At 35.1% G+C, this 115,343-nt stretch carries 102 protein-coding genes, 2 pseudogenes and 4 riboswitches (1 of these 108 running past the window's edge); of the genes and pseudogenes, 31 read left to right on the top strand and 73 right to left on the bottom strand.

What is annotated here, in order from left to right:
* From KA878_RS07445 to KA878_RS07435, 3 genes are all read right to left on the bottom strand, one after another.
* On the bottom strand, nucleotides 1-2,437 hold the 5' portion of the coding sequence (locus KA878_RS07445) for a glycosyltransferase (protein WP_193839947.1). Its footprint begins 68 nt before the window's first position; only the first 2,437 of its 2,505 coding nucleotides appear in the window; its start codon is at nucleotides 2,435-2,437; the stop codon falls past the left edge of the window.
* 248 nt (nucleotides 2,438-2,685) lie between these two features.
* The gene (locus KA878_RS07440) at nucleotides 2,686-3,261 is read right to left on the bottom strand and encodes a sugar O-acetyltransferase (RefSeq protein ID WP_193838937.1); all 576 of its coding nucleotides are present in this window, start codon (nucleotides 3,259-3,261) and stop codon (nucleotides 2,686-2,688) included.
* Between the two features lie 400 nt (nucleotides 3,262-3,661).
* Nucleotides 3,662-4,531 carry an SDR family oxidoreductase gene (locus tag KA878_RS07435; RefSeq protein ID WP_193838936.1) on the bottom strand — a complete coding sequence of 290 codons (870 nt, stop codon included), beginning with the start codon at nucleotides 4,529-4,531 and terminating at the stop codon, nucleotides 3,662-3,664.
* A gap of 231 nt (nucleotides 4,532-4,762) precedes the next feature.
* Between KA878_RS07435 and KA878_RS07430 the strand changes: the two genes are divergently transcribed.
* From KA878_RS07430 to copZ, 3 genes are all read left to right on the top strand, one after another.
* Entirely contained in the window at nucleotides 4,763-4,969 is a 207-nt protein-coding gene (locus tag KA878_RS07430) for a hypothetical protein (protein WP_053028857.1), read from the top strand.
* Between the two features lie 253 nt (nucleotides 4,970-5,222).
* Nucleotides 5,223-7,610, top strand: a complete 2,388-nt coding sequence (locus KA878_RS07425) for a heavy metal translocating P-type ATPase (protein WP_193838935.1) — start codon at nucleotides 5,223-5,225, stop codon at nucleotides 7,608-7,610.
* A gap of 88 nt (nucleotides 7,611-7,698) precedes the next feature.
* Complete coding sequence (gene copZ / locus KA878_RS07420; protein WP_053028858.1) at nucleotides 7,699-7,905, top strand: copper chaperone CopZ; 207 nt, start codon at nucleotides 7,699-7,701, stop codon at nucleotides 7,903-7,905.
* A 279-nt stretch (nucleotides 7,906-8,184) separates the two neighbouring features.
* Here copZ and KA878_RS07415 read toward each other — a convergent pair whose 3' ends face one another.
* The 12 genes from KA878_RS07415 to KA878_RS07360 all read right to left on the bottom strand — a co-directional run bounded on the left by KA878_RS07415 (nucleotide 8,185) and on the right by KA878_RS07360 (nucleotide 21,771).
* On the bottom strand, nucleotides 8,185-9,183 hold the full coding sequence (locus KA878_RS07415; RefSeq protein WP_193838934.1) for a D-lactate dehydrogenase: 999 nt from the start codon (nucleotides 9,181-9,183) through the stop codon (nucleotides 8,185-8,187).
* 33 nt (nucleotides 9,184-9,216) lie between these two features.
* Nucleotides 9,217-10,377 carry an aminotransferase class I/II-fold pyridoxal phosphate-dependent enzyme gene (locus KA878_RS07410; protein ID WP_193838933.1) on the bottom strand — a complete coding sequence of 387 codons (1,161 nt, stop codon included), beginning with the start codon at nucleotides 10,375-10,377 and terminating at the stop codon, nucleotides 9,217-9,219.
* A gap of 79 nt (nucleotides 10,378-10,456) precedes the next feature.
* Nucleotides 10,457-10,564, bottom strand: a riboswitch (SAM riboswitch).
* Between the two features lie 80 nt (nucleotides 10,565-10,644).
* A complete protein-coding gene (locus tag KA878_RS07405) occupies nucleotides 10,645-12,150 on the bottom strand; it encodes a phytoene desaturase family protein (protein WP_193838932.1) in 1,506 nt (501 codons plus the stop codon).
* Between the two features lie 9 nt (nucleotides 12,151-12,159).
* Nucleotides 12,160-13,017, bottom strand: a complete 858-nt coding sequence (locus KA878_RS07400; protein WP_075108189.1) for a phytoene/squalene synthase family protein — start codon at nucleotides 13,015-13,017, stop codon at nucleotides 12,160-12,162.
* 20 nt (nucleotides 13,018-13,037) lie between these two features.
* On the bottom strand, nucleotides 13,038-14,165 hold the full coding sequence (locus KA878_RS07395; protein WP_193838931.1) for a glycosyltransferase family 2 protein: 1,128 nt from the start codon (nucleotides 14,163-14,165) through the stop codon (nucleotides 13,038-13,040).
* 13 nt (nucleotides 14,166-14,178) lie between these two features.
* Nucleotides 14,179-15,687: a phytoene desaturase family protein gene (locus KA878_RS07390; protein ID WP_193838930.1), complete on the bottom strand. Its 1,509-nt coding sequence runs from the start codon at nucleotides 15,685-15,687 to the stop codon at nucleotides 14,179-14,181.
* 2 nt (nucleotides 15,688-15,689) lie between these two features.
* Nucleotides 15,690-16,175: a glycosyl-4,4'-diaponeurosporenoate acyltransferase CrtO family protein gene (locus KA878_RS07385; protein WP_193838929.1), complete on the bottom strand. Its 486-nt coding sequence runs from the start codon at nucleotides 16,173-16,175 to the stop codon at nucleotides 15,690-15,692.
* Between the two features lie 166 nt (nucleotides 16,176-16,341).
* A complete protein-coding gene (locus KA878_RS07380) occupies nucleotides 16,342-17,043 on the bottom strand; it encodes an aggregation-promoting factor C-terminal-like domain-containing protein (RefSeq protein ID WP_053028866.1) in 702 nt (233 codons plus the stop codon).
* 437 nt (nucleotides 17,044-17,480) lie between these two features.
* On the bottom strand, nucleotides 17,481-18,908 hold the full coding sequence (locus KA878_RS07375; RefSeq protein ID WP_075108193.1) for a phosphate--AMP phosphotransferase: 1,428 nt from the start codon (nucleotides 18,906-18,908) through the stop codon (nucleotides 17,481-17,483).
* Between the two features lie 141 nt (nucleotides 18,909-19,049).
* Nucleotides 19,050-20,108, bottom strand: coding sequence for a PTS sugar transporter subunit IIC (locus tag KA878_RS07370; protein WP_075108194.1), 1,059 nt, complete (start codon nucleotides 20,106-20,108; stop codon nucleotides 19,050-19,052).
* Nucleotides 20,109-20,416: 308 nt separating this feature from the next.
* Nucleotides 20,417-20,980, bottom strand: coding sequence for a M23 family metallopeptidase (locus tag KA878_RS07365; RefSeq protein ID WP_075108195.1), 564 nt, complete (start codon nucleotides 20,978-20,980; stop codon nucleotides 20,417-20,419).
* A gap of 197 nt (nucleotides 20,981-21,177) precedes the next feature.
* Nucleotides 21,178-21,771 carry a TetR/AcrR family transcriptional regulator gene (locus KA878_RS07360; protein WP_193838928.1) on the bottom strand — a complete coding sequence of 198 codons (594 nt, stop codon included), beginning with the start codon at nucleotides 21,769-21,771 and terminating at the stop codon, nucleotides 21,178-21,180.
* Between the two features lie 136 nt (nucleotides 21,772-21,907).
* On the opposite strand from KA878_RS07360, the gene KA878_RS07355 reads away from it, so the two are divergent.
* The 7 genes from KA878_RS07355 (at nucleotide 21,908) to KA878_RS07325 (ending at nucleotide 28,136) form a co-directional block, all read left to right on the top strand.
* Nucleotides 21,908-23,425: an MDR family MFS transporter gene (locus KA878_RS07355; RefSeq protein WP_193838927.1), complete on the top strand. Its 1,518-nt coding sequence runs from the start codon at nucleotides 21,908-21,910 to the stop codon at nucleotides 23,423-23,425.
* Nucleotides 23,426-24,163 (top strand): DUF4811 domain-containing protein, encoded by a 738-nt coding sequence (locus KA878_RS07350; protein ID WP_193838926.1) that lies wholly within the window; start codon nucleotides 23,426-23,428, stop codon nucleotides 24,161-24,163.
* 83 nt (nucleotides 24,164-24,246) lie between these two features.
* Complete coding sequence (locus KA878_RS07345) at nucleotides 24,247-24,813, top strand: TetR/AcrR family transcriptional regulator (RefSeq protein WP_075108199.1); 567 nt, start codon at nucleotides 24,247-24,249, stop codon at nucleotides 24,811-24,813.
* 207 nt (nucleotides 24,814-25,020) lie between these two features.
* On the top strand, nucleotides 25,021-25,965 hold the full coding sequence (locus tag KA878_RS07340; protein ID WP_193838925.1) for an LLM class oxidoreductase: 945 nt from the start codon (nucleotides 25,021-25,023) through the stop codon (nucleotides 25,963-25,965).
* Nucleotides 25,966-25,977: 12 nt separating this feature from the next.
* Nucleotides 25,978-26,214, top strand: coding sequence for a DUF896 domain-containing protein (locus KA878_RS07335; protein WP_011274805.1), 237 nt, complete (start codon nucleotides 25,978-25,980; stop codon nucleotides 26,212-26,214).
* Between the two features lie 634 nt (nucleotides 26,215-26,848).
* Nucleotides 26,849-27,274, top strand: coding sequence for an NUDIX hydrolase (locus tag KA878_RS07330; RefSeq protein ID WP_075108201.1), 426 nt, complete (start codon nucleotides 26,849-26,851; stop codon nucleotides 27,272-27,274).
* Complete coding sequence (locus tag KA878_RS07325; RefSeq protein ID WP_075108202.1) at nucleotides 27,267-28,136, top strand: DMT family transporter; 870 nt, start codon at nucleotides 27,267-27,269, stop codon at nucleotides 28,134-28,136. Before KA878_RS07330 ends, KA878_RS07325 begins: the two co-directional genes overlap by 8 nt.
* A 91-nt stretch (nucleotides 28,137-28,227) precedes the next feature.
* Here the strand turns inward: KA878_RS07325 and KA878_RS07320 are convergent, their stop codons facing one another.
* From KA878_RS07320 to KA878_RS07310, 3 genes are read right to left on the bottom strand one after another with little or no spacing between them, the layout of a single operon-like run.
* The gene (locus KA878_RS07320) at nucleotides 28,228-28,605 is read right to left on the bottom strand and encodes a VOC family protein (protein ID WP_075108203.1); all 378 of its coding nucleotides are present in this window, start codon (nucleotides 28,603-28,605) and stop codon (nucleotides 28,228-28,230) included.
* 25 nt (nucleotides 28,606-28,630) lie between these two features.
* On the bottom strand, nucleotides 28,631-29,449 hold the full coding sequence (locus KA878_RS07315) for an NmrA/HSCARG family protein (RefSeq protein WP_193838924.1): 819 nt from the start codon (nucleotides 29,447-29,449) through the stop codon (nucleotides 28,631-28,633).
* A 12-nt stretch (nucleotides 29,450-29,461) separates the two neighbouring features.
* Complete coding sequence (locus KA878_RS07310) at nucleotides 29,462-29,761, bottom strand: DUF2316 family protein (protein ID WP_193838923.1); 300 nt, start codon at nucleotides 29,759-29,761, stop codon at nucleotides 29,462-29,464.
* Nucleotides 29,762-29,883: 122 nt separating this feature from the next.
* Here KA878_RS07310 and KA878_RS07305 point away from each other — a divergent pair, with 122 nt between their 5' ends.
* The 7 genes and pseudogenes from KA878_RS07305 (at nucleotide 29,884) to KA878_RS07275 (ending at nucleotide 34,803) form a co-directional block, all read left to right on the top strand.
* Nucleotides 29,884-30,441, top strand: coding sequence for a TetR/AcrR family transcriptional regulator (locus KA878_RS07305; protein WP_193838922.1), 558 nt, complete (start codon nucleotides 29,884-29,886; stop codon nucleotides 30,439-30,441).
* A complete protein-coding gene (locus KA878_RS07300; RefSeq protein WP_193838921.1) occupies nucleotides 30,441-31,145 on the top strand; it encodes an SDR family NAD(P)-dependent oxidoreductase in 705 nt (234 codons plus the stop codon). Before KA878_RS07305 ends, KA878_RS07300 begins: the two co-directional genes overlap by 1 nt.
* Before the next feature lie 37 nt (nucleotides 31,146-31,182).
* Nucleotides 31,183-32,187 carry an amidohydrolase family protein gene (locus KA878_RS07295; RefSeq protein ID WP_193838920.1) on the top strand — a complete coding sequence of 335 codons (1,005 nt, stop codon included), beginning with the start codon at nucleotides 31,183-31,185 and terminating at the stop codon, nucleotides 32,185-32,187.
* Nucleotides 32,188-32,242: 55 nt separating this feature from the next.
* Entirely contained in the window at nucleotides 32,243-33,079 is an 837-nt protein-coding gene (locus KA878_RS07290) for an alpha/beta fold hydrolase (protein ID WP_193838919.1), read from the top strand.
* A gap of 25 nt (nucleotides 33,080-33,104) precedes the next feature.
* Nucleotides 33,105-33,317, top strand: a pseudogene (locus KA878_RS07285) (bile acid 7-alpha dehydratase); the annotation flags it as partial.
* An 88-nt stretch (nucleotides 33,318-33,405) separates the two neighbouring features.
* Nucleotides 33,406-33,849 carry a hypothetical protein gene (locus KA878_RS07280; RefSeq protein WP_228480678.1) on the top strand — a complete coding sequence of 148 codons (444 nt, stop codon included), beginning with the start codon at nucleotides 33,406-33,408 and terminating at the stop codon, nucleotides 33,847-33,849.
* Nucleotides 33,850-33,855: 6 nt separating this feature from the next.
* Nucleotides 33,856-34,803: an amidohydrolase family protein gene (locus KA878_RS07275; RefSeq protein WP_193838918.1), complete on the top strand. Its 948-nt coding sequence runs from the start codon at nucleotides 33,856-33,858 to the stop codon at nucleotides 34,801-34,803.
* A gap of 52 nt (nucleotides 34,804-34,855) precedes the next feature.
* On the opposite strand, the gene KA878_RS07270 is transcribed toward KA878_RS07275, so the two are convergent.
* Nucleotides 34,856-35,710: a fructosamine kinase family protein gene (locus KA878_RS07270; RefSeq protein WP_193838917.1), complete on the bottom strand. Its 855-nt coding sequence runs from the start codon at nucleotides 35,708-35,710 to the stop codon at nucleotides 34,856-34,858.
* Nucleotides 35,711-35,935: 225 nt separating this feature from the next.
* Between KA878_RS07270 and KA878_RS07265 the strand changes: the two genes are divergently transcribed.
* On the top strand, nucleotides 35,936-37,003 hold the full coding sequence (locus tag KA878_RS07265) for a quinone-dependent dihydroorotate dehydrogenase (protein WP_193838916.1): 1,068 nt from the start codon (nucleotides 35,936-35,938) through the stop codon (nucleotides 37,001-37,003).
* Nucleotides 37,004-37,084: 81 nt separating this feature from the next.
* Nucleotides 37,085-37,375, top strand: a complete 291-nt coding sequence (locus tag KA878_RS07260) for a hypothetical protein (RefSeq protein ID WP_075109410.1) — start codon at nucleotides 37,085-37,087, stop codon at nucleotides 37,373-37,375.
* 52 nt (nucleotides 37,376-37,427) lie between these two features.
* On the opposite strand, the gene KA878_RS07255 is transcribed toward KA878_RS07260, so the two are convergent.
* The 4 genes from KA878_RS07255 to KA878_RS07240 all read right to left on the bottom strand — a co-directional run bounded on the left by KA878_RS07255 (nucleotide 37,428) and on the right by KA878_RS07240 (nucleotide 40,209).
* Nucleotides 37,428-38,144, bottom strand: coding sequence for an epoxyqueuosine reductase QueH (locus KA878_RS07255; protein ID WP_075109409.1), 717 nt, complete (start codon nucleotides 38,142-38,144; stop codon nucleotides 37,428-37,430).
* A 62-nt stretch (nucleotides 38,145-38,206) separates the two neighbouring features.
* Nucleotides 38,207-38,710 (bottom strand): hypothetical protein, encoded by a 504-nt coding sequence (locus tag KA878_RS07250; protein ID WP_193838915.1) that lies wholly within the window; start codon nucleotides 38,708-38,710, stop codon nucleotides 38,207-38,209.
* Complete coding sequence (locus tag KA878_RS07245; RefSeq protein WP_178377495.1) at nucleotides 38,707-39,228, bottom strand: DUF3278 domain-containing protein; 522 nt, start codon at nucleotides 39,226-39,228, stop codon at nucleotides 38,707-38,709. The genes KA878_RS07250 and KA878_RS07245 overlap by 4 nt, the downstream gene beginning before the upstream one ends.
* Before the next feature lie 387 nt (nucleotides 39,229-39,615).
* Nucleotides 39,616-40,209: a TetR/AcrR family transcriptional regulator gene (locus KA878_RS07240; protein WP_193838914.1), complete on the bottom strand. Its 594-nt coding sequence runs from the start codon at nucleotides 40,207-40,209 to the stop codon at nucleotides 39,616-39,618.
* Nucleotides 40,210-40,271: 62 nt separating this feature from the next.
* Between KA878_RS07240 and KA878_RS07235 the strand changes: the two are divergent.
* Nucleotides 40,272-40,553 (top strand): annotated as a pseudogene (locus KA878_RS07235) (CocE/NonD family hydrolase C-terminal non-catalytic domain-containing protein); the annotation flags it as partial.
* A 245-nt stretch (nucleotides 40,554-40,798) separates the two neighbouring features.
* On the opposite strand, the gene KA878_RS07230 reads toward KA878_RS07235, so the two are convergent.
* The 3 genes from KA878_RS07230 to alsS all read right to left on the bottom strand — a co-directional run bounded on the left by KA878_RS07230 (nucleotide 40,799) and on the right by alsS (nucleotide 44,218).
* A complete protein-coding gene (locus KA878_RS07230) occupies nucleotides 40,799-41,686 on the bottom strand; it encodes a zinc ribbon domain-containing protein (RefSeq protein WP_193838913.1) in 888 nt (295 codons plus the stop codon).
* A gap of 128 nt (nucleotides 41,687-41,814) precedes the next feature.
* Complete coding sequence (gene budA / locus KA878_RS07225; protein WP_053028893.1) at nucleotides 41,815-42,519, bottom strand: acetolactate decarboxylase; 705 nt, start codon at nucleotides 42,517-42,519, stop codon at nucleotides 41,815-41,817.
* Nucleotides 42,520-42,553: 34 nt separating this feature from the next.
* Nucleotides 42,554-44,218: an acetolactate synthase AlsS gene (gene alsS / locus KA878_RS07220; RefSeq protein WP_107629170.1), complete on the bottom strand. Its 1,665-nt coding sequence runs from the start codon at nucleotides 44,216-44,218 to the stop codon at nucleotides 42,554-42,556.
* Nucleotides 44,219-44,957: 739 nt separating this feature from the next.
* On the opposite strand from alsS, the gene KA878_RS07215 reads away from it, so the two are divergent.
* Complete coding sequence (locus tag KA878_RS07215) at nucleotides 44,958-46,409, top strand: APC family permease (protein WP_053028895.1); 1,452 nt, start codon at nucleotides 44,958-44,960, stop codon at nucleotides 46,407-46,409.
* A gap of 337 nt (nucleotides 46,410-46,746) precedes the next feature.
* Here KA878_RS07215 and KA878_RS07210 read toward each other — a convergent pair whose 3' ends face one another.
* Both KA878_RS07210 and KA878_RS07205 read right to left on the bottom strand, forming a co-directional pair.
* Nucleotides 46,747-48,084, bottom strand: a complete 1,338-nt coding sequence (locus tag KA878_RS07210) for an aspartate aminotransferase family protein (protein ID WP_193838912.1) — start codon at nucleotides 48,082-48,084, stop codon at nucleotides 46,747-46,749.
* 267 nt (nucleotides 48,085-48,351) lie between these two features.
* Nucleotides 48,352-49,167, bottom strand: coding sequence for a MetQ/NlpA family ABC transporter substrate-binding protein (locus tag KA878_RS07205; protein WP_193838911.1), 816 nt, complete (start codon nucleotides 49,165-49,167; stop codon nucleotides 48,352-48,354).
* Nucleotides 49,168-49,278: 111 nt separating this feature from the next.
* A riboswitch (SAM riboswitch) is annotated at nucleotides 49,279-49,385 on the bottom strand.
* 147 nt (nucleotides 49,386-49,532) lie between these two features.
* Here KA878_RS07205 and KA878_RS07200 point away from each other — a divergent pair.
* Together KA878_RS07200 and KA878_RS07195 are read left to right on the top strand one after the other, a co-directional pair.
* Nucleotides 49,533-49,958 carry a hypothetical protein gene (locus KA878_RS07200; protein ID WP_193838910.1) on the top strand — a complete coding sequence of 142 codons (426 nt, stop codon included), beginning with the start codon at nucleotides 49,533-49,535 and terminating at the stop codon, nucleotides 49,956-49,958.
* A gap of 197 nt (nucleotides 49,959-50,155) precedes the next feature.
* Nucleotides 50,156-50,782, top strand: coding sequence for a cell surface protein (locus tag KA878_RS07195; RefSeq protein WP_193838909.1), 627 nt, complete (start codon nucleotides 50,156-50,158; stop codon nucleotides 50,780-50,782).
* Between the two features lie 60 nt (nucleotides 50,783-50,842).
* On the opposite strand, the gene KA878_RS07190 is transcribed toward KA878_RS07195, so the two are convergent.
* Both KA878_RS07190 and KA878_RS07185 read right to left on the bottom strand, forming a co-directional pair.
* Complete coding sequence (locus tag KA878_RS07190) at nucleotides 50,843-52,168, bottom strand: putative glycoside hydrolase (protein WP_193838908.1); 1,326 nt, start codon at nucleotides 52,166-52,168, stop codon at nucleotides 50,843-50,845.
* Between the two features lie 216 nt (nucleotides 52,169-52,384).
* Nucleotides 52,385-52,879, bottom strand: coding sequence for a P-loop NTPase family protein (locus tag KA878_RS07185; protein ID WP_193838907.1), 495 nt, complete (start codon nucleotides 52,877-52,879; stop codon nucleotides 52,385-52,387).
* A gap of 173 nt (nucleotides 52,880-53,052) precedes the next feature.
* Between KA878_RS07185 and KA878_RS07180 the strand changes: the two genes are divergently transcribed.
* The gene (locus KA878_RS07180) at nucleotides 53,053-53,943 is read left to right on the top strand and encodes a fructose bisphosphate aldolase (protein WP_011274776.1); all 891 of its coding nucleotides are present in this window, start codon (nucleotides 53,053-53,055) and stop codon (nucleotides 53,941-53,943) included.
* 208 nt (nucleotides 53,944-54,151) lie between these two features.
* Here the strand turns inward: KA878_RS07180 and KA878_RS07175 are convergent, their stop codons facing one another.
* The 4 genes from KA878_RS07175 to KA878_RS07165 all read right to left on the bottom strand — a co-directional run bounded on the left by KA878_RS07175 (nucleotide 54,152) and on the right by KA878_RS07165 (nucleotide 57,673).
* On the bottom strand, nucleotides 54,152-54,721 hold the full coding sequence (locus KA878_RS07175) for a PadR family transcriptional regulator (protein WP_193838906.1): 570 nt from the start codon (nucleotides 54,719-54,721) through the stop codon (nucleotides 54,152-54,154).
* 158 nt (nucleotides 54,722-54,879) lie between these two features.
* The gene (locus KA878_RS14525; protein WP_267253928.1) at nucleotides 54,880-55,005 is read right to left on the bottom strand and encodes a hypothetical protein; all 126 of its coding nucleotides are present in this window, start codon (nucleotides 55,003-55,005) and stop codon (nucleotides 54,880-54,882) included.
* 203 nt (nucleotides 55,006-55,208) lie between these two features.
* Nucleotides 55,209-56,060 carry a class I SAM-dependent methyltransferase gene (locus tag KA878_RS07170; protein ID WP_193838905.1) on the bottom strand — a complete coding sequence of 284 codons (852 nt, stop codon included), beginning with the start codon at nucleotides 56,058-56,060 and terminating at the stop codon, nucleotides 55,209-55,211.
* A 173-nt stretch (nucleotides 56,061-56,233) separates the two neighbouring features.
* Complete coding sequence (locus KA878_RS07165; protein WP_193838904.1) at nucleotides 56,234-57,673, bottom strand: 6-phospho-beta-glucosidase; 1,440 nt, start codon at nucleotides 57,671-57,673, stop codon at nucleotides 56,234-56,236.
* Between the two features lie 213 nt (nucleotides 57,674-57,886).
* Here KA878_RS07165 and KA878_RS07160 point away from each other — a divergent pair, with 213 nt between their 5' ends.
* Nucleotides 57,887-58,591 carry a GntR family transcriptional regulator gene (locus KA878_RS07160; RefSeq protein WP_193838903.1) on the top strand — a complete coding sequence of 235 codons (705 nt, stop codon included), beginning with the start codon at nucleotides 57,887-57,889 and terminating at the stop codon, nucleotides 58,589-58,591.
* A gap of 54 nt (nucleotides 58,592-58,645) precedes the next feature.
* Here the strand turns inward: KA878_RS07160 and lqo are convergent, their stop codons facing one another.
* The 4 genes from lqo to KA878_RS07140 form a co-directional block, all read right to left on the bottom strand.
* Nucleotides 58,646-60,139 carry an L-lactate dehydrogenase (quinone) gene (lqo, locus tag KA878_RS07155; protein WP_070855240.1) on the bottom strand — a complete coding sequence of 498 codons (1,494 nt, stop codon included), beginning with the start codon at nucleotides 60,137-60,139 and terminating at the stop codon, nucleotides 58,646-58,648.
* Nucleotides 60,140-60,480: 341 nt separating this feature from the next.
* Nucleotides 60,481-61,317, bottom strand: a complete 837-nt coding sequence (locus tag KA878_RS07150) for a pyruvate, water dikinase regulatory protein (RefSeq protein ID WP_193838902.1) — start codon at nucleotides 61,315-61,317, stop codon at nucleotides 60,481-60,483.
* Between the two features lies 1 nt (nucleotide 61,318).
* A complete protein-coding gene (gene ppdK / locus KA878_RS07145) occupies nucleotides 61,319-63,946 on the bottom strand; it encodes a pyruvate, phosphate dikinase (RefSeq protein ID WP_193838901.1) in 2,628 nt (875 codons plus the stop codon).
* Nucleotides 63,947-64,153: 207 nt separating this feature from the next.
* A complete protein-coding gene (locus tag KA878_RS07140) occupies nucleotides 64,154-65,035 on the bottom strand; it encodes a LysR family transcriptional regulator (protein ID WP_193838900.1) in 882 nt (293 codons plus the stop codon).
* A 128-nt stretch (nucleotides 65,036-65,163) separates the two neighbouring features.
* Between KA878_RS07140 and KA878_RS07135 the strand changes: the two genes are divergently transcribed.
* On the top strand, nucleotides 65,164-65,934 hold the full coding sequence (locus KA878_RS07135) for an SDR family NAD(P)-dependent oxidoreductase (protein ID WP_156304889.1): 771 nt from the start codon (nucleotides 65,164-65,166) through the stop codon (nucleotides 65,932-65,934).
* Nucleotides 65,935-66,022: 88 nt separating this feature from the next.
* On the opposite strand, the gene mbcS is transcribed toward KA878_RS07135, so the two are convergent.
* The 9 genes from mbcS to betB form a co-directional block, all read right to left on the bottom strand.
* The gene (mbcS, locus tag KA878_RS07130; RefSeq protein ID WP_193838899.1) at nucleotides 66,023-67,618 is read right to left on the bottom strand and encodes an acyl-CoA synthetase MbcS; all 1,596 of its coding nucleotides are present in this window, start codon (nucleotides 67,616-67,618) and stop codon (nucleotides 66,023-66,025) included.
* 167 nt (nucleotides 67,619-67,785) lie between these two features.
* Nucleotides 67,786-68,259, bottom strand: a complete 474-nt coding sequence (locus KA878_RS07125; protein WP_053028910.1) for an antibiotic biosynthesis monooxygenase family protein — start codon at nucleotides 68,257-68,259, stop codon at nucleotides 67,786-67,788.
* 71 nt (nucleotides 68,260-68,330) lie between these two features.
* Nucleotides 68,331-68,543 carry a sterile alpha motif-like domain-containing protein gene (locus KA878_RS07120; RefSeq protein WP_193838898.1) on the bottom strand — a complete coding sequence of 71 codons (213 nt, stop codon included), beginning with the start codon at nucleotides 68,541-68,543 and terminating at the stop codon, nucleotides 68,331-68,333.
* Nucleotides 68,544-68,660: 117 nt separating this feature from the next.
* Entirely contained in the window at nucleotides 68,661-69,842 is a 1,182-nt protein-coding gene (locus KA878_RS07115) for a M20 family metallopeptidase (protein ID WP_053028912.1), read from the bottom strand.
* Nucleotides 69,843-70,024: 182 nt separating this feature from the next.
* Nucleotides 70,025-71,410: an MFS transporter gene (locus tag KA878_RS07110; protein WP_070855234.1), complete on the bottom strand. Its 1,386-nt coding sequence runs from the start codon at nucleotides 71,408-71,410 to the stop codon at nucleotides 70,025-70,027.
* A 12-nt stretch (nucleotides 71,411-71,422) separates the two neighbouring features.
* On the bottom strand, nucleotides 71,423-72,598 hold the full coding sequence (locus KA878_RS07105) for a M20 family metallopeptidase (protein WP_193838897.1): 1,176 nt from the start codon (nucleotides 72,596-72,598) through the stop codon (nucleotides 71,423-71,425).
* Between the two features lie 146 nt (nucleotides 72,599-72,744).
* A complete protein-coding gene (gene aryK / locus KA878_RS07100; RefSeq protein ID WP_193838896.1) occupies nucleotides 72,745-75,009 on the bottom strand; it encodes a transcriptional regulator AryK in 2,265 nt (754 codons plus the stop codon).
* Nucleotides 75,010-75,228: 219 nt separating this feature from the next.
* A complete protein-coding gene (betA, locus tag KA878_RS07095; protein WP_142237135.1) occupies nucleotides 75,229-76,938 on the bottom strand; it encodes a choline dehydrogenase in 1,710 nt (569 codons plus the stop codon).
* Between the two features lie 139 nt (nucleotides 76,939-77,077).
* Nucleotides 77,078-78,568, bottom strand: coding sequence for a betaine-aldehyde dehydrogenase (gene betB / locus KA878_RS07090; RefSeq protein WP_193838895.1), 1,491 nt, complete (start codon nucleotides 78,566-78,568; stop codon nucleotides 77,078-77,080).
* 262 nt (nucleotides 78,569-78,830) lie between these two features.
* Between betB and cudC the strand changes: the two genes are divergently transcribed.
* Nucleotides 78,831-79,385, top strand: a complete 555-nt coding sequence (cudC, locus tag KA878_RS07085; protein ID WP_070855231.1) for a choline uptake/conversion transcriptional regulator CudC — start codon at nucleotides 78,831-78,833, stop codon at nucleotides 79,383-79,385.
* 49 nt (nucleotides 79,386-79,434) lie between these two features.
* Here the strand turns inward: cudC and KA878_RS07080 are convergent, their stop codons facing one another.
* The 13 genes from KA878_RS07080 to KA878_RS07020 form a co-directional block, all read right to left on the bottom strand.
* Nucleotides 79,435-81,057 (bottom strand): BCCT family transporter, encoded by a 1,623-nt coding sequence (locus KA878_RS07080; RefSeq protein ID WP_193838894.1) that lies wholly within the window; start codon nucleotides 81,055-81,057, stop codon nucleotides 79,435-79,437.
* A gap of 364 nt (nucleotides 81,058-81,421) precedes the next feature.
* Nucleotides 81,422-82,714, bottom strand: a complete 1,293-nt coding sequence (locus KA878_RS07075; protein WP_193838893.1) for an anaerobic C4-dicarboxylate transporter family protein — start codon at nucleotides 82,712-82,714, stop codon at nucleotides 81,422-81,424.
* Between the two features lie 225 nt (nucleotides 82,715-82,939).
* Nucleotides 82,940-83,194, bottom strand: coding sequence for a hypothetical protein (locus KA878_RS07070; RefSeq protein WP_053028920.1), 255 nt, complete (start codon nucleotides 83,192-83,194; stop codon nucleotides 82,940-82,942).
* Nucleotides 83,195-83,373: 179 nt separating this feature from the next.
* Nucleotides 83,374-84,147 carry a CHAP domain-containing protein gene (locus tag KA878_RS07065; RefSeq protein ID WP_053028921.1) on the bottom strand — a complete coding sequence of 258 codons (774 nt, stop codon included), beginning with the start codon at nucleotides 84,145-84,147 and terminating at the stop codon, nucleotides 83,374-83,376.
* Between the two features lie 755 nt (nucleotides 84,148-84,902).
* Nucleotides 84,903-86,273: a CitMHS family transporter gene (locus tag KA878_RS07060; protein ID WP_193838892.1), complete on the bottom strand. Its 1,371-nt coding sequence runs from the start codon at nucleotides 86,271-86,273 to the stop codon at nucleotides 84,903-84,905.
* Nucleotides 86,274-86,586: 313 nt separating this feature from the next.
* Entirely contained in the window at nucleotides 86,587-87,186 is a 600-nt protein-coding gene (cysC, locus tag KA878_RS07055; RefSeq protein WP_193838891.1) for an adenylyl-sulfate kinase, read from the bottom strand.
* Between the two features lie 15 nt (nucleotides 87,187-87,201).
* A complete protein-coding gene (sat, locus tag KA878_RS07050) occupies nucleotides 87,202-88,380 on the bottom strand; it encodes a sulfate adenylyltransferase (protein WP_107629191.1) in 1,179 nt (392 codons plus the stop codon).
* Nucleotides 88,381-88,425: 45 nt separating this feature from the next.
* Nucleotides 88,426-89,301 (bottom strand): sulfite exporter TauE/SafE family protein, encoded by an 876-nt coding sequence (locus tag KA878_RS07045; RefSeq protein WP_075109307.1) that lies wholly within the window; start codon nucleotides 89,299-89,301, stop codon nucleotides 88,426-88,428.
* A 20-nt stretch (nucleotides 89,302-89,321) separates the two neighbouring features.
* On the bottom strand, nucleotides 89,322-89,933 hold the full coding sequence (locus tag KA878_RS07040; RefSeq protein ID WP_193838890.1) for an NAD(P)-binding protein: 612 nt from the start codon (nucleotides 89,931-89,933) through the stop codon (nucleotides 89,322-89,324).
* 50 nt (nucleotides 89,934-89,983) lie between these two features.
* Nucleotides 89,984-90,748, bottom strand: a complete 765-nt coding sequence (cobA, locus tag KA878_RS07035) for a uroporphyrinogen-III C-methyltransferase (protein WP_193838889.1) — start codon at nucleotides 90,746-90,748, stop codon at nucleotides 89,984-89,986.
* A 35-nt stretch (nucleotides 90,749-90,783) separates the two neighbouring features.
* Entirely contained in the window at nucleotides 90,784-92,505 is a 1,722-nt protein-coding gene (gene cysI / locus KA878_RS07030) for an assimilatory sulfite reductase (NADPH) hemoprotein subunit (protein WP_193838888.1), read from the bottom strand.
* An 18-nt stretch (nucleotides 92,506-92,523) separates the two neighbouring features.
* A complete protein-coding gene (locus KA878_RS07025; RefSeq protein ID WP_193838887.1) occupies nucleotides 92,524-94,392 on the bottom strand; it encodes an assimilatory sulfite reductase (NADPH) flavoprotein subunit in 1,869 nt (622 codons plus the stop codon).
* Between the two features lie 175 nt (nucleotides 94,393-94,567).
* The gene (locus tag KA878_RS07020; protein WP_193838886.1) at nucleotides 94,568-95,299 is read right to left on the bottom strand and encodes a phosphoadenylyl-sulfate reductase; all 732 of its coding nucleotides are present in this window, start codon (nucleotides 95,297-95,299) and stop codon (nucleotides 94,568-94,570) included.
* Between the two features lie 239 nt (nucleotides 95,300-95,538).
* On the opposite strand from KA878_RS07020, the gene KA878_RS07015 reads away from it, so the two are divergent.
* The 3 genes from KA878_RS07015 to KA878_RS07005 all read left to right on the top strand — a co-directional run bounded on the left by KA878_RS07015 (nucleotide 95,539) and on the right by KA878_RS07005 (nucleotide 99,391).
* Nucleotides 95,539-96,822, top strand: coding sequence for an MFS transporter (locus KA878_RS07015; protein WP_193838885.1), 1,284 nt, complete (start codon nucleotides 95,539-95,541; stop codon nucleotides 96,820-96,822).
* Nucleotides 96,823-96,839: 17 nt separating this feature from the next.
* Entirely contained in the window at nucleotides 96,840-98,249 is a 1,410-nt protein-coding gene (locus KA878_RS07010; protein WP_193838884.1) for a glycoside hydrolase family 32 protein, read from the top strand.
* 164 nt (nucleotides 98,250-98,413) lie between these two features.
* Complete coding sequence (locus tag KA878_RS07005) at nucleotides 98,414-99,391, top strand: LacI family DNA-binding transcriptional regulator (protein ID WP_193838883.1); 978 nt, start codon at nucleotides 98,414-98,416, stop codon at nucleotides 99,389-99,391.
* A gap of 66 nt (nucleotides 99,392-99,457) precedes the next feature.
* On the opposite strand, the gene KA878_RS07000 is transcribed toward KA878_RS07005, so the two are convergent.
* The 10 genes from KA878_RS07000 to KA878_RS06955 all read right to left on the bottom strand — a co-directional run bounded on the left by KA878_RS07000 (nucleotide 99,458) and on the right by KA878_RS06955 (nucleotide 109,744).
* On the bottom strand, nucleotides 99,458-100,255 hold the full coding sequence (locus KA878_RS07000; protein WP_193838882.1) for a zinc-ribbon domain-containing protein: 798 nt from the start codon (nucleotides 100,253-100,255) through the stop codon (nucleotides 99,458-99,460).
* Between the two features lie 182 nt (nucleotides 100,256-100,437).
* Nucleotides 100,438-101,559, bottom strand: a complete 1,122-nt coding sequence (locus tag KA878_RS06995; RefSeq protein ID WP_193838881.1) for a 5,10-methylene-tetrahydrofolate dehydrogenase — start codon at nucleotides 101,557-101,559, stop codon at nucleotides 100,438-100,440.
* On the bottom strand, nucleotides 101,556-102,755 hold the full coding sequence (locus tag KA878_RS06990) for a 5,10-methylene-tetrahydrofolate dehydrogenase (protein WP_193838880.1): 1,200 nt from the start codon (nucleotides 102,753-102,755) through the stop codon (nucleotides 101,556-101,558). The genes KA878_RS06995 and KA878_RS06990 overlap by 4 nt, the downstream gene beginning before the upstream one ends.
* A 420-nt stretch (nucleotides 102,756-103,175) precedes the next feature.
* A riboswitch (TPP riboswitch) is annotated at nucleotides 103,176-103,276 on the top strand.
* A gap of 418 nt (nucleotides 103,277-103,694) precedes the next feature.
* Entirely contained in the window at nucleotides 103,695-104,618 is a 924-nt protein-coding gene (locus KA878_RS06985; RefSeq protein ID WP_193838879.1) for a DUF4064 domain-containing protein, read from the bottom strand.
* Between the two features lie 90 nt (nucleotides 104,619-104,708).
* Entirely contained in the window at nucleotides 104,709-106,700 is a 1,992-nt protein-coding gene (locus KA878_RS06980; RefSeq protein ID WP_193838878.1) for an FtsX-like permease family protein, read from the bottom strand.
* A gap of 1 nt (nucleotide 106,701) precedes the next feature.
* Entirely contained in the window at nucleotides 106,702-107,451 is a 750-nt protein-coding gene (locus KA878_RS06975; protein ID WP_075109397.1) for an ABC transporter ATP-binding protein, read from the bottom strand.
* 184 nt (nucleotides 107,452-107,635) lie between these two features.
* Nucleotides 107,636-108,532 carry a sensor histidine kinase gene (locus tag KA878_RS06970; RefSeq protein WP_193838877.1) on the bottom strand — a complete coding sequence of 299 codons (897 nt, stop codon included), beginning with the start codon at nucleotides 108,530-108,532 and terminating at the stop codon, nucleotides 107,636-107,638.
* A 2-nt stretch (nucleotides 108,533-108,534) separates the two neighbouring features.
* On the bottom strand, nucleotides 108,535-109,203 hold the full coding sequence (locus tag KA878_RS06965) for a response regulator transcription factor (RefSeq protein WP_070855216.1): 669 nt from the start codon (nucleotides 109,201-109,203) through the stop codon (nucleotides 108,535-108,537).
* Nucleotides 109,204-109,232: 29 nt separating this feature from the next.
* Nucleotides 109,233-109,397, bottom strand: coding sequence for a hypothetical protein (locus KA878_RS06960; RefSeq protein ID WP_178377493.1), 165 nt, complete (start codon nucleotides 109,395-109,397; stop codon nucleotides 109,233-109,235).
* A gap of 176 nt (nucleotides 109,398-109,573) precedes the next feature.
* Entirely contained in the window at nucleotides 109,574-109,744 is a 171-nt protein-coding gene (locus KA878_RS06955; RefSeq protein ID WP_178377494.1) for a hypothetical protein, read from the bottom strand.
* Between the two features lie 73 nt (nucleotides 109,745-109,817).
* Nucleotides 109,818-109,918, bottom strand: a riboswitch (SAM riboswitch).
* 225 nt (nucleotides 109,919-110,143) lie between these two features.
* Here KA878_RS06955 and KA878_RS06950 point away from each other — a divergent pair.
* Nucleotides 110,144-111,613, top strand: a complete 1,470-nt coding sequence (locus KA878_RS06950; protein WP_193838876.1) for an alkaline phosphatase — start codon at nucleotides 110,144-110,146, stop codon at nucleotides 111,611-111,613.
* Between the two features lie 139 nt (nucleotides 111,614-111,752).
* Here KA878_RS06950 and KA878_RS06945 read toward each other — a convergent pair whose 3' ends face one another.
* From KA878_RS06945 to KA878_RS06935, 3 genes are all read right to left on the bottom strand, one after another.
* Nucleotides 111,753-112,700, bottom strand: a complete 948-nt coding sequence (locus KA878_RS06945) for an LCP family glycopolymer transferase (protein WP_193838875.1) — start codon at nucleotides 112,698-112,700, stop codon at nucleotides 111,753-111,755.
* A 99-nt stretch (nucleotides 112,701-112,799) separates the two neighbouring features.
* Nucleotides 112,800-113,939: a non-hydrolyzing UDP-N-acetylglucosamine 2-epimerase gene (wecB, locus tag KA878_RS06940; RefSeq protein ID WP_193838874.1), complete on the bottom strand. Its 1,140-nt coding sequence runs from the start codon at nucleotides 113,937-113,939 to the stop codon at nucleotides 112,800-112,802.
* A gap of 43 nt (nucleotides 113,940-113,982) precedes the next feature.
* Complete coding sequence (locus KA878_RS06935) at nucleotides 113,983-115,254, bottom strand: nucleotide sugar dehydrogenase (protein WP_193838873.1); 1,272 nt, start codon at nucleotides 115,252-115,254, stop codon at nucleotides 113,983-113,985.
* Between the last annotated feature and the right edge of the window lie 89 nt (nucleotides 115,255-115,343).

The following is a 115,343-nucleotide window of genomic DNA, read 5'->3' as shown; positions in this document are numbered from 1 at the left end:
AATTGGGTGTTTGATGTTTGATAAAACGCGCTAAGCCGTGCTTAATATCATTGACATCATGACTCACTAACATCCCATACTTACCATTGTTTAATACATAACGATTCGCAATGATATCCGATGCCAATACATTCATACCAAGTGATAGTGCTTCAAGAAGAACCATTGATTGGCCTTCATAATAAGACGTTAACGATAAAACATCTGCTTGTTTCATAATATAGAATGGATTTTTTCGTTGTCCTAATAAAAAGACATGCTGTTCTAACTTCAACTTACGAATTTGTTGTTCTAATTTATGTCTTAATGGACCTTCTCCCATAATATATAATTTCGTATTAGGATAATGCACGATAACCTTGCCAACCGCTTCAATTAATAAATCAAATCCTTTTTCAGGTGATAAACGGCCAACCGACACAATTTTAAAATCATCCTCTTTAAAAGGTACCGACGTCACTTTCCCTTTATTTACACTGACGAGCACCGGCACATTATTTTTCTCAAATTGATCAGCATCATCTAACATGGATTGCGATATTTTACTTAAATTAATCGTGTTTCTTGACGCTACAAATTTCTTATTTAGTGCTTTTTTAGCAATATTGTGCATATTTTGTTCTTTTGATGCATCAGAAACACATACCAATTTATCAAATTGATCATACAATGTGATCAAACCTTTTAAATTTTGATAATGTGGTTTCACACCGTTAACGGTTCTCTCCATATCCGCTTTGATATCACTATGAAGGTAGACCAACTTACGTTTGGCAGTCGTAGCTAAAATAAGATTCGCCCAAAACATAGAATACCCACTGAAATCTATCGCATAATCAAATTGACTTTCACCTATTATTTTACGCATCTCACGTTCATATACATGTTTTGGATATAAGAAACGTTCTAATGCACTTTTTAGCCCTCGTTGTCTGACGAAGTCTACTTTATACGTCTCTTTTAACGACGCTGCTAATGGGCCAACTCTTAAAATAATTCTTACATTTTGGTTAACATTACTCAGATTATTCAAGATTTCTTCATTATTACTTCTATTTGTAAATAGTGTAACGTCGTATTGATTGTAATCAATATTCTCTAATAAATTGATAACAGAAGAGGTAATACCATTATTTTTCATCCCACCAGGATAAATTAATAGTCGTTTTTTAGCACATTTCTTTTCCTTTTTACGTTTATGTTTTGAGGTGAATACGCGCTCAATCACTTTGTCAGTAACATTTCCATCATCTAGATACGCATACGTATTTTTGAACATTTGATAGTTATGTTGCACCTTATTTAATTGATATGTTTTCTGTTGTATCGCTTGTACAACATCATCAATGGTATGCACAACCGGTCCCGGTAAATCCTGAGCATTGATATACATTCCTCTTTCAAATTGATATGCTTCGTAGTCAGGTGTATAAAAGACAATGGGTTTATTTGTGACTAAATAGTCAAAGAAGATACTTGAATAATCCGTTATCATTAAATCAACAAACGCCAATATTTCATTTGTATCAAAATAATCTGGAATAAGATAAGGTTTTAGTGCCTCAATTTTAATTGCATTTTTATAAATAAATGGATGTACCTTTACTAATACTTGATAATCAAGATGATGTTTCAACTTTTCAACTTCTTCGACAATATGATTTAAACTTTCCTCAGGCGTGTTGACATCATCACCTCTCCAAGTAGGACAATATAACAATACTTTCTCATCAGTAATATCAATGTATGATCTTAATTCATTAATAAGCATTTTTGAATCACTATTCAATGTAAGATCTATTCTTGGATATCCTATTTCTAAAATTTGTCCACCATAAATGTTATCCAATCTAAATGCCCTTTTAAAAATATCTGACGTATGGCGATTAGGACTTATGATATAATCACTCGATAAAAAGTTTTTAATAATATTTTGCGAACCATGTAAGCCATTTTCAAGGTCTAGCCCCATATATTTGAGTGGCGTACCATGCCATGTGTTCACATAAATTTGATCAGGCTTTTTAATGAAATAGGCAGGAAATGTTGAGTTGTTAATTAGATACTTACATTCGGTTAGTGCCCTTAAATACTCTGGAGATTCTTTAATCACGAATTCAATATTTTTGTATTTCTCAAATTTCTTCTTATAAAATTCTAACGTTTCGGTAGTGTCGACGACCCATTTATGCGTATATTTACGATATTTGGGATGATGAACCAAACGTTTAAAGATAGCATATGGACTATCTGTAATACTCTTCCCATCTCTTACTTGATATAGAATATCGTGTTGTTTAACTTTATTCGCTTCATAATTGTGCGCATAACGCATTATTTTACGTGTATAAGCTGAGTTATTTCTTCTTTGTAAAGGCGTCGTTATAAATTTAAATTTACGTCGACTTTGATTTTGTAAAAATGTCTTCAGTGCCATATTCATTTTCCTTTCTAAGTTGTATTTCATTCTCTTAAGTTGATGTCATAAAATGAATGCGTTGAATTACATTTTGATTCTTAAGTATATATGGAGATGAACGCCAATATACAGTCTAAATATATTATATCATTTATTTATATTATATATTATTAAAACAATGCGTTTTGTATATTAAATTTTTAGATACAAAAACCTTTGAGCCACTGGACGACTCAAAGGTTATCTATACCCGATTGATGACATGGCTATTTAGGGGCATCTCTTTCATCAATTTCTCTTATTACTTTAGCAGGCACACCCGCAACTAGGCTATTCGTTGGTACGTCTTTAGTCACTACGCTTCCCGCTGCAATAACTGAGCCATCACCAATCGTTACACCAGGTGTGACTACAACATTGCCACCAAACCAAATGTTATTCCCAATTGTGATAGGCTGAGCCAACTCTAAACCTGCATTACGTTCTTTAGGTGTTAAAGGATGATGGGCAGTATAGAAGCCACAAGATGGACCTATAAATACATCATTACCAATCGTGATGCCACCTCCATCCATGAAGTAACAATTACTATTAACAAAGATGTTCTTACCTAACTTAACATTCCACCCATAATCTGTATCGAAGGGACTATTAATTGTAATATGCTCTAATTGGGCGCCAAATAATTCAGTTAAGATTGCTTGTCGTTTGCTATCATCACTTGGGCGTGTTTGATTAAAGTCATAACATAAATCTTTAGCTCGTATACGTTCTGCTTCTAATTCATTATCAAAATTCGCATCATACCATTCATGTGCTAACATTTTTTCTTTCTCTGTCATCGTACTCACTCACCTTCTTTCAATTGTTATCATAAAGTTTAAACGAATCAAGACGCTTTTGCACTGAAATTCCATTTCAATTAAAGGAATGCAGACTTTATGTCTAACAACAAAAAAGCCGAGAGTGAGACAACATTCTTTTTAAAACGTCTCCAACCCCAGCTTGCTTTGCTTGTAGAATTTCTTAATGAAATTCTCTTTGCTTGGGGCCCCAACCCCAGCTTGCTTTGCTTGTAGAATTTCTTGATGAAATTCTCTTTGCTTGGGCCCCGCTAGAACTATGCAATGCATGGCTTAAGTGTCTTTTCTCTTCAGTTAGCCATTGCCAATTTCCAAAATAGCATTATTAGATTATTTATGTCTCAGACCATAACCATGACGTCTTAGACATTAATTCCATTTAAGTTGTAATATAGTCGCCACCATTAACATGAATAATTTGGCCTGTGATATATGAGCTATCTGCATTTGTTGCAAGGAACACATAGGCTGGCGCAAGTTCTGCAGGTTGTCCACGTCTACCCATTGGCGTATTGCCACCTTGATTTTCCACTTTGTCTTCATCAAAGGTAGCTGGAATTAATGGCGTATAAATCGGTCCTGGCGCTACACCATTGACGCGTATATTTTTCTCCATTAGCGTTGTAGCTAATGATCGTGTAAATGAAACAATCGCGCCTTTAGTTGAAGCGTAATCAATCAAATGACCTGAACCACGATATGCTGTTACACTTGTTGTGTTAATAATCGTATCGTTATCACTTAAATATGGAACGGCCGCTTGTGATAAGAAGAACATACCAAATATATTAGTTTCGAATGTCTCTTTAAATTGTTCCGGTGTAATGTCCATAAAATGGTCTTGTGGATATTGAACAGCACCGTTATTTACTAGAATATTTAATCCGCCAAAGTCTTGAACCACTTGTTGCACTAAATCTTTAGATTGTTGTGCATCTTTTAAATCATGTGCATACGCTTTAGCTTTAACACCGATGTCTTTCAAACGTTGAACGGTTTCCTCAGCATCCTCATGCTCATCGTAATAACCAATTGCTACATCCGCGCCTTCTTTAGCAAATAATATCGCAACAGAACGACCAATACCTGAGTCACCACCAGTAATTAATGTAACTTTACCTTGCAGTTTACCTGCTGCTTTATAGTCATCTAGCTCTGAAACTGGTCTAGGATTCATATCTTTCTCAGTACCTGGTTGATGATCTTGAGTATAGCCTTTAATTTGCTTATGAAATTCTAATAAATTCATTCGTTACCACTCCTTATCCATTTACTTAACCGTTCCCATTAATGTCGCATTTGAAACAAAGTTGTTATCTGATTATCAACGATCCATTTCATTACAACTTTAGAATGATAGGAAGTCAGTTCCTTAGTCTCATGCATTTTAGTACGAAACCTTATATAATTAAATTAAACTTCTATTAAAGATTTAACTTAAGCCACTAACGAGAACATACAGATAAAGGAGTGCGACGCTATGCGAGGTTTATTTAAAGGTATTATTGCATTACTAATCATACTTGGTATTGTAAAGACATTCCAAGATCATGATGTAATGAACGAAGCGAACTATTATTACAATCAAGCTAAAAATGGCGAATTGGTTCAAAATATATCCAATTTTGATTTTAATAACTATAAAGATTTAAATTTAGACCATTTTAAACCATCTGATTTTTTCTAAAATAACGATATCAACGACACAATAGAATGATATTATCGGCAATAAGAAGACATTCAAGTGCATGTTGAATTCAGTCCACGACTGCTCATATACATTTGTAGTCTAAGATATAGACTTAATATGTGCCCTTCAAAGTAGACATTGAAAAATGAAAACTTTGGAGGGCACTTTTTTATTCAAAAGCAGAACAGAAGCATTGACTTAAATACCCTAAGGGGGTATATTATGTATGAATTGTAATGGAGGTGTCCTAATGAGCAATAAACAACATACTACATTGACTATTACCGGTATGACTTGTGCCGCCTGTTCTAACCGTATCGAAAAGCGATTAAACAAAATGGATAATGTTAACGCACAGGTTAATTTAACGACTGAAAAGGCAACAATCGAATATGATTCAAATGACTATGAAATCAATGACTTCGTGTCGATTGTTCAAAAGCTTGGCTATGATGTAGTCATAGATAAAGCTGAATTAGATATAAGTGGCATGACTTGTGCTGCTTGTTCAAACCGCATTGAAAAAGTATTAAATAAAACCACAGGTGTCAAACAAGCATCTGTCAATTTAACGACTGAACAAGCCACGGTAGCTTACTATCCCGGTCAAACCGACTTAGATACTTTAATAGAACGTATTAGAAAGCTAGGTTATGATGCACAACCTAAACAAACTGAAGAAGATCAAGCTACACGTAAACAACGCGCATTGAAACATAAGCGAAACAAATTAATCATCTCAGCGATTCTGGCATTACCGTTACTCATGACAATGTTCGTTCATCTCTTTAATATGCATATACCAGATCTCTTAATGAATCCTTGGTTCCAATTTATACTTGCGACACCTATCCAATTCATCATTGGTTGGCAATTCTATGTTGGCGCTTATAAGAACTTGCGCAACGGTGGCGCTAACATGGATGTGCTTGTCGCATTAGGCACTAGCGCTGCTTACTTTTACAGTATTTATGAAATGATCAAATGGTTAGCCGGTTCGACACATATGCCTCACCTATATTTTGAGACAAGTGCTGTGCTGATCACGTTGATTCTTTTCGGAAAATATTTAGAGGCACGCGCTAAATCGCAAACAACACATGCATTAAGTGAATTACTGAATTTACAGGCAAAAGAGGCACGCCTCATTGATGACAATGGCATCGAACAAATGGTACCTCTGAATCAAGTTAGTGTGAATGATATCTTGTTAATTAAACCAGGTGAAAAGATACCGGTTGATGGTCAAATCATCAAAGGCGAAACTGCTATAGATGAGTCAATGTTGACTGGTGAATCCATGCCCGTGGATAAGCAGGTTGATGATGCAGTGATCGGTTCAACGATAAATACAAATGGTGTAATTACAATTAAAGCCACTAAAGTTGGAAAGGACACTGCCCTTTCTAACATTATTAAAGTCGTTGAAGAAGCTCAAAGTTCTAAAGCACCTATTCAACGTTTAGCTGATATCATATCTGGCTATTTCGTGCCAATTGTAATTGCTATCGCATTATTAACTTTCCTCATTTGGATTACCATCGTTCATCCTGGTCACTTTGAGGATGCACTTGTTGCTGCGATATCCGTTTTAGTTATTGCTTGTCCATGTGCGCTTGGATTAGCGACACCAACGTCTATCATGGTTGGTACAGGTCGCGCTGCTGAAAATGGTATTTTATTCAAAGGTGGCGAGTATGTCGAACGCACACATCAAGTTGATACGGTTGTGTTCGATAAAACAGGCACATTAACTCATGGTAAACCAGAAGTTACTTATTTAGATGGGGATGAAGATACACTAGCTTTAGTGGCCTCCGCTGAAAAGAACTCTGAACACCCTTTAGCTACTGCAATTGTTAACTATGCTGAACAACAACATGTGCAATTGGTAGACGTCACTGACTATCAAACATTACCAGGCCACGGTATACAAGCGCTTATCGATGGGACTCAGTTACTTGTTGGCAATAAAAAATTGATGCTCGCACATCACATCAACATAGATACGATGAAACAGAAGATGACACATATGGAAGCTGATGGTCAGACCGTAATGTTAATTGCGTATGGTGGTGAACTTAAGGGCATGATTGCTGTTGCAGATACAGTTAAACCTTCTGCCAAAAACGCCATCCAACAACTAGCAGCTATGAATATTAAAACGGTCATGCTAACTGGTGATAATGAACGAACTGCACGTGCGATTGCCAATGAAGTTGGTATTGACCAAGTCATTGCTGAAGTTCTCCCTCAAGATAAGGCACAACATATCACGCAGTTACAAGAACAGCAGCATAACGTTGCTATGGTAGGTGACGGTATCAATGATGCCCCTGCACTGGTTAAAGCAGATATTGGTATTGCAATGGGAACAGGGACTGAAGTAGCGATAGAAGCTGCAGATATCACCATTCTAGGGGGCGATATTCAGTTAGTACCTAAAGCCATCCACGCGAGTCATAAAACCATTCGCAACATTAAACAAAATTTATTCTGGGCATTTGGATATAACATTGCAGGCATACCTATTGCAGCAATGGGATTACTCGCACCATGGATAGCTGGCGCTGCAATGGCCTTAAGTTCAGTTAGTGTTGTAAGTAACGCTTTACGACTAAGACGAATGAAACTATAATTTTGAAGCATTTCTATTTTATTTCTTTGTTTATTAAAAAGGAGTAAAATATGGGTATATACTATTAAGAACGTCGGAGGTGATCATTATGATTAATAAAGTAATGAATGTTGAAGGTATGAGTTGCGACCACTGCAGAAACGCTGTGGAATCAGCACTAGCTAAATTAAATGGTGTTACTTCAGCTGAAGTAGACTTAGACAAACATCAAGTTCGCGTCGATTATGACGAAGATAGAGTATCAGTTGAGCAAATGAAAGAAGCCATTGAAGATCAAGGCTACGATGTAAAATAAGGTCCGGACAAAAGCGCTTAGGATTTAGGCGAATTCGAAAAGTGAGCAAAACTGCTTCTCAAGTTTTGTCGAGCTTTGAGTTTTTCGACAAAAATCCTGCTTTTGTTAGGCCGTCAATAAGGTCCGGACAAAAGCGCTTAGGATTTAGGTGAATTCGAAAAGTGAAATAGAAGAAGTTAGGCGTGGCAAACCCCAGCAAAACGCATTTCTGATTGAAATGCTACAAGCTAATCTAGCCGGGGTTATAAAACATTCAGTGTGCCATGCCTAACTTCTTTTTTAATTTACTCTTAATTGCGTCGTCCCTGTATTCAACACATCAAGGACTGCATCAAGTGCATCCACAATCAAATTCTTTACAGCTGCATCCGTATAGAATGCAATATGCGGAGTTAACCAAATATCCTCTCTGGCAATTAACGTCTCTAGCAATTCATCATTAATTGCTTTATCACGATAATCTCCAGGGAATAATCCACGTTCATGCTCATATGTATCTAACGCAGCACCTTTAATGTGTCCGCGATCAATGGCATCTAGCAATGCTCGTGTATCTACAATTGATCCCCTAGCCGCGTTGACAAATACAGCGCCTTTTTTAAATTTAGAAAATAATGCTTCGTTAAAAAGATGCGGATTATATTTTGTTGCTGGAATATGAATTGTGACAATATCAGCATCCTGCAATGCGTCTTCTAATGTTTCTTTATACGTAACATACTGTGCAACTTGCTCATTTGGAAATGGATCATAGGCAACAACATGACTACCATACCCTTTGGCAAAGATTCTTGCTGCAATGGAACCAATACGTCCAGTTCCGATAACCGCAACAGTTAAATCACTGATTGAACGTGACAAGATTGAAGGTTCCCATCTAAAATCATATGCTTGAAGTTTACGTTGAATGTCATTTTGATTTCTAACAATATTAATTGCTTGTGTCACGGCAAACTCTGCAATAGAACTTGGTGAATAAGACGGCACATTAGATATAATGATGCCGTATTGTGTAGCTAAATTTAAATCATACGTATCAAACCCAGCACTACGTTGCGCAATATGTTTAATCCCGAAACGTTGAAGTTTCGCAAATATTTCTTCAGATATTGGATGTTGTTGAGATAAAGATAACCCATCAAATCCTTGAACACTATCCACATTACCTTCCGTCAATATCTCTTTGTTTAATTCTATTTCAACCTTATGCTGTTCTGCCCATTCTTCAATATAAGGAATATCTTCATCACGTACACTCATCATTTTTATTCTAGTCATTATCTATCATCCTTTCTCATGTTCGTCTTAGTGTTATACGTTATACAAATTAGATAACGATGCGAGTCGATTCGCCGCTTCAATCAATAAATCATCCTCCAGTGCCAAAGAAATGCGCACATAATGACGTCCATTTTCTCCAAATGGAATACCTGGTGCTACTAGGATGGACTGCTCTTTTAATAAATATTGTTCGAACGATTCACTATCGTAACCCGGTGGCGTTTGAAGCCATGAATATATACCACCTTTAGAATGCACAAATGGCAAATTCGCTTCCTTTAATCGCTTCTCAAAAGCATCACGACGTCGTTTAAATGTGTCATTTTGTTGATCCAAAAAGGCATCATAATGATTCAACGCATACGTTGCTGCATCTTGAAGGGCACCAAACATACCCGCATTCGTATGTGTCTGATATTTCTTTAGTGCTTGTATCATGTCTTTATTCCCTACCGCAAAGCCTACTCTGAAACCTGACATGTTATACCCTTTTGACAATGAAAAAATTTCAATGGCTACTTCCTTTGCAGCTTTAGAAGCGAGTATACTCGGGTTCTTAGCATCGAAACCAAAAGCACTATATGCAAAGTCATGAACAATCTTTGTTTGCGTACCTTTAAATCTTTGAATAGCTTCATCAAATACCGCTTTAGTGGCCGTTGAACCTGTAGGATTATTTGGGTAAGTTAAATAAACTAATGACGTGTTCGCTAATGTTTGTGCATCTACTTTGCGCCAATCTGGCAAGTAATCTGGTGGGTCCAAATTAAGTGGTACTGGATTGGCATCAGCAAGCAAGACACCAGCGAGATAATCTGTATAACCAGGATCTGGCAACAACACATTCTCTCCAGGATTCACAATACATGTCGGTAATGCCACTAAACCGTTCTTTGTACCATAAAGTATGCACACCTCGTCTTCTTTATCTAACGTGACACCGTATTGGCGTTGATAAAAATTAACAATCGCTTCTTTAAATGATGCTTTACCATGAAAGGCACCATACTTTTGATTCTCTGGAATTCGAACTGCTTCTGCAAAATGATCAACAATACCTTTAGGCGTTTCACCATCCGGTATACCCACTGCCATATTGATTAACGGCAATGGACCATGTTCAACTTTGCGTCCCATTGTCTTACCAAAGTAACTATCTGGAATATGCGCTAGCTTATTTGAAATTGTCATGATTTACCCCCTTACAAAATTAAAAAGCTATATATCACGCTCAAAAGAGAGTGACATATAGCTTAGTTTATAACTATGACACTTATCTTTGAGGTATACCTCTTTGGAATTAGCACAGTACTTTTATCTTTTAAGTCTGTTGCTGAAGTTTCATCGGGCCAAATCCCTTCACTTCTCTGGATAAGTCTATTGAATTAATATTTATTGTATCAGTTCAATAATGATTGTCAATATTTATAATTTTCTGATTCATTTACTTTATGGAGATTATACACCATGATTAATATCTTCAAGCATTGCTTCTGCCGTAATTTTAGCACTCGTTAGAACGATTGGTACACCTGCCCCCGGATGTGTACTTGCACCTGCAAAGTATAAGTCTTTGTAGTCTCTTGAAACATTGGCTGGTCTGTAATAATTACTTTGTGTCAGCGTTGGCATGAGTCCAAATGCTGAACCGAACTTAGCATTGTAGCGTTGCTCAAAATCAAGCGGTGTAAAAACTGTTTCAGATACGATATCTCGACGGACATCTTTAAGTGCTTCAATCGTTTCAAGTTTGTTATAGATGACGTCTTTCGCCTTCTCGACTATTGTAGGGTCATGCCAGTCAATTTGGCCTGTTTTTAATTCTGGGACTGGCATCAATACGTACATGCCTGTCTGATCCTCAGGTGCTAATGCTGCATCTTCTACAGATGGGAAGTAAAGGTATAATGATGGATCATCTGGCATCTTTCCACTAAAGATATCATCAATATTACCTCTAAAATCTTTAGCAAATACCACGTTATGGACATGCAATTTATCACGTAATTGACGATTAATACCTGCATAAATTAAAAATGCTGAACATGAATAATCCATGTTATCCACCTTTTCAGGAGAATAGCGCTTTAATGGCGCGTGCTGAGGCATGAGATGTTGTGCCACATATGGGAAGTCGGCTGTACATAGTACTTTATCGAAACGTCGAATATCACCATTAACACGTAAGCCATCTGCACGCTTAAATTTAGGATCAATGATGATCTCTTGCACGTCTGCATTGAGTTCAACATTGACACCATAGTCTTGACCAAGCTGTAATAAGCCTTGGGCTAAGCCATACATGCCACCTTTGATATAATGGACGCCATGAACCATCTCAATCATAGGAATAATAGAGTAAATTGATGGGCCTTGTTTCGGATCAATACCGATATATAATGTCTGAAATGCAAGTAGCTTGCGTATTTTTTCATTAGATACATAATTATCTATTAATTGATCCGCATTGTTAAACGTCTTCAATTTAAGTCCACGATATAACGTTAACGGATTATAAAATTCGCTTGGCTTACGGAACGTGCGCTCAAGGAAATATTTACGCGCTACCTCATATCGTTTATATATATCCGTTAAAAACTGCATAAACCCTTGCGTTGAGCCTGGCTCTATCTCTTCTAGCGTCTGGCTTAGTTGTGCCAAATCCGTCGATACACTTACTTTATCTTTATCTGAGAAATAGATATCAAAAATATGTGTGAGTGGTTTCATATCGACATAATCTTCGAAACGTTTACCACATTCTTCAAATACTGCTTTATAAACATCTGGAACCATCACTATGGTCGGTCCCATATCGAAGGTAAAACCATCCTTCTTAAATTGACTCATACGGCCACCGACTTGTTCATTCTTTTCAAAAATGGTTACTTGATGACCTTGCGCGGCCAATCGTGCGGCAGCTGCTAAGCCGGTAACACCAGCACCTACTACTGCTATGTTCATACATCTCACCTAATCTTTATATTTTTTCTTTAAGTTGCGGTAGATTTTATGTTTTTTCCATTTAGAAACATATGCGCGTTCTTTCAATGAATATGATGATTTACGTACCTCAGTTAGTATACCGCGATAGACTTGAGCTGCTAACTCAATAATCATACGAGATTCTTCATTATAAACATCGAGATGATTCAATACCATATCGTAGTTATTATCCGCTAGTGTCGCATAGAATTCCCAAATTTTGATGTAATTGTCAGAGGGTTGATTGCGTTCCATTTCATCTGCAATTGAAACATTAAACTCATTTAAACGTGCTTTACTAAAGTAAATACGCCCGTTTCGATAATCTTCACCAACATCACGTAGTATATTCGTTAGTTGAAGCGCCTCACCTAATTGCTTACCATATGCATAAGCTTCGTCTGACGGTGGCGTTGCCAAAATAGGAATTAGTAATACGCCGACTGTTCCTGCTACCCCATAACAATAATCGAGTAGACCACGATCTGTTTCAAACATCTCGAAGTGTTGATCGGCTTCTACGGTATCAATTAAGTCGTAGAGGGCTTGGTAATTCATTTGGAAATGTGTCGCTGCATCAGCAAAAGCCGTCATAATGCGTGCATCACTTTCAAATGTCGTTATTGTTTGATGTTCAATAGATTCAACATCACGATGAATCTTATGTAAATAATCCACGTCTTGATGTACATCGATACTATCATCAACGATTCTGCAAACAGCATAAATTGCCCATATTGCGCGTCGCTGTTGCTCAGGTAACATATCAAAAGCATATGAGAAACTCTTAGAGTAATCTTTCATAATTTGATGACAATATTGATAATTTTCTTCTAATGTGCTCATGGAGAACCCCCTGCTAAATATTATTTAATATTAAATCGTCGTCCTTTCCATTTTACCTGTTTTGTGTAATGGATGTGACGAAATGAATTGATAAAAATTAAAATAAACACTAAAAATAATATTGGATGACAAATCAAGACTAAAAGCGAAAAATTACCTACTCTACGATGTAAACGGCTGAATTGTAGTGTATACAAGCCATAAGATAGTAGCGCTCGTCTAAATGACAATCCTTGTTTAAATAAACTGAGTATGAATGCACTGAATGAAGTGATACTACCTATCATCCATAACATGATTAACATCATAATATGCGGTTGTGTTGACGATGCACCTACCGCCAAGTGCTTCGTCCATCCTTCTATGAGCGTTTGAACGCCTGATTGGTACATTCTAAAATTAACGTAGCCCTGACCTTCAAATTGAGTCACTGGCAACTGGCAACGTTGAAACGCTTTGCCTAAAGCAAATCCTTCAATGATTTGTGACGCAGCGTTTTTATGGCCTTGTGTCTTAATATAATCCGCTTTGTTCATGACGGTTACCGGGCCAAATGCTAATGCATCACCCTTTGCTTTAGCTAAAGTTGAAAATGTATTTGTACCTACAATTGTCATTAGATTAAACACTGCTGATAAGTGTTCATAAGGTTTCCGCACACTGTGATACGGTTGAATACTTAGTAAACCACGATAGTGTTGTTGTGCATAGGTCTGAATAATTGCTTCTAATGCATCATCATTTTGTAATGTTACATCTGCATCCATAAATATAATGATATCTGATGTTGTGTGGTTAACACCTTGATAACATGCATATGACTTACCAACCCATGTAGGCTCATTGCTATCATATGTCACATTATACACGTTTGCGCCCATTTTTCGCGCAATTTCAGCAGTGCTATCATTTGAATCATCATCCATGACGATACATTCAACTTGTAGTGACTGTTGTGACAAACTATGTAATAACTTTGGCAATCTTTTTTCTTCATTACGCGCTGGAATGATCACACTTATGCTTTGTCTAAAGTCCCCTACACGTGTTTTATCAAATGACAATAGATGCCGGCGATTATACATTAAATAACCACTGACTAACGATAAACCTATACTTCCATGAAACAGTGACGCTAATTTTGTCATACTTGTATTACCTCTAATCCTCTGAATCATTCGTAAGCGCACGTTCAAGTGCATTAATTTTATCCGCGACTTGTTGACCACTTAACGTCACCATCGGCATCCCACCACCAGGATTAACGGATCCTCCGACAAAGAATAAATTATCAAAGTATTGACTTTGTTTAGGAAACTTAAATCCTTTATTTTTCTTCTTATCTGCCACTACCCCATAAATGGCACCTTTATTCGAGTGATAGGTTTGTTCAATATCATGCGGTGTCCAAATATCTTCATATACAATATGCTGACGTAAATCTGTAAGCCCCATACGCTCTAATTTATCCAAGACACGTGCTCGAAAATCATTATATTGTTCTTCAGTGAATGGTTGCTCTTGAATATACGGAATATGTGGTAACACTTTTAAATTTTCATATCCTTTTGGCGCTTGCGCTGGATCAGATTTATTCGAGTTTACTAAATAAATAGTTGGATCTTGTGGTAAGACTTTGTCATGGAACACTTCTCGATAATTGCGCTTTGAATCATTAGAGAAAAGGAAATTATGATGGGCCAATTGAGGATAGGTTTTGTCTACACCTAAATGCATAACATATCCGGACGCTGCGGGCTCATAAACCTTCTCTAATTGCGCTAATTGCTTATTTGAAAAGTGTAGTAAGTCACGATAAGTTGGTATGACTTCTCTATTAGAAACGATGTAATCAGCACTTACATGTGAACCATCATCTAATCTAACGCCTGTGACATGATTAAAATACGTATCAATACTACGTACATCTTTGCCAGTATGAATTGTCACACCTTCTTCAACAGCTAATCGCTCCAATGCACGTGCAAGGTGGTGAATGCCACCTTTGACATACCATAAACCTTGTTCATATTGCATATGGATTAACATTGTTAACACGGCTGGTGCGTCATAAGATGACGAACCAACATATTTAATGAAATAACCTAGCATATCTCTTAACTCTGGCTTTTCGACGTAACGATTGATTGCTTGTTGCATTGTTGAGAAGTAATCTACACCTTTGACTGAACGCAATGGACCTTGATATTTGATAATTTCCGAAACCGTATCAAGCCCAAGTGCGAAATAACCTTCTTCAGTGAAACGATGAATATGCGCTGCATAATCCATAAATTGGTGCAATTGTTTGATATCCTCATCCGTGAGTTGACTGTTGTTAAGGCCCATTTGTTCTAAATCTTCGTATAAATCAATAACTTTACCATTTGTAAAGAAACTACGCCATTGTAAAGGTAAGCGTTCAATCGTAACGTAATCTTTCATTTGTTTCTTACTATAGCTGAATAATCTTTCAAATATCCATGGCATCGTTAAAATAGATGGACCCAAGTCAAAACCAAATCCGTCTGCTTCAAGTCGATTGACTTTACCACCGATGTGATCATTTTGCTCGTAAAGTGTGACATTAAAACCACTTTGTGCAAGACGAATCGCTGCTGATATACCGCCTAATCCACCGCCGATAACGATAATGTTTTTATGTGACAAGTCTATTCACTCCGTTTCACTCTGCGTTGATAGTACAATTCTAATCTTGGACGATTGTAACGTTGCGTCAGTATAATCGGTAAATTAGCGCAAATAACATAACTCATATTGATAAATTGTATATATTTAGGTGCTTTTACAAAAATAATCACTGGTATCATTGATAACCAATGCACAAGTTCTGCCCGACGCATTTCTACAATCATTATATGTATGTCTTCTAATTTAAAAGAAGCTAGTTTCTTTTTATTATAAATATGATGATTGAATCTAGCACCTTCTGGAATGAAGCGTTTCCACTTATTAATACGTAATAGTGTATTCCATAAAGCGCCATTCTTTTCCCACGACCATATTGTAAAAACCTTGTCATATTTCACAAAGAAGGATGACGGGCATCGTACCATCAACTGAGATATTGATAATTGTGTGGTTGTCCAAAACACACTATGTATTAAGCCTAATTTCAATACTTTCCATAATGACATAACATTCAACACTTTCGACATAATAATTGTTCTAATATCTTCCCTATAAACCTCATCGGTAAACGTTATGCTACAGTGTCTATTAAAATACAAAAAAAGAGGCCGACCATCATGTCGACCTCTTTCCTCGATAACTCGATGTGCTATCCAGTTATCTGAGTAAATCCTACCACCAACCGTTGTTATTACGGAATGCAATTGCTGCATCTAATGAACCGTAACGGCTGTTAGCGTAGTTAATCATACCTTTAGTTTGTTGTGCTACTGAACCAGTACCCCATGATTCCATAGTTTGACCTAAACCTCTGTAACCAGCTGGGTTAACTGCGTTAGGGTTACCACCTGATTCTGGCATTACGATAGCGTTCCAAGCAGCTTCAGTACCACCGTTAGCTAAGAATTGCGCTTTAACTGATCCACCAGTTGAAGCTGATGAAGCTGAGTATGAAGTAGTTGTTGGTGCAGAAACTGTTCTAACACTAGTGTTGCTTGATTGTTGGTTTGAGCTTACTGATTGAGATGATGCTTCGTTGCTGTAAGAAGCTGAGTAATCAGTTGATTGAGCAGCTGGAGCAGCTTGTGTAGTTGCTACTGTGTCAGCACCACCAACGTAAGTGTAATTCCAAGACCAAGATTGACCATCAGAAGTGAAGTTATATTTGAAACCATCTTTAACGAATGAGATGTTGTATGCGCCAGCTTGTACTGGGTGCGCATTTAATTCAGATGGGTTGTTTTGAGCTAAGTTAGCTAATTGTGCATAATTAGTAGTTGATTCAGATGCATGTGCACTGTTATCTGTAGTTAATGCATAACCTGTTACTCCTAAAGCTACTGCTAATGACGACGCGATTACTGTTTTTTTCATAATAAAAAATTCCTCCAAAAAAAATTAGTTTATATTTTCGTTATGTTATATTCTTTAGTTATTGTGTTTTGCTCTGTGTTTAACTTTTGACAATAAGTACTATATCATAAAAAAACGCCAGTAGTATTACGCTTTTCTTACAAAAAATTACAATAGACATCTTATTTTGTAACATTGAAATATAAGTATTTCGCTTTGTAACAATTATTTTTTGAACAAATAGTTTAAAATTTCATTATGAAATAAGGATTTACAATACTCTTTTAAGAAATTTACAACTGTTTTACATTGTCTGTAATATTACAAATTGCCGTTTTGTTACAATACCGTAATATTTCTAACAACTCCGAACTATTCAATTTATCTATATAACTTTAAAAAAACCAAGAAACGCTATGATTTTCTACCGTTTCTTGGTTCCTATTATTTAATCATATTCATTCATAATCTTTAACGCCCCATAATACTTTTTCACATTTACGAATAATATATTTCATAATTTCTATTCTTGATGTTTTCTTATGGTCGGCGGGTACAACTAACCATGGTGCATAGGTTGTATGTGTTTTTTTAACCATGTCATGACTTGCTTCGACGTATAAATCCCATTTTTCACGATTACGCCAATCTTCATCCGTGATTTTCCATTGTTTATCGACGTTATTTTGACGATCTTTAAAACGCTTCAACTGTTCGTCTTTATCTAATGTAAGGAAGAATTTTAAGATGATTGCACCTTCATCTGTCCACATTTTTTCAAATGCATTAATTTCCTCATAAGCACGTTGCCATTCATTCATCGTTGCAAATCCTTCAATACGCTCAACTAATACACGGCCATACCAACTTCTATCAAATAACTCGATGTGTCCGCTTCGTGGCATATCTTTTGCAAAGCGCCATAAATAATGATGTTTTAATTCAACGTCAGTAGGTGCGCTAATGCCATTGACTTCATAACCAGTTGGATCAAGCTTTTCTCTAATACGTTTGATATTACCACCTTTGCCGGCTGCATCCATGCCTTCAAACACAAGAATGAGTGGGATTTTCCGCTCATATAATGCGAATTGTATTTCTCGCATGCGTTTTTGTAATTCGCTAATCAATGATTTGTATGCTTCTTTGGATACTTTATCTACTTCGATATCAAACATTTTGGTACTAAAGTGCTCAGTAAAGTCACCATCACGTTCATTATCTTGAGCATGATGTTTGGCAATGGCTTGTTCTAAACGTTGTATAATGTGTTCATACATTTTTTCGATTGCTGATTGTCGTTCTGTATAATCAATAATCTGCCATTGTTGATCTTGTTTAATAAATTGATGCATATCCTCTAAATATGTTTCTGTTGATAAGACGCTACCATATTCTTGAACTTTCCACCGCATTAATGGATTCTCTTTCGTTTGCTTAATATGTTCTTGTCTTTTATCTTCGTTAATTTCAATAAAGAATTTAATGATTTCATAATTATCTTTGATTAACATATCTTCAAAAGACGCAATTTGTTCTTTTAAGACATCATAGTTTTTGTATCTATCATGCTTAATTTCATTCTCTCGATAATCTAAATAGTGAGAGTACCAGCTTCTAAAATAAACATTGATATCACCCTTTTTAGGTAATGTATTCCAATATTTTTGTAAGAATTGATATCTTAAATCATCCTTTTGAGGTGACTGTGTTGCAATAAAATGTGTATATTTCGCATCAAAGTTAAGTAATAATTCATTTGATAAGCGTGTTTTTCCAGAGGCTGGGACACCTTCAAATAAAATCATAATTGGAATACCCAAATCATGTGTTTGTCTTGTAAGTTCTGCTGTCTTTAGTGCTAGTTTTTCGATTTTATTAGCCATTAACCATTCACCCTTTTTGTAACGTATCATTTCATTTTTATTGTAACACGATTTATTTCTATTTTTTCTCAATCTTTATAAATAAAAAGAATTGATAAAATGCGACATTCAACACTTTATCAATTCCTATTTAATAGGACGTTAACCCATAAATTTATATATGTCGTTAGTATATAGACGTAATACTTTTCGGAAAATAATATCTAAAACAAATGCAGTTACTAATGGCACAACAAAGAATCCTAAAATAATGAGTAAGACACTCACTAAGGCAGAATCAATATGTAAAAATTTAAAAGCACTAATTGGACCAATCATACCAATGAAACCAAATCCTGCCGATTCTTTCGTTCCCGCAATACCAATCAAACTTCCTGCAATTCCTGATATACCAGCAGTTATAAGGATTGGTAACATGATGATTGGATATTTAACCATATTAGGCATCATCATTTTCACACCACCAAAGAATATAGAAATCGGTACTGCAACTCGATTCACTTTGCTAGTACCAATAAGCAATACTGCTTCAGTAGCTGAAATACCAATAGAAGCTGATCCTGCCGCAAGACCTGTAATCCCTATTGCAATAGCTATCGCAACTGTTGATAACGGTGAAATAATAATAAAACTGAAGACCATAGAAATGAGCATACACATTAATACAGGTTGTAATTCTGTGAAGCTATTAACCATATTACCAATGCCAGTTGTAATCATGTGTACATATGGCAAAATGAATACGCCAATCGTAGCTGACAATCCACCTACAATCGTTGGATATACAATGAGCGCCATACTGCCGACACGTTTTTCAATTAATAAGATGAATATTACAGCAATCGTTGCTGTTATCATCGTATTAATCAAGTCTCCAATACCAGCAATCACCCATGCGCCATGTTTAAATTGTGCGGCTCCACTACCTACATAAGAGGCACAAGCAACCACTGCAATGGCTAATGGTGTCATGTCAAATTTCAACGCAATGAGTGCGCCGATTAAAGCTGGCACTGTAAATTGCATTGCTTGTACAACATGTAACAATGTACCAAAAAATGGATGATGATGCATTAACGCTTTAAAGATTTCTCCCAAAATGGCATTGGGTACTAAGCCCACCACGATACCTATGGCTACGCCCGATAGCACTCTAAATGTAAAATCTTTAACGCCTATTTCTCTAAGTGTTGATGTCATGTAAAAAACCTCCTGTTGTCTGTTCTGCACACTTATTAAATTGATCAACCTACTTATGAGTTATTGCTATGATGTTTCAACATCTCCTCATGGCAATCACGTATATAAGTAATGATAGATTTTACTATATCACAAATTCTAAATTTTCAGAATATTATTTTTGTTTTTTTCTCTAAAAAGTAACAATTAATGATTATCCTTATATCCAAACATTTACCCGTTGTAATATGGCAAGCAATGTTAAAACTAAAAAAACTGAAGCACGACGTAGGCTTCAGATTTTTATACCATCCATTTCGTTTGACGTATTAAATATTAAATAAACTTTCTTCTTCTTCGGGCAGTTGCTCAATAAAAGGTTGTGGGTCTTCAGCATAATCATTGCCTATACCACCTTTCATTCTTTGAAAGTGTAAATGTGACCCTGTTGTCTGTTCTCCAGTATTACCTGATAAAGCAATGACATCTCCAGCCGCTACTTTTTGACCTTGAGTTACTTTAAAATCATTTAAATGCATATACCACTGATGGTATTGTCCGTTTGATTCTGAGATTTGTAAGACCTTCCCACCTAATTCATCTTCAAATAATTTGGTGACAACGCCATCTGTTGCTGCTAGCACTTCAGTATCTTCAGGTAAATCATAGTCGTTACCATAGTGTCGGTCATTACCTTCAAATTCTAATCCATGATTATAAGTGCCATAACCATGTGTTAATCGCCCATCACGCTTCCAATTTAAATCGTTATTATCACGATTTAAAGACATATGGGATGACTGGTCATCTATTTCACGTATAACATATGTTACGAATATACCGATACTTACACACACTAATATTGTGATAGCTATTTTAATCAAGTGTTTCAAACATCGCGCTCCTCTACAATTTGTAATTATCATGTATATTAACAAATCTAGCGTTGATAGCGCGTATACTTTGCTTATAATCAGACTAATTGACTAGATAATGAACAAAATTGACTATTATAATAGTAGAAACTCGTTTCGTATGGTCACCTTTATCCATAATTTTCTATCTTAGAGACCTGTTAAAATGTCATTATTTATTGTTTTAATCGCTCAATATCCTCTTTTTCCAAATCTAACGCATTAAAAATACCACCTTTATATACTTCGACAATAAATTGCGCTATTTCATCAACATTGATTTCATTTTTATGTTTTGACCAATATTCAAAGGTATTTACAATGATCGTTATTAAATATTCTTTACCTAATTCTCTTTTAAGATTCGAACCCTGTGAAATATGATTTATAAATTCGAAACGCTTAGACACTAAATTTCTAATTTTCATTTTGAAACTTAGAATTCCTTCATTCGTCAACAATACCTTTAATACTTCTGAATACGGATCCATCGCTTTGAATAAGTTTGCGATGCTACCCACATCTAAAATATCTTCATTTTCTACATTAAATTCTCTTTGTGTTTTAATAAAGTTTAAAACATCATCTTCTATTTCCGATAACAGTTCATATTTATCATCATAATATCTATAAAATGTACTTCTTGTTACATACGCTTCTTGAGTAATTTCATTAATCGTAATTGCTTCAAAATGCTTGTGATCTAATAAATTGATTAGTGCTTCTCTAAGTAGACGTTGCGTCAATTGTGTTTTGTTACTATAAGCCATCTCATCACCCTTTCGCATCGTATTATAATACATTTTGATACATAGTGTATTATTTTAAACATCACATTTTATTTTGTTCTCCTTTTTCTCTTTAAAAGTTGTTACATTTAACCAGTACTTTTAAAGGAGGCTTATTATGTCAGAGAATATAAATACTACATTTGACTTAGATGAACATGGCAAACCTTATAATAAATTGATGGTTATGGTTGTCATTTTACTTGCAACATTTGCTGGTGCCTTAATGCAAACGTCATTAGGCACAGCACTACCTACATTAATGAAAGATTTTAATATTGATTTTAGTACTGCACAACAAGCAACTACGTGGTTTCTATTAGCTAACGGCATAATGGTTCCATTATCTGCCTACTTAGCTACTCGTTTTTCAACGAAATGGTTACATGTCATTGCATATGCCATTTTATTAATTGGTTTAATACTAACTGCTATTGCACCGTCAAATAGCGATAGTTGGATTATTTTCTTATTCGGTCGAATTGTTACCGCAATCGCTGTTGGTTTAATGATGCCTTTGATGCAAATCATCATCATTAACATGTTCCCACCAAACAAACGTGGTACTGCGATGGGATTGAGTGGTTTAGCCGTTGGATTAGCGCCAGCACTTGGACCAACATTTGCTGGTTGGATATTAAATAAAGATCATACGATGCTTGGTCTCACAATAAGCGATTCATGGCGTAACATTTTTGTGATCCCAATTATTATTGTAGCGATTGCTTTTATATTAAGTTTCATTTTTATGAAAGATGTCATACCAAATAGAAAGATTAAACTAGATATGTGGTCACTTATTTTATCCAGTTTAGGATTTGGTTTATTTTTATGGAGCTTTTCAAATGTTTCTAGCGAGGGTTGGGGAAGTATTAGTTATGTCATACTACCGCTTATCATTAGCGTCCTTCTTATCGGATGGTTCTGTATGCGTCAGTTTAAATTAGATGACCCGTTCTTGGATTTACGTGTATTTAAATCCAAAGGCTTTGTCATTGCAACGATTGGCCTTATCGTTGTGACAATGGCTATGTATGGTGTGGAAATGATGCTACCTACTTATTTACAAAATATTCATGGGTTCTCACCATTTGAGTCTGGATTAACCTTGCTTGCAGGTGCTTTAATGTTAGGGTTTATTTCGCCTATTTCTGGTGCACTGTATAACAAAATAGGTATTAAACGTTTAGCTTTTGTTGGATTCTTAATTTTATCATTAGCTTCATTACCGTTTGGTTTTTTAACGGATACGACATCACCGACGCTCATTTTAGTATTATACTCAGTACGTATGTTTGGTGTAGCTTTAATTATGATGCCATTAACAACAAATGCAATGGATGCCTTGCCAACTAAAATGGGTACACACGGTACAGCAGCGAACAATACTGCTAGACAAGTTGCATCTTCTATAGCCGTCGCATTGCTAACATCTATTACGCAAAATATGATTAACAACCATATGCCAGCTAAAAGTTTAAAAGATGCAAATCCATTACTTTATGCCGAACATGCACAACAAGCATCTATTGATGGTTTTAATACTGCGTTTTTAATTGGCGTAGCATTTGCAGTCATTGGATTAATTATCGTTCCTTTCTTGAAAATGAATCACTCAGAAAGCGAGGAGAATTAGATGATTATACTTATTATTCTAACTATTGCCGTATTTGCATCATGGACACTGATTCCACATCGCCTAACACGTTATGTTATCGGTTCATTATTCACCGTTCTATTTACAGTATTAATCATTGGCATTGTTGCAAACATGACGCATCATTTTGGTATGGAGAAAGAAACAATCACTGAACCCGAAAAACAAATTTATGCTGCTGGTTCATCAAAATCTCCTACAAACATGTTAATTGCGAATGAAATAGGTAACAATTCTTATAATTATGTCATGGTTTATAAAGAAAATAAGAATGATGACAAACCATCTGCACATTTTAAACCTAGTACTAATAAAGAAGATTTATCAGATTCAATAAAGAAACACGCTTTCTATAGAACAGCAGATGTAGACCAAGCGACAGTTAAAACAACTAAAACATATTGGACTTGGAAAAATGACTTTTACCGTTATTTGTTTGATTTTGGAAACAATAAAAAAGAACTTATCAAACAAACATCGATTGTTACAGTACCTAATGATACATGGGTCGTACTAGATGCAAAACAAGCAAAGCAACTTCAAAAAAATCAAATGGCATCATCAAAATCACAAAATAGAATTAAAAAAGAACTGCAAAATAAAATGATAGCGTATAAACAATCACATCCTAAAGCGTCTGAGAAAGAACTTGAAAATTATATTAACGATCAAAAACAACGACTTGCTACAAAACAAGTTAAAGAAATGCTTAAATAACCAACAAGCGTGAACTTTGACAACCCTCTCTTTTCGACAGATAATTTAATGTAAGTAATAAGTCAATAAGGGAGGTGCCTATAATGACTACGACTAAGGTAGACCCGCGTATTATTAGAACAAAGAAACTACTGGTAGACGCGTTTCAAGAGGTTTCCCGAGAGAAAAAGATGTCGCAAATAACGGTTAAAGATATTACTGAACGTGCTACAGTCAACCGTGCTACTTTCTACGCACATTTTACAGATAAATATGATATTCTCGATTACACTTTATCTGAAACGATTCTGAAAGATCTAAATGACACGTTAGCTATTTCTGATATGATTAATGAAACCGTCATTACTAATCTATTTATATCTATTGCCAATTATATGGTTGAAGTACAAGATTCATGCAAAATGAATAGTGAAACGTTCTGTAACCAAGCCCATCAACGTATCAATAATGAATTAGAGGATATTTTTACCATTATGCTTCGCAATAGCTATCCTGAACATGATATTGACATACTCGTTAACAGTGCGAGCTTTCTAGCTTCAGGATTATGTGGTCTCGCCCGACATTGGCTCGATACAAGTTCACTTTCAGCTGAAGCTTTTATAGATAAAAATTTACCTTTCTTAATTCATCATATAACACACTTATAATTCAACTTCTGAGGCATAGCCTTGGAAGTTTTTTTATGGAAAAAGCTAATCTAATCAACAAATACTGAGCATTGTTGTCTAAACAACATGTTTCATAAGCATGTATGTTGCATGTTAATCAAATAGGGCGTATATTACATTTATACAACAAGTGTTAGTTAAGTAATACGTGTTGTTTTAACATTAATTACGTAAGGAGGGAAAGACATGTCAGATATCGATGAACATGAGGGATTTAAACGAACGTTCAAAAATAATAAATTGACGCTAGGTTTATCCATACCATTTGATAATAAACAACAAAATAATATAGATTTTGATGAACAAGTGAGATACGCTCAAAAGGCAGAGTCTTTGGGGTTTGCAAGTTTATCTGTGAGAGATAATCCACTGTACAGTCCTCATTTAGGCAAGGTTACAACGAATTATGATCCGTTCGTCTTTTTAACCTATCTGAGTGCCTTTACCTCTAAAATTGCACTAGGTACGGGTAGTACCGTAGCAACCTTACGACATCCCATTCACCTTGCTAAATCAGCAGCCTCACTTGATCTTATTTCCAATCAACGTTTATTACTCGGTATGGCTACCGGTGATCGTTCTTTCGAATTCCCTGCATTTAAAGTAGATGAAAGTGAATTAACAGAACGTTATCAAACAACCATTCAATCATTAAGAGCACTTTGGCAATCACATTCTCCCAACATTTCAAATTCAATTTTTGAATTATATGAGGATTCAGGGTTACAAGCATTGCCTAAGTATCATACAATTCCTATGTTTGGTACAGGCTACTCAAGACAGTCTATGTCCTGGTTACAACAACATATGGATGGCTGGTTATTTTACGCCCAATCTTTTCAAGATCAAAAGAAATTAGTTGAAGCTTGGCACAGTGGTACCGACCGTTTCAAACCGTTTATGAATATCTTAATGATTAATTTATCCCGAAATCCAAATGAAACAGTTAAACCAATCAAAGGTGGTTTCCGTACTGGACGTAAAAATTTATTACAAATATTAAAAGCTTATGAATCAATTAATACAAATCATATTATCTTAAGATTTACAAATGATGATCGTGATATCGAAGAACTCATAGAAGAAGTTGGAACGTATATTGTACCCCACTTCCCAGCACATACAAATTAGGAGGAATAAATAATGAGAGAATTACTAGATAGAATTAATCAATTAGCAAATAAAGAAAAAGTTGAAAGTTTGAGCGTTGAAGAAAAACAAGAACAACATCAATTAAGACAAGAATATTTAGGTATGATAAGAGGTCAAGTACTTCATACTTTCTCTACTATGAAAGTTTTAGACCCACTTGGACAAGACGTTACACCAGATAAAGTGTATGACTTAAGAGAAGAATACGGCAATATTCAAGAAAATTAAAAGCATATTATTAAGACTTAGGCTGCCCTTAAAGGTTTCGACTTTAAGAACAGCCTTTTTTCTGTACATAGTTCTTATAGGAAAATTTTGAACTTGGAATATTATAGAGACGTTCTTCGATAGATATTCACTCACTTAAGTTGCTTCGCGTTCCTGGGGTGCTGTCTCTAAAGTAGTTCTTAAATGGATTTTCATTTCACTTAAGTTGAGACGCTTGCCTAGGGGGCTGGGTCGTAAAGAAATTCTTAGATGAATATTTACTCAATTTGTTGCGACGCTTTCTTGCGGGAAAGACTCTAAAGTAGTTCTTTGTTTTTAATCATTAGAACTACTTACCTAAGTGTTATAGCACTTAGGTTCATTAAAATTAATGCTCCCCTAGGAGTCTACGCAACTACGTTTCATTATCTCTCAAATAACTACTTATTTAACTCGTTTACTTTCACATATTGCTAGTATACTTACATAAATATTTCTATATATAGAGCGAATTGTCACAACTCTTTATTTTAGAGAAGTTTCATTCTCAATGAAAAAGGATTATAATTAATTTTATTATTATATAAATATAAAATAATATTTCTTTATTGATCAGTGTGAGTTATAGATTACTTTATAAAGGAGGTTCAAGAAAATGAACATAGACCAAATCAAACTTCAATTTAATGAGACAGTTACAAAATATGATTCTGTTTTAATTGTTTTAACCTATCAAGGACATCTTGTTTTTGTTAAAAATAAAAAAAGAGCATGGGAATTAACAGGAGGTAAGGTAAACCATAATGAAACGATGAATGAGACAGCTATCAGAGAAGCTTATGAAGAGTCTGGCGCTGTCATCACTGAAAATGATATAGACTATTTAGGTTACTATATACTACCAAATGGCCATACCACTACAATTACAAAAGCTGAAGTAAGCTATTTTAAAGATATACCGAAATATTCAGAAACTACTGAAAGAATACTTACGAAAGAACCATTAGACAAAAATTTATTATCATTTCAAGATGGGTTATATGAAGAAATTTTTAAATATTTAGGAGCATACCATGAATAAGGTTAAAAAAGGGTATTTATTTAATATTATTTCCGTAGCAATCATGTCTTTAACCCCAATATTAAACAAACTTTCACTCACTGATTTATCACCTATTCAAGCAAGTTTTTTTAATGCTTTGTTTTCAACTTTAATATTATTAATCACTGTATTATTCGATAAAAGTAAAATAAAAATCTATCATAACAAATTTATATGGCTCTTAGGTATTACTAATACAATAGGTATTTTACTCCAATATGTAAGTTTAAGTTTGTTAGATCCAGTTAGTGTTGGATTATTAGGAAGATTTTATATTATATTTGCGTTGTTTCTTTCAGTTCTCTTTCTAAATGAAACGTTGTGCAAACACGATACCCTTCCTATAATTTTTGCTGTTATAGGTTCATTCTTGATTACTCATTTTTCAGGTGATTTTAACAGTTTATTAGGTGTGATTGCCGCCCTATCTTATACATTCTTTTTTGCGCTAACGAATATGTTAGCTAAAAAGACCGTTAAAGACATTGATTCTAAAACCATCTTACTATACAATCAGGCGACTTCTACTTTGTTGCTAGGTATCATATTAATTGTGACTAATCATTTACATACCATACATATAGGCATAGGTTTGTTCTCTATTTTACTTTCTGCTTTGTGCAGTGGTGTAATAGGACTTTTATTATTTTATGAAGGCTTGAAATACATTTCGTTTCGTGAAGCGAATATTATAAGAACCCTCAATCCTATATTTGTGTTTATATTTTCTTTCCCGTTTTTCCCTTTACCATTAACACCTAAATTCATAACCGGTGCGATTTTAATCATTATTTCTATCATTTATATGAACCTATATAAAGATAAAAAAACGTCTTCATGATCACTTTTTCATTAAAAATGCGCCCCAACATTAGATCTCATTCTAACTTTGGGGCGTATATTAATTAGCGTATTTTATAAAATTAATTGAACTAACAAACTAAGAAATTATATTTATGTCCATCTGGGTCTGCAAAAGTTGCACCGTAATATCCTTGATAAGTCCCAGGCTCATCAATCACTTTACCGCCTAGCACTTCCACTTTATGCATTAACTCATCCACTTCATCAGTCGTTTTTACACCTAAAGATATGATGACTTCATTAGGTTGTTTTGAAACTGATTCATGCGTCACTTTTTCAAAATGGTTATTTTCAATTAAAATCACAATCGTTTGTCCGATTGTAATACCAACCATTTTGTCTAGCATATCTGGATTCTTATTGATTTCAAAGCCTAAATTTTTGTAAAATTGCTCGCTACGTTCTAAATCTTCGACATGTAAATTAAACCACATTGACTGAATCATAGTCTTCCCCCTCATTTAAAAAAAATTAAAAGTTCACTTCACTAATCCATTGTTCTAACGTTAAGCGATTGGGATTAATGTCATCCATTTGTTTAAAATCAATCACATACCCTTTTTCTTCAAGCCAACCACGTTCGGCAGTACCACTTGAAAATGACCCTTTAATTTCTGTAGGTTTACCTGTCACCGTAGCAAATGTCTTCACAACGTCTTTTAACGTAAGTTCATCAGAAGCGATTTCAATGGCTTGGTGGTTATATTTTTCATTGTTCGCAAACACATTGGCTGCAATTTTAGCGATATCGATTGAAGAAATCATCGCAAATTTAACATCTCTATCGATAAATTCAGGAATTACAATTTCGCCATTCTCTACTTTAGTAATTCTTAAGAAATTATCCATGAAAAATGATGGTTTAATAATTGTGTAGTTTAACGCGCTTGCTTTAAGCTCATTCTCAATCTCAGCAAGTGCTTCAAAGTGAGGACCTGTACGATCACGATTCACACCACCTGCAGTGCTGTAAACAACGTATTCAATACCTTGTTGTTCCGCCATTTGAATAATCATCTTACCTTGACGTAATTCTTCTTCTACATTGTCTACAATAATAGGTTGAACACTATAAACACCATATTGTCCTTCCATAGCCTTTGATAAGCTATCTTGATGACTTAAATCGCCTTCAAATATCTCTAAATGGTCACTATCGATTGAAGTCAACGTTTCATTATGTTGATTACGTGTAAAAGCACGAACTTTCCAATCATCTTTCAATAATTGCTTTACTACAGCGTTACCTTGTTTACCTGTAGCACCAATAACTAATATACTTTTACTCATTATTTATCTCTCCTATTGTAAAAACCAATAATCTTCTTTGTCACCTTTTAAATACGTATAGTCTTTAGGTTGATTGCCGTTTTGTCTAATGTTGTCATTAATTAAATCACGAACATCCCACACTAAGTGTATAAATGTTTGCAATTTATTGCCAAAGAAACCATTTGGCGCATCCATGTCTAATACCCTTTCCACTTCTTCAATAGAAATATTCATTTCTTGAGCAATATTTTCAATACTTAATGTTGATTCATGGAAATGTGCTTTCAACTCTTCACTCGTCACGTGTCTTTGATGTTTATTTAATGACATATTTACCCTCTTTTCAAAAAATAAATTAATTAACCCTTTATATTTGTATTCATCATTAACAAGATTTATAATAAACGGACAATTATCCGTTTGTCAACGAAATCTATTTAAGAGGTGATATGATGCGTAAGGATGCATTAAAGAATCGACAACGTATTGAAGACAAAGCACTAGAATTATTTAATTCCGAAGGCGTTGAAAATGTAAGTATGAATAGAATTTCTAAGGAATTGAATATTGGTATGGGGACACTCTATCGTCACTTCAAAGATAAAAGTGACCTATGCTATCGCATTATCGAACATGACTTCGATGACATTATGACGCAAATGCTAGAAATCAAATCACACTATGCGTCTAAAACTGATATCATGGCCCATTCGCTGGATATATTTTTAAAATTCAAAACGGATAATAGTGGTTTATTACATTGTATTGAAGGTAAAGATAATGCCCAGTTGTTCCGTGAAAGTGACTTCTTCAAACATTTGAATCAATATTACTTTGATTTATTTAATGATTATACAGACGAATCTTGGGCAATATTTAAAACAGATATGCTATTAAAATCTTTAACAACTGAGACCTTTGAATTTCAAAAAAACGAACGACAACTTTCTAATGAAACATTTAGAAATAATTTAATCAAACTATATTTACCTACAGAGGTGACGAAATAATGAAAAGAATCACGTTAATCACTGGCGGCAACAAAGGGTTAGGCTTTGAAACTGCGAAAGCACTAAAGGAACAAGGACATAAAGTTTATATTGGTTCTCGTGATGAAGCACGCGGTCAAAAAGCTGCTGAATCACTTGGCATAGATTATGTGCAACTAGATGTTACGGATGACGCTTCAGTCCAAAATGCTTTTAAAACCATTCAAGAACAAGAAGGACGTTTAGATGTATTAGTCAATAATGCTGGTATCTCAGGTGGTTTCGCTAAACCTGCAGATTTAACTGTTGAAGACGTGGAGAACGTGTATAACACAAACGTCTTTAGTATCGTACGTATGATGAACACCTTCATTCCACTTCTTGAACAATCTGACCAACCTGTTGTAGTCAATGTAAGTAGTGGTTTAGGTTCATTCGGCATGGTAACAAACCCTGATACACAAGAATCTAGAGTAAATTCATTAGCTTATTGTTCATCAAAATCTGCCGTAACGATGTTGACCGTACAATATGCGAAGGGATTACCGCATATGCAAATCAATGCTGCAGATCCAGGTTCAACCAACACGGATTTAGTTGGAGATTTTAGTAACAATTCTAAACCTGCATCTGAAGGTATCATCCCTATTGTTCAACTTGCAACTATTGATACAGATGGCCCTACAGGTACCTTTATTGATGGCAATGGCACTATGCCTTGGTAATTTTGAATAATTATTTAAATTTTAGGAGGCTTTTCTAATGAAAAGTATTAACTTTGAAGAACATTATGTTGTAGAAGAAATTCAAAAGGAAACAATGGAACATATGTCCGCTGACCCTAAGGGCGTGCCAATGAAAACAATGCTAGAAGGTCTTGAACAAAAATCAGGTTTCACTGATGCAGATGAAATATCACATCACGACAAACGTATTGAATTTATGGATAAACATGATGTTGAAATGCAAGTATTATCCTATGGTAATGGTGCACCATCAAACCTAGAAGGACAACGCGCAATTGATTTATGTAAAAAAGCGAATGATACATTAGCAGAATATATTGAAAAATATCCAGAACGCTTTGTTGGATTTGCGACGTTACCAATTAATGAACCAGAAGCAACAGTGGAAGAATTCAAACGTTGTATCAATGATTTAGGGTTCAAAGGTGCCTTAATTATGGGACATCCTAAAAACGGTTTCCTTGATCAAGATGCATACGAACCATTATTCGCCGCCGCTGAAGCATTAAACACGCCAATCTATTTACATCCATCTCCAGTACAAAGTGATGTATATCAAGCGTACTATAAAGGGAACTATCCAGACGTAACAGCTGCTACATTCGCATGTTTCGGTTATGGCTGGCATGTTGATGTAGGTATTCACGCGATTCATTTAGTGCTTTCAGGTGTATTTGATCGTCATCCAAACTTAAATATTATTATTGGACACTGGGGTGAATTTGTACCATTCTTCTTAGAACGAATGGATTCTATTTTATTTGCAGATCACTTACAACATCCAATTAGTCATTATTTCAAAAATAATTTCTACATTACACCAAGTGGTATGTTAACGAAACCACAATTTGATTTAATCAAAGCAGAAGTCGGTATTGATAGAATACTATATTCAGCTGACTACCCTTATGTTGAACCGGAAAATTTAGGCACATTCTTAAGTGAACTAGGTTTAACTGAAGAAGAACAAGAGAAAATGAGTTATACCAATGGTGCTAAATTGTTGGGTTTAGATAAATAGTCATATAACTACAATTAAAGACTAAATCATACAAATTTAATCGGAGGTTTTATAAATGGAAACATTAGAATTACAAGGCGCTAAATTACGTTATCACAAAGTGGGCAATGGTCCTGTTATCATCTTCATCCCTGGTGCAAACGGAACTGGAGATATCTTCATGCCACTTGCACAACAATTAAAAGATAAATTCACAGTTGTCGCTGTAGATCGCCGTGGCTATGGTCAAAGTGAATTAACTGAACCACTACCTGAAGAAGCAATCAATCCAGATAGTCGTTACCGTGTTAAACGTGACGCACAAGATATCGCTGAATTAGCGAAATCATTAAGTGATGAACCTGTCTATGTATTAGGTTCAAGCTCAGGTTCAATCGTGGCAATGCACATCTTAAAAGAACATCCAGATGTCGTTAAAAAAATCGCATTCCACGAACCACCAATTAACACATTTTTACCAGATGCGACATATTGGCAAGATAAAAATGCTGAAATCATTGATATTGCAATTAATGAAGGTATGCCTCAAGCAATGAAATTATTTGGCGAAACGTTACAAATTAGTAAATTAGACCAACAATACATGTCAAAACCAGCTCAAGCTGAGAATGATGCTGACAGTAAAAAACGTTTCGATGAAATGTTAGGTTGGTTCAAATATGAAATTCGTCAATATACAGAATCCGATATTTCAATTGATGATTTTAATAAACATAATGACATCATTACTTTATTAAATGGTACAGCTTCAAAAGGTTCATTCCCTCAAGAAGTTAACTTCTTCATTTCTGAAGAAACTGGTATCAACATCATCGACATTCCAGGGGGTCACTTAGGATACGTTCAAGAACCTGAAGGTTTCGCTAATGTATTACTTGAAATGTGGGATTAATTTGAATTAAAGGAGTGTCATTTTAGTGCTTTTCACGAGAAATAAACCTTATACTAACGAAACGTTACTCGCTAAAGAAGATATTCTTGAGCTTATTCAATTTGAACGTTTCTGTCGTGACAATGCCCTATGGGAGAGCATGAAAACGTGTTTCGCAAATGATTCTTATATCAATATTTCATGGTTTAAAGGTAATGGTAGTGAGTTTGTCGCTTCATCTAGGAGCCTAGGACATAAATAATATAATGATGCTCTTTTGCAAAATCGCAGTTGCTGACTGAACTGAAAAGGCGCTTAAATCAAGCTTTTCTCAGTTCTAGTCATCCTTGCGGGGGTGGGACGACGAATTTAAAACGAATTCTGTCCCACTCCCCCAAGTTTGGATTAATGACACACGTGCTGTAGCAATTATGCAAGCGACCATTCAAACACGCCTTTCAATTCAAAATGTTGAAATGGAATTACAATCAGATGCCAAATTAGTATATTGTCTCGAACAAGATAATCAAGGCGTTTGGTATATTACACGTCTTGAATGTATATATGAGAAAGATAGCCTAACACCGGTTAAACCAACGACGATTAATTTGCCAAAGAATGACTTTGCAGATTATCGTCCAAGTTATGCTTGCTTATCTTATGCATTAAATGCTATTGGCTATGATGTGAACAGTGAGTTACAAGGCATTGATAGACCGAACGAAGTCAATGCCTATTATGATGAAATTGATGATTGGCTAACTTTTAAAGAAGAAGAGAAAGAAGCGTAATAAAATATGAAGAAAATTGATTTACATGCACATTATATATCACCTGGATTCTCGAAGTTTCTAGATGATTATTTCGATGGCAAAGGTGATGGCGTAGCAACACCGAAGTTCTCACCTGAAAGTTATTTAGAATTAATGACACGTATGGACATTGAATATGGTGTGCTATCTATTTCGAGCCCACATATCAGTGTGGCACCAGATGAAGAAATGATTGACTTAGCTAAAGAAGTCAATGCGTATGCATCTGAATTTACACACATATACCCAGAGCAATTAGGTTTCTTTGCGACGTTACCACTTCCATTAGTGGATGAAAGCATTGAAACGATTAATACTGCATTAGATCAACAAGGTGCTTTAGGTTTCACCTTACCTACAAATGCACGAGGTATTTATATTGGTGATGACCGTTTGGATAACATATTAGCTAAATTAAATGAACGTCATGCCGTTGTGGCACTGCACCCAAATGAGCCTAAGCCTAATATCGAAGCAATGAGCGACGTTGTTCCTGCACCTTTAATGGAGTTTATCTTTGATACCACACGCACAGTCATTTATATGAGCCAAAATAATGTGTTTAGCAAGTATCCAAATATTAAATGGATTATTCCGCATTGTGGCGCATTATTGCCTGTCATTGCGCAACGTGTCGCAATGGGTAATAAGATGTTTGGTAGTACGCGTCAACCTGATGATTTAGAACAAGTTATGCAAACATTATATTTTGATTTAGCTGGAAAAGTCTTACCTTATCAGCTTCCAAATATTGCTCAAAGTGTAGATATGAATAAAATTGTATATGGTTCAGATGCACCGTATACAACAGATCAAGTCGTTACAATGTTAGCAGATGAATTGGAATCAACTGAATTCATCTCACGACATGAACTAAAAAAAATGTTATATGATAACGGCAAACAATTATTAAAATCAATTAATGAAAAATAATAAACATAAATGGCACCGGTATCACTGTACCGGTGCCATTTATGCTTATTGTTTATGCCAATATTTCATCCATTGATCGGTTCACGCTACTTGCGTACATTCCACCAAATTTAAGTAAATGAACCATAAATAAATATAATCTATAAAATTCTAAACGTTTACGTGCACCTTTTCTTAAAGGATAATGTTTCTCATATTCATCATAGAATGCTTGGGTAAAGCCACCGAATACCATCGTAATACCTAAATCAAACTCTCTATCTCCATAGAACGGAGCCGGGTCGAATAGCGCTGGACGTCCATCCGTTAAAAACATGTAATTGCCACCCCATAAATCTCCATGTAACAACGATGGTTTACTGTGATGATCCTCTAATTCATTTACCATCACAGTACGGACTTGTTCATATACTTTATTATCTTCGGCATGCCATAACCCTTTACGCATCAGTTCATCTCTCAAGTGATCCATGCGACGTTCGACAAAGATTTCAACCCATGACTCTGACCATGAATTATCAAATGAAATATCTCCACCCTCATGTGGTAAATCGAACCCAAATTGACCATCTTGTTGTTGTTGGCTATGCATTTTTGCTACTAATTGACCTAATTCACGCTGGCTACCACTTGTTCCTTCATCTAAATAACTTAATATCAAGAAAGCATCCCCATTGATTTCACCACTATCAATGACACGTGGTGCCGTTATACCTGCTTGTTCAAATGCATTGAGTCCAGCGATTTCAGCTGCATAGAATGACTTATCTCGATTACGCTGAACTAACAAGAAATACACATCATCCTTCGTCGTTACTTTGAATGCCTCATTGACATCTCCACCACTGACTGGTGAAATATCACTGATTTGGTCTAATGGTAGCTGTGCTTGCCAATCTTTCTTCATGATGATTCCTCCTTCGCATACATCTTCTTACTATATTATATTTCCTGAAAATGCGTTAACTAATCGTACGTCCTTATATCGATTTTAGTTAAGGCAAATTTTCAAACAGTCTTTAAATTAACTATGCAATTATGGTTGAACATGCTAGTCTTAGAGAGGAATGTTTTTTCAATGATATTAAATGAGGATAGTAAGCCTCAAATACAATGAAATAGGAGCATTATTATGTATAAACTAATTAAACCACTATTATTTAAATTTGACCCTGAAAAAGCACACAGTATGACGATCGACGCTTTGAAACTCGCACAGAAGCGTGCTTTCTTATTACCTGTGATGCATAAACTATTTAATTATGAAGACCCATCATTAACGCAAACGATTAAAGGTATTACATTTAACAATCCAATCGGCTTAGCTGCAGGCTTTGACAAATCTTGTGAAGTCCCTAAAGCACTTGAAAATGTTGGGTTCGGTGCACTTGAATTAGGTGGTATTACACCAAAACCTCAAGATGGCAATCCGAAACCACGTATGTATCGTCTAGTAGAAGATAATGCCTTAATTAACCGTATGGGCTTTAACAATATTGGTATGAATCGTGCGTTATGGAATTTACGTCGCCATTCATACGCGATTCCTGTTGGCTTAAACGTTGGCGTAAATAAAACGACGCCATACAACGATCGCTATCAAGATTACATTAAAGTGATTGATACGTTTAAAGCAGATGTATCCTTCTTTACAGTCAATATTAGTTCACCAAACACTGAGAACTTACAAAGTTTCCATGATAAAGATGAATTTTCAATGTTATGTAACGCATTAAAAGATTTCAAAGCGCATACAGAAGTAAATGTCCCTATTTTCTTAAAATTAACTTCTGATTTAGAGCTTGATGGATTTAAAACGATTTTACCAGCGATTACAGAAACATTTGATGGTATGATTCTCGCTAATACAACACGACAACGTGATGGTTTAACATCTGCGAATAAAGTAGAAGACGGTGGCTTAAGTGGGCGCCCCCTTTTCAAAAGAAATTTAGAATTAGTGAAATGGGCATACCAACAAACTAAAGGTGAATTCTTAATTATCGGCACAGGCGGTATATTTAGCGCTAAAGATGCCATTCAAATGATGCGAAATGGTGCCTCTCTCGTTCAAATATATTCGTCATTAGTTATCGAAGGTCCTGGATTAACTAAGAAGATTAATAAAGACATCGCTGCATATTTAAAACAACATCAATACAACAATGTAAGTGATATCATTGGTTTAGATGCCAAATAATAATGGTGATATGGCTTTACTTAATTTTAAAAAGTACTATACTAAAGCCAAAGATAACTAGTTTACCGGAGGGGTATGCGTATGACTGCAGAAGATAAAGATACTAAACACAATGCAGACCAAGCGTCTAAAAACCAAACGCAATCATCTAAACCGAATCATCAATCATCAAATGATGATAATAGCATTGGCTATAATGGCGAAAAGAAGACCGCACTTGATCTTGAAATCGAACGCGAGTTGCTTGAAATGATGGAAAATGAAGATCCAGAACCTGAGAAACAGAAAAAAGGATTAAAAATTGCAGGTTTTCTTTCTGCATTTGTGATTGCCGTCTTAGCTATTATACGGTTTATTAATCGAACATTATAAAACAAGACTCCTAATTTGAAATGCTTCAACTTCAAATTAGGAGTCATTTTAATTAAAATTGTTGTAAGAAATCTTTAGCTTCTTGATTGATTTGTTTGAAATCTATCCCTTGTGCCATCGCAGCAAAGACACATCCACAATAGCATTGTCTAAAAATGTGATAATCATTGCACATTTCTATTGAACGTTCATATCCTTTATTCTTTTTAAAGTCACTTGGTAAATAGTTCACATCATATAAATGTTGTACTTCCATCCCTAACTCGTTAATTAATTGCGCATTCTTTTTAGGGGATAATGTAAGGGCACTACCAAAGTAATCATAGCCGTATTTCACAGCAGCTTCAGCAACAAGCTCTAAACGCATTTCAAAACATGCAGTACAACGTAAGCCACCTTCTGGTTCTTCAGTAAGTCCACGTGATTTCGCCATTTTCATAAATTCATGCGGCTTATATTCCGCTTCAATATATTCCACTTGCTTTCCAGTCTTCTCATTAAAATCTTTAACGAATTGTTCTTGAACCTTAGCACGTCTTAAATATTCATTTTTAGGATGGATGTTAGGATTAGCAAAGTAAATCGCCACATCAGCATACTCTGTTAAATATTCTAACGTGTAAGTGCTACATGGCGCACAACAACTATGTAGCAAGATTTTAGGTCTCAATCCTTCCCTTTCCCATTGATGAATTAATTTTTTCAGTACTCGATCATAGTTGATTTTTTGATTTTTCATTTTAGCAATAATTGGATCCGCGTTTAACATAAAAATGACTCCTTAAGTATTATATAAATTTATTATATAATACTTAAGGAGCCGAATCATCGTTAATATTCTTTTTTCAACATCATCATGTAATAAATAAACATGAAGCCTCCGAATAGCACGCCAGAGATGACACATCGGATGAATTGTGCTTTAAAGTCAAACCCGTCATTAAAAATATACGGAAAGATAACGCCTGTAATAATAAACATCATCACTGCAAAATAAACAACTAAAAACGCGCATTTTAATGCAAGTTTCTTCACCCAATATTTATACGCTTCTGCAGAAGTCGTTTTTAACTCATCTAAACGATTTCTTCTATTAATCCATAGAGAGGCAAACGTTAAAATAACACTTAATACTAATAAGCACACCGTTCCGAAGCTTACTGTTTCTCTCATCATATCTATAATCAAACTAACTGTACCTAAGATAACTATTAATATATAGGTTATTAAAAACATAACCGCTAATTTATGTTCAAGGACACCTTGTTCACGCTCATCTCGACCTGTAGGATTTTGTGTAAACCAATTGAATAACGCATTACTAAATTTATTCATTCTTTATACGCCCCTTCATTGTATGCCTTAACAATTTTACTCTTACCAGCAAAATAACTGACTAAACCGAAAATTAAAGATGCCATCAAATTAACCGTTATAAAAAATCCTAATTCAATCTTTTGATCAGAAAAATATAATCGCGTTAAATTAAGTAAACTCATAATGACACCGAACATGATACCACCGAGTAAACAACTTAACTTATGCTTTTTTAACACCCTTTGATAGGCTTCTTTAGTATAAACTCGATTTTCATCTAAATGATGTTTTCGAATACCTATCGATAAGAATATATTCACAATAAAGAACAAAACGAATACACCAATGGTTGGTATATTAACACGCTGCACAACATAATCATTGATTAAACTAATGAAAGCTAATATAAGCAAGCCAAAATAAGTAATAACAAAAGTTGTCGTAACATGTGCGTATAGCATTTCTTTTTCTCGCTCATCACGTTCAGTCATTACGCCGATGAGTCGATTAATCATTTTATCTCGAAAATTGGTCATCTTTGATCACCTCAAGATTATTAATTACGGTATATGTAAAATATAAACGACATTTCTGTATATGTCAAATATAGACGACACAAAGATTCTATTTAGATTACTTAACATCAAGTGTTATGCTACAATAATTGTAATAAAAAACACCTAGATCGTTTGAGATTTGGAACTAGGTGTAAAAATAAAGGACATATTACTGACTTATAGGTAAGCCAATATGTATCTCCAATTTCTATTATTGGGCTAACGTTTTCTTAATTGTGGCTTAAGAAAACGTTATTTTTATGCTTAATTTTAAATATTAAAATATATGTATAACCCAAGATACATAGAATGTCAGTTAAATGAAAAAGCTCCTAATCACTAATATCAGTAATTAGAAGCCATACATTATTTATTAATCTCTCTTTGTATAATTGTAGCTGGTCCATTATTAACAATATCGTAAAAATATTGAATTAAATCTTCTTTAGGGATACGGTTATCATCCTCAACCCAATGTCTTAAGAATGATAATCCTGCACCTGATACATAACTCATAAAATAAGAAAATGGAATACCACTAATATCACCCTGTGTATTTGTAAAACTATTTAAATAGTTCGTTAGCAAGCCATATAATTTTTCATGCAATTTAGACGCTGTCCCTATTTTGAACATTAATTGATAAAATGCTATATTATCCTCAATATGTGCAATCAGAAATTCCATGATGTGTCTTAAATCCTCTGTTGAGAACTTCCCGCCACTACTTTGTTTGCTTTCTTTAATAAACGTACGCACTACATCTACGTGTTCGTCTTCCATTTTGTCTAGCAAATCGTATTTATCTAAGTAATGCGTATAAAACGTACCGCGATTAATATCAGCTAAATCTGTAATTTGTTGTACAGTTACATCATTGAAATCATATTTATGTAATAAATTGATAAATGCCATTTTAATCACTTGTTGTGATTTCCTAATTCTACGATCTTGAGTCATTTTATAGACCTCACTTTACATGTTTGTTTTTGTACAATTATACCGACCTTGTTGGTTTTCGTACAATTACCCAACCATGGCATACACATGAACACGAACAAAAAGTTAACCCAAATGAAATCGTGCCAGTTGAAATAGAATTATTACCATCAAGCACATTATTTAAAAAAGGTGAATCTTTAGTAGTTATTGTTAAAGGTAACGAAATTATCAAAGATAATAGCACACCTTTACCTAATATGAAAACACGCTATGAACATGAAGATACAGTAAACAAAGGTCGTCATCTTGTATATACTGGCGACAATTATGATTCACACTTAATCATTCCTGTAATTGAATAACAATGGATAAAAAGTATCTGGGCATAAATAATATAATGATACTGTTTTGGAAATTTACAATAGCTGACTAAACTGAGAAGACGCTTAAACCCAGCTTTTCTCAGTTATAATCTAGTGTCCCAGCAAAGCGCATTTCACTAAAAAATCCTACAAGCAAAGCAAAATGGGAGCGGACGACGAATTTAAAAACATTCTGTCCGACTCCCTTTTATTGTTAATATGAATGACTTGCATGTCCCAACGCGTTATGACCAACGCCAAAACAGTTGATGTACAATACCTAAATCATCATAATGATGAACAAGCGTTGATCCGAACAAATGCATGGCGAAGGCTATAATGACAAAGAAAATCATGATGCCATAAAAACTCGCTATACGTAGTGTATGATTCACACTATATTTCGAAATTAAGACTATTGATGATGTTATAAGTAAAATCATAGAGAACGCAATCAATATACCACTGAAAATATAGAACTCAAGGAAAAACACAACAAGTCCTAAAAACAGCACACTGACTGACAGTGTATTGATGAATATATAATCTGATAATACCTTTTTAAATAAAATACGTTCTACGATCATTAAGCGAATAACGCCAAATGTTACGACAAGTAAAAACACAAGTGCTAACAGGAGTGTTAATACAAATTTCAAGATAATTGTTGCAGTATCAACAAAATAACCATCAAATAAACTTGCTGAAAATATGTGTAAAAACATTCCCAATATGATCAAACCAATAACGACTAATGAAGCAAGTAACGTATGGCTAAATGAATGTTTCCCTTTAATTACAGCATCATGAGCAGTAAATGCTTGTTTAAAAAATGACTTACTTTCATTAAATGTTGTTTTCACTTTCAGTGTGAATGGACCTTCAGCATAACGGTGTTCATAAGACATATATCTATGTGCAAATTCACCATGTTCATACGCATTATCACGTTGTGTTTCATTGAAACCTTCTTGTTTAACTGTTTTAGAATACGTTGTAGATTGAATCTCCGAATTGACTGATTCTGTTGCTGATTGCGTTGATTGGAGCGTTGAATCATTTAATTTCTTACCACAACTACCGCAAAATTGATCTCCTGGTTGATATGTCTGACCACAATTTGGACATTGCATTAGGGCTACCTCCATAAATATAAAATTCTAAGTCATTATACCATTATTTTACATTGTGTCATATATTATATTTTATAAATTAAAAAAGAAAGATGAATTCATCTTTCTTCTTTAGGTATGATTATTAGTTACTCAGCTTCTCTAATTTCTGCATCAACATCCGCATAATCAATTTCTGTTTCTGTAAATGTTTTATTATTGATTGGGAAATGTTGTTCGAATGTTTCAAAGTTTTGAATTTCCACTGTGACATCATCCACTTCAAAATCTAATACATGGCCGCCAAAGTTGCGATCATCATTAGCGAAATGAATATGAAAACCAGCAGACCCAATACCATGGAATAACTCAGGTGTGAAGAAACCGATGATTGTTCCCTTAATATCTTCACGTGTTTCCTCTGGTTGTCTACGTGCTGAATCAATCAATCTAGTATACGGTGGCTCTTGTTTAGGCATCATACGTACATGCATTTTTTTAAATGTACCACTTATTTTCACTGCAGAAAATAGATTATCACTTAACATATGTTCCTTAACTTCATTTAATACGTTTTCAGAATCCTTATCTGAGGTTTGATAAGATTGGTCTGCTTCAAAACGTGTAATCGTTGCGTATGGTGTCATTTCATCGCCATTCAATTTCTTAAATTCTTTATGTTCATTGGCATGAAATGCTTCACCATTTAAAAAGATAACCTCACCATTAGAACCAGTTAATGTCGCTAGCCCTGAATCACCATGTTCTAATAGTTCATTGATAGATGCAGTTCCTTCTAATAGACCTGCCATTAATGTACCTAACGTACCATGTTGATATAATACGTGACTCATTGAATATTCACTCCTAAGTTTGTTTATCTAAAAATTAATTTAAAGAATCCGGTAATACATTTGTTGATAACTTGATATTATCTTTATAATTAACTGGAATATCAATTAATACTGGGCCATCAGTTTCATAGCCTTCTTTTAATGCTGCTTCTAATTCTGCTTGGCTAGTAACACGTAACCCTTTAGCACCAAATGATTCAGCATATTTCACATAATCAACTGGTCCAAATTCAACACCAGCTGAACGTTTATATTTCATTTCTTCTTGGAATTCTACCATATTATATTTACCATCATTCCAAATTAATTGGATGATGTTTAATTTTTTGCGTACGGCTGTTTCTAAATCTTGACCTGAGAATAAGAAACCACCATCTCCTGCTACTGACACAACTTGTGTATTTGGACGTACTAGTGCAGCTGCAATTGCCCAAGGTAAAGCAACACCAAGTGTTTGCATACCATTACTAAATAATAAGTGTCTTGGGTTATAACTTCTAAATTTACGTGCCATCCAAATATAATGACTACCCACATCGACAGTAACTGTAGTATCGTCAGTTAATGTGTTTTGCATTGTTTCAATAATTTCTAATGGATGCATCACACCATCTTCATGAGTATATTTAATACCTGTTGCTTCAATAACATCTGCTCTTAAACGTTCTAAGTCATCTAAACGACTTTGATTAATGATTGGTTCATGCACATTCTCAGATAATAATTGAATCGTACCTGCAATATTACCAATTAATTCTTTTTTAGGACGTAAGAAGTTTGTAATTTCGGCTTGTACTTCATCAATAACAATGATTTCTGTTTCAAGTTCTTTGTTCCAGTTACTTGCTTCATATTCAATTGGATCATACCCTATTGTGACGACTAAATCAGCTTTTCTTAATAATTCGTCACCCACTTGGTTACGGAATAATCCTACACGTCCGAAGAAGTGATTTTCTAACTCACGGTTAAGCACACCTGCACCTTGGAATGTTTCAACAACTGGTAAATTTGATTTCGCAACTAATTGACGAATGGCTTCTGTTTCTTTCTCACTTGAACTTCTCATACCTACTAGCAACACTGGGAATTTAGCATGTTTTATCGCTTTAATTACATCTTGAATGTCTTCTAAATTTGGAACACCTAATTGTGGTTGTTCACATAAATCAATTGCTTTAGATGTTACAGGTGATTCGATAACATCTTGCGGAATACTGATAAAACTTGCACCATTTTTACCTGAAGTCGCTGTACGGATAGCGTTTGTCATTACTTCAGAAAGAGACTCAGGATCTTGTACTTCTGCACTATATTTTGTAGATGATCTTAAAAGAGAAGCATTATCTACTGCTTGATGTGTCATACGTAATAAGTCATTACGTTTAACTTGGCCACCGATAGCCAACACTGGATCTCCTTCTGATGTAGCAGTTAATAATCCAGTTGTTAAGTTACTCACGCCTGGGCCACTTGTAACTAATGCCACACCTGGTTTACCAGTTAAACGTCCGATTCCTTGCGCCATCATAGCAGCATTTTGTTCATGGCGTGTCACAATAAGCTCTGGACCATCATCTTCAAGTGCGTTAAAGAGATAATCGATTTTTGCTCCCGGAATACCAAATACATAATCCACATTATTATTTTTTAAAGTATCAATGACCATATCTGCAGCAGAGTAGTTTTCTTTAGTCATCTAAATTCATATCCTTTCAAAGTCCAATTATTTTTTAATATTAAAAAGAAGCCACATACATGTCTATTTTTAAGGGAAAAAGAGGGAAAGACTTAGTTACATGAGTTGTGGCTTCTTTATATTTAAAGTTACTTCATTATTTCATTGTTGCTAGTAATCTCAGTTAGGGATGCATATTCAAATGCGAGATGGGAGTCTTCTATTTATGTCAAGAGGTGTAACAAATCATAAAGTTCAACACTTAAGCGTTGATTCAATATAAGGGGATGGATTTATTACACATAATAGAAGCATTTGAATATGATGTAACTTTATTACATGACTCATTATAGTATGTGTGTAACTATTAATAAAATACATATTTTCGATAGAACCTATTCCATAATGGAATAGGTCAACAAAGTTTAATTTTTTAGTAAAAAGTAGCTAAAAAAAGGTCTAATTACTTGACTTATTCTAAGTTTTTAGCATATTATTCTCAGTCAAAAGACCCCTTTTTATATTTTAAGTATCATTTTACTCTTTTTAGTTGTTTTTATTTCTTTTTAATCTGTTATAATCAAATCTATCATTTAAAATTTCCTTGTTATACTCTGTCATTTTATAAAAAGTGAGAAAACTTAAAATTTTCAGAAATTTTAGACAAAAATATAAAGTTTTATGCTAAGATAATAAATATTCTAGAGCTAACAAGCTAATCTTATAACTCATTTTATTAAGTAAGTGGAGGTTCATGATTATGGCCAGTTTTTTCAAAAATTTAACTCGAAAAGAAGATCCCACAATCTATCAAAATAAAGATGGGCACTTGAAACGTACATTACGTGTTCGAGATTTTCTTGCATTAGGTGTTGGTACAATTGTATCAACTGCAATATTCACATTACCTGGTGTTGTTGCAGCTGAACATGCAGGTCCTGCCGTTGCGTTATCATTCTTATTAGCAGCAATTGTAGCAGGTTTAGTTGCCTTCTCATATGCTGAAATGGCATCAACTATGCCTTTCGCTGGTTCTGCGTATTCTTGGATTAACGTTTTATTTGGCGAATTTTCAGGTTGGGTAGCAGGTTGGGCACTTTTAGCTGAGTACTTTATTGCCGTTGCCTTTGTAGCATCCGGATTCTCAGCAAATTTAAGAGGACTGATCTCCCCTTTAGGTATTGTATTGCCTAAAGCTTTATCCAATCCGTTTGGCGCAGATGGTGGCGTCATAGACATTATCGCGGCTGTAGTTATCATTATTACTGCAATTATTTTATCGCGTGGTATGACTGAGACTGCACGTATTGAGAACATCTTAGTTATCTTAAAAGTATTAGCAATTGTATTATTCATTATTGTAGGTTTAACAGCCATTCAAGCATCCAATTATGTACCATTTATCCCAGAACATAAAGTCACTGAAAATGGTGATTTCGGTGGTTGGCAAGGTATTTATGCTGGGGTTTCAATGATATTTTTAGCTTATATCGGCTTTGACTCTATTGCAGCTAACTCTGCAGAAGCAATCAATCCACAAAGAACCATGCCACGTGGTATTCTTGGTTCATTAGCTGTCGCACTTGTATTATTCGTAGGTGTAGCATTAGTATTAGTAGGTATGTTCCACTACTCTAAATATGCTGGCAATGCAGAGCCTGTAGGTTGGGCACTACGTCAAAGTGGTCATGGTATTATCGCGGCTGTCATTCAAGCAATTTCAGTAATAGGTATGTTCACCGCTTTAATTGGTATGATGTTAGCAGGATCACGTTTACTTTATTCATTCGGTCGTGATGGTTTATTACCATCATGGTTATCTAAATTAAACCATAAGCACTTACCAAACAGAGCACTGTTAATACTTACTATTATTGGTGTATTAATTGGTTCAATGTTCCCATTCGCATTCTTAGCACAACTTATTTCTGCCGGAACATTAGTTGCATTCATGTTTGTATCTCTTGCAATGTATCGACTAAGAAAACGTGAAGGTAAAGATTTACCCGTACCGTCATTTAAAGTACCGTTCTTCCCAGTACTACCAATTATTACATTCATCTTAGTATTACTTGTATTCTGGGGATTAAGCTTCGACGCTAAACTCTATACTTTAATTTGGTTTGTCGTTGGTATCATCATCTATTTAAGTTATGGTGTTCGACATTCTAAGAAAAATGAAGAAAAAGAGTACATCGTACCGAAAGATTAATATAGCCATAACATAGAGCACCTATCTCATTTAATTTCATGAGATAGGTGCTTCTTTTGATTTTTATATTAAATGAGTCCGGACAAAAATAATATAATGAATCTATTTTGTGCCTTCGCAGTAGCTGACTGAACTGAGAAGGCGCTTAATTCAAGCTTTTCTCAGTTCTAATCATTCTTGCGTCACGAAAGTGATTTTACAAGCTAAGCAAGTTGGGGTTCGGAGCCCCAGCAAAGAGAATTTCATGAAGAAATTCTACAAGCAAAGCAAGTTGGGAGTGGGACAACGAATTTAAAAAGCATTCTGTCCCACTCCCATTTTGACACCTTTTTTCTTATTACCATCCTTGTCCATCTATATTATAGTTGTCTAATTGTCCATCTTGTAATGCTTGTAACGCATCTTCTATTGTATCTAGCGCATAATCTAATTGCTCATACGTAATGACTAATGGTGGCTGGAAACGAAGTACATTGCCAGCTACTGCAATCAGTACAAGACCATGATCAAAGCAATAATTACAAATCTTTAGCGCTTCTTCTGAGGCTCTCGTTTTCATTTGTTTATCTGACACAATATCAACGCCAATAGATAAACCTTTACCACGTACATCTCCGACAAATTGATAGTTATCAACCCATTTGTCCATTCGGTTGCGTACATAGGCGCCTTTTTCCGAGCTAGCAGTTAGTAATGCGTCATCTTCAATCATTTTCAATGTTGCTAAAGCCGCTTCACAACTTACAGGATTGGCACCAGTGGTAAATAGATGCGCCGGTGCTTCAAGCGTATCAATGATTTCTTTGCGACCAACAATCGCAGACATCGGTAACCCACCAGCTAATGATTTGCCAAATGTGATTAAATCCGGTGTGAAATTAAAGTGATCAATTGAACTCCATGTACCTGTGCGCCCTAGTCCTTGTTGGATATCATCTACTGCAATTAAAATGCCATGTTCACGACATAATGCTTCTAACGCCTCAAAGTAACCGTCTACTGGCTCTAGCAAACCACCATCACCTTGAATCGTTTCTACGACAATACATGCAACTTCTTCTGCTGGCACATATTTGGCGAACATTTCTTTAAGTGGTGCAAGATACGCTTCTACTGTATTAGGATTAGGTTGTTCATACATACCTCTATACTTATCTGGAAATGGAATATGATAAAAGCCATTTAATAAAGGACCATAATGCTTGCGCATATTTAAGCTAATGGCTGACATCGATAGTGACCCAAATGTTGAACCATGATATGCATTTGTAAAACTAATGATATACGGTCGACCAGTATACGCTCTTACAAATTTAATAATGCCATCATTGGCGTCAGATCCACTCAATCCAAACGTCACACGTTTTTCATAATCACCTGGCGCAATATCACATAGTTTCTTAGATAATTTCACTGCTGGTTCATGATACATATATGCAGGTGTATAATGAATCAATTTCTCAGCTTGTTTCTGAATCGCTTCAATTACCGGTTTAGGTGCATGCCCTACATTTTGCGAGCTCGCGCTTGCTAATAAATCAATGTATTCTTTACCATCCACATCTACGAGTGTCGCACCGTAACCATGATCAATGGCTAATGGGTAATATTTAATTCTTCCTGATGCCGCAAAGTACTTCCCATCTTCTTGTATTAATTCCTCTGCTTTACTCATATTGACTCATCCTCCCATAATCGACCATCCCTTTTACATCCCTCTCTTTGAAAAGTCTCCGGCCATCTTAATAAACAATGTTTCATTGATAATATTCAATATCTTACTAATAATTGTCAGATTTGTAAATATTTTCTGAATAATCAAAAATAATTATAATTTGCTATTTTTAGTTTTTTTGATGATACATATTTATTAAAAAAATGAGGGAGTGGGACAGAATTCTTTTTAAATTCGTCGTCCCACTCCCCCAATAAAGATATAGGATTATTTACTTTCGTAAGGAATGACATCGTCTCCATATTCTTTTTTAATATAGTCTTTAATTTCTTTAGATTGCATGACTTTTAATAATTCTTGGAACTTCTTATCATTTTTATGTCCTTCTTGAACTGCGATAATGTTGGCAAATGGTGATGATTTACCTTCCATTACAATTGCATCTTTAGACGGTTTTAAACCATTATCGATGGCATAGTTAGAATTCATAATAACTGCTGCACCTTCACCGTTTTTATATGTTTTAGGTAAAAACTCAGCCCCTTGCTGATGATTAAATTTTAAATTCTTTTTATTTTCTGCAATATCTTCAAACTTGGCGTCTTCAATTTTGACACCTTTTTTCAACTTAATCAGACCTTCATCTACAAAGAAAGATAAAAATCGTCCTTCCTCTGCAGGGTTATTTGAAACATAGATTGTTGATCCTTCAGGAATATCTTTCAAATGTTTATATTTTTTACTATAGACACCCATTGGCGTTGTAAATACTTTACCTAATTCTTCTATTTTATAGCCATGACTTTTCTTCTCAGCTTTTAGATACGGTACGTGTTGGAAGAAGTTAGCATCTACATCGCCTTTATCTAATAATTTATTTGGTACTTTATAATCATTAACCTCTTTAACTTCTAGATCATAACCTTTTTTCTTTAATTGTTCTTTAGCTTTCTTCAACACATCTCCATGGGGTGCAGGTGAAGCAGCAACTGTGATTTTCTTATCATCCTCTTTATCTTTGCTACATCCTGCTAACACGATAATTAAAACTAAAATACTGATCATACTTAACCATTTTCTCATGTATATCGACACCTCTTTTTTAAAATGATTCAACTACACTTCAACTCTTAAATAGTTAGAAGACATAAAAAAATACTTTCTATTATTTAAGAGAAAGTATCGATACACTTTCTCTCATCTCTTAAAGTATTGTCTACTTTATGTGAATTAGCACCATTTCGTTACACGACGGTTGCTGGGCTTCTCAGGGCACATCCCTCCACCACTCTTGATAAGAGTTAACAAGTTTTATTGAATTGATATTATATTAGCATTGGATCAAGCTTGGGTCAATATCATTTTTTAAATATTCTAAATTTTTAAAATGTGTAAGTTGTTTTACTGTAGGGAATAGCTTGTTAAACACATTCGAAGGGTTGATGATTATGTTTCGTTACAGCTATCACTTACTTAGTGCATTGTTCATTAGTATTTTATTATTACTTATCATGTTTGTCATGGATGTGGTGATGCATACGACACACCTTACTTTGCTATTAATCAACATTGATTTCATCGCAGATCCTAATAAGACACCACTTATTTTAGAACTTTTAATTCATATCATTATTGGATTTTGTATTTACATAACGTTTCTAATCATTTATCTGTTATTCAAACCTTTATACAAATTAAGTTATCTCTTATTAATGATTATTTTTCTAATCTTATACCCATTACTTATTACGTTGGCTGAACGTTCACTGTTCCAATTTAATTGGGTAGCGTATGCCTTATGGATGGTCGCACACTTGATATTCACTTTACTGATGGCATGGTCGATTCCTTATTTTTCTAAAAAGAAATGGTAAGTTGATAACTATGCATGTTATATAAACAATCGCTTATAGTCATTAAAACATCACTATTGTAAATTTAACTTTACAAATACGCCGTTCTTTAAGCTAATTTAAAGTTTCAATATGGTTTACTTTAATCCCCTATTTTAATTAAATCTGAGTGTTACACTAACGTTGTAAAAGATAAATAATGAAATGGGGTTTTCATTGTGGTGAAGGTTTCTCTATTTGCGTCAACACTTTTAACAAGTACGGTAATATTATCTGCTTTTAACGGACAACATGCACTCGCAACTGATGTAGTGACGAAAGACAATGCACAAGAAATTGCTTCGGAAGCATTATCAAATAGTGGTGGTAATCCAGATTTACAAAACTTTGACAAAGCAATTGATAAAGGGGACTATTTCAAAATTGAAAGCCACAATAAGGCAAATGCTGGTATAGGTGTCTATAAAGTTTATAAAAATGGCCAAGTCGAATATAAAAATGATAGATACAGTAACTTCAATCGACTTCAAAGTGGAGAAACATATGTTGAACACGGTATTGCGAATGCCGCTGAATTAGATGACCGACAAAAAGCAGCGTCAAAAGTCAATTCCGTAGATTGTGCACGTGAATTAAATACTTACTATGTTGGTAACGTTAAATCTAATGAAGTACCTTCGTCTCAATCAGATCAAAAGCAAGAAAACCAGCATACGACGACGCAATCATCTTTACCAGAAACAGGTCAATCGCATCATGAACAATCCACTCAACTATTAGGTGGTCTTTGCTTATTATTGGGGAGCATATTCGTAGCGAAACAAACGCATAAGAACATTGACTAAGATATTACTAAGGGAGAGAGACAGAATTTAAAAGAATTCTGTCTCTCTCCCTTTTTAACATTATTGAGTGCTATTATTATTTTCGTTGTCATCATCTTTCTTATTGTCGTCTTGCTTCTCTTTCTGCTTTGTGTCTTGTTCTACACCTTCAGGGTCACGTTCTTTCGCGCTACCTTTTTTAGGATTATAGTTCGCATCTTCAGTGTATTCGTTGCCGGCATTCCATAGTAAGAACTCATTTACACCATTATCTTTTAATGCCTGAACTTGTTCAGATACAGCTTTCGCATCATAATCAATATAATTACCATCGCCTAAGTATGATGCTGTAAAGTCTTGAATCCATGGACGTGAAATTGGTTTTTTCTTACCAAGTGAATCTAATAAGTTATTTTCTTTTTGAATATATCGATTCACTGTTTTATATGGTTCTGTATCTGGCGCTTGTAAACCAAAGTCACCATTGCTCCAATGTGATGGGTAAATCATTGATGAAATTGCGTCTACATTTTCAGATATTTTAGGGAAACTTTGACCAATACCAGGTGCATTTTTAACTAATGCAGAATAGCCAAATACGTCCGCAGATATATTAACACCCATCGGTTTCAACTCTTTATTAGCGTGTTCTAAGAATTTCGTAATGGTATCCACACGTTGATCGCCAGAACTTAACTTGCTATTTTTATAGTCACCTTTACTATAAGTTAGACTGTCTGCTTCATTTTCAAAGCCTTCTGGGAAACGCACGTAGTCAAATTGAATATCTTGGAAACCGGCTTTAGCTGCCGCTTTGGCTACATCAATGTCGTAGTCCCAAACTTCTTTCATAAATGGGTTAACGAAGCTATCACCTTTACCATTTGTCCAAACTGAACCATCACTTTCTTTAAATGACCACTCCGGATGTTCTTTCGCTAGTTTAGAATCTTTAAATGTAACAATACGCGCAATTGGATAAATGTTGTTATCATGCAATTTTTTCAGTAATTTCTTACCATCAACAATGTCTAATGTGTTTTTATCCACTTGCTTGTTGCCAGTGTTAAGATTCATTGTTATGTTACCTTCATCATCTTTAACATCGATAACCATAGTATTTAAATTGGAATCTTTAATAAATTTGATTAACTCATCGATTTTATCGCCTTGTGTTGAATTACTTGTTACATAAATCCCTTTGACACCATCCTTAGGATAGTCAACCTTATTCTCATTGTTGTTCTTATCATTATTCTGTTTTAATTTTTCACTTTGACTGTTTGTCTGTTCGTTCTTCTGGCTGTCCCCTTTTTGTCCGCTACTAGATGAATGATCTCCATTACTACACGCAGCGAGTAACAAAGCACTTGTTGTTAATACAGCAAATAATTTGTTTTTTTTCATTCCCTTAGCCTCCGAATATGCTTTATATGTATAATTAGGTTCTCATTATTTAGAATAGTAAGCGATTTAAAGAGTTTCATTATCCTAAATAAGAGAACCTAACTTTCCTTTAGAATAGCATATTTTTAACAAAAATATTCACTAAGACAAAATTTTATAAATTAAATTATCTAATATTTGTATGTTTTTAAATGAATTTTAAATTAAATCTCGTAATCATAGGTTTAATTTTGAATAAATTGATTGCGTATTTCCAATAACCCATTGCGTATGATGTTGCGTTTGTTGATAATAGGCGTCTACTTTGTCGTAATTATTTTTAGGGAAATCCCAAACATATTTGAGAAAGGATAAACTTATTTTCTTAGGATTGCCACCTACTGTTGGCTTTCTAAATACAGTCATTAGATAACGCTTGATGACACGGTATATACACTTCCACCTCGATTCTTTAATCCAAATCACTGTCGTTGCGCGTTCTAGTCTCATGAGTAATGTATTTGAATAATGACCATCAATAATCCAAGATGGCGTCGCTACAATTTCTTTCAACTGAGCGTGCAAGGATTCCGGCGTTACAGTCGCTTGATCGTTAAGCCATTGTATTTTATCGATGTGATACAAAGGTATCTTATAATTCTGTTGTAAACGCATTGCTAACGTTGATTTTCCTGAACCTGGGCTACCAATAATCAAGATACGATGTTCCATGTTTTTTACCTCGCATTTTTTTGAAAATGAGTCATACAACGAAATAAGTACAATTTATGAAACTATAAACTGTAAAATAAGAATTTTCAATAAATATAAGTTTTATAACTTGAGAATGTACTTCTTTTTTATCATAATGAATATGAAAGTTAATTAAAGGAGTGGAAAGAGTAATGAATAAAGAACAATTAGAAAAAATGACAAATGGGAAAGGTTTTATCGCAGCATTAGACCAAAGTGGCGGTAGTACTCCTAAAGCATTAAAAGAATATGGTGTAAACGAGGACGAATATAGTAATGATGACGAAATGTTCCAACTTGTACACGATATGCGTACTAGAGTTGTAACTTCACCTTCATTCTCTCCAGACAAAATTTTAGGTGCTATCCTTTTCGAACAAACAATGGATCGTGAAGTTGAAGGCAAATACACTGGCGACTACTTAGCTGACAAAGGTGTTGTTCCTTTCTTAAAAGTCGACAAAGGTTTAGCTGAACAACAAAATGGTGTTCAATTAATGAAACCTATCGATGATTTAGACGATACATTAGACCGTGCGGTTGAACGTCACATCTTCGGTACTAAAATGCGTTCTAATATCTTAGAATTAAACGAACAAGGTATTAAAGACGTTGTTGAACAACAATTTGAATTCGCTAAAAAAATCATTGCTAAAGGTTTAGTACCAATTATTGAACCTGAAGTTAACATTAACGCTAAAGACAAAGCTGAAATCGAAGAAGTATTAAAAGCTGAACTTAAAAAAGGCTTAGACGCTTTAAATGATGATCAATTAGTGATGTTAAAATTAACTATCCCAACTAAAGCTAACTTATACAAAGAATTAGCAGATCATCCAAATGTTGTACGCGTGGTTGTATTATCAGGTGGTTACAGCAGAGACGAAGCAAACAAATTATTGAAAGACAACGATGAATTAATCGCAAGCTTCTCACGTGCATTAGCAAGTGACTTACGCGCTAGCCAATCACAAGAAGAATTCGATAAAGCATTAGGCGACGCAGTAGATTCAATCTACGACGCATCAGTAAACAAAAACTAAAACTAGGTGCGAAAGTGAGCGCTTAGGTTTTGAGCAGAATCGAAAAGTGAGCAAAACTGTTTCTCAAGTTTTGTCGAGCTTTGAGTATTTCTGCCGAAAAACCTGCTCACTGTAGCCCGTTTATCATTCCGGCGAAGTTCTCTATAACTTCACTCGAATGTTTCAAAGCCGACTGGTTATTTCGACCAGTCGGCTTTTTTAATATTTATTATTTATAGAATCGTTCTAATTTTTGTTTTGTTTCTTCAATAAAAGCATTTAATTCTTGTTGTTTTTTTTCATCTTGTAATGCACTTTGACTTGCTTTCATAAATCCGTGGAATAATTCTTGTAATTGTTCACGAGATGCTTTCATTTGTTCAAAATCTACATTTTTAAATTGTTCTAAACGTTTTGTAAATGCATCTTGGTCGACATTCTCTTTTAAGAATGTTTTACCTTCATCTGTAATAGTGTAGATTTTTTTATTGCCTTCTTTAGCAATTGATACAAAGTCTCTATCTTCTAACATTTGTAAAATAGGATAAACTGAACCAGGACTTGGTGAATAGAATCCTTTGAAACGTTCTTCTAAATCTTTAATGATTTGATAACCGTGACGTGATTCTTCTTCTAGCATTTGTAAAATAATAAATTGTAGATTGCCTTTTTTGAAAAATCTATCTCGACCACCACCACGGCGCCCGAAACCACCAAATCCTTGCGGTCCTTTACTTCCACCAAATTGCTCGAAACGATCCATGCCTTGTCTCATATCTTGCATATGTCTTCTAAACATCATTGAAATCACCTTTACTTTAATTATTATTGGATTATCTTTTCGATATATCGATATAATAAACGATATATCGTTATATGTAAAGCGATATATCGAAATAATTTAAATAAAAATAAATACTATTCCAACAAAGCCTGTCAGAATAGTATTCAAAGGGATTAATTATCTTCAAACGCTTCTTTCTCAAGATGTTCTAAACTACCGAATAATGGTTTCCACGCTTCAATTGTAAAATGAGAAACTAAGTCTTGATACCAAAAAGAATCTTTCTCAAGTAACGACATTAACATGTCACGATTTTTAACTTTAATTTTAAATAAGCTTCTTTCACATCTTTGCGGTCAGCAACAGTTGGACCAGAAATGATTAGATGCTCTTGCTTAATCAACTATTTAAATATAAAACGTGTGGAATAACATACTTTTTCCATCTTTTTAAATCCGTGTGTTCAAATTTTACGATATAGTACGCCATTTTATACACCGCTCTAAACATGAATTAATACTTTACCAAATTTACCACCAGTAATGACAGGTATCGTATCACCATATTGATCTTGTAAATAGCGTTTCACACTCGCCAGTTGTTGTTCATCTAGTTCCACTTCAACTTCTTTTAACCATTGAGGTAGTTGCTGCATAACATCATCTAGCGTTTTATCATTGTGTTGTGTATGTCGTTCGATTAACGTCTCATACGTGAAATCATTGACATATAATAACTGCAATAAGTAATACATATCTGCTGTCATAGCTTGACTTGTTTCCCCTAGAAATGCCACAACTTCATCAACAATTGAATTCTCTTTAGGACCAGCAATTAAACTAACATAGACATATTTCTGAGCGATATCAATAGCTTTATTAACCGCTTCCCACGTCGTCACTGCCGGACACATAGATGCAAATACTAAATCATGATGTCCTAATTCTTCCTTTCGAGCATCTTCAAACGATTGATGAATGGTTTCTAGCGTTACACCATAATAGTGGGCATTTTCCTGTAACATCTCATGTAATATAGGTGATGGCTCTAACGCTGTAACGGTTGCGCCTTCTTTAGCGAATGGCACACTAAAGACACCAGAGGCTGCACCGACATCTAATATACTCAAATTGCTAAATGCACCTGTTTGTCTTTCAATCCAATCCATAATACGTTTCGTTCGTTGTTGGCTTTCTTGAGTAAATGACTGCTTATTAAAATGTTGTGCCCACTTTTCAAAGCCAGGTGCAGATGGATCTCCTAAACCTGCACGTTTCATTCTTTTATCTTGTGTATTAGGGTCGTCTTCCCACGCTTTCTCCCAATATTGATTACTAAATATATCTTTCTGCATAAAGAAACTCCCTTGTCTGATAGTTATAGTCTCATCTTACCCTCTCACATATAATCAATAAACTGATTCGCTTTATATTAAAAAAGCTCTCAATCACTCTATAGTATAAAGACAACACGCTAGAGTAATTGAAAGCTTATTATTATTCTATTCTCAATAATACATCTTAAATGTTATAATGTTTCTCCGTTTGATTCGATTACTTTACGATACCAATCAAACGAGTCTTTCTTCGTACGTTCTAATGAACCATGACCTTCATTATCACGATCGACGTGAATTAAGCCGTAGCGTTTTTTCATTTCACCAGTTGTAAATGAAACAATATCAATAATACCCCATGGTGTATAACTCATTAAGTCTACACCATCTTTATCTACTGCATCGATAGCAGCCTTAATATGTTCACGTAAATATTCAATTCGATAATCATCATGGATCTGTCCATTTTCATCAAATTCATCTACAGCGCCAAAGCCATTTTCAACAATAAATAATGGAATTTGGTAACGGTTATATAGGGCATTTAATGTGTAACGTAAACCGACTGGGTCAATCGCCCAACCCCAATCACTCTTCTTAATATAAGGATTATCAACTGAGTTTGGTAAACCACCATTAACAACATTATCTTCTACACTTGATTCATTATCATGTTTTACAACTGTAGACATATAATAACTGAATCCAATGTAATCCACCGTACCCTCACGTAAAATAACGTCATCACCCTTTTGCCAACCAATGTCGAAGCCTTCACGTTCAAACATCTTCGTCGCATAACCTGGGTAATAACCACGAACATGTACATCTGGGAAGAAGAAACGCATACGACTTGCCACTTCTGCTTCCATAATATCTTCTGGATTACAGCTATAAGGATAAATTGGCACGTGTGAAATCATCGCCCCGATTTCAAAGTCAGGATTGATTGCTTTACCAATTTTAACCGCTTTGGCACTCGCGATTAATTCATTATGCGCTACTTGATACAATACTTCCTCTTTATTGTCGTCATCTGATAATGAAACACCAGAATTCGTCCATAAGAAGATTGGGTTATTGATGTCCATTTGGTTGTTTATTTCGTTAAATGTCATCCAATATTTCACTTTATCTTTGTAACGTTTAAATACCGTTTCCGCAAAATACGCAAAGAAGTCTGCCACTTTACGATTTCTGAAACCACCATATTCACGCGCTAAATGTAATGGCATTTCAAAATGTGAAAGTGTAATCACAGGTTGAATGTTATATTTCAATAATTCATCAAATAAGTCATCATAGAATTGTAAACCTTCTTCATTCGGCTCAACTTCGTCCCCTTGTGGGAATATTCTTGTCCATGCAATTGACGTTCTTAAGCACTTCAAACCCATCTCACTAAACATTTTCACATCGTCTTTATAACGATTATAGAAGTCAATACCTACATGATTGGGATAGTATTTGCCTGGCTCTACATCTTGTGTGATTTCACGTGCTTTACCGTGTGCGCCAGCTGTCATCACATCAATCACACTTAATCCTTTACCACCTTGATCATAACCACCTTCGAATTGATTGGCCGCTAATGCGCCACCCCATAAAAAATCATTTGGTAATTTAGACATATTTAAAACTCCTTTTCCAAATTGTTATTCATACGTTTTTATTTCTTAACAACTGTCATATTTTTTATTAGAATGCAAACCCTTTCACAACTTATTATAATTATACCGGTACAATTTGTAAATGATTTATTCTGAATTATACCGGTACAATTTACAAATCGGTATTAAAATTTGCTATACTATATTTGAATTTCAAATAAAGGGAGTAAAATGATGTTAAAGTACGAACGAATTGCACAAGAAATTACAAATGCTATTTCAAATAACGAGTATAAAGTTGGCGATAAACTTCCTAGTGTAGAACAATTAAAATCTCAATATCAAGTAAGTAAAAGTACCATCATTAAAGCATTAGGCATGCTACAAAAAGATGGCATGATTTACCAAACACAAGGTAGTGGTATTTATGTCCGAAACAAAAACAAATCAGGTTATATTAACTTGTTAAAAACAAAAGGGTTCTCAGACAATCTACAAGGCCATCAAGTCACAAGTAAAGTCTTAACTTTTAAATCTATCACGCCAAATGATGAAGTGAGAGAACATTTACGCTTAACTGACGAAGATACTAACGTTTATTATGTCGAACGGATTCGCTATTTGGACCACAACCCGCTATGTATTGAAACTTCCTACTTCAATCAATCATTAGTAACGCACCTTGACCTTGCCAGTGCAGAGCGTTCAATATTCGACTACCTTCAGTCTCAGCTTAAGATCAATATTGGTTTCTCGGATATCTATTTTTATATCGACTTTCTCTCTGAACAGGAAGCACAGCATTTAAATCTCAATCAAAATGATCCATGTATGCGTCATGATTTGACCTTTTATACCACTAAAGGCACACCTTTCGATTATTCAAATATTGTCTATCATTACAAATATGCCAACTTTTTTATTCCTATAGAAAGCTAAAAAAAGCGTCTCCTGAGATTCAAAATCTCAGGAGACGCTTTAATTAACTTCTATTTATTTCGCGTCTTCGTAATAACCTAATTCAAGGTCTTTAGACGTTTGACGACGTATTTTTCTCATTAACTCAACATCTTCGATTAATGATTTACCATATGAAGGAATCATTTTTGAAATTTTAGCATTCCATTCACCGATGTGTTCTGGGAAGTTCTTTTCAAGTACTTCTAAAGCTACAGATACTGATGTTGATGCCCCTGGTGATTCACCAAGTAAAGCAATTACTGAATGGTCTTCAGAGTTAACCACTTCTGTACCGAATTGGATAAATCCTTTACCTTCTTTTTCAGTATCTTTAATAACTTGAACACGTTTACCTGCTGTGTATAATTCCCAATCTTCATCACGTGCTTCAGGGTAGAATGTACGTAAGTGGTTCATACAACCTTCTTTAGTCATGATGATTTGATCAAATGAATATTTAATCAATGGTAAGTTTTTAACTGCAGCAGCTAACATTGTTGTAATGTTATATGGTTTGATAGATTTGAATAAATCTAAGTTTGAGCCATTTTTAAGGAACTTAGGTCCAACATTAGCAAATGGTCCAAATAATAACGTACGTTTACCTTCGATGTAACGTGCATCAAGGTGAGGTACTGTCATAGGTGGTGTACCTGGTGGTTCTTTACCATATACTTTCGCATCGTGTGCTTCAATCACTTGTGGATTTGTACATGCTAAGAATTGACCAGTAATTGGGAATCCACCTAAATGTTTACTTTCAGGGATACCTGTTTTTTGTAGTAATGGAATTGCTGCACCACCGGCACCAATAAATACATAGTCAGTAACTTCTTCAAATACGTTACCAGATTTAAGGTCTTTAATTTTAACTTGCCATTTACCATTAGATAAACGTTCAAAATCAAGCACTTGATGACTATATTTAACTTCAACATGCTCGTCTAATTCTAAGTGACGTGCCATTTTACGAGTTAATTCACCGAAGTTTACGTCAGTACCTTCGTCGATTTTACTAGCAGCCATTTTGCCGTCATCAACGCGACCTTGCATCATTAATGGAATCCATTTTCTCATTACTTCAATGTCTTCAGTATATTCAATGTTATCGAACATTGGAGATTGTTTCATTGCTTCGTAACGTTTTTTCAAGAATTCTTTATTATTAACGCCTCTAACAAAACTAATGTGTGGAAGAGGATTAATAAATTCTCTAGGATTCTCAATATGTCCTGATTTCACTAAGTGACCCCAGAATTGTTTTGAGATTTCAAATTCTTCGTTGATTTCTTTTGCTTTTTCAATGTCAATTGAACCATCTGGTTGTTGAACTGTATAGTTCAATTCACAAAGTGCAGCGTGACCAGTACCAGCATTGTGGCGTTCATTAGAACTTTCAAGACCTGGTCGATCCATACGTTCGTAAAGCTTGATATTCCAATTAGGCTCAAGCTCATTTAACATAGAACCAAATGTTGTACTTAAGACACCAGCACCAATTAAAATGACATCTTTTGATTCTGCCATGGTTGTACACCTCTCCAATTTTATTAGTTAACAACTAAAAAGCTATTACTTACTACTCTTTCTCCCTAACCATCAAGTAATATCTTTTTATATTAAGATTGTTAAGCCTTTCATTTCTATGTTAAAACAAATATGGTAAATTGTAAATTGGAGAAACTTAATTAAAAATATTTTTTTATACAAAATCGAATGAATACACACTAAGTGTTTTTTCTCATCATTAAGCAACTCAAACGATGAGAGGAGGGGAGCGGAACAGAAACAAATTTCGGAAAATTTTATTTCTGTCCTGCTCCCCTTAATTTCCATCATTCTAACTAGACTGATAAATTGAGTTGGCCTTATGATTGCTTTTTAGGTTGTAAGAACTTTTCAATATAAAATGCTGACTCTTCAATTGATTTATATTCTGTATTAATGACAGTCGCATTCAATTTCTTAAAGACTTCTTCAGCATAAATCAGTTCTTTCTTGATGCGCTCTAAGTTATTGTAACGAGATTCACTAGACAAGCCTAGTGTCTCAGCACGATTCTTTCGAATATTGGCGATATATTGTGGACTTGCAGTCAAGCCAAACACTTTTAGCCCCTTTTGCTTATACACGTTATCAGGTATTTCAATTTCTGGCACCAATGGTATATTAGCGATTTTGTAGCCTTTATTAGCTAAATACATACTTAATGGCGTCTTAGAAGTTCTTGATACACCTACAATGAGTGCATCCGCTTCGCCAATATCAGTAAAATGCTTGCCATCATCATATTTAACTGAGTATTCAATGGCTTCAATCCGTTTGAAGTATTCATCATTTAATTTACGTAAAGCGCCACTTTCCATTAACGGATGGCTATGTGTCGTCTTTTCAATAATTCCAATTAAATCAGACATATAGTCAACGTAAGGAATATCATGCTCTCGTGCAAATTCATGACCCAGTGCATTAAATGATTCACTCACTAATGTTGTTGCAACAATCGCATGCTGTTCACGCGCCAAATTTAAAATATTTAAGAATTCCTCTTCATCCTTAATATATGGGAATTTCTTAATTTCTACATTATGCAAATTTGGAAACTGCGTTAATGTGGCATGAATCATTCTTTGCGCTGTCTCACCAATGGAATCTGATACAATAAATAACTTTAACATTTGTTCGTTTGAATTCTTTTCTTTCACGTTATTGCTCGCTTTCCTCCGCTTGACTCTGAGCTGTTGCTAAAATTGCACCTGGAACTCGGAATGGTGAGCATGACACGTAGTCTATCGCTAGCTGATTGAAGCGACGAATAGACTTAGCATCTCCGCCTAATTCACCACAAACACCGATTTTAATGTTAGGATTCACTTTCTTAGCTTGTTCAACTGCAATTTCAATCAATTTTCCGACACCATCTCTATCTAACGTTTGGAATGGGTCAAGCTTCAATATATTACTTTCAGTATACACATTTATAAATTTACCTGCATCATCTCTAGAGAAACCATATGTCAATTGTGTTAAATCGTTTGTACCAAAGCTAAAGAAATCACAATGTTGCGCTAACGTATCTGCAATTAGACATGCACGCGGTGTTTCAATCATCGTACCGATTAAATATGGTACGCTGTCCCCTTGTTCTTTCTCTAGTTTATGAATCGTCTCAACAAGTTTGTCTTTAAGTGTAGTAAATTCTTCTACAGTTGAGACGAGCGGAATCATGATTTCAGGTTTACATGTTATACCCTCTTTTTTAAGTTTTAATACGCTTCCCATAATGGCTTCAACTTGCATTTCATATAATTCAGGATACGTGATTGCAAGTCTACAACCACGATGTCCTAACATCGGGTTCACTTCATGTAAGTCAACAATACGTTTATTTAACACGTCTTTAGGAATATTTAATTGTTGTGCTACATGTTCGACATCTTCATCTGAATTAGGTAAAAATTCATGTAATGGTGGATCTAGAAGACGCACAATCGTCGGACGTTCACCCGATAGTCTAAAGATGGCTTCAAAATCTTCTACTTGGTACTTTCGAATATTGTTTAACGCTTCAACACGTTGTTCATAGGATGAAGATAATATGAAGCGACGCATTTCAACTAAACGCTCTGCTCCGAAGAACATATGCTCAGTTCTAACTAAACCAATACCTTTCGAACCGAACTCATAACCCGCTTTAATATCTTGCGGTGTTTCTGCATTCATGCGCACATTTAGTCGTGCAATATCTTCGGACCATGACATAAATTGATTGAATTCTTCACTATGCTCAGCACTAACTGTTTTGATTTCACCAATATAGATATCCCCTTTTGAACCATCTACAGAGATGGTATCGCCTTCGTGAAGTTCTCCGCCTTCGTAATACACCGTTTTAGCCATTGTATTAATTTCCAAATCTGAACATCCTGTCACACAACATTTACCCATACCACGTGCAACGACAGCCGCATGAGATGTCATACCACCATGTGTCGTCACAATTGCTTCACTTGCAATCATACCTTCAATATCTTCTGGAGATGTTTCAGGACGCATTAAGATGACTTTATGTCCTGATGCTGCTTGCACTTTCGCATCCTCAGCTGAAAATACAATTTGTCCTGTCGCTGCACCTGGACTCGCAGGTAAACCAATTTTTGAAATCTCAGTAGCTTCTTTTAACGCTTTGTCATCAAAATTAGGATGTAATAATTGATCTATTGATTTCACATCAACATTTAACATTGCTTCTTCTTTCTTAATCACACCTTCAGCGACTAAATCTACTGCAATTTTAATCGCTGCACGTGCCGTACGTTTACCATTACGCGTTTGTAATAAATAAAGTTTGCCATTTTCAATTGTAAATTCGATGTCTTGCATATCTTTATAATGTTGTTCCAATTGCTTTGTTACATCTACAAATTCTTGATGTACATCAGGCATTTGGTCATGGAGTGTCGAAATAGCTTTAGGTGTACGAATACCGGCTACAACATCCTCACCTTGCGCATTTAATAAGTACTCACCAAACAATTTATTTTCGCCGCTAACCGGGTTACGTGTAAAGGCAACACCTGTACCACTATTGTCCCCACTATTACCGAAGACCATTTCTTGAATATTCACAGCTGTACCAATGTCATGAGGAATATCATTTAAATCACGGTATATACGCGCACGATCATTATCCCAAGACTTAAAGACTGCTTCGATTGCTTCTTCTAATTGTTTTAAAGGTTCTTGCGGGAATGGTTTATACACTTCCTCGACATAAATCTCTTTAAATCGTTCACAAATCTCTTGTAAACCTTCAGCTGTAATGGCAGCATCATTCTCAAAATTATGACGTGCTTTGTAATCCTCAAAGTATGTATCAAATGATTGCAGTGGCACGTTGTACACCACTTCACCAAACATTTGAAGTAAACGACGATAACAATCATATGCAAAGCGTGCATCGCCTGTTTTATCAGCTAATTTTTTAACATTATCATCATTTAATCCTAAGTTCAGAATGGTATCCATCATACCAGGCATCGAAATTTTAGCTCCACTACGCACAGACACAAGTAATAAATTGGCATCAGATGAGAAACGTTTACCAGTTCTCTCTGAAAATGCAGCAAGATGATCAATTAATTGTGTTTTCACTTCTGTTGATAATGATTTGCCTTGACGTAAATACTCAATACAAGCAGCAGTCGTAATCGTAAAGCCATCAGGTACAGGTAAACCTAATCGTTTCATTTCAGAAAGGTTGGCACCTTTACCACCGAGCAAATCCTTCATCGATTTTTGTCCTTCATCAAAAGCATAAATATATTTAGTCATTATAATGTCACCTCAATTAATTATTATGTCATACTAATTAATATTGAGTATGTCATATAATCTATATAAATACAATTAAAAACATCATATTTATGTTAAAGGTTTATAAAAAAGACACAATTAAAGCGTTACATAGACATTCGAACACGTACCATTATGTCTATTTCACACGTTTTAATTGTGTCATACTATTTATATAGTTATGGATTATTGGATATCGTTTTGAAAATAATGTGTTACAAATGCCTTAAATGATGCCGCTACTTCTGTAAAATAATGAGCTTTTTTATATGCCAAACCAATTATGCGGTAACAACGTGCATTATCAATGGGTATCGCTATAATTTGCTCATCAAGTCCTCTTAAAGCTTGCTTAGGCGTAAATGAAACGCCAATATTCATCGCGACTAATTTTAAAATTGCACTCGAATCTTCAACTTCGATTTGATAATTTGGAACAATCCCTTCTTGTTCTAAGATGTAATCTATCCTATCCCGAAAACCATAACCTTCTATTTGACCGATTAATCGTTCGTCTTTAATCTGTTGTAAATTAATAGTGTCATATTGAGCGAACGGATGATCTTTACTAATTGTTAAATAAATGTCATCTTGAATGATAGGTTCCCAAATCACATCTTTATGTTCAATTTTAGATGACGATATTACAAAATCCACGTCATTATTTAATATTAATTGTGTAGCGCGTTCAGACACAGCTTGATACTGTTTCAACTTGATATTCGGATGTAGTGCCACATAGCTTTGAATGAGCGATGGCATTACATGTGGAAAGGTAATGGCAAACGAAACTTGACCACTTTCAACACCGATTAATTCTTTAATGATACGTTCACCTTCATTAAGCTCCCTAACTGCACTATTCACATAATTCAGCATTAATTCACCATAACGATTTAAATAGATTTGTCGTCCTTTTCGATCAAATAATGCTACCCCTAATTCATCCTCAATTGAAGCTATCGCTTTACTTAAGGCCGGTTGTGAAATATTTAATTGCTTAGCCGCTTCAGTCATATTATTCATTTTAGCCACAACTTTAAAATATTTCAGTTTAGTCATTTCCATATCTTACACCTCTTTTCATAACTTAAAGTTATAAAAATATAATTATTATGAATTATACATTATTTATTGCGGGTGCTACCATTAAATCGTAATGGCAATTATTTCAGCTTTGAAAAAGGGGGATCATTATGAGATTAGAAAATAAAGTTGCTTTAATTACTGGTTCTGGTGGTGGCATGGGCTTTGAAACAGCTAAACGTTTCGCCGAAGAAGGTGCAACAGTCATTATTTCAGACCTTAAGGAAGACATCGTTAATCAAGCCGTCGACACATTATCTAAAACGACAGATCAACATGTATATGGTTATGTTCTAGATGTTTCTAAAGAAGCGAGTGTCGAAGCAACCTTTAAACACATTAAACAGGACATTGGTAAATTAGATATTCTTATTAATTGCGCTGGTATTACTGGTGCAGATAAAACGACGGACCAACTCACAGAGGAAGAATGGGATCAAGTATTTGCTGTTGATGTAAAAGGCGTATTCTTCTGTACAAAACATGCGGTGCCTTTATTACGTGACAATGGTGGCGGTTCTATCGTCAACTTCTCATCTATTTTAGGATTAGTTGGTACTGATGAATTAACACCTTATGCAGCAGCAAAAGGTGCAGTAACAAACATGACACGTCAAGATGCCATCAGCTTCGGTAAAGATCATATTCGTGTTAACTCTGTACATCCAGGTACAATTTTAACACCTTTAGTGAAGAAATTAGGAGCTGAAACAGAAGGTGGCTTAGACGCTTATACTGCCAAAATGTCTGAACGTCATCCAATTGGCTATTTAGGTGAACCTATAGATGTCGCAAATGCTGTATTATTCTTAGCAAGTGACGAAGCACGCTTTATTACAGGCGCAGCATTAACGGTCGATGGTGGTTATACAGCGAGATAATCATTGCGACCTATAACGCAAAATGTAGACACCCCATTAAATGATCTAATCATTTGATGAGGTGTCTTTTCATTCATTAAATATTCTATTATTTAAAGCCGTTTGCTTTATTATATTTCTCACGCTCTGCATCGCGTAATTCAACACGACGGATTTTACCTGAATTTGTTTTAGGTAGTGACGTTACAAATTCAATTGCACGTGGATATTTATACGGTGCAACTTCATTCTTCGCAAAGGTTTGCAATTCTTTAATTAGTTCATCATTGCCTTGATAGTTATCTTGTAAAATAACGAAAGCTTTAACGATATTACCTCGAATTTCATGAGGACTCGCAACAACAGCACACTCTTTTACTGCTGGGTGATTAGTTAAAGCATCTTCAACTTCAAATGGTCCAATTGTGTAACCTGAACTAATGATAATATCATCTCGGCGACCTTCAAACCAGAAATAGCCATCTTCATCAATATGTGCTAAATCCCCAGTAATATAATAGTCACCTGCTTGAGCTGCTTTTGTACGTTCTTCATCTTTATAATAGCCTTTAAATAAACCTGGGAAATCAAGCGGTAATGCAATATTACCTTTAACATTTGTTTCCACCTGTTGGCCTTCATCATCAACAATCGTAACACGACTGCCCGGAATTTCTTTCCCCATAGACCCTGGTCGTGATGTAGTGTCTTTCAAGAAACCAATCAATAATGTACTTTCAGTTTGACCATAACCATCACGAACTGTTAAATCAAAGTTATTGCGGAATTGTTCTACCACTTCACGGTTTAATGGTTCTCCTGCTGATACTGCACTATGTAAGTGGTCTAAATTATAATCTTGTAAATGATCCAATTTCGCCATCATACGATATTCTGTTGGCGTACAACATAAGACGTTAATTTTAAAATCTTGTAATAATTCAAGATAACGTGAAGGGTTGAATTTACCGTTATAAACAAATGCTGTAGCACCTGATCCCATAATGGATAAGAATGGACTCCAAACCCATTTTTGCCAACCTGGCGCAGCAGTTGCCCACACTAAGTCATCTTCTCTAATGCATAACCAGTGTTCTGGCGCCATTTTCATATGTGCATAGCCCCAACCATGAGAATGTGTAACAGCTTTAGGATTACCTGTTGTTCCAGACGTATACGATAGAATTGCTAGATCGTCTCTTGATGTACGCGTTATATCAAGTACATCACTTTGAGATGCTTTTTCGTCTTCGATGCTTGTCCAACCCGCTTCATGTCCATCAACAATAAATTTTGTTAATGTGTCATACTCTTTAATACCTTTAAATTCTTCGATGAAATCTGATTTGGCAATCACGGCTTTAATTTCACCATGTGTAATACGGTATTGTAAGTCTTTTGTTCTTAACATTTCCGAACTAGGTATAATCGCGATACCTAATTTTAGAGCAGCAAGATAAAGTTCATATGTCATGATTGCGCGAGGCATCATAATTAATACTTTATCGCCTTTTTGAAGTCCATGATTTAATAATACATGTCCCACTTTATTTGCATTTTTGATTAGTTCTGAATATGTCACTGTAATTGGTTCGTCTACCCCATTTTCATAAATGAGGGCTTTCTTAGATGTATTAGAAGCATGTTTCTCAATTTCAGAAACAATATTGTAAGTCTCTGGTGCCAATAAACTTGAATTATCCATTACTATACTCCCTTTCAGTTCGACCTTATTTATTATCTTATCAAACGCTTTAGCCCGATGAAATCAAAAGCCTTTATGTAAACGTTTTAATCCTACGTTGTAAAAAGAAAAAGATTAAGCACAGATGCCGAAAAATAACGACAAATGGCTTAATCTTTACATCTATATTAAAAAATATTGCTCAAATTTAATTTTGATTCTAAACCTGCTAACTCAATTCGCACGTTATATGATAAATCACGATTTACAATGTCACGATCAACACCTTTGTCAGTGCCTCTATGTTTATGCGTTTGACTATATTCATTGGAATTTTGCCAATCATAAAATGCCTGACGTTCTTCCCATAAAGTTAAAATAATATAGTGTCGTCCTGCTACTTGCGGACGTAAAAATCTTAAAGCTTTAAATCCTGGTACATTTTGTAAATATTTAGGACGTTCTAAGAATTTCTTCTCAAATGCATCCTCCATACCTTCATTGACGTACAAATGATTTAAAACACAAAAAGAATCATTAGATAAATCATCAATTACCTCTAATACATCGTATTGATGTTCATCGTTATTTTTCTTTATTGAGATAATGTTGTCGCCCTTTTCTTCTACTACATATGTTTTATAACTGTCTTTTAAAATCATGATTCTTATCCTTCATTTCTAAACTAGCATTGAGCTACGATTTAATTTGTATATCTATATTCATTCGGTCATTATAATTGGCTTTGTTCATAAAGCGAGATAGATTGCTTCACGATTTCTAAAAATTCATGGTCCAATGTTGCAATTGTCGTAAAATAACTAAGTATATTATCAGAGATACGCTCATACTTAGGAAAATGTTGATCTTGACTAATCCAATGTGCAAGTTCTCCCAAAGGGGTTTGGTCACCAATAAATCCTTGCATAAACTCGTAAAAACTCATTATCTCACCCCAGTGTTTAGATATACGCTTATACTATCATGATACGTAGTATTACACTAGTACTGAAAAGCCAACACTTTTTGAAGTTTTGTTGGCTAAAGTGAAATAAAATTGGATTTATTTAGAAGTCAAATAATCTAACACAACTGCACCTACAGCTTCTGCTGCGACTAACATACTTTTCTCATCAATATTAAATTTAGGGTGATGATGAGGGTACACTTTACCATCTTGTGGCGCAGCACCTGAGTAAATAAATGTACTTGGTAAGGTTTTAGCATAAAATGCAAAATCTTCTGATGGGGGTTGTGCTTCACATTCTTCTACCCCTTTTACGTCATCTAAATCAGCATTTTTAATTGTTTCTGCTACATAATTCGTAAATTCAGGGTCATTATAGAGTGCAGGGTAATCTTTACTGAACTCAAAGTCACATTTAACACCGAATGTGGCTTCAAGACCTTCAACCATGCGTTGTAATTCTTCAGCAATGCGATCACGTGTAGCATCTGTTAGCGCACGAACGTCACCTTCAAGTTCAATTTTATCTTTAATCACATTAAATTGACCTTTACCATCAAATGAACCAATCGTTACAACGCCTGTTTCAAATGGGTTGAGTCGACGTGAAACAATCGTTTGCGCAGTTGTAACAAAGTTTGCACCAGCAACAATCGCATCATTGGCAGTGTGTGGTGATGAGCCATGACCTCCTTCACCTTGAATCGTTAATTTAAAGTATGAACGACCTGTTTGCACATTTTCAGGGCGGTAGAACACTTTACCAGGTTCCATATTAGTCATCACATGTGTACCAAGTACATGATCGACACCATCTAACACGCCATCTTCAATCATACCTTTGGCGCCACCTGGAGGCATTTCTTCAGCAGGTTGATGGATCACAATCACTTTACCATTTAATTGATCTTTCATTTCAATTAATGTTTCGGCCAAGATTAACATGTACGCTGTATGCGCATCATGTCCACATGCATGCATGACACCGTCATTTTTAGACGCAAATGATAAGCCTGTATCTTCTTGAATTGGTAAAGCATCAAAATCTGCTCGAATCGCAATCGTTTTTCCTGGTTTGCCGCTATCGATTGTCACTTTTACACCATTCTGGCCAACATTCGTTTCTACTTCACAATCTTTATCTTTATAAAATTCTGCGATATATTTCGGTGTTTCTGATTCTTGGAATGATAATTCTGGATGCTCATGTAAGTGTCTACGTATTTCAATCATCTTTTCCTCTTTATCTTGTAGACGTTTTACTAAATCTTTCGTCATTCTATCCACTCCTTTTTTCTCATTATATGCTTTTCTCTATTTTCAATGTTGCGCTACGGTTTCTTATAACTTAAATCATTTTTGATTTCACATCTCTGTATGGTCTTCTCTTCCCGAAAAAAAGAAGCATATGCAAATTCCAAAGAATTCTTGCATACGCTTCTATTTCATTAAATATCACTCTATGATTTAGATTGTTGTTTAGGAACACCTATGAGTATGACAATAAATGAAATGATTGCCATTAAAATGTTCAACCACAATCCTAACATGGCACCAAAATTAATATTAACCATGGTTGCACCTATACCATATATCGTACCTGATAATGCGATACCAAACGCACCACCAAGTGAAGATGCCATTTTATAAATACCTGATGCTACACCCACTTTATCTTCAGGAGAATTTGAAATGGCAGTGTCTGTTGAAGGTGTCGCATAGAAACCAAGGCCTAAACCGTATAATAAATAACCAATAACACAAACGACTACATACATTTGTGAAGATAGGAATGTAAATGAGATTAACAATATACCTACCATATTGAGTGCAGTACCTAGTAACATAGGTTTTCTTGCACCAACTTTTTGAAGGATTTTTTCACCAACACGAATCATCAATAATACTGTAATAAGATACGTAATTGAAAGTAATCCTGTATGGAATGTTGAAAAACCTAAACCTTGTTGTACAAATGTGTTCGCAACGATTAACGTACCAGCAACACCATTAAGCATAAAGTTAGAAATTGTAGCACTTGTATACGCTTTATTATTAAATAATTTAAAATCAATTAATGGATGATGCATTTTCATTTCTACACGTACAAAGATAATCGTTGAAATAATAAATACTGCAATTAACGCTAAAATGATTGGCGAGAATAACCCTAATTTAGCACTTTGTGTAATCACCACATTAATACTTAACATCATAATGACAAACAATGTTAAACCTAAAAAGTCGAATCTTGTATTTGTTGTTTGATTCGATTTTGTTTCAGGTGTTCCTTTAATTAGAAGAATCGCTACAATCGCTACAATGATAGAAATAATATAAATCCAACGCCAACCAATTGCCGTTTCAATCATACCGCCAAATAGAGAAGCGAACCCTGAACCACCCCATGAACCAATCGACCAGAAACTTAACGCACGTTGTCGATCTGAACCTTGATAATACGTTTTAATAATCGCTAAAGTAGAAGGCATAATCGCCGCCGCTGATAACCCTTGAATGATACGTCCAAGAATTAACATTGAAGTAAATGGTGTCGCTATAATTAATAATGACCCAATAATACTCAATACTAAGCCAATATATGTCATTTTTACTCGGCCTAATTTATCAGCGAAACTACCCGCACCAACGACAAACATCCCGCTAAATAATGCCGTAATACTTATCGCAATACTCGTTGTACCAATACTGCTTGAAAATGAATGTTGTATGGTTGGTACTAAGTTAAGTAGTGATTGCGCAAATAACCAAAATGTAATTACTCCAAGTACAATACCTAATAAAAGTTTATTATTTCCAGTGAATTGTTGTTGTCTCATTTCCATAATGCTCTCTCCTTAACTTAAGTAGTCTAACACGACTGTCCCTACTGCCTCTGCAGCTACTAACATTGATGACTCATCAATTGTAAATTTTGGGTGGTGATGTGGATAAATTTTACCATCTTTTGGTGCAGCACCTGAATAAATAAATGTACTTGGTAATGTTGCTGCATAGAAAGCGAAGTCTTCTGATGGTGGTTGAGGTTCACAAACTTCAATACCATTGATATCATCTGCATCCGCGTCTTGAATTGTTCGTGCAACATATTGTGTAAATTCAGGGTCGTTATATAATGCTGGATAATCTTTTTTAAATTCGAAATCACACGTTACGCCAAATGTTGCTTCAAGACCTTCAACTAAGCGTCTTAATTCTTTTTCAATTGTGTCACGTGTGTCATCAGTTAACGCTCTAACATCACCTTCAAGTTCTACTGCATCTTTAATCACGTTAAATTGACCTTTGCCGTCAAATGAACCGATTGTAATCACGCCTGTTTCAAATGGGCTTAATCGTCGAGATACAATAGTTTGTACTTCCGTAACAAATTGAGCACCTGCTACAATCGCATCATTAGCCATATGTGGTGAAGAGCCATGACCACCTGAACCTTGTACGTTTAATTTGAAGTAGGCACGTCCAGTTTGAACAAATCCTTCTCTATAGAAGACTTTACCGGCTTCCATCGTACTCATCACATGCGCACCTAACACGTGATCCACACCATCAAGTACGCCATCTTTAATCATGCCTTGTGCGCCACCTGGAGGCATTTCTTCTGCTGGTTGATGAATAATAATAACTTTACCTTTAAATTGATCTTTCATTTCTATTAACGTTTCACCTAGAATTAGCATGTAAGCTGTGTGCGCATCATGACCACAAGCGTGCATCACGCCTTCATTTTTTGATGCGAATGGTAAACCTGTAGCTTCTTTAATTGGTAAAGCATCAAAATCTGCTCGAATCGCAATCGTTTTACCAGGTTTGCCACTATCTATCGTCACTTTAACACCATTAGGCCCTACATTCGTTTCTACTTCACAATCTTTATCTTTGTAGAAATCCGCTATATATTTTGGTGTTTCTTCTTCTTTGAATGATAACTCAGGATGTTCATGTAAATATCTTCTTATTTCAATCATACGTGCTTCTTTTTCTTGTAAAGTGTTAATTAATTGTTTATTCATAATTCATCTCTCCTCACCTATAATTGTATCATTTATCTCTCAATTTAATAGTTAATTTATGTCCTCTTAGACACCAAATTGTTTGATTTTTTAATTTAAAAAGGAGAATGACAAAAATTAATGATACATTTTTGTCATTCTCCTAATTATACGTATTTATTTATTTCTATGATATGGATGGAGTTCGTCATTACTTTTAAATGATACGTTAGTGTTTGCGCTACTTCTACTTCTGAAATATCTAATCTAGGGTATGAAATACGGTTCACGTAATCAATCGTTTCTTGGTCCATACCATACGTTGTATTATGTTGTTGCCATACACGATATAACGCGCCATTCTCTTTATCTAACGTATAGTGTTTAACTTTATATAGACCACTTTGAAGGTCTTTAATTTCAAGTTTAAAGTTCCGTTTCTCCATTACATTAGGCTGTTCTGAAATTGTGTAATATGGATTATAATGATCTGCATCCCACACAACGATTTGAAGATGCGTATCATCCCCCACAACCATACATTCCTCATTGCGGAATCTCACATGAGATTGCAACATTCTAAAGAAATTACTTGTAAAGAATGCAGGTCGCTTGCCATCAAATTGATGATATAAATCAATTCCCATTAGACGATGTTCATTCATGACACCGTACTTTTGATGTAATTCGTAGTTTAACCAATAGCCTACTGTACACACTTTCTCATTGATATCTAATAACTGTTTAAATATAATACCTGCTCTAAAATACTCGCCATTTGTCAAATTAGAATTGCCGGTTAAAGTATTCCAATTCAGCAACATAAGTGGAATGGCTTTATGATTGGCTGGAAGCCATTCGAGTAAGGCTTCTACTGTCTCGTTAATATGATTTTTCGCATATTGATACTGTATATCTTCAGACACTTCTAAATTAACGACGTCATTCTGATTGGCTTCAATCGCTAACATATGCACCTTTTCAGCGTGATCTTTAAATAATTGTTTCAAATTATTCTTATTATCACTAACGTCTTGGTCATGCACAATAAATTTCACGTTAGAAATATAATGTTTAAATACATCATATAATTGTACATATTGTTTCAACGCAATGGCATCTATAATCACTGATAGTTGCATGCTACTACTGCGTGTGGTCATATTTATAAAATGTTTAAGAATCTCTATCCAATGTGCACAATACGATTGAAATGCTGAAGCGCTACGTGGCGGTCTCAGACGAATACTCAAATGTATTTGATGATTCATTAGGAATAATAAACATTCATCTAACGTCATATATTGATGGCTATGCGGAATAATTTCATCTGATGCGACAACATGCTCTCTCCAAGCGTTATCGTTAACTAAATCTTGTACAAGAACCGTATCTAATCCAATTCTATCTTTCACTTCTAATAACTGTTCTCTATAGCGATGTACCCGCAAATTAACAATACTCCCTATTTGAACGATATGGTTATATTTATTTAAGTGCCCAAGACTGTCATCTAACTGGATGTCAATATCCTTTTGAGGTTCTGCTGATTGAATGACGACATCCATTTGATTATTCACAAACGACGATAAATATTGAATATACCGTCTGATACTTTGCTTATTCATTGGTTTGTTATCCGATTGGTGGCTATCTTCAACATGATATTGCTTACGATAGTCACTTGGTGTCATGTGATACCATAATTTAAAGTTTTTAGCTAAAGATGTCGAATTGGAGAATCCATTTCCCAAAGCAACATCGGTAATTGAAATATCAGTGTATTTTAAATCATGTTCAGCATTTCTCGTTCTAACTTTATTAAGATAACTATTAAACGACGTTCCTAATTTCTTTGTAAATAAACGTGACGTATATGAACTAGATAAATTGATATAGTCTGCTAAATCATTTAAACCGATATGTTCCATGTAATGTTGATTAATAAATTCTGAGGCAAGACTAGCAAAAACGTCATCTTTATTTTGCTCATGTATCATTTCTTGTCTTGACTGATACGGAATAAATTTCACTAGCATCTCGATTAATTGAATCATCATTTGATCCATATGCAGTTGATGAAACTTTCCTTTTCTTAAATAGGTAATGCCTATTTTAGCCAATAACGTTTTAATGTCATTATGTATTTTCTGAGATACCTCTTCAAAGTGAAAATAAATATTCTTATCTTCAATATAATGAGAGAAATACTTATTTGACAGTCGGAGTGACATATAGCTAACATCTGTATCATCTAGAATCAAAAAATTTTGATAGCTATTAATTAAAATTAAATCGCCAACGTGATATTGTCTATTTTGATTCTCACTTTGACAAGTAACATTGCCTTTTAATATTAAGTTCAATGATAAGTAATCAGAAGCGACATCTTCTTTTTTCGTGTCGAACGTGATTTCATAATTTGTATTCAAGAGGTCTTCATCCACCCTTCTAAACCACTTCTTCTTAACTATCATATCAAAATTCAATAGCTATGAAGATTGAAAACATGAGATGCGATACCGAACGGATTAAATAAGGTATTAAAAAGCAAATTGGGAGCGGAACAGAATTCATTTTGAATTCATCGTCCCGCTCCCTAAGTTATCTTCTTTTTCTCGTTTTTTTAGTATTAATTTACTGTTTTACAATTAATGTTGATAATATGGATCAAATTCCATTGCACCAGCGTTCTCATCACTCACACCATGTTTGTAATAATCAACATATTGTGGTTCTAATGGTTTTCTACCACGGATGATATCTGCTGCTTTTTCAGCAAGCATTAATACAGGTGCATGAATATTACCATTTGTTGTACGAGGCATTGCTGATGCATCAACAACACGTAAATTTTCCATACCATGAACTTTCATAGTTAATGGGTCTACAACTGACATTGGATCTGATGCAGGTCCCATTTTAGCACTACATGATGGATGCAATGCTGTTTCACCATCTTTACGTACCCAATCTAAGATTTCTTCATCTGTTTGTACGGATGGTCCTGGTGAAATTTCACCGCCATTGAATGGATCCATTGCTTTTTGCGCTAAGATATTTCTAGCTACTCGAATTGCTTCAACCCACTCTTGTTCGTCTTCTTTTGTTGAAAGGTAATTAAAGACAATACTTGGTTTTTCAAATGGGTCTTTTGATTTAATTTTTAAGCTACCACGTGAGTTTGAATACATTGGTCCTACGTGCACTTGATAACCATGTGCTACAGGTGCTTTTTGTCCATCATATCTTACAGCAATCGGTAAGAAGTGGAACATTAAGTTTGGATAAGCAACTTGGTTGTTAGATCTTACGAAAGCACCACCTTCAAAGTGGTTTGATGCTGCAGCACCTTTACGTGCAAATATCCATTGTAAACCAATCCATGGCATACGTTTAACATCTAAGCTTGGTTGTAATGATACTGGTTCTTTACATTCATGTTGAATATATACTTCTAAGTGGTCTTCGAAGTTTTCTCCGACACCTGGTAAATGCATACGTGGTTCGATTCCTTTAGATTTCAAGAATTCTGCGTCACCAATACCTGATAATTGTAATAATTGAGGTGTGTTGAACGCACCACCAGATAATATAACTTCACCTGCATCAACCGTATGGTATCTACCATTACGTTTAAATGTTACACCTGTTGCTTTGTTACCATCGAAATGGATTTTAGTGACAAATGCACGTGTTTTAACAGTTAAATTTTTACGTTTCATTGCTGGGTGTAAGTAGGCTCTTGATGCTGATACACGACGTCCGTTATGCACTTGGCTATCGAAAGGTCCAAATCCTTCTTGTCTATAACCGTTAACGTCTTTTGTTTTGTGGTATCCTGCTTCTACCCCTGCATCAAAGAATGATTTAAATAATGGATTAGTTGCTGGACCACGTTTCAATTTAATTGGACCGTGATGACCTCTAAATTGGTCAAATGGTGTAGCACCGTATGTTTTCTCTAGACGTTTAAAGTATGGTAAGCAATGTGCATAGTCCCATGATTCCATACCTTCTGGTTCAGCCCAACCTTCATAGTCCATTGGGTTACCTCTTTGGTAAATCATACCGTTTATTGAACTAGAGCCACCAAGAACTTTACCACGTGCATGGTCTACTTTACGTCCCATATGTGGTTCTTCTTCTGTTTGATAAATCCAATCGTAGAAACGATTACCTGATGGGAACATTAACGCTGCTGGCATTTGAATGAATAAATCCCAAGGATAGTCACTACGTCCTGCCTCTAATACTAATACATCTTTATCTTTATCTTCTGTTAAACGATTACCTAATACTGAACCGGCACTACCGCCACCAATAATGACGTAATCATATGATTTCTTTTTACTCATTATAAATTCGTCCTCCCTTAAATTGATTATGATGTCTTTATATTTCATGCTTTTAAGTTCGATACGTACAACTTTATAACTCAAATAAATAGAGTCGTATAGTTGATTTATATTACGACTCTATCGCTCTTGCATGGATTTGTTATTTGCTAAAGAAGTTAACTGGCTCAGGATTTGTATTCGTTAAAATGTGTTTACTAGTTAAATATTCTTCTAATCCTTCTTTACCTAGTTCACGTCCAATACCTGATTGTTTGTAACCACCCCATGGTGCTTGTGCGAAGTATGGATGGAAATCATTGATCCAAACTGTACCAAGTTTTAATTTATTGGCTACACGTTGTGCTTTACCGATATCTTTAGTGAAGACTGCACCTGCTAAACCATAAATAGAGTCATTAGCTAATTTAATTGCTTCTTCTTCACTATCAAAGCCTTCAACAGTCACAACTGGACCAAATACTTCTTCTTGAACGATACGCATTGACGTATCACAATCAGTGATTACTGTTGGTTCAAAGAACAAGCCAGCTTGTAAATCTTCTCGTTCTGGGCGTTTACCGCCAATTGCGATTGTAGCGCCGTCTTCTTTTGCAATTTCCATGTAGTTTTCAATCTTACTGCGGTGTTCTGTAGAAATTACAGGTCCCATTTCAGTATCATCATCAAAACCATTACCAAGTTTGATTTTACCTACACGATCAATTAACGCCTTCTCAAAGTCGTCTTTAATATTGTTGTGTACTAAAATACGTGACCCTGCTGAACATACTTGACCTGCGTGGAAGTAACCACCATTCAAGGCTTGATCCACTGCAACTTCAAAGTCAGCATCATCAAAAATAATATTAGGATTCTTACCACCAAGTTCTAATGCAATGTTAGTAACATGATTAGCAGCATTCTTCATGATATGTTTACCTGTTTCAATGCCGCCTGTGAATGAAACTAAATCTACTTCTTCATGACCTGATAGTGTATCTCCGATTTCTTCACCACTACTTAATACTAAGTTGATAACACCTTTAGGGAAGCCAACTTCTTCCATCAATTCGAATACACGAATTGTAGTTAACGGTGTGATTTCACTTGGCTTCATAACAAGTGAGCATCCTGTTGCTAATGCTGGCGCAATCTTCCATGAAGCTTGAAGTAATGGATAATTCCAAGGTGTGATTTGTGTTACGACACCAACAGGTTCCTTAACGACCTTACTTTCAGTATTTGGAATTGGTGAATTGATGATTTCGCCACCATCTTTATCTGCTAATCCAGCGAAATAAGTAAATACATTGGCGATGTCATCCATATCTGCATATGATTCTCCTAATGTTTTACCAGTATCTAATGTTTCTAATTTAGCTAATTCATCACGATGCTCTGTAATTTTATCTGCAATCGCTCTTACTTTTTTACCTCTGACTTCACTTGTTTCTAATGACCACTCGGCATCTTCAAATGCGCGACGTGCTGCAAGTATTGCTCTTTCTGCATCTTCAGTAGTACCTTCTGCAACCGTAAAGATAACTTCTTGGTTATAAGGATTAATAATATCTCTTGTATTTTTATTTGAACTTTCTACCCATTCACCATCGATATACTGACGGTTAGACAATTTCTCTACAAGTTCCATCAAACGACCTCCGTTAAGTTTGTTAAATTTTTATTTAACGAATTTTACAGAACTAGATTATCATACTTTTCATAGCCTTGCAAACGATATAAAACGACACAACTTTTGAGATAGACTTGAAAATACAGTGTCAAAAGTGCTAATAATAAATATGCGATTTTGAAACTTTTCACCAAACACTTTATAATGATTTAGAATTGAAAAATGAACGTCTTCGTTTATTTCTCTTTAAAAAACTAATAAGTAACAATGGAGGTGCACCATGGCACGTTCAACGAATTATGACCAAAAAATTGAAGAAGCAAAAGATCTTGTTATCAATTCAATCGGTGAAACAATGGATTTGTATGGTACAAACCGTAGCGTCGGTAATCTATATGGCACAATGGTCTTTGAAGGCAGTATGACGCTTGATGAGATGCGTGAACATTTGCAAATGAGCAAGCCGAGCATGAGTGCTGGTGTCAAGAAACTACAAGAATTTGATATTGTGAAACAGCAATTCACTCGTGGCAGCAGAAAGCAACACTTCATTGCAGAGAAGAACTTCTTCCATTTTTTCCGAAACTTCTTTACACAAAAATGGGAACGTGAAGTTGACACGAACTTAGAAGCCGTTGAAAAAGCGCAATTATTGTTAGATGAAACATTAAAAAACGCTGACTTAGACGAAGCATCTAAAGCAGAAGTTGATAAAATCCAAGCACAATTGGATCATACAAAGCAATATTGTAAATGGCTTGAAAACTTAAGTAACGCGATTGAAAGTGGCCAAATCTTCGAACATTACCCAATTCCAGAAAAAGAAGATATTTAAAAAAGCTAGAAGATTTTCGAAAGTCGAAAATCTTCTAGCTTTTTATTATTTATAAGTTATCATCATGTGGTTCTTCTTTAACTTGAACAATACGTAATGAACGTCGTTCAATTTCTTTATGCTTATCTGCCCTTGTTTCCAGTTTAATCCGGTCTCTATTGAGCGTAATAATAAATGAAATCATCATAAAGATAAATATCACAATTAATGGCACACTCGCTAAGATAGATGCAGTTTTTAATACCTCAAGTGCACGTTCTCCCCCAACTAACATCAGTGAGAAAGGTAATAAACATAACGCAAATGCCCAAAATAGACGATTGGCTTTTAATGGTTCGCCAACAACTTTTTTCTGTGATGCAGCAGCTAAAATATATGAACCTGAATCAAATGTTGTTGCTAAGAATAAGAAGGCAGAAATCAAGAATAATACAACAATCAATGTTGAGAATGGCAATTGATGCATTACTTGAATAATCGTCGCTTCAGTACCATGCGTATTTAAAAAGTTAATCACATTAAATTCGCCTGTAATCTGTAAGTACACTGCATAGTTACCAAAGATACCAAAGAACAATAGGCAACCTAATGTACCATAAATAATTGTACCTAAAATAACTTCTTTAAGACGTCGTCCTTTTGAAATACGCGCTATAAACAGACCGATAAATGGTGCATATACTAACCACCATGACCAATAGAATATCGTCCAATCTTGTGGGAAGTTAGTTTCTTTGCGTCCTTCAATTCCACCGAAAGGTTCCATCCAAGTAGCCATATGGAAGAAGTCTCTTAGCATATTACCAAAACTTGTAATTGTCGTTTCCATTATGAAAATGGTAGGACCCACGACAAACACAAATCCTAGTAATAAGAATGATAACCATACGTTAACATCGCTTAATTTTTGAATTCCCTTTTTCAGACCAGAATAAGAACTTACTGCAAACACAACTGTGATTGTCAATAAGATAATTGAACGTACAACCATATTTTCGCCATCGATACCTGTCAATTTCTCAATACCTGCAGAAATCATAGGAACACCGAGGGCAAGTGATGTTGCAGCCCCGCCAAGTAGTCCGAAAATGAATAATATATCTACTAATTTACCTAAAAATTTATCTGTTTGTCCTTTAAGAACTGGACGACATGCTTGACTAATTTTGTAAATAGGTTGTTTCTTAACGAATACTAAATAACCAATAGGTAGTGCTGGTAAGACATAAATCGCCCATGCGATTGGTCCCCAATGGAACATACCATATTGCGTGGCATATGTAAGTGCTTCATCTGACATCGCTTTTGCACCATTTGGTGGTACTTGATAATAGAACGCCCACTCAATGACACCCCAATATAATATGTCTGATCCAATACCTGCACAGAATAACATAGACGCCCAACTGAAGTTATTAAATTCAGGTCTATCCGTTGCTTTTCCAAGCGTCACATTGCCGTAGCGTCCGAACGCAATATATAATACAAAGAATAAAATGGCTAATCCCATAAATAAATACACTGATCCAATTGAATTGGATATCGCACTGTTGATATCAGTAATTACTTTTTCACTGGCTTCCGGAAAAATCATCATCGGTGTAACAGCCACAAGTAATACGACTACCGTCCCTATAAAAGTCGGCCAATCCATAATTTTTTCTCGTTTCAATTATGTTCCTCCTCAAAATAGTTGTTTCGATAAAAATTAAAAACCACTTTCTTGTCACGGTTTATTCACATATTGACGATATCTAAAATTAAATAAAAATGCAAATTACATTCAAATTATACTTTTCAGTTTATTGAATAAATATATATTTCAGACATATTTTAAAGCTTTAGAAATTGCTATAACAACAGTGTTAAATTTAAACTTAACGTATTTAACAAATTTTATTTTGTATTATTTTTGCATAATCATACCCTCATAATGAATTTATATTTATTTAGCATTTTTTTAAATTTCTCATTTTACTCCTAAAAAAGACTACAAATCATCGAGCATGTCGCCCTAAAATTTGTAGTCTCTATATCTAAAATCCTAATATCGATTTTATTAAGAATCCAACTATAATTGATACGCCAATCGCAAAGAAGCCTGGAATAATGAAACTTGTCGCTCGTGTACGTCCAGTCTCATCTAAATTAACCGCAAATAATAACGTTGGTTGTGCCGGAATAACGAAGTTGACGTTAAGCGTTTGTACCATTGCAATAAAGTACATTGGTGGAACGCCCATACTCATAACAATTGGCACCATAATCGATGCGGTTGCAGTTTGAGAGATGACGATCATCGCCACTACAGCAACTAAGACAATGACTAACCAAGGTATAGATTGGATGGTTTGTCCGATATCGTCTTGAATGATTTTTAAGTTTTGAGGTGCGTTAAATACAGTTGCACCTAACCAGCCAGGTCCGAGTACTGCAAAGAGTGCACCAATAGCGGATTGTGCAATATGGGAAGACAAGATATCACTCGTATTAATCTTCATCATTAATAGATTAATAGCAACACTCAAATACATAAAGAACTGTACAATTTCTGTCATTGTTACGTTAACTTGTTCGCCATCGACGTTAAAGGCTGGCATTAAATTTGGAAAGATACCAAATGTTAATATTGCTGCCACACACAGTAAGAAGCTAACTACACCTAATTTAGTTTTAGTTGAAAATGATTGTTTAACAGATACTTCAGGTGTATGCGCCATTTCACTCGGCGTAACTGATGTCTTTCGACCGACAAACGTACAAAAGACACTTAACATTAGCATTGTAATAATCGCTGTAGGTAATACAATACTTAAATATTGTCCCATCGATATATGATAACCTGCCATTACCGAAATAATGTAGGCTGTTGCTGATGCTGCTGGACTACATAATAAAGCTAAATTAGCAGTCAATACAGAAGCAGTAAGCGGTCGCTTAGGTTGTATATTAGCCTTAACCGCAGTTTTGGCAATAATAGGTTCTAAGGATAACGCAATATTTGCTGTACCTACGCCAAACACAAATAAAAAGACAATCATTGGCGCTATAAAAATTATTGATCTTGGAAAGCGTTCGATCACTTTGGAAGCGAGAAAGACTAAATAGTCAATGCCTCCTGTAGCTTGCAAGGTACCACCAGCGATACCAATGGATAAAATAATTAATACTGCAGTAACAGGCGCTGAACCTGGGGGCAATTGAAAGCCAAAGATCATTATGAGTTGTGCCACAATGGCGAAGATACCACACCCTAATGCACCAGCCGCACGAAGCCCTAATAATATAGCTAGTATCATTATGATGATTTCTACTACAAACAGTAGCATGATGAAAGCTCCTAACTTTTCTGAAAATTATTGTGATTTTTTTAACATAAATAGTTTATCACTTGAAGATGTCAAAAGTATAGAATTGTAGATAATTTAAAATATTAAATGTAAATAAAATGTGAACTTACATTCTGACATACCCATTCCAATTAAATATTATCCCACTCTAAAAAACCTTGAAAGTATGCTTCTTCTAGCATCTTTCAAGGTCGATATTATCCATTATTTTGGATGGTCATCTTTGAGTGTTCCTTTTTTAATTGGGGCCGCTTCGTAATCACCCTCGATTTCTTTATCTTCAGTATGACCTTTAGCCATTTCTACATTTTTCTCAGTTTCTTTACGCTTTTCTTTTTTTGAACGCTTATCATACGCACGTTCTTCTAGTAATGATCCCCAAATAAGGCCACATATCACCGCAATCGTTACGATGATAATTAATGCTAATATAATCCATTTTATTACATCAAACGTCATCTTTAGTCACCCTCCTTTACGATTTACATATACAATCTAATATTAATTCCACTTATTATTATGTTTCCCGTTATACCTCCGCTTCAATCACACGATGCGCTATCTTGACATGCCTTTTTCCAAAAAGAAAAAAACCACGACGCCGTTAGATTAGGCATCGTGGTTAAAATGATTTCAAATTATGAAATGTAGTTATATGAACCAGCTTGGCTAGCTGAGATTGTACGTGATGATACTACACCAGGTCCACCGTTATAGTTCATTTCTGAAACTTTAACTGAACCGTCAGCATTAACACTTTCAACATATGCAACGTGACCGTATGCACCTTGAGATGTTTGCATTACTGCACCTGCTTTAGGTGTGTTGTTAACTGTATAGCCATCTGCAGCAGCTGCAGTTGCCCAGTTATTTGCGTTACCCCAAGTGCTACCAATTTTACCGCCTACTTTGTCATATACATAATACGTACATTGACCAGCAGTGTATAAGTTTGCACCGCCACTTGATTTACCTGATAATGCTGCACTACTTGAGCTTGTTGATTGAGTAGTTGGTGCGTTTTGAGTTGTTACTTTAACGTTGCGATCTGAAGTTGAATAGTTAGCACCTAAACCGCCACCAGCATTATTGTTTGCTGTGTAAGATTGTGTATTTTGGCTAGATTGATTGTTATTGTAGTTGTAATTGTAGTTATTGTATGATTGTGTATTGTTTACTGCTTGGTTGCCAGTGTATTGTTGACCACTTTGTTGCGCTTGAGCTGGGCTCCAGTTACCTTGCCATTGATAATGATAATTACCTTGTTGGTCAATTGTGTATGTGTAACTGTATGAATATGGGTCATTAGGGTTATATCCATTATTATTTTCCGCTGCGTCTGCATCCTGATGTGCTAATCCAAATGTTGCAATACCTGCTGTTGCGATTGTAGCTGTAGCGATCTTTTTCATAATTAAATATCCTCCTAGAATGTTTAAAGCTTTTTATCTCGTGGCTACCTGCAATTGACATATTAGAAATTTTAAATCATTCAATTCAAAATGTTTTTAAGTAATTTTTTCTTCGTTAATTAACGACAAGACATACTCTAACAGACACACAAGGGTTTGTGTGGAATGTTAAGGCTTTGTAAATGAATCATAATAATTTTACTTCGTATGTAATAAACATAGACTTATATTACAACTTGTAAAACGCGCCTATACCAAGACTTATAGCACGTTAATCAACAGTGTATTCACACGCTTTGTAATTTATCTGATTATTTTAGACATGTTTTATTTCATGAAAAGTGGGAAGTATAAAGCGTTTTCTCATAATAGCGGGAAGCCATTTTAGAGTGGATGATATGTAATCATAAGCATTAGAACAGGGAGTGGGACAGAATTCTTTTAAATTCGTCGTCCCACCCTTGCAAAGGTGACTAGAACTGAGAAAAGATTGATTTAAGCGCCTTCTCAGTTCAGTCAACTACTGCTAATTTGCTAAATAGCATTATTATATTATTTATGTCCCAGACTCACTGTAAAAGAGAGCCATACCGCGATATATTTTTAAAATTTGTAATGCTTCCAAATACTAACGTTTATAACAATCCCCTTATAAGATGTTCATTAGTCAACTTACAAGGGGATGCGTATTTTAATTATCCATTTTCAAAATTTCTATTTATATCTCAACAATACCATTTTGCACATACCTAGCATTAAATGGTAACTGTACCGATTAAAACTGCTATAGCCAATAACACAATCGCAAAGCCCCAAATCCAGAAGAAGGCATATTTGATGTATGTGCCCATATTGGCTTCAGCCAAACCAATCGCTAACCACAGGGCTGGAGAGAATGGACTTACAAACGTTCCGACAATATTACCAATAACCATTGAATACGCAGTCGAAACTGGATTAATACCAAATTGACTTGCTGTTTGTTCTACTATAGGAAGTAATGCAAAATAATAAGCGTCTGTACTTGTAAGTAAATCAAGTGGCACACCAAAGAAACCAACAATAATATGTAAGTAAGGTCCTACAGCATCAGGAATAATCTTAATGAAACTTAATGCAATGGCTTTTAACATCCCTGTTTCTTCCAAAACACCTAAAAACATACCAGCTGCAATGATTACTGCAGCCATCATCAATGCATTTGGTGCATGCGCCTTTAACCGATTCATTTGTTCATCGACATTAGGGAAGTTAATCACTAACGCAAGTGCAACGCCAATCATAAATGCAAATTCAGGTGGCGCAATATTAGCTAACATCATGACAAGAACGATAACCGTTAAAAGCACGTTGGCCCAAATAACCCAACCATGTTTCAATGCTCGACCTCTTACCGGAAACTTAATGTCTTGATCACGTTCATAGTTTTTTACTAAACGATGAATGTCTATGTCTAATGTAGGTTGTAAGTCACCTTTTTCAATTGCTTTTTTAATTCGCTTCTTTTCTCTAAATCCTAAGTATGTTGCAAAGATAAGAACTAACACGAAACCAATTAATTGTACCGGAATGATGCCGTACCATAATTCGTTGACACTTTTCACTTTGAGTACAGAAGCAACACGCGCCATTGGACCACCCCAAGGCACCATATTCATAATTGCAGCACTAATTGCAAGCAATAGAATTAATAAGTATTTATTCATATTTAACGCTTTATATAATGGTAATAATGCAGGTATTGATAATAAGAACGTCACAGCACCTGCACCATCTAATTGTGCAAACATACCAATCAACGCTGTTACAATGCAGACAATAACGACATTACCACGTGTCATAAGTATCAGTCTTTTAACAATAGGCTTAAAGAGCCCACTGTCTGTCATAATACCAAAGAATATAATTGCGAAAATAAACATGATGACGACGCTCATTACAGATTCTAAACCACTATTAAAGAATTTAACCAAATCTTTAACACCGTAGCCTAATAGTAAAGCGCCAATACTAGGAATTAATATCATACCAACAACTGGACTAATCTTTTTAGCGATTAACAGTCCAACTATTGAGCCAATAATCAATATTCCCATTATTGTTAACCACACACTATCCCCTTGCATGTGAAATCCCCCTTATTTTTATAATACGTTTCCCACTTTAAAGAAAACGTTTTCATAATTTTACCAAAAATCAGTCTTTTATTTAAAGAGATAGGTCAAAAAACGGGAGTGGAACAGAATTTTTTAAATTCGTCGTCCACTCCCAGTTTGATTTGCTTGTATCATGTCTTTGTGAAATTCTCTTTGCTAAGGCTCGCCCACAAGGATGACTAGAACTGAGAAAGGCATGATTTAAGCGTATTCTCAGTTCAGTCAACTACTGCAAATTTCCAAAATATCATCATTATATTCCAGACTCATACGCTTGCTTTCATTAAATATATTGCTTTTCTTTCAAGTATTCAATAATCGTATTAACTGATGCGTCTACACTTTGATGTTCAGTATCAATTGTAATTTCTGGTTGATGTGGTGCTTCATATGGTGCACTAATACCTGTAAATTCTTTGATTTCGCCAGCGCGCGCCTTTTTATAAAGGCCTTTAGGGTCACGTTGCTCACATGCTTCAACGCTGCACGCTGTATATACTTCAATGAATTCGCCATCCTCTAAAATCGCACGAACGTCATCACGGTCGGCTCTATACGGCGAGATAAAAGCTGTAATAGCAATTGTACCTGCATCTACAAGCAATTTACTCACTTCACCGATACGTCGAATATTTTCCTTTCGATCTTCTGGACTAAAGCCTAAATTGTTATTTAAACCGTGACGGACGTTATCTCCGTCTAAGCGATAGGAATGCTTCCCTAATTGGAACAATGCTTTTTCAAGTGCAACGGATACGGTTGATTTCCCAGAGCCTGATAATCCTGTAAACCATATCACTACACTTTTATGACCATTTTGTTGTTGTCTATCTGACTTGGTAACTTCAGAATCGTGCCATGTAATATTCGTTGATTGACTCATGTTAACCCCTCCGAATTAATTTTGTTTTAAACCTTTAATTAAGACTTCCGCTACTTCAGGTCTAGAGAATTTAGTAGGTAATGATTCACCGTTTCTTAATTTTTCTCTTACTTTCGTACCACTTAAGTGAACATGTTCTGATGCGTCGTGTGGGCAAGTTTTAGCTGTAGCCATGTTGCCGCATTTTTCACAATAAAAGGCATGCTCAAATTTCAATATTTGAATATCTAATTCATCTTCAAACTGAGAAATTAATTCTTGCGCTTCATATGTGCCGTAATAATCGCCTACACCTGCATGGTCACGCCCTACAATGAAGTGTGTGCAACCATAGTTCTTACGTACGGTCGCATGTAGAATCGCTTCACGTGGTCCAGCGTAACGCATTGCTGCTGGATAAATGACTAAACGCGCTCTATCTTGAGGGAAATAGTTCTTTAAGATAGCTTGATAACTTTCCATACGAACATCTGCTGGAATATCGTCTGCTTTCGTTTCTCCCACTAATGGGTTAAGTAACAGACCATCTACAATTTCTAATGCAGATTTTTGGATATATTCATGTGCACGATGAACAGGATTTCTTGTTTGGAAACCTACGACAGTCTTCCATCCTAAATCATGGAATAATTGACGCGTTTCTGCTGGATCTAAATGGAAATCAGAGAATTCATCATGTTTAGGTCGATTGATTAATTGAATTGGACCTGCTAGATACACATTGCCTTTGTCATACACTTTTTTAACACCTGGATGGGCGTCATCTGTTGTACCGTAGACATTTTGCGCTTCTTTAGTCTTATCATACGTATATTTTTCTTCTAATTTCAATGTGCCATATAATTCGCCATCTTCGCCATATAAAGCGATGTCATCGCCAATAGCTAATTTATCCGCTTCTTCTTCAGTAACAGGTAATGTAATCGGAATACTCCACACTAATCCATTTTCAAGATGTGTCGTTTCAACTACTTTAGTATAATCCGCTTCGCCCATAAATCCTGTTAATGGACTAAAACCACCAATGCCGATTAATTCTAAGTCAGAAATTGACCAAGGATTCAACGTAATCACTTTATAAGATTGTGCTGCTTCAAGAAGATGAGCTCTTTCTTCGCCTTCTACTACACGGTTAATTAACTCGCCACCATGTGGTTTAATCGTATAATTAATAATCTGTTCATGTGTTGCCATTATTGATAACCCCTTTTCCAATTAATTAGATTAGTTTACTCGGTTTTATTTATAAGAAAAAGACAATTTTTTGTTGCGAATGACAGTGATAATAACAAGTATCACAATCGCACAAATAATTGCGAATCTTACAACATTTGTAATTGTGTCATCATGTACAAAATACGTCATTAATGCGTTGCTATTGGTGAAGATGATTAATCCACCCACACAAATGGCTAAAATATTAATAGGTAATATCTTAGTTAAGTAAGCTGAAATAGGTGCTGCCACCATGCCACCAACACTTAATGCAACCACAAACCACCAATTAATTTGTGTAATACCTAAGAAGATGATGAAACTTAATGACGTTGATAATGTTACAAAAAACTCACTCGCGGATACTGTACCAATCGCATACCGTGGTTGTATCTTGTGACTCGCTAATAACAAAGGTGTATTAACAGGTCCCCAACCGCCGCCACCAATTGCATCTAAGAATCCAGCGATGGCACCTTGAGGTACTAGCTTAAAGCTACTTAACTTACCAACATGCGTATGGATTTCTTTGTTTCTTTTAAATAAAAATTGATACAAAATATATAACCCCATTGAAAGTAAGAACAATGCGATATATGGTTTAATATAATTTCCATGTATTTGAGTCAGTAGACCCGCACCAATAAAGCCACTGATGGCACCTGGAATTGCTAACTTTAACATCGTTGGCTTATGCACATTCTCAAATTTCCAATGTGATGTTCCAGATGCAGCAGTCGTCGCTATTTCTGAAAAGTGCACCGTCGCCGATACAATTGCTGGTGCAATACCATAAGTTAATAATATGGAAGATGATGAGGCACCGAATCCCATTCCTAGTGATCCATCAACAAGTTGGGCTAAAAAACCAGCTAATGCAAATATAAATAATTTCCTCATATATCACATGCCCCCTGACATTAAACTTGTGATTGAAGCCATCGCATGAATTCAATTTGTTTCTCCTCATCCAAATAGTCCTCAGACAATACATGTTGTAATAATGCTTGCTTTCTAGATGGCTCTATCGTTGACGCTTTAATACGTTGTCTACTTTCATATAAAAAATCGATATAGTTTTCATATCGTTCATCATAAGTATCTTGCAATGTCGATATAATTTGTCGTCCTAATTTAGGACTTGCACCATCAGTCGATACACTAATGGTTAACTTGCCACGTTTCAGCACACTAGGAAACGTCACATCACCAGCAGAAGCATCAGCCGCATGATTTAATAGCGTACCCTCTGGCAAACTATCTTTAACGTATTGATTTACTTCTGGTTGATCTGTCGCAATAATGACTAGATATGCATGACGTATATCTTGTGGTTCAAAACCTTTTTCAGACCACGTGACACGTTGTTGTTGCAGTAATGTATGTAATTCTGTGGTGATTGAAGGACTAACAATATGAACATGGGCACCGTATTCTACTAAAGATGTTGCTCGTCTCGTTGCTACTTTCCCACCACCAACAATGACAATCTTTTTATCTTGTAAATCAATCATAAGTGGCATACTGCTCATATTGCTTCCTCCTTGAACATTAATGATGTTTCATTTTTTATTTATTAAAATTAAGGTAATGTCATTTCTAAATCTGAAGTTTGTTCTTTAAACCAGCTGATTTTGTGTCGCATTTGGACAACATCTCCAATAATAATCATAGCTGGATTTTGAATTTCTGAAGCGCGTTCTACGATGTTCCCTAATGTACCAGCGATGGTCTTTTGAGACGATGTCGTACCTAAATGTACGAGCGCCACAGGTGTGTCTATGGATTTACCATGATTTATGAGTAATTGACAAATTTCAGGTAAGCGTTTGACGCCCATATACACACACAGTGTTTCTGGGCCATGTGCTAAATGTGCCCAATAATCATCTTTAGACATACCTGGTTTATTCACCGCCGTTACAAATGCTACTGACGAACTATAATCTCTATGCGTGACAGGAATACCTGCATAAGCCGGTGCAGCAATACCGGATGTAATACCTGGCACGATTTCAAATGGAATTTGATGATGTGCCAAGATTTCCGCTTCTTCACCACCACGCCCAAAGACGAATGGGTCACCACCTTTTAAACGAGTGATAACATGACCTTTTTTCGCTAAATTGACTAACATACGATTGGTTTCTTCCTGTGGCAAGGAATGTTTATTTGGATCTTTACCACAATAGAAGAACTTCGTCCCAGGTTTAGCTAATTCTAAAATATCTTTATTAACTAAGCGATCATATAAAATGACATCTGACGTTTGAATGGCTTTCATACCTTTAATCGTTAGTAACTCAGGATCGCCAGGTCCTGCACCTACTAAATAAACTTTCCCCATGTTGTCACCCCGTTTAAAACAACTTATCTCAAACTTTAACTATGGAAATCTTGTCCGCCATGAACTTTGGCTACAACACCTGAGCGAATAACAAAGTCACCGAAATGTTCACCTTCAAGACGTTCTTTACCATAGTCCATTAGAATTGGACGTAAACTTTCAAGAATTTCTTGTTCTCCAATATTCTCTTTATACAATTTATTTAAGCGTTCACCTTTGAAGCCACCGCCTAAATACATATTATATTTACCTGGTGCTTTACCAATAAATGCAATTTCTGCAAGTGCTGGTCTTGCACAACCATTTGGACAACCTGTCATACGGATTGTGATTTCCTCATCGTTCACACCCGCTTCATCTAATAAATCTTCAATCTTAGAAATTAATGATGGTAAATAACGTTCTGACTCAGCCATAGCTAAACCGCATGTTGGGAATGCAACGCATGCCATAGAGTTTCGTCTTAATCCTGTATAATTTTTACCATCTGTAAGACCATATTGATCGATGAGATTTTGAATTTCTTCTTTTTTCTCAGGAGTTACATTCGCAATAATTAAATTTTGATTTGGAGATAATCTGAAGTCGCCCGTATGTGTTTCTGCAATTTTTCGCAATGCCGTTTTTAATTGATAGTCTTCTGTATCTTTCACACGTCCATTTTGAATGAATAACGTATAATTCCAAACACCTTCGTCACCTTCTATCCAACCTAGACGGTCACCATTGTGCTCGAATTCAAAGTCGCGCGCATCTTCAATGTCCCAACCTAAACGCGTATTCAATTCTTCGACAACCTTATCTACGCCTAAGCGGTCAACTGTATATTTGAAACGTGCGTTCTTACGGTTTTCACGATTACCATAATCACGTTGAATGGTTAAAATCTTCTCACAAACATCAACGACTTTATCTTTAGGAACAAAGCCAGCTAAACGACCAACTTGTGGGTACGTATCGGTATTACCGTGCGTCATACCCATACCGCCACCAATTGTGACATTGAATCCGATAAGTGTTTCATCTTCAACAATACCGATAAGCCCGATATCTTGAGAATACACGTCAATATCATTAGATGGCGGAAGTGCGATACCGATTTTAAATTTACGTGGTAAATATTTCTTACCATACATTGGTTCGATTTCTTCTGAAGAATCTAATACTTTTTCGCCGTCTAACCAAATCTCATGATAGGCATTCGTCTTAGGTAATAGATGGTCACTGATTTGAGTTGCATAATCGTTAATTTCTTTATGAATATGTGATTGATATGGATTAGGATTACACATTGTATTACGATTCACGTCCCCGCATGCCGCAATCGTATCAAGTACTGATTCGTTAATTTTCTTCATAGATGTTTTTAAATTTCTTTTTAAAATGCCGTGAAATTGGAACGTCTGACGTGTCGTTAATTTCAATGTATGATTTGCGTAGTTGTTTGAAATATCATCCATGGCAATCCATTGTTCAGGTGTCGCAGTCCCACCAGGTAGACGTACACGAATCATAAAGCTATAGGCTGGTTCTAACTTCTGTTTACGACGTTCATCGCGTAAATCTCTATCATCTTGTTGATAACTACCATGGAATTTCAATAGTTTAGTGTCATCATCTGAAATGGCACCAGTAAGTGGGTCTGCTAAGCCTTGCTCAATTGTCCCACGCAAATAATTACTTTCGTCTTTTAAATATTCTAAAGCATCTAGCTTCTTATCCAGTTCATCTGACATTTGCTTATTTGTCTTAGCCATTAAGTACCACCCTTTCTATTAGTACACATCGCGTTGATAACGTTTGTCTTTCTTCATTTGTTTAAGATATGCTTCAGCATCCGCTTCAGATAAGTGTTGTTCTTTCACTAGAACGCTACGGATAGCTTCATGTACATCTTTCGCCATATGTTTTTCATCACCACAAATGTAAATTGAAGCACCATTTTGAAGCCATTCATTAAATTCTTTACTATGTTCAGCAATACGATGTTGGACATATACTTTTTCATCTGTATCACGTGAGAAGGCCACATCCATCTTACCTAGCACACCGTCTTTCAACCATTCTTGCCATTCTGTTTGGTATAAGAAATCTGTAGTGAAATGCTGGTCTCCGAAGAATAACCACGTATTACCTTTAAAGCCATGTTCTTCGCGTTCTTGCATGTAAGCTCTAAATGGTGCAACACCTGTACCAGGACCAATCATGATTACTGGTGTATCGCCCTCTTTAGGGAACTTAAAGTTTGGATTACGTTTTAAGTAAATGGGTACGGTGTCACCTGGTTGAATACGTTCAGCAAATTGAACAGAACATACACCTGAGCGGTCACGACCATGCGCGTTATATCTGACAGCACCAACTGTAATATGCACTTCATCTGGTAGCGCTTCGTAGCTACTTGAAATTGAATATTCTCTAGGTGGTAATTTTCTTAATAATTGATATAAATTTTCAGGTTGTAATTCTGTTGTCGCAAAGTCATTTAATAAATCAATTAAGTCACGACCTGCAATATAATTTTGAACCCATTCATTATCATTGACTTTTTCTTTAAGTTCGTCATTTTCGAAGAATGCTGCCGCATTGATTAGAAGCGGTTTCGTTAACTTCGTAATTTCAAAATGAGACGTTAGCGCTTCTTCCAAGCTTAGTGTGTCACCTTCATCCGAAATTTGAACTTGATCATTCGGGTCCCAACCTAATGTGCTTATTAGTAGATCAACTAATGCCGGATCGTTTTGAGGTAGCACGACTAAACAGTCACCGACTTCATAATCTTCACCGAAGTTATCTAATAGAAATTCAATATGACGCGTTTCTTTATTAGACCCTTGGCCGTTAAGATTAATGTTTTCTAAGACCTCTGCTTGATACGGATTAGCTTTAGAGAATTTCTTCTCTTTCGCTGATTTAATAGACTCACTCACAATTTGTTCATTTTGAGTGCCTTCCGGTGCGGTATCGATTGCATTGATAACGTTGGCCATCCACTTTTCAGCGTCTTCTTCATAATCTACGTCACAATCAACACGATCATAAATACGTTCTGCCCCTAATTCATCTAACTTTCTATCAAAGTCGCGACCTGTTTGACAGAAGTATTCATACGTTTGGTCACCTAAAGCAAGCACTGAGAAGCGCACGCCTTCAAGCTTAGGTGCCTTACGACCATGAATAAACTCGTGTAATTCTGCTGCGTTGTCAGGCGGATCTCCTTCACCTTGCGTAGACGTAATAATGAATAAATCTTCAACATTTTTAAGATGCTTAGGTTTGAAATCATCCATTGCCTTCAATGTCACGTTATGACCGATATTTGATAGTCGCTCTTCAAATATTTCAGCTAAACCTTGTGCATTACCTGTTTCTGAGCCATATAAGAGTGTGATTGCTCTTTTTTCTGGTGTAATCACAGGTTCATTTTGTTGGAGCATCGCCTCTGTACCTTCCGTCAACCCGTCTTGATTAGCTGACTGTGAAGCAGTTTGTGATGGTATCGCTCCATTTGATGTTAATTGTTGGTTAGCTACTAAATATCCACTTAACCATACTTTTTGTTCAGGCGTAAGTGTTTGTAATAGTTCATTAATTTGTGCCGCTTGCCCTTCTGTAAAAGGACTATTTGTAACACTTAAATTCAATTGCATCCACCTCTTATTCCGTAAAATAACAATTATTTGATAATAGCTTTATACTACTTTTATTATGTAAGAAATATGCCCATCTGTACACTATTACCAGGCATATTTTGTCACCTTAAACATAAAACATATCAGAATACTATGTTTTATGTTTAAAAAATTTTACCCATACGCATTATGGTTTATCAGCAACATGCAAGCCACATTCTGTTTTATCAAAATTAGACCATCGTCCGGCCCTAGAATCATCCGAATCAAATACAGGCGACGTACATGGAATACAACCAATACTAGGATAGTGTTGATCATGTAATGCATTGTAAGGTAACTCATGCTGCTTGATATAATCCCAAACTTCATCTTCTGTCCAATAAATTAATGGACACACTTTAACTGATTTGAAACGCTCATCTTTATTAATGAAATTGGTATGCGCACGTGTTGGCGATTGTTCGCGTCTCAAACCTGAAACCCAAGCCACAGCTCCACCTAACACTTCTTCTAAAGGTTTAATCTTTCTAATGTAACAACATTGATTAGGATTATTCTTCCACAATGCAGGATTATACTTATCAGCTTGCTCCTCAAGGGTTAAATCAGGCTTCTTCATTTCAATTCGAAGCTTTGGAAAACGTGCTTTCACATTATCGATTAAGTCATACGTTTCTTGAAAATGTAAATCCGTATCTAGAAAAACAATTTGTGCATCAGGCTTAATCTGATAGATTAAATCAATTAACACCATACTTTCCGCTCCAAAACTACATGAATAAACAATGGAATCACCATATGTGCGATACGCCCATTCTAATATTTGATACGCGCCTTTCGTAGCGTCATCAGTAGACATCGTATCAATGAAAGGGTCACCCTCAAAATGTTCATATGTAATTGCCGGTACTGACATAAACTTATGGTCCCCCCTAAAATTTCACAAATTTATTAATCTAATACCTATCAGAATTGTCAGAATAATATGTTACTACTTTAACGAGTTTCGGCTATAAAGTCAAGGTACTGGAGAGAAATTAAAATGTGTTAAATAAAATTTAAACACTTTATGACAACCGGTTGACATAAAAGGATATTGAATATAAACTTTAATTAAATTTAAGAAAGCGTTTTCAAATATTGAGGAGAGATATTATGAATATGTCACATTTAATTAGTCCTTTTAAAAACAAATCTTATTTACAAACGTCATTAATCTTTATGTTATTCTTCGCATCTTGGAGTATATGGTGGTCATTTTTCCAGATATGGTTAACTTCTAAAGATAATGGTTTAGGCTTAACTGGTGGCCAAGTAGGTACCATTTACTCAGCAAATTCATTTGTAACTTTGCTTTTAATGTTTGTATATGGCGTTACCCAAGATAAACTTGCAATCAAGAGAACACTATTAATTTTTTGTTCTTTATTCTCAACGTTTGTTGGACCATTTTTCATTTGGATTTATGCGCCTCTTATTCAATCAAATTTTTGGTTAGGTGCGATTATTGGTGCCATTTTCTTATCATGTGGATTTTTGGCTGCCGTTGGTGCTTATGAAGCAGTTGGAGAAAGATTTAGCCGATTTTTTAATTTTAATTATGGTCAATCGAGAGCATGGGGTTCATTTGGTTATGCTGTTATGGCATTAGTTGCTGGATTTACTTTTGTCATTGACCCTCACTTAAACTTTTGGCTAGGTTCAATATTAGGTGCCATTTTACTACTTGTCTTAATTTTTTGGAAGACTGATGCAGAGCAACGTGCCAAGCATAATATTGAACAAAATGAAGAAGAATCTGTTCCGTCTATCAAAAGTATGTTGGCATTATTAAAAGTGAAAGACATTTGGATTATTGTTATTTTCATTACTTTTTCATGGTCATTTTATACAATTTTCGACCAACAAATGTTTCCAGAATTTTACACTAAACTATTTGAGAATCCTAGTGTAGGACAACAAACGTACGGTGTATTAAATTCTGTACAAGTTTTCTTTGAAGCACTGATGATGGGTATTGTTCCAATCATTATGTCAAAAATTGGCGTCAGAAAAACCTTATTACTAGGTGCATCCGTAATGTTTTTAAGAATAGGTTTATGTGGAATTGCTCAAGGTCCAATAAGCATCTCATTTATTAAGATGTTTCATGCCCTAGAAGTACCATTATTTGTCTTACCAATATTTCGTTACATAACACTACATTTTGACACTAAAGTCTCAGCTACTATCTACATGGTTGGATATCAAGTATCTGCTCAAATTGGGCAAGTTATTTTGTCAAGTCCACTTGGAATATTAAGAGATAATATCGGTTATCAACCGACATTCTTTGTTATCTCATTCATTGTATTACTGGCTGGTATTTTTGCTTTCATCACTTTAAGAAAAGATGACGAATATGTATATGGTGATCCCTTTATAAAAAATCAAATATAATTGAAAGGAAGAAAAGAATGAATAAAGAACCAATTACAGTAACTAACGCACGTTATCGTTTAGGCTATCACATAATGCCAAAATCAGGTTGGATTAATGACCCTAATGGTTTTACTTATTATAATGGCTACTATCATATTTTTTATCAACATTATCCATATGCGCCAGAGTGGGGCCCTATGCATTGGGGACATGCAAGAAGTAAAGATTTAGTCCATTGGGAAACACTTCCAATAGCACTAACTCCTGGTGACGAAGAAGATAAGAACGGTTGCTTTTCAGGTACAGCTATCGAGAAAAATGATAGATTATACCTCTTTTATACAGGACATCATTATTATGGAGATAATGATCCAGAGCACTTCTGGCAAAATCAAAATCTTGCTTATAGTGATGATGGGGTTCATTTTATTAAATATGAAAAAAACGCTATTATTCCTCAAGCACCTGAAGATAATACACATCATTTCCGAGATCCTAAAGTATGGCAACACGGTGATAGCTATTATATGATTGTTGGTAGTCAAAACAAAGATGAACTCGGTCGAATTATCATGTATCGTTCAGAGGATTTACTAAAATGGGAATATTTAGGCCCTGTCAATGAATCAAAAGGGAAACAAACTGAAGGATATATGTGGGAATGTCCTGATTTGTTTGAAGTTGATGGTAAATATGTATTCTTATTTTCTCCTCAAGGTATGGATGCTGAAGAAGAGCAATATTTAAATTTATTCCAAAATGGTTATTTTGTTGGTGAACTTGATTATGAAAGCCATAAATTCACAAGAGGTGAATTTAAAGAACTAGACCACGGCCATGACTTCTATGCACCTCAAACAATGCAAGCACCTGATGGTCGACGCATTCTTATTGGTTGGATGGCTATGTGGGAAAGTGAAATGCCTGAAAAACATGACGGTTGGTCTGGAGCATTAACATTACCTAGAGAGTTATATCTTAAGAATAATCATTTATATATGCGCCCAGTTAGCGAATTAACAATGTTACGTATAAATGATGGTACTCACAATTCACTTAATCTTAATCAACCAAGATTATTATTAAATGATAAGTACCATGCTGAAATCAATTTAAAAGGTCCAAATAAAAATTTTAATATTGAATTCAAAAACGCTAATAATCAACTCATATCTTTAACTTATGATGCCCTATCTCATAAATTTAGTCTTTATCGCTTTGATAAAGGTGATTATCGATATTCTATTATCAAAGACAGTGACATCATAAATCTTCAATTATATTTAGATACAAGTTCAGTTGAAATTTTCATTAATGATGGCGAATCTGTTTTTACTGAGCGCTATTATAGTGAAGAACCTCCACAAGTATGGGTCTCTAGTAATGACAATATTCTAATAGAATCAAGCATTTATGAGTTAAAAAATAATACCATTTCATTTTAATAATTAAAAACAAAATACTTTGAATTGCAATTAATTTATTTAATAGGAACAAGAAAAAATTCATTTTTTACTTTGAATCTTAATCTTGTTCCTTTTTAGTTAGCATTATTATTTTAATTAAGAGATAATAACTAATGATATTATTGGAAATTGGAGTGAAAGATATGAAGCCAAAATTAGAGGATGTTGCCAAGTTAGCTAATGTATCTAAAACGACTGTTTCCCGAGTTCTAAACAATCGGGGTTATATCAGTCAAAAAACTAAAGATAATGTCTATAAGGCAATGAAAGATTTAAATTATCAACCTAATTCAGCGGCTCGTCAACTATTTAAACAAAAAACCAACATTATTGGATTGCTTTTCCCTACTGTATCGAATCCTTTTTTTGGTGAACTTATCAATGAACTAGAAACTAAATTATATAATCGAGGTTATAATGTTATTATTGGCAATTCCATGAATAATCCCGAAAAAGAGACCCATTATATGAATCAGTTACTTTCTAATCAAATTGATGCATTAGTCGTTGGTACACATAATATAGGCATTGATCAATATAAAAATGTTAATTTACCAATTGTTGCAATTGATAGAATTGTTAACGAAGATATTCCTGATATTCGTTCAGATAATTACTACGGTGGTTTGCTAGCAACTAAACGTTTAATTAAAAATGGAGCATCTAAAATAATTCATACGAATGGTCCCATTGATGTAAATACACCTGCAAATTTAAGACAAAGTGCTTACGAAGATACCATGCAATCACATCAACTTACTCCAATAACTTATACAATAGACTTCAGCTTAGACTATTCTAGCAAGCTTAATATCTTTAAATCCATTTTCCAAGAACATCCTGATGTAGAAGCAATATTTGCTTCAAATGATACGGATGCTTTACAAATTTATCAACTTGCACTATCAATGGGTAAACGTGTTCCTGAGGACTTAAAAATTATTGGCTATGATGGCACGCAATTAATTAGAACATTAATGCCTCAACTTACATCTATTATCCAACCCATCGATGCGATTACTGACAAAGCAATTGAAATTTTAGAAAAAAGACTAAATTCGGAACCTACAGAACAAGAATATATATTGCCAGTTACCTTATGGGAGGGTTCAACTGGATAAATAAAAACCATTAATCCAACATATTAAATCGGATTAATGGTTTTATTTCAAAAATTTTAATACGCTTTACTCACCTGGTGCACATTCAATTAAGACAACTTTGCCATTTACTGCAGTGGCTATAATTTGAAAACCATTATTTTTCACACTATCGTATACGTATTGCCCAGCTAAATTATGATCTTCATAAGAGTTATATCTTGTTATAAATGCTTGCTCACTAATGTTATCGGGCGCAACTGCAATCCTTGCTACAGTATTATATTGCGTATGAAAACTATATACCACGGCTATATTGCCATACTTTACAAAATCTTCATGAAACCCCTCAATATGAGGCATTAAAGTACCTTTTCCATATCGTTTCTCTACTTCTGCTCTAGTCATGCCTGGTTTAATTCCCATATAACCATCCCTTGTATCCTTTTGCATAAATGACCTATGGAAATCTTCACTCATGACATCAATTTGAGGGCCTTGTAATTGCGTCGTATCTGTCACTTTGTGCTTTTCATCTTCTCTTTGTTTGGCTTTTTGCTTTTCAGCTTTAACAGGATCGTTAGACACTTTATCTTCATCCGTTGTCGCTTTCTCTTTCTTCACATGCGTCGTCGTAGTCGCAGTCTGTTTTGGCTGTTCTGTTTCCTTTAAAAAGAAATGATAATACGCAAAACAACAACTGACGATAATGCCAATAACGACCAACCCAATTAATACAAATGGCCAAATCCTTGTTTTATGAGTAGGCGGTTCATATTGCACGCTTTCTGAAATATCTTCAAATAGATGTAAATCATAGCCACATCTATTACAAAAATGTTGCTCGTTTATCAGCTTGTTACCACACTTAGGACAAAATCTCATGATATTACCTTCTTTCACTTCATGCTGTTAAATCTAGATGTTGGGTGTGAGATTAGGTCTTTTATCTATGTCGACATCCACGTTATAGTTCATTTTAAAGTAAGCAACAGTGATTTTCTATCATTTTTTTATCGTGTCTAAAAAATAAAGCCGATAAACGCATTGCGCTTCTCGACTTCAATTTAATCATTCTCGTTCTGATTTCTGTCATCATATCGCATTTGTTGTCGGTAACCATACGTACTTTCTTTAATTAATTGGTCATTCAATAGTCCAGCACCAATAGCACCTGCAACAGTCGAAATAGATGCTGCGAACCATGGAATGCTAAGATATAAATCGATTCCAGCCGGCCCTTTCAAACCAACCTGTTGTCCTAGAAAATCAGCTGGTAATAATACCAGTTCAGCAATTAAAAATAACATGTAGAGAATAAAATAATAAATAATAATCGCTACAAATAGTGTCATCACAGTAGTTAAATTATATAACCATGTAATGCGTTGATTACGACTTTGTTTTACTGACTCCCACAAATCATGGGACATCATAATCCAAAGTAACATACCTAACACTGCAATCACTGAGATACCAAAGAGGCGCCACATTGAGAATTCCATGCTCATCTGCCACATAGTAGTAAATATTAAACCAAATGCGCCTGTAGTGAAGGCAATGGCCACAATATTACTTAAACTGGCCATCATGTTAAGTGGGTTATTCGCAAAGGTCATACCACTAACTAGACGAATCATTCCCATTGACCGTGTGTTAGATAAATAGCGTAAATGATCATTGCCTGTTTCATCTAGACGCACTTCAGTTTTTTCAATTTTGGAAAATGGGAATTGTTTGTTAACAGCGTATGCGACCTCATTATGGCTATCATAGTCACTGTTTTCCGCTTCAGAATGATGCACTTCATTAATAATTGCTATAATCGCATTCTTGAAACGTTGCTTAACCGGACGCCAACCAAATGCAGGATACGAGAATACAGCCGCGCCGTTCTTCTTGTTGATATCCAATGCTAACACACGCTCGTTGTGAAACATGGGTAAATCTGTGATAGCTACAACATAATCCCATTGGCGCTGATCATGATAGTCTTGTATTTTTTTGAAAATTTTCCCTACCGATTCAGCGTAACCAGTCAGAGGATCAACCACAAGGTCCACTTTCCATTCGTGTTGGTTGTTATTCTGATGAGACAGGATATTCGGAATATCGTCCATTAAACTTTCAGCAAGTTTCTCTGTCACACCCGGTGCGACAACTAAACCGATTGTTTTCGCTTCGTTCATGCGTCATCCTCCTCTCTATGGTCTTGTTTCTTACCTTCATAGGATTCATCATCATTGCTTTCATTGTTTGATGAAGACTGTTCAACTTCACGATGTGATACGTCTTGTGATTGTTGTGCTTCTTTCTCTTTTTCTTCTTGTTGCGCTTCTTTATAACGATGATACTGACGATACGAATACGTAATGCGACGAATCTTCTCTTCATTCTCTACAGTGGAACCCATTGCCCCGGCTAATAACCCAAGTGAGGATACAAACCATAATAATTTTAAATAATTCACAAATGTAAAGTCAGGGTTCGCACTTGTCCAATTATTAAATAAACTCACAGGTACGAATAATGAGACACTGATGGAAAGTAATACATATAAAACAATATAATTCATCAATGTAATCATGACTAAAGTCAGTAATGTCGTTGCATTATAGGTGTAACGATATACACGTTGTGATTTCGCCGTCTTTTCTTCAAATAGTTGATGCGCATATAATAGCCATCCAGCCATCCCTAATATAGAAATAATCATGAGGACAATAAATCTGATGGTTAAATATTGAACACTTAATTCCCATGGCATCGAGAAGATGGATACGTAAGTCCCAGTGGCAAACGCAACCGAAATAATCTTCTTGAAATTAAATAAGTTCTTCCATGGCTCATTTGCGCGTGTCAAACCTAAGATAAGTTGAATCCAACCTAATATTAAGAACCGATTAATATACCGTCTCTTAGGACTATCATCTTCTCTAGGGTCAACCGCTTTAGGCTGAATAAGCGGATGCACTTTCGGACGTTCTTTCGTGTTATTGCGATATAACTGTTCGACGAGCGTTGTCATACTTTTCACTAGCTTGCGTTCTAAATCGATCCAACCTAGCGCAGGTAATGAGAGCATTGACACACGTTTCTCACTATTAAAGTCACTAATCACGACTTTATTACCGGAGATACTTGGTAAATCCGTAATACAGATGACGACATCCCATTGATATGTTTCCTTCAACTCAGCAGCTTTATCAATACTTTCATGCACATCTTCAGCAGATCCTATTAGCAAATCTACTTTGCGCTCAAAGTGCCAGTCATCCACTTCATCGATACGTTCATGCAACTGCTGTTTAATTTTAGGTATCGCATGTTCCACTAGCTTATGTGCCACACCAGGCGATGGCACTAACCCAATCGTATAGGTCATGTTGAACCTCCTTCCATTTACGATGTATTCGTTTAACGATGTCTTATTTTGGAAAGTGATTATTTCACGATGATCAAAATGATGCAATGTTCATTTTATGATAATAACAATACTTTTTACAATAAAATTAGGAGACTGGGACATAAATAATATAATAATGCTATTTAGCAAATTCGCAGTAGCTGACTGAACTGAGAAGGCACTTAAATCAAGCTTTTCTCAGTTCTAGTCATCCTTGCGGGCGGGGCCCCAACAAAGAGAATTTCCTAAAGAAATTCTACAAGCAAAGCAAGTTGGGAGAGGGAAGATGAATTTAAAAGAATTCTATCCCACTCCCTTTATCACGCTATAATCACAACGCATCATTGTATAGCCTTGACTTCTAGATTTAAAACTACTAAATTAGATATATAGTATAAATATATGCACTAGGGGTGTTTTAAACTGAGATGGAGTATGACTCCAAACCCTTTGAACCTGAACTAGGTCGTACTAGCGTAGGAAAGTGTGGACGGAATTGTAGATCATATTTAAGGTTTAGATAACTATGCCTTATTTCATATAAGCTGACATCTATTATTTACGTGACTTTCCTATGTGTGAAGGTTGCGTATTTTTTACTTTAAACAGCGTAATAGAGGTGACTGCCAGACAACTTGATTATTGTAGCGTGTGTACCATAGTGATGTAGGTCGTGTCTGAGAGAAACTCAGACTAGTAGCATTGTAGAAAATTCATTTTATTTATCCAATTCATTTATCCATATAATAGAAATTAACGTAACGTCGGTGATGCTAACTTAGGAGCGTCGCCGACTTATTTTTTTCATAAAAAAGCTGAGACACTCTATGGTGTCTCAGCTTAATTTATAACTGACTGATTTGAAAATGCGCTCAAAACAGTTTTTTCAAACCTAGTCATTCATCAACGTATTCAATATTAATATTTGTAAGGATCGTTATCTTTTTTATCTTTCAATTTGTCCGCTTCTTCACGTACAAAATCTTGATCTTTCTGATTGTGTTGTGATTGTTCAAAATCACTTACATCCTTTTGCGCTTCATCTTGATATCTATCGCTACGAGAACCATATTGCGTATGGTTGTTATGTTGATCTCGGTCATGGTCCACATTGTGTTCAGAATCATGACGCGTATTGACGTAACGATTGTTATCATCACTATGATTTAAATGTTGATGGCTACCATTGTGCACATCCTCATTAGAATGTTGCTGACTATCATGATGCACATCATCATTTGAATAGTGTTCTTTAATTGCGCTTTGTTCTTTAGCTTTATCTTCTTCATCTAAGATAAAGGCATTATTTTTAGCGTTAACTGCTTTATCGTCATGACGGTTATCATAGTCATGGTTACGGTTGTTGTTGTCGTAGTAACCATTGTCATAAGTGTCATTCTTCTTACCTTTTCTTACTAATAACATGATACCTGCTACAATCCAAAGGATAGCACTAATCCAGTTAGACATAATGGCAACTAGCGCTGCAATAATTAATAAGATACCTGCGATTTTAGGTTTCTTACTAATAAGAATACCACCGATGATTGCTAATACTAATGTAATCACGGCACCCCAAGTTAAGAAACTGAAGAAACTACCTAAGGCATCGAAACCTTGGTTCATTTCAGATGCAGAGAGTGTATTACCTTGATTTTGAGAGTCTCTAATCATTTGATCTTTGAAACTATCATTGCTCATTAATGGTTTAAGAACTAAGAACATGATTGCAATTAACGCTTGTAATGCAACCCCTATCCAAGTAAGAATATGTTCTACTGTGCGTTTAATTTTGTTGTTTTGCGTTTGATGCGATGTATAATCGTTTGTTTGATTAGCCATTTTTACGCCTCCTTTTTTTGTTCTATACCCTTGCGTGAACTAGGTTACACTTATTTTCCAAAAAGTATAACAAATTTCTAACGCAAATATTTAATGGTATCGATTAACAATCATGTAGTAAATGCGTGAGGTAATCCAATACATTAAGGCGTAAATCACAACAATCGATATGATGACGCCGACATAACTGGTCACAAACACACCAATGCGGTTCACATTGAGAATGCCTAAAACATTAAATATGATCTTGGAGGCAAAGATCACATGCATCGTTGCCACAATAATCGGTAATGCAAATATCCAGATAATTTGTTTATTAATGGTAGCTTTAATACGCGCTTTATCAATACCCACTTGCTGCATAATTTGATAATTTTTACGATCCTCATAACCTTCTGCAACATTTTTATAATACATCATTAAGAATGTGCCTATGAATAGAATGATAGACACTACCGTTCCAATAAAGATAAGCCCACCATTGATTTCATACAAAGTAGCCGCTACATCTTTTTTATTATCAATATACACATCATAACGTTTCATGAGCGTATGCTTTATGCGATCAAAGTCTGCAGTCTGTTTCGTCATAATATTAAAATGCAGAAACGTATTCTGGACACTATTCGTGCCATGATGATCGTTCTTATCAGCATTAACATAATAATTAGTTAATTGTTGGTATGTCTTATTGTCTGGCGTAATCACTGTTAATGCACCAGGAACTGGATATGAATAATTATGACCATTGATGTGTTTAATCTTGAAGCGATCACCCATCATTGTTGCCGTGCTTAATTTTTTAAAAGGCTGATTTAAACTTTCAAATCCTAACTCGTCTTGTTTCAACTTCACTTTCTGCGTGTTTAGCGTATTATAATCATGCTGCGTCATAATCACGAGATAGGTACCATTAATCGTCAAACTATAATCTTTATTATTACGGTGTTTAAATAGGCCTGGTTGCTGATAATCCACTGCAATGAGTGAGACTGCATTCTTTTTAAAGAAATCAACTTTAGCATGTGCTTTAATATCACGTTCTAAATGACGCACCTTCTCCTGCGTCTTCGGATTATTATGAATATTACCATTGATTGAAACTCTATATTGATCTGAGATAATGACATCCACTTGATTCGATATGCCACGATACGTTGAAATCGTCATACCAACAGTGACAATTAAAAAGGTACATAACATCGTAATGCTCGCGAGTCCAATGGCATTCGAATTCATCCTAGACTGTAAACCTGAAATCGTAAAGAAATATTTCGGATTATAATACAAACTTGGAATGCGCTTTAACCAATCCAACAGTAAAATACCCAACGACAAATATAAACAGTACGTCCCAATCATGACCAATCCAATGGCACCGAACAAATTATATAGCGAGCGCAAGACCATTTGATTAGAAAGGGCAATATGATAACTGTTAAATAACGTAATGATGCCAATAACGAGCAAGCTATACAACACAAATTGTGGTAGTTTTCTTTCAGACCTCTGACGTTGAGAAATTAATTTGATAGGACTTTGGAACATGATTTTCACGTTATTAATGAAGAATAGCAATAACATCACTGCAGCTAGTAAGGCTAATGTAATAAGCATCGCTTTCACATTAAACGGATAATCCATGACTGACATACCCGTTTGATGCATCAGTTTATTCATCAGCATAAAGATTAACACACCAAAGAGATAGCCTCCGATAATACTGATAAGTGCAATGAAGATATATTGATATAACATTTCAATCAGCATAATCAATCGGAAATGTTTCTTCTCCATGCCCAGTATCATATTCATCGCAAGTTCTTGCTGACGACGTTTCATTATGAAGCGGTTCGCATATAAGATAAATATGAACCCCAAGACACTCATAAAGAAATTGCCAATGCCAATAAATATCGGCAATAGCTGACTACGTTGTTGCACATATGTATTCATATTAAGTGACAGTAGAATAAATTCAGCTGCGAACATGATACCCAGTGCGAGTATGAAGGGCATAATGACATGTCGCTGCATTTTGAAATTCTGAGCAATCATCTTCCATAACAAGTGTATGGTCATATTAGTCCCCTCTTTCATTTAAAATGGCCAAACTATCAGCGATACGTTTCTGAAATGCTTGTTGCGATTCCTCTCCTCGATAGATTTCATGATACAAACGGCCATCTTTAATAAACAATACGCGTTGCGCATAAGCGGCATCAATGGTTGAATGAGTGACCATGAGTATCGTTTGTGCATGATCATTAATATCTCGAAACAACGTCATAATTTGTTTAGATGTCTTTGAATCGAGCGCACCCGTTGGCTCATCTGCAAGTAATAAATCCGGTTCATTGATTAAGGCACGACCAATCGCAATACGTTGTTGTTCACCACCCGAAATTTGATACGGATATTTATTAAGCAATGTCTCAACACCTAGCTTTGCGCTCAACGATTTAATCCGCTCCGCCATCACTTTATGCGAACGATTCGCAAGAACGAGGGGCATTAACATATTATCTTGATTGGTCATCGTTGGCAGCACGTTGAAATCTTGAAAGACGAAACCAAGGTTATCACGACGGAAATGTGCAATTTGTTTATTACGTAACTTGCGAATATCTTGATTATTAATTGTGATCTGACCCTCAGACACTTTATCAAACGTGGCAATTAAGTTTAGTAACGTAGATTTACCTGAACCCGATTCACCCATAATCGCTACAAACTCACCCTTATTAACGGTGAACGAAATGCCATTGAGCGCTGTCGTCGCATTCAGTCCTCTACCAAACGTTTTCTTTACATTCTTAACGTCTAATAACATCGTCGTACCCTCACTTTCTTAAAAGTTCTGTTATCTAAAGTAGTCTTATTCAAGATGGCATCCTATACATTGTGCTAAGACTACTTCAAGTGCTTGATTGTTATCTCTATCATAAAACAAAAAAAGACCAACAACATTGATAATTTCTTACAAATGTTGTTGGCTAGCTTACAATATTGAAAGTTTAATTATTTTTCGGGAAATAAATACTAAATGCGGTACCTTGATTAAGTTCAGACTGAACATCTACGTGATGATGTAAATGTCGCGCTATATGTTTAACGATAAACAAGCCGATACCAGATGATTTGTCATTCAACCGACCGTTATAACCTGAATAGCCCTTATCAAAGATCTTCGGTAAGTCCGCTCGACTAATGCCGATACCATTATCACGAATGGTCAAGACGCGCTGTTGTTGATCAAACGTAATCCAAATATCCTTACCTCGAGCATACTTCAACGCATTATTTAATAGTTGTTCAATCATGATTGAACACCATTGTGCATCCGTAAGCACCTCATCTTCGCACCGTTCATAATGAATCTTAGTCTTCTGGTCAATAAATTGAATCGAATATTTCATAATTAATGGCCGCACTAAATCATTAATGGATACCTTTGAAAAGGACATGTCCGTTTCCTGGTTCATTAGTTTCAAATAACTTAAGGCTAAGCTTGTATAATTATCAATTTGAATAATTTCTTGGCGTACACGATTGACCACATTCTCTTCGTTGCGTTCTAATAATAATTTAGATGCTGTAATAGGCGTCTTCATCTGATGCACCCAAGTTAAGAAGTAGTTCTCCACACTCTCTTGATACGCAGTTTGATTACTCTTAACGTGTTGCAGTTCATATTCAAGATCATGAATCAAATCTTCCTTCTTAATTTCCGCTTTAAAGCCACTTAACTGTACTAACCAGTAGATAACCATGATAAACAGTATAATTCCTGCACCCAATACATAGGCACTCAGTGGCAAATTAAAGAGAAAGAAGATAAGTAAAAACAATAGCAGAAACATCACGACAATAATGATTTCATTTAAAATCGATTTTAAAAATGCTTTCACCATCATTACGACACCTTATATCCAACATTCTTCTTCGTTTCAATTAAATCTACAATACCGATTGATTGTAATTTCTTACGTAAACGCGTCATATTCACTGCTAACGTATTGTCATCGATAAAATTCTCAGATTCCCAACACTTTTCAATTAAAGCTGTACGACTGACATACTTACCTTCATTACGAAACAGCATATTCAAAATTTGTAATTCGGTAAAGGATAATTGAACGGATTCATCATTATGGTAAAGCGTTGCTTCGTCCACAACAAGCTTGCAATCTTTAACCGTAACTTCATTATTAGAGACTGCTAAATCATACGTTCTACGTAGTAATGCTTGAATCTTAGTCACAGTCAATGATAGATTAAATGGTTTCTCGATAAAATCATCGCCACCCATTTGGATTGCCATAATTTGATCCATATTATCCGTTCTTGAACTAATAAACATGATTGGCACATTAGATGTCTTACGAATTTCTTGACACCAATGATAACCATTATATGTTGGTAAATTGATATCGAGCAACACAAGTTGTGGTTGATGTGTTTGAAACTCGTCAAGAATATTATCAAATTGTTTGGCCACAATGACATCGTAATGCCACTGCGCTAACGCTTGCTCTAAACTTTCCGCAATGACAAAGTCATCTTCCACGATTAATACTTTCATATTGCTCACCTTTCATTACACGTTTAATTTTATGCTTTATCATTATCATCATAGTCAGGATTTGAAATTTTGTTCTTTTCCTTTTCTAATTCTACATCTTTATGTTCAGTTCGCTTTTTACGCTTACGTTCTTCCATGATTGATAATGCGATAAATCCAATGATAAGTAGTGGTGATAACATAATTAATATCATCGATTGAACACCTCTATTTCTTATATTCGATAGCTACATCGTCTTCGTCTTCATTTTACAACTTTACTTATAAAATGAACATCATAAAACAGAAGCGATACCAAAATCATGACGATTTCAACGTACCGCTTCTTATACTATAACGTCTAATTATTTATGCCGATGAACATCCATTATTACTTTTTATTTAAGATGTACGTTCTAATATCCTCAATAGAAACACTATTGTATATTTGCGTTTTAGTTTCTCCTATCTTAGCCACTTTCATCATACTTCCACCATAACGCTTTGGTGAATACTGCTTCCAATAATCTAATTGTTCAAATAGTTCTTGCAATGTTGCCATATGTTTTACCACCTTTTCATAAATTTGGGTAAATAAAATAGCCCTCCTTAAATAAGAAGCGCTCACGGACATCTTCTTATCTTTCAGGAATCCCTGTTGGATTTAGCACCTCACGTCAAACGCAGTTGCTGGAGCTTCATAGGGCCAATTCCCTCCACTCACTCTTAATAAGACAAACTATTTTATTTATATGTATTATAGCTTATTAATGAACAATGTAAAAGTATAAAGCTTGCAATATTTGATAAAACTAAATATAAAATAAATTCTATACATTAATAATTGTTTACAATTACTTAACTTAAAAATAACTTTATACTAACTGAAAATCAAATAAAATTTCTTAATATAAAGAGTGTAACAACTACACACTATACATATTAGGGGGCTTTTTTTAAAATGAGTTTCATCAACAAATTTGGTAAGACAACGCTAGCGAGTTCAATCTTAGCTGCATCCGTGTTAGGGACGACACACGTGTCATTTGCATCAGGTTCTGGTGAAGGTAATCAAGGCCAACAAGGACAAGATGAAGATTACATGGCAATAGGTAATACGAAGAATCCTAAAAACGTTATCTTCATGGTCGGCGATGGTATGGGTAAATCACACACTTCTGCATACCGTCACTTTGCAGATAATCCTGATACTAAAGAAGTTGAAAAAACATCATTCGACAAATACTTAACAGGTGCACACCAAACACATAACGATGATGAAAAAGAAAACATCACAGACTCAGCAGCTGCCGGTACAGCATTAAGTACTGGACATAAATCATATAACGGTGCAATCGGTGTAGACACAAACAAAAACAAATTAAAAACCGTGTTAGAACAAGCTAAAGAAAACGGCAAAGCAACTGGCTTAGTGTCAACAGCTGAAATTACTGATGCAACACCTGCCGTTTATGCCGCACACGTTGACGATCGCGGTAAGAAAGATGAAATCGCACAACAATTCTATAATGATAAAATCAATGGTCAACATAAAGTCGACGTCTTATTAGGTGGCGGCGCTAAATACTTCGGTAAAGACAATGGTAACCTAACAGATAAATTCCAAAAAGACGGTTATGATTACGTTACAAACAAAGATGAACTTGCAAATTCACAAAGTGATCAAGTCTTAGGTTTATTCTCTGAAAAAGATATGCCATTACAAATTGACGCATCAGCTGATGAACCAAAATTAGCTGATATGCAAGACGCAGCATTAGACAAATTAGAGAAAAATGAAAATGGATTCTTCTTAATGGTTGAAGGTGCATCAATCGATAAAGCCGCACATCCAAACGATATCACAGGCGTTATGTCTGAAATGTCGAGCTTCGATCAATCATTCCAAAAAGCAATGGAATACGCTGAAAACCATAAAGATACATTAGTCGTTGCAACAGCCGACCATGCTACTGGTGGTTTATCAATGGGCTCAGGCGATGAATATGTATGGAAACCTGAAGCCATTCGTAATATGAAACATTCTGGTTCATACATGACGAAGCAAATTGTAGACGGTAAAGACCCTGAAAAAGTAATCAACGAAGGCTACGGCATTGAATTCCCTTCTAAACAAATGGATAAAGTGAAAGATGCGACTAAAGCACTTAAAGACGCACAAGACAAAGCGAAAAGCGACGACGATGAAAACGTAGCAAAAGCAACAACGACATTACAAGACGCGATTCAAAAACCAATCAACGAAGCATCACATACAGGTTGGACAACTTACGGCCATACCGGTGAAGATGTAGACATTTATGCACAAGGTCCAGGTTCAGAAAAATTCCGTGGCAATATCGATAATACAGACAACGCTAAAAACATCTTTGATTTCTTTAGCGATGATGTCACTTCAAATCAAAATTAATAAGAAATAAACATGATCACTTAGTTGAAAAGTAGTTATTTGTCTTTTGTATGATATGTATCTGAAAATATATGAAGTGATCATAGTGATTAAAAAAGCACTTTGCCAATGATTAAAGTCATCGACAAAGTGCTTTCATTTAATTAAGATTTAAGTTTTCTTTTAATTTCTGTTTTACTTCATTTAAGCTATTTTTATCAGGATAGAAGTAATACAAATTGTCATCGCCAAGCGCATTTTGACCATTGATTGTTAAACGTTCAACATTGTCTTGTGCTTTGTCATAATCAGATTTGAAGCGATTTAACTGCACGAAACTTAAGTCCGTTTTCAAGTTATCTTGAGCAGCTTTAAAAATACCATTCAATTTTGTTACTGAATTAACAGAGAATGCTTCTCTTGCAACTGCAGTAATCACTTGTTGTTGACGTAATTGACGACCTTCATCTCCGCCAGCACCTTCTTCCTTACGACTACGCATGTATGCTAAGGCTTCTTTACCGTCCATTTTGTACGATTGTCCCTGTTTAAAACTATAAGTTCCATTTGTTGTATTAGTAGTAAAGCTAGCATTACTAGTTACAGTAACACCACCAAGTTCATCTACAACTGTTGTTACACCATCCATATCAATAGAAATATAATGATCAACTGGTACATCCATCAAGTTTTCTAATGAATTAACAGCCATTTTAGGACCGCCGTATGCATAAGCATGATTTATTTTTTCAGTAGTTCCATGACCTACAATTTTAGCACGTGTATCACGGGGCACACTTACCATCACAGTTTTTTTATCTTTAGGATTAATAGACATTAGTACAATTGAATCGCTACGCTGACCCATACTCTGCTGCTCTCTTTGAGAATCATCATCAATCCCGTATAAAACAACCGTCATAGGATCTCCATCTTTAGTAGGCTTATCTCTAAGTTCTGATTTATCCCTACCTAGAGGAGTAGTAATATTATCACTAAGAGAATGTATCTTAGTGAATATATATATTCCAGCAACTATAGCTAGGATAAGTAATACGATGAAAATAGTTAAAAGAATTTTAAATAACTTTGATTTTCTTTTTTTCATTCTATATCTCCTATTATATTTTCAACTATATATACTCAAAAAGCACCTCAATTTAAGCTGATTTAATTTTCAACTTCTGAGATGCAATTTGAATAATTATTAGACATCAACTTTAAATGATTCTGGCTTTTCTCCTCGGATACCAAAATAATATTCTATATTTTCACAAATACGTCTTGAAGCTTCGCCATCACCGTAAGGGTTACTAGCTTTACTCATTTTCACATATTCATCATGATCATCTAATAGTGTTTTCGTTTCATTAAATATTGATTCGTATGTTGTACCTACTACTTTTAATGTACCTGCACTTACACCTTCAGGTCTCTCCGTTGTATCTCTTAAAACTAATACTGGTTTACCTAAAGATGGTGCTTCTTCTTGTACACCACCTGAATCCGTAAGAATTAAATGAGATTGATTTGCAAAGTTATGGAAATCTATTACATCGAGTGGCTCAATCAATTCTATTCTCTGATTATTCTCCAAGTACTGATTAGCAATTTCTCTTACTTTTGGATTTTTGTGCATTGGGTAAATAACTACTATATCTTCATACTCATCCACTATTTGTTTAACTGCTTTAAAAATATTGTGCATCGGTTCTCCAATGTTTTCTCTTCTATGCGCAGTTAACAAAATGATTTTTTTATCTTTGTGTCTTTCAAGTATTTTAGAATGGTAGTCTTCTTTTATTGTTGTTTTCATAGCATCAATCGCCGTATTTCCTGTTATTGCAATACTATTCTCTGATTTATTTTCTTCTCTTAAATTATCTGCGGCTTTATCAGTTGGCGCAAAATTTAAATCGGCCATATTTCCAACCATAACTCGATTCATTTCTTCAGGGAATGGAGAATATTTATTCCAAGTTCTTAGCCCTGCTTCAACATGTCCAATTGGTGTTTGATTATAAAAAGCAGTAAGACCACCTACAAACGTAGACGTTGTATCACCATGAACAAGTACCATATCTGGTTGTTCTTCTTTTATAACTGCATCTAATTTTGTTGTAATTCTAGAAGTAAGTTCCGCTAGAGTTTGATTTGCTTTCATAATATTTAAATCATGATCTGGTTTTACATTAAATATATTTAGAACACTGTCAAGCATCTCTCTATGTTGTGCCGTAATGACAACTACGGGTTCTAAATGTGCATTCTTCTGTAGCTCTTTAACTAAAGGTGCCATCTTTATTGCTTCGGGACGAGTACCAAAAATAGTCATTATTTTCTTCATTTTTATACCCCTTATTAATTGAATATGATTAATGCCAATTTACTTATTTCTCTAACTCAATATCCTTTGTTTTATAAAGATTACCGTAGTTAAAGTAAGATACTTCATCAAATTCAGATTTAACAATATTCTTTGTATCAAAAATGATTTTATTTTTCATATTTTCAAAATCACTGTCATCAAATGTTTTAAATTCTGAATGATCGCTAAGTATTAAAACAAGTGATGCATTATCTGTAGCCTTTTTAATATCTTTTTCTACAAAATCTAATTCTACATGCGGATCATAAGCTGTTACTTCTAATTGCTCATCTTGTAGTAATTTATAAATATCAAATGCTGGTGATTCACGTATATCATCTACATCACCTTTATAAGTTAATCCAAATACAGCTACTTTAGCATTTTCAACATCAGATAAAATACGTTTTACATTTTTAACAACATATTCTGGCATTGAACGATTTACTTTACGCCCAGTTTGAATCAACGGTGAATGTTCTGGATCTTTAGCAATAATGAAATAAGGATCTACTGCTAAACAATGCCCTCCAACTCCAGGTCCTGGTGAATGAATGTTTACACGTGGATGCTTATTTGCCATTTCGATAACGTCTAATACATTGATGTTCAAGTTATTACTAATTTTAGTAATTTCATTAGCTAGTGCAATGTTTAAGTCACGGTACGTATTTTCCATTAGTTTACTCATTTCAGCAGTACGTGCATTAGTTTCTATCATTTCCCCTTTCACAAAAGTGCTATATACACGTTTACCAGCTTCAACACAATTAGATGTTACACCACCAATAATTCGGTTGTTATATACTAATTCTTCTAATATTTTCCCAGGTAATACACGTTCTGGACAGTGTACTAAATAGATATCTTCCCCAATAGTGAACCCTTTTTCTTCGATTAAAGGTTTAACATGATCGTCCATAGTTCGTGGAGCGATTGTAGATTCCACTATAATCGTATTACCTTTTTTCAAATATGGTAATACACTATTTACAGCACTTAATACGATAGAAATATCGCATGATTCATATTCATCATCATTATTAGGTGTTGGAACTGAAATAATGAATGCATCTGCTTCAGCAGGTGATGTAGATACTTTTAATTTTCCTTGTTCTAGTACTTCTTCAAAAACTTCTTGCAAACCCGGTTCTTCAATATTTACTTTACCATTTTGTAAACTATCAATTGTTTTTTGATTAATATCTACACCTAATACATCTACACCGTGTTTAGCAAACATAATTGACGTTGGTAACCCAATATAACCTAATCCTACTACTGTTAATTTCAATGTAATACCCTCCATTAAATGCATTTTTTATATGTTATTTTCATTTAAATATTTCTAAAAGTATTATCTAGTCAAGTCCAGACTCCTGT

The sequence above is a fragment of the Staphylococcus sp. GDY8P57P genome, from assembly GCF_017892585.1.
GTDB lineage: Bacteria > Bacillota > Bacilli > Staphylococcales > Staphylococcaceae > Staphylococcus > Staphylococcus borealis.
This window is presented reverse-complemented; position numbering and strand designations above follow the sequence as displayed.

Excerpts from the sequence above, each read along its gene's own strand:
- KA878_RS07440 (WP_193838937.1), bottom strand. The coding sequence starts at position 3,261 with ATGACAGAGAAAGAAAAAATGTTAGCACATGAATGGTATGATGCGAAT.
- KA878_RS07435 (WP_193838936.1), bottom strand. The coding sequence starts at position 4,531 with ATGAATTTATTAGAATTTCATAAGCAAATTAAAGGCTATACTCAAGAT.
- KA878_RS07430 (WP_053028857.1), top strand. The coding sequence starts at position 4,763 with ATGCGAGGTTTATTTAAAGGTATTATTGCATTACTAATCATACTTGGT.
- KA878_RS07425 (WP_193838935.1), top strand. The coding sequence starts at position 5,223 with ATGAGCAATAAACAACATACTACATTGACTATTACCGGTATGACTTGT.
- copZ (WP_053028858.1), top strand. The coding sequence starts at position 7,699 with ATGATTAATAAAGTAATGAATGTTGAAGGTATGAGTTGCGACCACTGC.
- KA878_RS07415 (WP_193838934.1), bottom strand. The coding sequence starts at position 9,183 with ATGACTAGAATAAAAATGATGAGTGTACGTGATGAAGATATTCCTTAT.
- KA878_RS07410 (WP_193838933.1), bottom strand. The coding sequence starts at position 10,377 with ATGACAATTTCAAATAAGCTAGCGCATATTCCAGATAGTTACTTTGGT.
- KA878_RS07405 (WP_193838932.1), bottom strand. The coding sequence starts at position 12,150 with ATGAACATAGCAGTAGTAGGTGCTGGTGTTACCGGCTTAGCAGCTGCC.
- KA878_RS07400 (WP_075108189.1), bottom strand. The coding sequence starts at position 13,017 with ATGAGCACATTAGAAGAAAATTATCAATATTGTCATCAAATTATGAAA.
- KA878_RS07395 (WP_193838931.1), bottom strand. The coding sequence starts at position 14,165 with ATGACAAAATTAGCGTCACTGTTTCATGGAAGTATAGGTTTATCGTTA.
- KA878_RS07385 (WP_193838929.1), bottom strand. The coding sequence starts at position 16,175 with ATGTCATTATGGAAAGTATTGAAATTAGGCTTAATACATAGTGTGTTT.
- KA878_RS07380 (WP_053028866.1), bottom strand. The coding sequence starts at position 17,043 with ATGAAAAAAACAGTAATCGCGTCGTCATTAGCAGTAGCTTTAGGAGTA.
- KA878_RS07375 (WP_075108193.1), bottom strand. The coding sequence starts at position 18,908 with ATGGCTAATAAAATCGAAAAACTAGCACTAAAGACAGCAGAACTTACA.
- KA878_RS07370 (WP_075108194.1), bottom strand. The coding sequence starts at position 20,108 with ATGACATCAACACTTAGAGAAATAGGCGTTAAAGATTTTACATTTAGA.
- KA878_RS07360 (WP_193838928.1), bottom strand. The coding sequence starts at position 21,771 with ATGGCTTATAGTAACAAAACACAATTGACGCAACGTCTACTTAGAGAA.
- KA878_RS07355 (WP_193838927.1), top strand. The coding sequence starts at position 21,908 with ATGTCAGAGAATATAAATACTACATTTGACTTAGATGAACATGGCAAA.
- KA878_RS07350 (WP_193838926.1), top strand. The coding sequence starts at position 23,426 with ATGATTATACTTATTATTCTAACTATTGCCGTATTTGCATCATGGACA.
- KA878_RS07345 (WP_075108199.1), top strand. The coding sequence starts at position 24,247 with ATGACTACGACTAAGGTAGACCCGCGTATTATTAGAACAAAGAAACTA.
- KA878_RS07340 (WP_193838925.1), top strand. The coding sequence starts at position 25,021 with ATGTCAGATATCGATGAACATGAGGGATTTAAACGAACGTTCAAAAAT.
- KA878_RS07335 (WP_011274805.1), top strand. The coding sequence starts at position 25,978 with ATGAGAGAATTACTAGATAGAATTAATCAATTAGCAAATAAAGAAAAA.
- KA878_RS07330 (WP_075108201.1), top strand. The coding sequence starts at position 26,849 with ATGAACATAGACCAAATCAAACTTCAATTTAATGAGACAGTTACAAAA.
- KA878_RS07325 (WP_075108202.1), top strand. The coding sequence starts at position 27,267 with ATGAATAAGGTTAAAAAAGGGTATTTATTTAATATTATTTCCGTAGCA.
- KA878_RS07320 (WP_075108203.1), bottom strand. The coding sequence starts at position 28,605 with ATGATTCAGTCAATGTGGTTTAATTTACATGTCGAAGATTTAGAACGT.
- KA878_RS07315 (WP_193838924.1), bottom strand. The coding sequence starts at position 29,449 with ATGAGTAAAAGTATATTAGTTATTGGTGCTACAGGTAAACAAGGTAAC.
- KA878_RS07310 (WP_193838923.1), bottom strand. The coding sequence starts at position 29,761 with ATGTCATTAAATAAACATCAAAGACACGTGACGAGTGAAGAGTTGAAA.
- KA878_RS07305 (WP_193838922.1), top strand. The coding sequence starts at position 29,884 with ATGCGTAAGGATGCATTAAAGAATCGACAACGTATTGAAGACAAAGCA.
- KA878_RS07300 (WP_193838921.1), top strand. The coding sequence starts at position 30,441 with ATGAAAAGAATCACGTTAATCACTGGCGGCAACAAAGGGTTAGGCTTT.
- KA878_RS07295 (WP_193838920.1), top strand. The coding sequence starts at position 31,183 with ATGAAAAGTATTAACTTTGAAGAACATTATGTTGTAGAAGAAATTCAA.
- KA878_RS07290 (WP_193838919.1), top strand. The coding sequence starts at position 32,243 with ATGGAAACATTAGAATTACAAGGCGCTAAATTACGTTATCACAAAGTG.
- KA878_RS07275 (WP_193838918.1), top strand. The coding sequence starts at position 33,856 with ATGAAGAAAATTGATTTACATGCACATTATATATCACCTGGATTCTCG.
- KA878_RS07270 (WP_193838917.1), bottom strand. The coding sequence starts at position 35,710 with ATGAAGAAAGATTGGCAAGCACAGCTACCATTAGACCAAATCAGTGAT.
- KA878_RS07265 (WP_193838916.1), top strand. The coding sequence starts at position 35,936 with ATGTATAAACTAATTAAACCACTATTATTTAAATTTGACCCTGAAAAA.
- KA878_RS07260 (WP_075109410.1), top strand. The coding sequence starts at position 37,085 with ATGACTGCAGAAGATAAAGATACTAAACACAATGCAGACCAAGCGTCT.
- KA878_RS07255 (WP_075109409.1), bottom strand. The coding sequence starts at position 38,144 with ATGTTAAACGCGGATCCAATTATTGCTAAAATGAAAAATCAAAAAATC.
- KA878_RS07250 (WP_193838915.1), bottom strand. The coding sequence starts at position 38,710 with ATGAATAAATTTAGTAATGCGTTATTCAATTGGTTTACACAAAATCCT.
- KA878_RS07245 (WP_178377495.1), bottom strand. The coding sequence starts at position 39,228 with ATGACCAATTTTCGAGATAAAATGATTAATCGACTCATCGGCGTAATG.
- KA878_RS07240 (WP_193838914.1), bottom strand. The coding sequence starts at position 40,209 with ATGACTCAAGATCGTAGAATTAGGAAATCACAACAAGTGATTAAAATG.
- KA878_RS07230 (WP_193838913.1), bottom strand. The coding sequence starts at position 41,686 with ATGCAATGTCCAAATTGTGGTCAGACATATCAACCAGGAGATCAATTT.
- budA (WP_053028893.1), bottom strand. The coding sequence starts at position 42,519 with ATGAGTCACGTATTATATCAACATGGTACGTTAGGTACATTAATGGCA.
- alsS (WP_107629170.1), bottom strand. The coding sequence starts at position 44,218 with ATGACTAAAGAAAACTACTCTGCTGCAGATATGGTCATTGATACTTTA.
- KA878_RS07215 (WP_053028895.1), top strand. The coding sequence starts at position 44,958 with ATGGCCAGTTTTTTCAAAAATTTAACTCGAAAAGAAGATCCCACAATC.
- KA878_RS07210 (WP_193838912.1), bottom strand. The coding sequence starts at position 48,084 with ATGAGTAAAGCAGAGGAATTAATACAAGAAGATGGGAAGTACTTTGCG.
- KA878_RS07205 (WP_193838911.1), bottom strand. The coding sequence starts at position 49,167 with ATGAGAAAATGGTTAAGTATGATCAGTATTTTAGTTTTAATTATCGTG.
- KA878_RS07200 (WP_193838910.1), top strand. The coding sequence starts at position 49,533 with ATGTTTCGTTACAGCTATCACTTACTTAGTGCATTGTTCATTAGTATT.
- KA878_RS07190 (WP_193838908.1), bottom strand. The coding sequence starts at position 52,168 with ATGAAAAAAAACAAATTATTTGCTGTATTAACAACAAGTGCTTTGTTA.
- KA878_RS07185 (WP_193838907.1), bottom strand. The coding sequence starts at position 52,879 with ATGGAACATCGTATCTTGATTATTGGTAGCCCAGGTTCAGGAAAATCA.
- KA878_RS07180 (WP_011274776.1), top strand. The coding sequence starts at position 53,053 with ATGAATAAAGAACAATTAGAAAAAATGACAAATGGGAAAGGTTTTATC.
- KA878_RS07175 (WP_193838906.1), bottom strand. The coding sequence starts at position 54,721 with ATGTTTAGAAGACATATGCAAGATATGAGACAAGGCATGGATCGTTTC.
- KA878_RS14525 (WP_267253928.1), bottom strand. The coding sequence starts at position 55,005 with ATGTCGTTACTTGAGAAAGATTCTTTTTGGTATCAAGACTTAGTTTCT.
- KA878_RS07170 (WP_193838905.1), bottom strand. The coding sequence starts at position 56,060 with ATGCAGAAAGATATATTTAGTAATCAATATTGGGAGAAAGCGTGGGAA.
- KA878_RS07165 (WP_193838904.1), bottom strand. The coding sequence starts at position 57,673 with ATGTCTAAATTACCAAATGATTTTTTATGGGGTGGCGCATTAGCGGCC.
- KA878_RS07160 (WP_193838903.1), top strand. The coding sequence starts at position 57,887 with ATGTTAAAGTACGAACGAATTGCACAAGAAATTACAAATGCTATTTCA.
- lqo (WP_070855240.1), bottom strand. The coding sequence starts at position 60,139 with ATGGCAGAATCAAAAGATGTCATTTTAATTGGTGCTGGTGTCTTAAGT.
- ppdK (WP_193838901.1), bottom strand. The coding sequence starts at position 63,946 with ATGACTAAATATATTTATGCTTTTGATGAAGGACAAAAATCGATGAAG.
- KA878_RS07140 (WP_193838900.1), bottom strand. The coding sequence starts at position 65,035 with ATGGAAATGACTAAACTGAAATATTTTAAAGTTGTGGCTAAAATGAAT.
- KA878_RS07135 (WP_156304889.1), top strand. The coding sequence starts at position 65,164 with ATGAGATTAGAAAATAAAGTTGCTTTAATTACTGGTTCTGGTGGTGGC.
- mbcS (WP_193838899.1), bottom strand. The coding sequence starts at position 67,618 with ATGGATAATTCAAGTTTATTGGCACCAGAGACTTACAATATTGTTTCT.
- KA878_RS07125 (WP_053028910.1), bottom strand. The coding sequence starts at position 68,259 with ATGATTTTAAAAGACAGTTATAAAACATATGTAGTAGAAGAAAAGGGC.
- KA878_RS07120 (WP_193838898.1), bottom strand. The coding sequence starts at position 68,543 with ATGAGTTTTTACGAGTTTATGCAAGGATTTATTGGTGACCAAACCCCT.
- KA878_RS07115 (WP_053028912.1), bottom strand. The coding sequence starts at position 69,842 with ATGACGAAAGATTTAGTAAAACGTCTACAAGATAAAGAGGAAAAGATG.
- KA878_RS07110 (WP_070855234.1), bottom strand. The coding sequence starts at position 71,410 with ATGGAAATGAGACAACAACAATTCACTGGAAATAATAAACTTTTATTA.
- KA878_RS07105 (WP_193838897.1), bottom strand. The coding sequence starts at position 72,598 with ATGAATAAACAATTAATTAACACTTTACAAGAAAAAGAAGCACGTATG.
- betB (WP_193838895.1), bottom strand. The coding sequence starts at position 78,568 with ATGGAACTTGTAGAGAAATTGTCTAACCGTCAGTATATCGATGGTGAA.
- cudC (WP_070855231.1), top strand. The coding sequence starts at position 78,831 with ATGGCACGTTCAACGAATTATGACCAAAAAATTGAAGAAGCAAAAGAT.
- KA878_RS07075 (WP_193838893.1), bottom strand. The coding sequence starts at position 82,714 with ATGCTACTGTTTGTAGTAGAAATCATCATAATGATACTAGCTATATTA.
- KA878_RS07070 (WP_053028920.1), bottom strand. The coding sequence starts at position 83,194 with ATGACGTTTGATGTAATAAAATGGATTATATTAGCATTAATTATCATC.
- KA878_RS07065 (WP_053028921.1), bottom strand. The coding sequence starts at position 84,147 with ATGAAAAAGATCGCTACAGCTACAATCGCAACAGCAGGTATTGCAACA.
- KA878_RS07060 (WP_193838892.1), bottom strand. The coding sequence starts at position 86,273 with ATGCAAGGGGATAGTGTGTGGTTAACAATAATGGGAATATTGATTATT.
- cysC (WP_193838891.1), bottom strand. The coding sequence starts at position 87,186 with ATGAGTCAATCAACGAATATTACATGGCACGATTCTGAAGTTACCAAG.
- sat (WP_107629191.1), bottom strand. The coding sequence starts at position 88,380 with ATGGCAACACATGAACAGATTATTAATTATACGATTAAACCACATGGT.
- KA878_RS07045 (WP_075109307.1), bottom strand. The coding sequence starts at position 89,301 with ATGAGGAAATTATTTATATTTGCATTAGCTGGTTTTTTAGCCCAACTT.
- KA878_RS07040 (WP_193838890.1), bottom strand. The coding sequence starts at position 89,933 with ATGAGCAGTATGCCACTTATGATTGATTTACAAGATAAAAAGATTGTC.
- cobA (WP_193838889.1), bottom strand. The coding sequence starts at position 90,748 with ATGGGGAAAGTTTATTTAGTAGGTGCAGGACCTGGCGATCCTGAGTTA.
- cysI (WP_193838888.1), bottom strand. The coding sequence starts at position 92,505 with ATGGCTAAGACAAATAAGCAAATGTCAGATGAACTGGATAAGAAGCTA.
- KA878_RS07020 (WP_193838886.1), bottom strand. The coding sequence starts at position 95,299 with ATGTCAGTACCGGCAATTACATATGAACATTTTGAGGGTGACCCTTTC.
- KA878_RS07015 (WP_193838885.1), top strand. The coding sequence starts at position 95,539 with ATGAATATGTCACATTTAATTAGTCCTTTTAAAAACAAATCTTATTTA.
- KA878_RS07010 (WP_193838884.1), top strand. The coding sequence starts at position 96,840 with ATGAATAAAGAACCAATTACAGTAACTAACGCACGTTATCGTTTAGGC.
- KA878_RS07005 (WP_193838883.1), top strand. The coding sequence starts at position 98,414 with ATGAAGCCAAAATTAGAGGATGTTGCCAAGTTAGCTAATGTATCTAAA.
- KA878_RS07000 (WP_193838882.1), bottom strand. The coding sequence starts at position 100,255 with ATGAGATTTTGTCCTAAGTGTGGTAACAAGCTGATAAACGAGCAACAT.
- KA878_RS06995 (WP_193838881.1), bottom strand. The coding sequence starts at position 101,559 with ATGAACGAAGCGAAAACAATCGGTTTAGTTGTCGCACCGGGTGTGACA.
- KA878_RS06990 (WP_193838880.1), bottom strand. The coding sequence starts at position 102,755 with ATGACCTATACGATTGGGTTAGTGCCATCGCCTGGTGTGGCACATAAG.
- KA878_RS06985 (WP_193838879.1), bottom strand. The coding sequence starts at position 104,618 with ATGGCTAATCAAACAAACGATTATACATCGCATCAAACGCAAAACAAC.
- KA878_RS06980 (WP_193838878.1), bottom strand. The coding sequence starts at position 106,700 with ATGACCATACACTTGTTATGGAAGATGATTGCTCAGAATTTCAAAATG.
- KA878_RS06975 (WP_075109397.1), bottom strand. The coding sequence starts at position 107,451 with ATGTTATTAGACGTTAAGAATGTAAAGAAAACGTTTGGTAGAGGACTG.
- KA878_RS06970 (WP_193838877.1), bottom strand. The coding sequence starts at position 108,532 with ATGGTGAAAGCATTTTTAAAATCGATTTTAAATGAAATCATTATTGTC.
- KA878_RS06965 (WP_070855216.1), bottom strand. The coding sequence starts at position 109,203 with ATGAAAGTATTAATCGTGGAAGATGACTTTGTCATTGCGGAAAGTTTA.
- KA878_RS06960 (WP_178377493.1), bottom strand. The coding sequence starts at position 109,397 with ATGATATTAATTATGTTATCACCACTACTTATCATTGGATTTATCGCA.
- KA878_RS06955 (WP_178377494.1), bottom strand. The coding sequence starts at position 109,744 with ATGGCAACATTGCAAGAACTATTTGAACAATTAGATTATTGGAAGCAG.
- KA878_RS06950 (WP_193838876.1), top strand. The coding sequence starts at position 110,144 with ATGAGTTTCATCAACAAATTTGGTAAGACAACGCTAGCGAGTTCAATC.
- KA878_RS06945 (WP_193838875.1), bottom strand. The coding sequence starts at position 112,700 with ATGAAAAAAAGAAAATCAAAGTTATTTAAAATTCTTTTAACTATTTTC.
- wecB (WP_193838874.1), bottom strand. The coding sequence starts at position 113,939 with ATGAAGAAAATAATGACTATTTTTGGTACTCGTCCCGAAGCAATAAAG.